Raw genomic sequence first — 115,343 nt, forward strand, 5'->3', positions numbered from 1 at the left:
CGTGCGCCGGTGGTGACCGTCATGGGTCACGTCGACCACGGTAAGACCAAGCTGCTCGACGCGATCCGCAAGGCGAACGTCGTCGCCGGTGAGGCGGGTGGCATCACCCAGCACATCGGTGCGTACCAGGTGCACGTTCCGCACGATGGTGTGGACCGCGCGGTGACCTTCATCGACACCCCGGGTCACGAGGCGTTCACCGCCATGCGTGCCCGTGGTGCCCAGGTGACGGACATCGTGATCCTGGTGGTCGCGGCCGACGACGGCGTGATGCCGCAGACCATCGAGGCGTTGAACCACGCCAAGGCGGCCGACGTGCCGATCGTGGTCGCGGTCAACAAGGTCGACAAGCCGGATGCCAACCCGGACAAGGTCCGCCAGCAGCTGACCGAGTACGGCCTGGTCGCCGAGGAGTACGGCGGCGAGACCATGTTCGTCAACGTGGCCGCCAAGCCGGGCATCGGCATCGAGGAGCTGCTCGAGGCCGTCCTGCTGACCGCCGACGCGTCGCTGGAGCTGACCGCTCCGATCGACGGGCCGGCGCAGGGTGTGGCCATCGAGGCGCACCTGGACAAGGGCCGCGGTGCGGTGGCGACGGTGCTGGTGCAGAAGGGCACCCTGCGGGCGGGCGACTCGATCGTCGCCGGTGGGGCGCACGGCCGGGTCCGGGCCATGCTCGACGAGAACGGCAACCAGCTCTCCGAGGCTGGGCCGGCGCGTCCGGTCATGGTTCTGGGTCTGACCGCGCCGCCCGGCGCGGGCGACACGTTCCTCGCCGCGGCGGACGACCGCACGGTGCGGCAGATCGCCGAGCAGCGGCAGGCGCGGCGGCGGGCGGCGGCATTCGCCAACTCCCGTGGTCGGGCCACCCTCGAGACGCTCATGGAGCAGCTCAAGGAGGGCGAGAAGACGTCACTCAACCTCATCCTCAAGGGCGATGTCTCCGGTTCGGTGGAGGCCCTGGAGGACGCGCTGTTCAACCTCGACATCCCCGAGGAGGTCCAGCTCAAGGTCCTCGACCGGGGCGTCGGCGCGATCACCGAGAGCAACGTCATGCTCGCCAGCGCCTCGTCCGAGCCGGTCACGATCATCGGCTTCAACGTGCGGGCCTCGAACAAGGTCCGTGAGATGGCCGACCGCGAGGGCGTGGAGATCCGGTACTACACCGTCATCTACCAGGCCATCGAGGAGATCGAGGCAGCGCTCAAGGGCCTGCTCAAGCCGGAGTACGAGGAGGCCGAGCTGGGCACCGCGGAGATCCGCGACGTCTTCCGCTCGTCCAAGATCGGCAACATCTCCGGTTGCATCGTCCGGTCGGGCATCATCCGGCGCAACGCGAAGGCTCGACTGCTTCGGGACGGGACGGTCGTGGCGGACAACCTCACGATCACCTCGCTGAAGCGGTTCAAGGATGACGCCACCGAGGTCCGCGAGGGCTTCGAGTGTGGTCTGACCCTGGGTGGTTACAACAACGTCCAGGTCGGCGACGTCATCGAGACCTTCGAGATGCGGGAGAAGGTTCGCGCCTGATCCGGCAGTGACACGCTGATCAAGGGGTTTGCGCCCTAGGGCGTAAACCCCTTGATCATGCGGGGCGGGTTGGCGGTATCGTCCGGGGCGATGTTCACCGGAACCGCGGTCTTCGACCTGCTGCTGCCGGGCGACTCCCGGTCGCTCAAAGCCAAGAGATCATATGTACGGCCGATCGTGGCGGCGCTGCGCCGCTTCGAGGTGTCGGCCGCCGAGGTGGGTGCGCTCGACCTGCACGGTCGAGCGCAGATTGCGGTGGCCGTGGTGGCCGCCGAGACAGTGCACGTCCGCGAGGTGCTCGACTCCTGTGAGCGCCTGGTGGCCGGCCGTCCCGAGGTCGAGCTGCTGTCGGTTCGACGCCGGCTGTACGGCGTGGACGACGACTGACCACGGTGCCGGCTGTGCCGGGCGACCGGTGCGGCCGCGAAGGTAGTGTTCGAGATGTTGGCCGGTCGGCCGGCGGCCTCCGGGCCTCCGGGCCGACCGGGAGCAGGACGCCGTGGAGGTGGCGAGATGTCTGATCCGGCCAAGGTACGCCGGCACGCCGAACGGGTGCGTGAGCTGGTCGCGTCGGTGGTGCGGAGCCAGATCAAGGACCCGCGGCTCGGGATGATCACCATCACCGACGCCCGGATCACCGCTGACCTGCGCGACGCGACGGTCTTCTACACGGTGCTCGGCGACTCGGTCGCCCAGGCGGACACGGCCGCCGCGCTGGAGAGCGCCAAGGGGATGTTGCGCAGCACGGTCGGCAAGGCGCTCGGGCTTCGGCACTCGCCGACCCTGACGTTCGTCCTCGACGACGTACAGGACCAGGTCAAGCACATCGACGACCTGCTCGCCGCCGCCCGCAACGCCGACGCCGAGGTGCAGCGGCTCGCCGCCCAGGCGAAGTACGCGGGCGAGGCCCAGCCGTACCGGGTGGACGACGAGGACGACGAGACGGACGAGGCCGACGAGGCCACTGACGCCAGGGAAACCCCGCGGGGTGGGGAAACGCGGTGACCAGCACCGCCAGTGCCCCGCTCGCCGGGGCAGCCGGGCTCGGCCCCGCCGAGGCGGACTGGGCCGCGGCCGAGGCGTTGGTGCGGGCTCTCCCGCCGACCGGCCGGGTGCTGCTGATCTGTCACGTCAACCCGGACGGCGACGCGCTGGGCAGCATGCTCGGCTTCGGTCTGGGCCTGCGGCAGCTCGGCGTACGCGACGTGCAGGCGACCTTTCCCGGGCCGCCGGAGGTGCCGGAGCCGTTGCACGGGCTTCCCGGGCTCGAGCTGCTGGTCCCGGCGGACGCGGCGGACCTCGCACCCGATCTGGTGATCTGTTTCGACGCGGCGAGCGAGTCGCGCCTCGGCGAGTTGGCCGGGCGGCTGTCGTCGGCGGGTGGGGCGCTGGTGCTCGACCACCACGCCTCGAACCCGGGCTTCGGCACTGTCAACCTGGTCGACCCAAGCGCCGCGGCGACGTCGGTGGTGGCCGAGCAGTTGCTGACCCGGCTCGGGGTCGTGGTGGATCGGGCGATCGCCGAGTGCCTCTACGTGGCCCTGACCACGGATACTGGTTCGTTCCGGTTCGCGGCGACCACCCCGGCGGTGCACGAGATGGCCGCCCGGTTGCTGGCCACCGGCATCTCGCCCGGTGACATCTCCCGGCGGGTCTTCGACACCCGGCCCTTCGGCGCGGTGCGTCTCTTCGGTGATGTGCTCGGTCGGGCGCAGTTGGAGCCGGCCGCCGCCGGTGGCCAAGGGCTGGTCTGGACCTTCGCCACCCTGGACGACCTGGCCCGACACGACCAACGGCCGTACGTGCTGGAGGCGTTGATCGACTCGGTGCGCTGCACCGCCGAGGCGGACGTGGGCTGTGTGCTGAAGCAGACCACGTCGGGTGAGTGGGCGGTGTCGATGCGCAGCAAGGGTGCGGTGGACGTCAGCCGGGTCGCGGTCGCGCTGGGCGGTGGTGGTCACACGTTCGCGGCCGGTTTCACCGGTCGGGGGTCCGTCGAGCAGGTGGTCGAGTCGATCCGTGGCCAACTGGACGCGGCGTTGGTCCACCCCACGAGCTGACGCTGCCGTTAGCCGTCATCGATCGGTCGATCCCGAAGATCAGGGTCAGCTCCGGGGAGTGTTGGTCTTCCCGCGCTCGGTGAGACCGGGAAGAATTGCGGGATGGAGCAGCCGCACGACCTCACCGTGGAGGCCCCCCGAGCATGGGATCGGCCCGCCGTCTCCGTTCCCGTCCTGGTCTGTCTGTCGCTCGTCGGTGGTCGGTTCGCGTCCTTCTCCACCGAGGCGAATCTGTTCACCCTCGGCACCGGCGGGGTGCTGATCTGGCTCGGTCTGAGCAACCGGGTGCCCCGTCGACCGGCGCCGCGCCGTCTGGGCGCGGGAGCGGCGTGGTGGGCGGTGCCGGTGGTGGTCTTCGGCGTCTTCGAGGGTGCCACCTTCGTGTTGGCGGCCGGCGATGACTTTCCCACCTTCTCCCGGCTCGCCGATCCCCTCCTGGAAGATCACCTGACCCGGTCGGCGGCCTGGTTCGCCTGGCTGGCGGCCTTCTGGGGGCTGGTGCGGCGATGATGCGGGCGCTCGCGATCGGCGGCTTTCTGGCCGCGCTGGTCCTCTTCGCGGTGGTCGAGTGGATGGCCCGCCGGGAGGGCTCGCGGATCCCCACCCTCGGCGAGGTCTGCGCGTACGTGATGCGCTACGAGGTCGGTCTGGTTCCGGTGGGCCGGATCGGTCTGTTCGGGTTCTGGTGGTGGCTGGGATGGCACTTCCTGGCCCGTTGAGCCGGGTTGCCCGCTGTCCAGATGGCGGGAACCGTGAGCAGCATATGGACCTGAACGATAACTTGGGAGAGGGCCGGCGCCGCGTGACGGTGCAGGTCATGGGTGGTGGTGCCACACCTCGTGCCGCCTCCCTCCAGGGTCGCACCGACCCGGGCTCACGCTGCCCAGGCGGCCGCTCCGGTAACCCCGGACCGCCGTGGGGCGCTCAGCAGGACCGCCCGTCGAGGGCCGCCGCCTGTCGGTGGCTCGCTCCCTGGAAGGACCACCACCATGCCGAACAAGCCCAAGCCCGAGGCCACCACCGACGACGCCCGCGAGCAGGCCCGACGCGCGCTGCAGACGTCGATGGACACCCGCCAGTGACCCGACCGCACCAGCGGTGATCCCTCCCGCCGAACACCGCCGGGGAGGACCGGACGCATCCTGGTGCTCCTTTGGAGCTGAATCGTCTGCGACATCGCGACCTGACGGGTCACGACGTCACGACCTGCTTCGTCTGCGACGTCACGACCTGCTTCGTCTGCGATGTCACGACCTGCTTCGTCTGCGACGCCAGGACATGATTCGTTTACGACATCAGCTCCACAGCCTCTGACCAGAGGTACTGGCCCCCGCCTGACCGCCTGCCTGAGTGCGGGCTCGGCCCGCGACGCGGACATGACCCACGCGATGCTGGCCAGCCTGCGCGGCCGAGGGCGACTCCGACGAGGTAAGCAGTCGGCGGGATTGCGATCCTTACGGGGCTCGTGCCAGGATCGGCGGCGATGAGCCAGACCGTCACCGCCGACCGAACCGCCTCGCCACGCCGGATCGCCAGCCTCGCCCTGCCGGCCCTCGTGGTGCTCGCCGCCGAGCCGCTCTACGTGCTCGTCGACACGGCGGTGGTCGGTCACCTCGGCCGGGTGCCGCTCGCCGCGCTCGCCGTCGGCGGCACGGTGATGACGCTGACCGCGTGGGTCGGCACCGTGGTCGCGTACGGCACCACCGGGCGGGCTGCCCGCCGCTTCGGAGCGGGGGACCGGGCCGCCGCGGTGGCCGAGGGCGTCCAGTCCTCCTGGTTGGCGCTCGGTGTCGGTCTGCTGATCGCGATCGGCATGCAGTTCGGCGGAGCCGCGCTCGCGCGTACCCTCGTCGGTGGTGGTGGCGAGGTGGCCGACGCCGCCGAACACTGGCTGCGGATCGCGGCCCTCGGCGCCCCCGGCCTGCTGCTCGCCGCAGCCGGCAACGGCTGGTTGCGCGGCGTGCAGGACACCCGCCGCCCGCTGTACTTCGTGCTCGGCCCCAACCTGCTCTCCGCGCTGCTCTGTCCGCTGCTGGTCTACCCCGCCGGGCTGGGCCTGATCGGCTCGGCGGCGGCCAACGTCGTGGCGCAGACCCTCTGCGGGGCGCTCTTCGCCGCGGCCCTGGTCGCCGAACGGGTGTCGCTGCGGCCCCGACCCCCCGTGATCCGCCAGCAGTTGGTGCTCAGCCGGGACCTGCTGATCCGAGGGATCGCCTTCCAGGCCAGCTTCCTCTCCGCCACCGCCGTCGCCGCTCGCTTCGGCGCCGCCGCCGTCGGCGCCCACCAGATCGCCCTTCAACTCTGGTTCTTCACCGCGCTGGTGCTCGACGCGCTGGCCATCGCCGCCCAGTCGCTGGTGGGCGCCGCGCTCGGTGCCGGCGACGACGCCGGCGCGCGGGCGCTCGCCCGCCGGATCGGGCTGCTCGGTGGCGTCTGCGGCATCGGCTTCGCGCTGCTCATCGCCGCCGGCGCCGGTGTGGTGCCGTCCTGGTTCAGCTCCGATCCGGGGGTACGCGAGCAGGCCATGACCGCGTGGCCGTGGTTCGTCGCCATGCTGCCGCTGGCCGGGGTGGTGTTCGCCCTCGACGGCGTGCTGATCGGCGCGGGCGACGTGCGTTACCTGCGCAACCTCACCATCGTGGCGGCGCTCGGCGGCTTCCTGCCCGCCATCTGGCTGGCGTACGCCCTCGACCTCGGGCTGGGCGGCATCTGGGCCGGGCTCACAGTGTTCGTGGTGATCCGGCTGGTCGCCCTGCTGCTGCGCCTGCGCACCGGCAGCTGGGCGGTGGTCGGCGCGGTTCGCTGACCACCGCCCGGTCAGCAGCGGGTGGTGGTCGGCGCGGGCGCGTCGAGGTCGAAGATCGTGCCCGGGTCGCCCGCCGGTATCCGGTCCCGGTGTACGTCGGCCACCCAGAACTGCTCCTGCACCCAGCCGTCGCGGAGTTGCGCGCAGTCCGCGTTCCAGGTCACCGCCTCCGCCGAGGTGATCCAGAGGCCCCGGGCCGAGGACGGCACGTCGTCCGGGTGACCGGCGATGGCGGCGGCGGGTCGGTCGGGTCCGTCGGCGGAGGCTCGGGTCACGCCGGGTGTGCCCACGCACCGCGCTGGGTGGGCCATCTGGCAGGCTTGGCCGACGTGAGCACCGATGGTCTGATCGTCGTCGACAAGCCCGGCGGCATGACGTCGCACGACGTGGTGGCGCGGATCCGCCGGTTGGCGAAGACGCGGCGCGTCGGCCACGGCGGCACCCTCGACCCGATGGCCACCGGTGTGCTGGTGATCGGCGTGGGCCGGGCCACCCGCCTGCTGACCTACGTGATCGGCGCGGGCAAGAGCTACACCGGCACCATCCGGCTCGGCCAGTCCACGGTCACCGACGACGCCGAGGGCGACGTGATCGCCAGCACGCCGGCCGGTCACCTCACCGACGACGCGATCCGGGCGGCGTTGGCCCCGCTCAGGGGCGACGTCGACCAGGTGCCGAGCGCGGTCAGCGCGATCAAGATCGACGGGCAGCGGGCGTACAAGCGGGTTCGCGACGGGGAGAGCGTCGACCTGCCCGCCCGCCGGGTCACCATCTCCCGCTTGGAGGTGCTGGCGATCCGCCGCACCGACCCGGACCTGGTGGACGTGGACGTGGACGTGACCTGCTCCTCCGGCACGTACATCCGGGCCATCGCCCGGGACGCGGGCCTCGCGCTCGGCGTCGGTGGCCACCTGACCGCGCTGCGCCGGACCGCGGTCGGCGGGTTCACCCTGGCCGAGGCGGCGACCCTCGACGAGCTGGAGCAGCGCGCACCGGAGGTGGTGAACCTGCCGCTGGACGCGGCGGCCGACCGATTCTTCCCGCGCCGGGAGGCCACGCCCGAGGAGGCTCGGGTGCTCGCCCACGGCGGGCCGTTGGACCCGGCCGGCCTCACCGGGCCGTACGCCGTCTTCGGGCCCGCCGGCGGTCTGATCGCTATCGTCAGCGAGCGGGACGGGCGGGCCCGCGCGGAGATCGTGCTCGCCCCGGCCTGAGGCCGGGCGACAGGGGAGGAGCGGCATGCAGCGGTGGCGGGGGTACGACGCGGCGCCCGGTGGGTGGGGACGCTCGGTCGTCACCATCGGCGTCTTCGACGGCGTGCACAAGGGGCACCAGGCGACGATCGGGCACACCGTGGCCCGGGCCCGCGCGTTGGGCGTGCAGTCGGTGGTGGTCACCTTCGACCCGCATCCGGCCGAGGTGGTCCGTCCCGGCTCGCATCCGGCGGTCCTCACCGAACCGGCCCGCAAGGCCGAGTTGATCGAGGCGCTCGGCGTGGACGTGCTCTGCGTGGTGCCGTTCACCCCGGAGTTCTCCCGGCTGCCGGCCGAGCAGTTCGTGCACGACGTCCTGGTCGAGCACCTGCACGCGGCGTTGGTGGTGGTCGGCGACAACTTCCGCTTCGGGCACCGGGCGGCCGGCGACGTGGCGCTGTTGGAGCAGCTCGGGCGCACCTTCGGCTTCGGCGTCGAGGGCGGCCCGCTGGTCGCCGAAGACGGCACCGTCTTCTCCTCCACCTACATCCGCTCCTGCGTCGACGCGGGTGACGTGGGCGCGGCCGCCGGCGCGCTGGGCCGCCCCCATCGCCTGGAGGGGGTGGTGGTCCGCGGCGACCAACGGGGTCGGGAGCTGGGCTTCCCCACCGCCAACCTGCTCTGCCACCGGTACGCGGCGGTGCCCGCCGACGGGGTGTACGCGGCCCGGCTGATCCGCCGCGGGCAACGTGACCCGCTGATGGCGGCCGTGTCCGTGGGCACCAACCCGACCTTCTCCGGCCGGGAGCGGCGGGTGGAGGCGTACGCGCTGGACTTCTCCGGCGACCTGTACGGCGAGCGGCTGGCCCTGGACTTCGTGGCGCACCTGCGCGGCCAGGTCCGGTACGACTCGATCGAGCCGTTGATCGCCCAGATGAATCAGGACGTCGAGCGCACCCGGCATGCCCTGACCTGATCGGCGGGGGCCCGCCGGCGGCCCTTGGCCGGGTGTTACCGGCGAGTGCTGGTAGTCTTGCCGGGACGTCGGGTGACCGGCGTGGGGCCTCGCGTGCCTGCTCGACGCCGCGGGTGCGAGGTACCGGTCCGTTCCCGGTCCATCGGGACGACGGACAACCTACTTGATCAACCCATCGAAACAGGGAGAACATGGCGCTCGACCAGGAAGCCAAGGCCAGCATCCGCGCGGAGTACGCGACCGCCGAGGGCGACACCGGTTCGCCGGAGGTCCAGGTCGCGGTCCTCACCAAGCGGATCGCCGAGCTGACCGAGCACCTGAAGGTGCACAAGCACGACCACCACAGCCGCCGTGGGCTGCTGCTGCTGGTCGGCCGTCGCCGTCGGCTGCTCAACTACGTCCAGAAGAAGGACATCAACCGCTACCGGTCGCTCATCGAGCGGCTCGGCCTGCGCCGGTGACGTGACGGGGGAGTGGCCGACCGGCCGCTCCCCCGTACCGCGTCCCACCAGAAGAAACACGGGCCGCGCGACCACCCGAGAGGGAGCCGGTCAGCGTACCGGTCTCCGGTAGTGGCCCCCGGGAACCCCGGCATCATGCCGGTACCCCGGGCGCTTCGATCGAAGACCGGCCGGCTGAGCAGCTCCCCGATGTCGTGGGCCCACGACGCGAAGGAGCACGACAGCACATGACCGAGACCAAACTCGGCACCGAATCCCGCACCGCCGTGATCGACAACGGGTCCTTCGGCACCCGCGAGATCACCTTCTCCACCGGCCGGCTGGCCCGCCAGGCCGCCGGTTCCGTCATCGCCCAGCTGGGCGAGACGGTCGTCCTCTCCGCCACGACCGCCGGTAAGCACCCGAAGGAGCAGTTCGACTTCTTCCCGCTGACCGTCGACGTCGAGGAGCGGATGTACGCCGCGGGCCGCATCCCCGGCTCGTTCTTCCGCCGCGAGGGCCGGCCCAGCGAGGACGCGATCCTCACCTGCCGGCTGATCGACCGGCCGCTGCGCCCGTCCTTCGTCAAGGGCCTGCGCAACGAGGTCCAGGTCGTCGAGACCGTCCTCGCGCTCGACCCGCAGCACCCGTACGACGTCGTGGCGATCAACGCCGCCTCGATGTCGACCAAGCTCTCCGGCCTTCCGTTCTCCGGCCCGATCGGGGCGACCCGCGTCGCCCACATCGACGGCCAGTGGGTCGCCTTCCCGACCCTGGAGGAGCTGGCCCGGGCCACCTTCGACATGGTCGTGGCCGGTCGCACCCTGGAGGACGGCGACGTCGCGATCATGATGGTGGAGGCCGAGGCCACGCCGAACGCCGTCGCCCTGATCTCGGCCGGCGCCACCGCCCCGACCGAGGAGATCGTCGCCAGCGGCCTGGAGGCCGCCAAGCCGGCGATCCGTGAGCTGTGCCGCGCGCAGAGCGAGCTGGCCGAGGTCGCGGCCAAGCCGGTCACCGAGTTCCCGGTCTTCCTGGACTACCAGGACGACGCGTACGACGCCGTGGCCGAGTTGGCCCGCGCCGACGTGGCCGAGGCGATCACCATCGCCGGCAAGGCCGACCGCGAGGAGGCCCTGGACCGGGTCAAGAGCCGGGTCGCCGAGGAGCTGGGCGCTCGGTTCGAGGGTCGGGAGAAGGAACTCAGCGCCGCCTTCCGCTCGCTGACCAAGTCCGAGGTGCGCAACCGCGTGCTGCGCGAGCAGGTCCGCATGGACGGCCGTGGCCCGCGCGACATCCGGACGCTGACCGCCGAGGTCGGCGTGCTGCCCCGGGTGCACGGTTCGGCGCTGTTCGAGCGGGGCGAGACCCAGATCCTGGGTGTCACCACGCTGAACATGCTCCGCATGGAGCAGATGGTGGACACGCTGTCCCCGGAGAACCGCAAGCGCTACATGCACAACTACAACTTCCCGCCGTACTCGACCGGTGAGACCGGCCGGGTCGGCTCGCCGAAGCGGCGCGAGATCGGCCACGGTGCTCTCGCCGAGCGCGCGCTGATCCCGGTGCTGCCGTCGCGCGAGGAGTTCCCGTACGCCATCCGGCAGGTCTCCGAGGCGCTCGGCTCCAACGGCTCCACCTCGATGGGTTCGGTCTGCGCGTCGACGCTGGGCCTGCTCTCCGCGGGTGTCCCGCTGAAGGCGCCGGTCGCCGGCATCGCGATGGGTCTCATCTCCGACGAGGTGGACGGCAAGACCCAGTACGTGACGCTGACCGACATCCTCGGTGCCGAGGACGCGTTCGGTGACATGGACTTCAAGGTCGCCGGCACGCCGGAGTTCGTCACCGCGCTCCAGCTCGACACCAAGCTCAACGGCATCCCGTCGGACGTGCTGGCCGCCGCGCTGCAGCAGGCCAACGAGGCCCGGCAGGTCATCCTCGGTGTGATGAAGGCGGCGATCGAGGCTCCGGCCGAGATGTCGGACTACGCACCGCGGGTCACCACCGTCAAGATCCCGGTCGACAAGATCGGCATGGTGATCGGCCCGAAGGGTCAGACCATCAACGCGATCCAGGACGAGACCGGCGCCGAGATCTCCATCGAGGACGACGGCACGATCTACGTCGGTGCCACCAACGGCCCGTCGGCCCAGGCGGCCGTCGACCGGATCAACGGCATCGCCAACCCGACGCTGCCGAAGCAGGGCGAGCGGTTCCTCGGCACGGTGGTCAAGACCGCCGCGTTCGGTGCGTTCATCTCGCTGCTGCCGGGCCGCGACGGCCTGCTGCACATCTCCAAGGTGGGCGACGGCAAGCGGGTCGAGCGCGTCGAGGACTTCCTCAACGTCGGCGACCGGGTCGAGGTCGAGATCGCGGACATCGACGCCCGTGGCAAGATCTACCTGGACAAGGTCCGGCCGGAGGGCGCCGAGGCGCCGGCCGCCGGCGAGGCCGCCGGTGGCGACCGACCCGCTGGTCGGGACCGCGGCGACCGGGCTCCGCGTGACCGCGGTGACCGCGAGCGTGGCGGCGACCGGGGCGGGCGTGGCCCGGAGCGCGGCGAGGGCGGCAACAGCGGCGGCGAGGGTGGCGAGGGCGGCGAGCGTCCGCGCCGCCGGACCCGGCACAGCTGACCTTCAGCACCTGCGTCACCCACCCCTCGTCGAACCGGGAGCACCACGTGAGTCGGGCCTTCAGCGCGCCGTTTCCACCGGATCGACGGGGGGTGGCCTCGTCCTGGCGGGCCAGCCAGTCGAGTCAGCCTGGCGACACCGGGGCGGGCCGTTCCGGCGGCGCCGCCCGCGCGGTGACCCGGACGCTCAGCGACGACCCGCTGGGTGGCACGGTACGACGTACCGTGCTGCCCAGCGGCCTGCGCGTGCTCACCGAGGCGATCCCCGCGATGCGCAGCGTCTCGTTCGGCATCTGGGTGGCGGTCGGCTCACGCGACGAGACCGGCCCGCAGGCCGGCGCCGCGCACTTCCTCGAACACCTGCTGTTCAAGGGCACCCACAAGCGCACCGCGCTGGAGATCTCCTCGCAGATCGAGGCGGTGGGTGGTGAGACCAACGCCTTCACCACGAAGGAATACACCTGCTACTACGCCCGGGTGCTGGACGAGGACCTGCCGCTGGCGATCGACGTGATGTGCGACCTGGTCGCCGACTCGCTGTTGGAGCCGGCCGACGTCGAGACCGAGCGTGGCGTGATCCTCGAAGAGATCGCCATGCACGACGACGAACCCGGTGACGAGGTGCACGACCTCTTCGTCCAGGCGGTCTACGGTGACCACCCGCTGGGCCGGCTGATCTCGGGCACCGCGGAGACCGTCACGCCGATGACCCGGCGGCAGATCCAGAACTTCTACCGGGGCCGCTACACCGCGCCGCAGATCGTCGTCGCCGCCGCCGGCAACCTCGACCACGCCACAGTGGTCAAGCTGGTCCGCCAGGCCGTGCGCGGCACCCCGCTGGACAGCGACCCGGCCACCCCGGCGCCGCACCGCGCGGCGACCCCGGCGGTACGCACCAAGCCGTCGACCACCGTCGTGGAGCCGAAGGAGACCGAGCAGGCGCACGTCATCCTCGGCTGCCCCGGCATCGACCGTCTCGACGAGCGGCGCTTCGCCCTCGGGGTGCTCAACAACGTGCTCGGTGGCGGCATGTCCAGCCGCCTGTTCCAGGAGATCCGCGAGCAGCGCGGCCTGGCGTACTCGGTCTACTCCTACGCCAGCCAGTACGCCGACACCGGCCTGTTCGCCGTCTACGCCGGCTGCGCGCCGGGCAAGGTGGACGAGGTGCTGTCCCTGACCCGCGCCGAGTTGGCCCGGGTCGCCGCCGACGGGTTGACCGAGGCAGAGGTGGCCCGTGGCAAGGGGATGAGCAAGGGCTCGTTCGTGCTCGGCCTGGAGGACACCGGTTCCCGGATGAGCCGGCTGGCCAAGGGTGAGTTGCTCTACGGCGACCTGATGCCAGTGGACGAGTTGCTCCGTCGGGTCGACGGAGTGACCGTCGAGGACGTGAACGCTCTCGCCGCCGAGCTGCTCACCCGACCGATGTCGCTGGCCGTGGTCGGCCCCTTCGGCGAGGGCGACTTCTCGGTCTGAGGGCCGCCGCCCGGGACGCGGGCGGAGCCCGTTCGGCTGGGCATCCCGGCGGGTGGATCCACCTGGATCCGGCCCGGAGGGCACGTCCCGATTGGGATAGGTTGTGCCGCGTGACTGACGAGCAGGAGAAGACCCGGGTCGGCGTGTTCGGTGCCCGCGGACGCATGGGCATCGAGGTCTGCAAGGCGGTCGACGCCGCCGACGACCTCGAACTGGTGGCGTCGATCGACCAGGGCGACGACCGTTCCGCCGTCGCCGGCGCCGTCGCCGGCGCCGAGGTGGTCGTCGACTTCACCACGCCGGACGTTGTCATGGACAACCTGAAGTGGTGCATCGACCAGGGCATCAGCGCGGTTGTCGGTACGACGGGCTTCACCGAACAGCGGCTGGAGCAGGTGCGCGGCTGGCTCGCCGACCGGCCCGAGGTGGGTGTGGTGATCGCCCCGAACTTCGGCATCGGCGCGGTGCTGATGATGCAGTTCGCCGCGCGGGCCGCCCGACACTTCGAGTCCGTCGAGATCATCGAGCAGCACCACCCGCGCAAGTTGGACGCCCCGAGTGGCACCGCCACCCACACCGCCCGGCAGATCGCCCAGGCCCGCGCCGACGCCGGTCTCGGGCCGGTGCCGGACGCCACCAAGGACGAGGTGCCGGGTGCGCGCGGCGCCGACATCGACGGGGTACGCGTCCACGCGGTGCGCGCCACCGGTCTGGTCGCCCACCAGGAGGTGCTCTTCGGCGGCATCGGCGAGACGCTGACCATCCGGCACGACTCGTACGACCGGGTGTCGTTCATGCCGGGTGTGCTGCTGGCCGTCCGTGCGGTGCGCAACCGCCCCGGCCTCACCGTCGGCCTGGACGCCCTGCTCGACTGAACGGAGATCTGTCCGGGCCGGGTAGCATCCGCCGATGATCGATGATGGGCACCTGGACCGGCTCGGTCGGCGGGTCACACTCCGGCCGGTCGACGACGACAACTGGCGGGCGGTCGCCGATGTCGCCCCGCGCGACGACCAGCGCCGGTTCGTGGCCGCGCTGGGCGCACGTTACCTGCTGCTGAGTACCCGTTCCGCGGTGTGGAACTCCCTGGCCGTGTACGCCGACGAGACCGTCGTCGGGCACGTCATGTGGGGCGTGGACGACGACGGCTCGCACTGGATCGGCGGCATGCTGGTCGACGCCGCCGAGCAGAACCGCGGCGTGGGCGGGGCAACGGTGCGGACCTTGGCCGACTGGCTGTCCGCCCGGGAGGGCAACCCCCCGGTCCGTCTCTCCTACCACCCCGACAACACCCAGGCCGCCGCCCTCTACACCTCCCTGGGCTTTCACCCCACCGGCGAGGTGGACGACGAAGAGCTGATCACCGAGCTCCGCCGCTAACCACCGCGTGGCCCCACCCTTCGCGTCGATCATGGAGTTGTGGTGCCCATCATAAGGGGCATATGCGGAGTGAAGGCCCACCACAACTCCATGATCGACGGGGCGGGCGGGAGCGGGGTGCTGGCCGAGCGGGACACCGACCGGCCGCGACGGGGTGTTCCAGCGGTACTTCGTCCGCGATGCCAACGACGGCTCGGACAAGGGCTGACCCGGCCGGGTCACTCGCCGGGGCGGTCGTCGGCGAGTGGCTCGGTCGGCACCGCCACGTGCAGGCGCACCTGCGGCACCAGCATGTCGTCGACGTCCAGGGCGCGGGCCGCGCCGTCGAGCTCCCAGCCGGTGCTGGTGAGGAACTTCCGGGTCGCCTCGTCACCGTCGAACGCCCAGGCCACCGCCCGAGTCAGCCCGTCCTCCCGCCACAGGTCGACGGCGGCGGCGAGCAGCCGGCTGCCGTGCCCCCGCCGACCCCACCGCGGCTCGACCAGCAGGTCGGTCACGGCGGCCACGTCCGGGCCGAGCGCGTCGGCCGGCTCACCCGGGGCCAGGGCCTCGCCGTCGGCCGGGCCGGAGGCGGCGAACCCCACCAGATACGATTGCTCGGCCTGTTCGACGGCGACCAGCACCCGGTGCGCGCCGGAGGGCGGCTCCAGCACCGCTGCGCTCCATCGCCGGGCGAGGAACGCCTCGTCCAGGTTGTCGAGCACGTGCCGAGGCAGGATCCGGCGGTACGCGACCCGCCAGGTCGCGAGCTGGATGCGTGCGATCTCGCCGGCGTCCTCGGGACGCGCCGGGCGGACGTACCCGAGAGCCATGGGACGGAAGCCTACGCAGGGCGAGGGAGGCGACGGTGGCGCAGGGTGCCAATAGGACGACCGCGCAGGTAGTCGGGGTGGTGGCGCTCGCCGCGGCGGTCACCGCGTTCCTCGCCGTCGCGGCCGTACGACACGGCTTCTTCGACCTGAAGGTCTACTACGGCGCGCTGACGTGGTGGGTGCACGACGGCGGGGAGATCTACGACTACCTCAAGCCGGGCACCCAGTACGGCTTCACCTACCCGCCGTTCGCCGCCCTGGTCATGCTGCCGATGGCGTACCTGCCGTGGACGGCGGCGATCGTGGTGAGCGTGCTCGCGAGCGTGATCACCACCACCGTGCTGATCTGGTGGCTGGTCGACCCGATCGCCCGGCGCGCCGGCTGGACCCGGTGGTTCGCGCTCGCCGTGGCGCTCTGCCTGGCCGCCGCGTTCGAACCGATGCGCGAGACGGTGAACTTCGGCCAGGTCAACATGTTGCTGCTCTTCCTGGTGGCGGTGGACCTGCTGCGCCTGCTGCCGGCCGGCAACCGGTGGGCCGGGGTGGGCATCGGGCTCGCCACCGCGATCAAACTGACCCCGGGTGTCTTCATCGTCTACCTGCTGGTGACCGGTCGCTGGCGGGCGGCGCTGACCGCCTCCGGCACCGCCGCCGGGGTGTCGCTGCTGGCCGGTGCGCTCTTCCCGGACGCGTCCCGGGAGTTCTGGACCGAGGCGCTGTGGAACACCGGTCGGGTGGGCGAGCTGGCCTTCGTCTCCAACCAGTCGCTGCGCGGTGTGGTCGCCCGGCTCGACCCGCAGCACCCGAGCACGGTGCAGTGGCTGCTGCTGGTGCTCGGCACCCTGGCGCTCTGGGCCTGGCGGTCCCGGGCGGCCGTCGGGGTCGGTGACGAGGCGACCGGGCTGGCGCTGACCGGCGCGGTGATGTGCCTGGTCAGCCCGGTCACCTGGGTGCACCACCTGGTCTGGCTGCTGCCGGCGCTGATCCTGCTGGTCGACAACGCGATGGCCGCGCCGGCCGGCCGCCGACGGCGGATCCTGCTGGCCGCCGCGACCATCGGGTACGCGCTGCTGATCAGCCGGACCGTCTGGTTCTGGGAGAAGGACTTCACCGGGTTGGACGGCTTCGTGGGCAGCAACGCCTACGTGTGGATCAGTCTCGCGTTGCTGGCCTTCCTGCCGATCCGCCGCTGGCTGACCCCGGCCGGGTCAGCTGTCGAGACGTCCGGCGTACCGCAGCTCGACCAGCCCGACCGGCGGGCTCCCGCCGGCCAGCGGCACCTGGTAGGTCGAGCGCTCACCGTCCGGTGACAGACCGGCGCGCTCGCAGAACCGGCGGGCCCGCCGGTTGTCCGCCAGCACCCATGCCCGGTAGCCGGTCCAGCCCTGCTCGCCGAGCCCGGCCCGGGCGGCGGCCAGCAGGGCGGCGGCGGTCCCGTCACCCCAGCACTCCGGCTCCACGTAGATCGCCACCACCTCGCCGAGCGTCGGGTCCAGGTCGTCCCGGTCCTGGTTGCGGCGGTACGGCCCGAAGGTGGTGAAGCCGACGACCAGCCCGTCCACCTCACCGAGGAGGGTGGTGAACGGGTGCTCGGGGTCGGCGGTGCCGACGTCGCGACGGCGTTGCGCCCAAGCCGCCACGTTCAGCCGCCGGAGCACCTCGTCGGGCATGAAGCCGGCGTAGCCCGCCTGCCAGCCGCGTACGTGCACCCGGGCGACCGCCTCGGCGTCGTCCGGCTCCTCCCGACGGATGGTCAGCATTGCACCGTTCTATGCCCCGTTGGCCGTCGCGTCCAGCTTCCCGCACCGACGTCGTACCGATGAATTAAGGTCGCCGACGATGACCGCACCGGAATCACTCTCGCTCGCCCAGGCCCGCCGCGTGGCGCTGGCCGCCCAGGGCTTCGCCGACCCGCCGCCGACCGGCGTGCCCACCCGCAGGCACCTGCGCCGGGTGCTGGGCCGGGTCGGGTTGATCCAGATGGATTCGGTCAACGTGCTGCAGCGCGCGCACTACCTGCCGCTCTACAGCCGGCTCGGGCCCTACCCGACCACGCTGCTCGACCAGGCCGCCTACCGCCGCCCACGTGAGTTGTTCGAATACTGGGGCCACGAGGCGTCGCTGGTCCCGGTGGAGTTGCACCCGATGCTGCGCTGGCGGATGGCCCGGGCGCACGACGAGGCCTGGGGTGGCATGCGGCGGATCGCCCAGGAGCAGCCGGAGCTGGTCGCCTGGGTGCGGGACGAGGTGGCCGCCCGGGGCCCGTTGACGGCCGCCGAGATCGAACACGACGCGCCGCGGGAGACCGGCAACTGGGGGTGGAACTGGTCTGCGGTGAAGCGGGCGTTGGAGTTCCTCTTCTGGGCCGGCGAGGTGGCCGCCGCGGAGCGCAGCACCTCCTTCGCCCGCCGCTACGACCTGCCCGAGCGGGTGCTACCCGCGGGGGTGCTGGCCGCGCCCACCCCGACCGACGCCGAGGCGTACCGCACGCTGGTCGCCCTTGCGGCGCGGTCGCTCGGGGTGGCCGCCGAGCCGGAGCTGCGCGACTATTTCCGACTGCCGTTGGCCGGTGCCCGGCAGGCGGTCGCGGAGCTGGCCGAGGCCGGTGAGCTGGTGCCGGTCACCGTGGCGGGCTGGCGTCAGCCGGCCTGGCTGCACGCGTCCGCCCGCGTACCCCGCTGGATCCGGGGCAACACGCTGGTCAGCCCGTTCGACCCGCTGGTCTGGGAACGTGCCCGCACCGAGCGGCTGTTCGACTTCAGCTACCGGATCGAGATCTACGTCCCGGCGCCGCAGCGGGTCTACGGCTACTACGTGCTGCCGTTCCTGCAGGGCGACCGGTTCACCGCACGGGTCGACCTGAAGGCCGATCGCAAGGCGGGGGTGCTGCTGGTGCCGGCCGCCTGGGTCGAGCCCGGCGTCGACGCGGGGGAGACCGCCGTGGCGCTCGCCGCCGAGCTGTACCGGCTCGCCGGCTGGCTCGGCCTGGACGCGGTGGCCCCGCCCACGGCCGGCGACCTTGCCGCCCCGCTGAGCGCCGCGTTGACCGGCGTGTCCGGTGTACCGTGAGCGCGTGACGAGCCCTTCCGGACCGGTCCACGAGCCGCAGCCCGCCCCCGGAGCCGTGCACACGGTGCCGGCCGACCCGGCCGACCCGGCCGACGCGGGCCCGGTCGGTTGGCCGACGCCCCCGCCGGGTGGCTACCCGGCACCCGAGCCGGACCGGCTCACCCGGTTCGTGCTGCGGCTCTACCAGCGTTCGCCGCGTTGGGCAGTGCCGCTGGCCGCAGTTGGCTGCGTCGCCATCGGCATGAGCTACGCGCTGCTCAGCAACCCGACCCACGCCGCCCCGGACGCCGCACCCACCTGTCTGCTCAAGCTGACCACGGGTTTGGACTGCCCGGGCTGCGGCGGCACCCGCGCACTCTGGTACGTGCTGCACGCCGACCTGCCAGCCGCCGCCCGGCACCACTTCCTGTTCGTCTTCGCGCTGCCGTTCCTGGCGTACCTCTTCGTGGCCTGGGCGGGAAACCAGGCGTTCGGCTGGCGACTGCCTGAGCTGCGAATCAGCTCGAAGGCTATCGGCGGGTTCCTGGGCCTGTGGCTGGCCTTCTCGGTGCTGCGCAACCTGCCCTGGGCACCGTTCACCTCGCTGTACGTCTGACTCGCCCTACGTCTGACTTGCCCTACGTCTGATCTGCCGTCCGACCGACGCGGCGCTTCGCGGTTGCGGCGCTCGGCGGGCATGTGCTGTTCGCGCTCCCTTTGGAGCTGAATCGTCTACGACATCATGTGCCTGGCCCACCGACCGCTGGCGGCGGACCGCCCCCGGCGTCGGCCACACATTCTCGACTCGACAGGCAGGAAACCGGGCCATCGGGCCCAGGACACCCTGACGTGCAGGTACCCGAGTCGACCACCCTGCGTAGCCACGCGGTCGGTGCGCGGCGGCCGTCGCACATCGCCCCAGATGGTGCTCGACGCGGCCTCGCGGCCGGTACGGGCGGGCCCACCCACCGGGGCTGATGTCACAAACGATTCAGCTCCAAAGGACGCTGACGGAACTGTCCGCCCCGGCCTCGACGACGATGCGCGGACCCGGCGCACGCCCGGAGGTGTCGTCGGCTCCGCCACCGGCTGCGTGATCGACGTTGCAGGGGGCGTGCCTGAGTTGGGCCGGGAGGGGCTGCGCCACTACAGTCCCAGGAATGCCGGAGATGGTGCAGCCCCAGGTCAAGTTGATCGCGTGGACCCAGTTCGCGGCCCCGGACGATGTGCCGTGGTCGACCGACGCGGAGGGTGGTCAGGCGCTCGCCGAGTTCGCCGGACGGGCCTGCTACCAGTCCTGGAAGAAGCCGAACCCGGCGACCGCCACGAACGCCGGCTACCTGGCGCACATCCTGGAGGTCGGGCACCTGTCGGTGCTGGAGCACGGGTCGGTCACCTTCTACTTCACCGGGGTGTCCCGCTCGTTCACCCATGAGCTGATCCGGCACCGGCACTTCTCGTACTCCCAGCTCTCCCAGCGTTACGTCCCCGAGCGCGACGCGGCCATGGTCGAGCCGGCGGTCATCGCCGACGACCCGGAGCTGCACAAGAAGTTCACCGAGGCCGCCGAGGCGAGCGTGCGGGCGTACACCGAGTTGTTGGAGGGTCTGGAGCAGCGCTTCTCCGACGAGCCGAACCCGACCCTGCGCCGCAAGCAGGCCCGGCAGGCGGCTCGGGCGGTGCTGCCCAACGCCACCGAGACCCGGATCGTGGTGACCGGTAACTACCGGGCGTGGCGACACTTCGTCGCGATGCGGGCAACCGAGCACGCCGACGTGGAGATCCGTGAGCTGGCTGTGGAGTGTCTGCGCCAGTTGCAGGGTGTCGCCCCCAACGTGTTCGCCGACTTCGTGATCTCCAGGCTGCCCGACGGCACCGAGGTGGCGGCCAGCCCGCACGAGGCGTCCTGAGCCCTTCCCCGGCGGGCCCCGGCTGGTCGTCCGCTAGGTTGGAGGGTATGACGCACGACCACCTCGACGCCGCCGCCCGACCGGTGTCCCGCCCCTTCGGCCGGCTGCTCACAGCCATGGTGAGCCCGTTCACCTCCGACGGCTCCCTCGACCTCGACGGTGCCGCCCAGCTGGCGAGCCATCTGGTCGACGAGCAGGGCAACGACGCGCTGGTGGTCAACGGCACCACCGGCGAGTCGCCGACCACCACCGACGCCGAGAAGGAACACCTGATCCGGGCCGTGGTGGAGGCCGTCGGTGACCGTGCCAAGGTGGTCGCCGGGGTCGGCACCAACGACACCCGACACACCATCGAGTTGGCCGCCAGCGCCGAGAAGGCGGGCGCGCACGGCCTGCTCGTAGTCACCCCCTACTACAACAAGCCGCCGCAGAGCGGGTTGCTGCGGCACTTCACCGCGGTGGCCGACGCCACCGGCCTGCCGGTGATGCTGTACGACATCCCGCACCGTTCCGGTGTGCCGATCGAGACCGAGACGCTGGTCCGGCTCGCCGAGCACGGCCGGATCGTCGCGGTCAAGGACGCCAAGGGCGACCTGACCGCGACCAGCTGGGTGACCAGCCGGAGCGCCCTCGCCTTCTACAGCGGCGAGGACGCCCTCACCCTGCCGGCGCTGGCCGTCGGTTCGGTGGGCCTGGTCGGCACCTCCACGCACTTCACCGGGGCGCTGGCCGCACAACTGATCGATGCGTACGACGCGGGGGACATGGCGACCGCGCTGGCGCTGCACCGGCGGCTGCTGCCGCTGTTCACCGGCATCTTCCGCACCCAGGGCACGATCCTGGTGAAGGCGGGCCTGGCAGCGCAGGGCCTGCCGGCCGGCCCGGTGCGACCCCCGCTGGTGGACGCCACCGACGACGAGATCGCCCAGCTGCGCGCGGACTTCGCGGCAGCGGGCCTGGAGCTGCCCGAATGACCAAACGACACGATGGACGCCGAGTGACGGCGTCGCAGATTGAGGTGGACGCGTGACCGAGGCGCACATCGAGGCGGAGCTACCCCCGCCGCTGCCGGAGGGCGGCCTGCGGATCATCCCGCTCGGCGGGCTCGGCGCCATCGGTCGGAACATGACCGTCTTCGAGTACGACGGCAAGTTGCTGATCGTCGACTGCGGGGTCCTGTTCCCTGACGTCGAGCAGCCGGGTGTGGACCTGATCCTGCCCGACTTCGGTCCGATCCTGGACCGGCTGGCCGACGTCCAGGCGATCGTGCTGACGCACGGCCACGAGGACCACATCGGCGCGGTGCCCTACCTGCTCGCCCACAAGCCCGACATCCCCCTGGTCGGGTCCCAGTTCACCCTCGCCCTGGTCGAGGCGAAGTTGGCCGAGCGGCGCATCCAGCCGTACACCCTGACCGTGCGCGAGGGTGGCCGTGAGCGGCTCGGCCCGTTCGAGTGCGAGTTCTTCGCTGTCAACCACTCGATCCCGGACGCCCTCGCGGTGGCCATCCGTACGCCCGCCGGCCTGGTGCTGCACACCGGCGACTTCAAGATGGACCAGCTTCCGCTGGACGGCCGGATCACCGACCTGGCCGGCTTCGCCCGGCTCGGCGCCGAAGGTGTGGACCTGCTGCTGTCCGACTCCACCAACGCGGAGATCCCCGGCTTCGTCACCCCGGAGCGGGAGATCGGGCCGGTGCTCGACTCGATCTTCGCGAAGGCAAAGGGCCGGATCATCGTGGCCTCGTTCGCCTCGCACGTGCACCGGGTGCAGCAGGTCTTCGACTCCGCCGCCGAACACGGCCGCAAGGTCGCGCTGATCGGCCGGTCCATGGTCCGCAACATGGGCATCGCCCGGGACCTCGGTCTGCTCAACATCCCGGCCGGCCTGGTCATCGGGATCGAGGAGGCGACCACGCTGCCGCCGGACCAGATCGTGCTGATGTCCACCGGTTCGCAGGGTGAGCCGATGAGCGCGCTGGGCCGGATGGCCAGTGGCGACCACCGACACATCACCATCGCCCCGGGTGACACCGTCGTGCTGGCGTCCTCGCTGGTGCCCGGCAACGAGACCTCGGTCTACCGGGTGATCAACCGGCTCGCCCGGGCCGGAGCGGTGGTCGTGCACAAGGACGTGGCGAAGGTGCACGTCTCCGGGCACGCCCCGGCCGGGGAACTGCTCTACCTGCTCAACGTGGTCCGGCCCAGCAACCTGATGCCCGTCCACGGTGAGTGGCGTCACCTGCGGGCCCACGCCCGGCTCGGCATCGAGTCCGGGGTCGCCGCCGACCGGGTGGTGATCTGCGAGGACGGCGACGTGGTGGACCTCGTCGAGGGCCGGGCCAGCCTGGTCGGGCACGTGAAGAGCCGCTACGTCTACGTCGACGGCCTCGCCGTCGGCGACGTCAGCGAGTCGTTGCTCACCGAACGGCGGATCCTCGGTGACGGCGGCTTCATCGCCACCACAGTGGTGGTCGACTCCGTCACCGGCAAGGTGGTCGCCGGTCCGACGCTGTCCGCGAAGGGCTTCTCCGAGGACCCGGAGGCGTTCAACCCGGTGATCCCGCTGGTCACCGAGGCGCTCAACCGGGCCGCGGCGGACGGCATCACCGACCCGCACCAGCTTCAGCAGATCGTCCGGCGGACGGTGGGCCGGTGGGTCAACGACGCGTACCGTCGTCGCCCGATGATCGTGCCGACAGTGGTCGAGGTCTGAGCAACTCCCGCTGACGCCGGTCCACCTCGTTCAGGTGGGCCGGCGTCGCCGTGTCCGGGGGTCAGGGCAGCGCCGCGACCGCCTCGGCATAGGCGACGCCGGTGGCGATGGCGGCCTCCACCAGCACCGTGAGCTGCGCCGGGGCGACCCCGTGAGTCAGGTCGGTGGCCACGTCGCCGGCGAGCACCAACTCCTCACCGAGGTCGTGCGCGTACGCCTTGGGTAGCAGCCGGTCGTGGTTCCAGGCGTTGCAGAAGGCGTACGCCTCGGCGCGGCGGGTCGCCGGCAGCCGGCGGGCGGCCATGGATCGGGCGTGCAGCACCTCGCCGCGTTCGCCGGCCCGCCGGAACTGGATCACCACGGAACCCCACCGGCCGACCACCGTGTCGCCCTCCTGCACCAGGTACTGGTCGCCGCGCCCGTCCAGCACCGCAGTGATCATGTCGAGGGTCAGCGCCATCAGCTCGCCCGACCGGGTCTCCTCGTCGGCCCCGTCGGCGTCGGGCTCGTCGTACCCGCCCAGTTCGTCGTCGGCGGGCAGCGGGACCGGTGCCGCGAGCGGCCGTTCGGCGAGCCAGGCGGCCATCCGGCCGGAGTGGTGGCCGGTGCCGTTGCGGGCGTCGAAGCTGCCGGCCAGTTCGCTGGACACCCCGACCAGCAGGGCGCCGAGTGTGGACACGTCCGGTTCGGTGGCGGGTCGGTCGCCGTACGCCGGGCGTGGCAGGGTCCGTCGGCCCAGGCCGGCCTCCTCGGCCAGCGCGCAGAGCAGTGCGCCGGCGGCGGCGAACTCCATCGCGGCGAGGTCGTCGGTGGGTCGGTCCAACCGGGGCAGCTGTTCGGTCAGGATGGTCAGCCCGCGTTCCAGGTGCCCGCCGAGCGCACAGAACCGCAGGTGCGCGGCGAGATGTGGGAACGCCGCACGTTCGCGTCGGTGCCGGCGGTAGGCCCGGACGTGGGCCGCCGCGGCCCACTCCGGCTCACCCCCGCGCAGGGCGGGTAGCAGACCGGCGACCAGGTCCCGTTCGGGTTGGTCGGTGCAGGCCGTCCGGTCACCGTCGGAATCCCGTAGCTCGTCGAGCGCCGCCCGCCACTCACCCCAACCGGTCAGCAGCTCCGCACGTCGGGCCGAGGCGCAGCCCGGACATCCCCCGGCCGGGCCGGGCCGCCTGCCGGACCACCGCTCGTACCAGTGGCGGGCGGTGGGCTCGTCGCCCAGGTGGTCGGCGATCCGGCAGTGCAGTTCCGCGACGGTTGGCGTGTCCGGACCGTCCAGGCCGACCCGGTGGGCGAGGTCGTGCAGCAGGGACCGGGTCTGGTCCAGCCCGACCCGGGGGGTGCCGAGCAACGCCTCCACCGCGTACCGCTGGTAGCGCAACAACAGCCCGGTCTCGACGTCGGTGAGCAACTCGGGCCGGTGGTCGGCGGCGGCCCGGCAGCGTCGGACCGGCTCGACCAGGCGCCACCGCTCCCCGTCGAGCAGGTACGCCTCGATCAGCGCGAACCGTGCGTCCACCCCGGAGCGGACGTCCCCGGCAGCGTCGGCGCGTTCGGCGAGCCGTTCCAGGGCCACCTGTCGGGCCGGACCGTCGGGCAGGTCCCGGGCGTCGGCGAGCGCCGCCTGCATCGCTGGTGTTCGACGCGGCGCGACGCGGTCACCAGCGCCGGTGGGTGGCATGCCGGTGCGGCTGCCGGTGAACTCGTCCCGGCCGGTCACGACGGCACCGCACCGGGCAGTCGGCGGACCGCCACCGCGAGCTGGCAGCCGGTGGTGATGCCACAGTCGAGCAGGTGGTCGAGCTGGTGCGGAGTCACCCCACGTTCCAGGTCGGTGATCACCTCGCCGTAGACGCGGGCCCGACCGTCGTCGTCGACGTGCGTGAACGCCTTGGGCCAGAGCCGGTCGTGGTTCCACGAGTTGCAGAAGGCGTACAGCGCGGGCACCTGCTCGATTCCGAAGGTGGTGGTGACCATGGTGCGGACCTGGAGAAGCTCCCCGGCGTCGCCGAGGCGGAGGAACCAGATCAGGTTGTCGTCGAAACGGCCCATCAACTCGCCGTCCACGCTCAGGCCGACCGACCGGCCGCGGGCGGCGAGCACCGCGGCGACCAGTTCGCCGCTCAGTGGACGCAGCGCACCCGGGTGCCCGGCCAGCGGATCGTCGGGATCGTTCGCGATTTCCGGCGACGCCATGGGGCATCCCTTCTGAGGCGGATATCACGACCGGCGGTGGGGTTCGTGTTGCGACGCGCGGACACGACCCCGAAAAGCGGGGATCTGTGCGGCCCCACCGTTACCGTGACTCTATGGCGGGCCGTACCTCTCAGGCGAGCCGGCGGCGCGGCGCGTCGCCGCGCGGTGGCACCAACAGTCGTGCCCGTCAACCGGCGAAGAAGACTCGGGGGCCGGTCCGACGTCGGACCACGCCGGCCCGGCCCGGCCCGGCCGTCTACGTGGGCCGCGCGGTCGGTGCACTGTGGATGGGTCTGGCGCACGGAATGGGTTGGGCGGTGCGGGCCGCCGGTCGGCAGGCCGCCTCGGCCCGTGACCTCGACCCGGAGCACCGCCGGGACGGCGCCGGGCTGCTGTTGTTCGGGCTGGCCCTGCTCTCGGCCGTGGCCCTCTGGTTGTCCGGCGCGGGCCCGGTGGGCGCGCGCCTGGCCGACACGGTGCGGCTGTTCCTGGGTGCGATCTCGGTGGTCGTGCCGGTGCTGCTGATGATCGGGGCGTGGCGGCTGATGCGTCAGCCGGCCGACCCGGAGCACCGGGGTCGCGGCCTGATCGGCTGGGGCTCGCTGCTGGTGTCGACAGCCGCGCTGCTCCAGATCGGCCAGGACCCGGTGACCACCGTGCAGCGTGACTACGCCGGTGGCCTGGTCGGCGCCGGCGTGGGCGGGTTGCTGGAACGGGCGGTCACCGCCTGGGTGGCCGTACCCCTGCTGGTCCTGCTGTTGCTCTTCGGCCTGCTCGTGGTCACCGCGACGCCGATCAACAAGATTCCCGAGCGGCTGGGTCTGCTCGCCGGCGGGCTGGTCGCCCCTCCGGAGGCCGCGGAGGAGGCCGACGAGCCGGCGGCGCGGCCCGCGCGCAAGCGGCCGGCGAAGCGGACGCCCGCGCCACTCGACCCGGACGACTTCGAGGACCTGGACGGCGCGGACCTCCAGGAGACGATGGTGTTGCCGCGCAAGCCGCCGGCGAAGGTGCCGGCGAGCCGCAAGCCGCCGGTCGAGCCGCCGGAGCACTCACCCGCCCCGACCCGGGCCGAGCAACTCGCGTTGACCGGCCTGGCCGGTGACTACACCCTCCCGCCGGCCAACATGCTCAGCACCGGGGCTGCCGCGAAGACCCGGAGCAAGGCCAACGACGAGGTGATCGCCGCGCTTACCGGCGTGTTCGACCAGTTCGACGTGGACGCCGCCGTCACCGGCTTCACCCGCGGCCCGACCGTGACCCGCTACGAGGTGGAGTTGGGCCACGGCGTCAAGGTCGAACGCATCACCCAGCTGTCCCGCAACATCGCGTACGCGGTGAAGTCGCCGGACGTGCGCATCCTCAGCCCGATCCCGGGCAAGAGCGCGGTCGGCGTGGAGATCCCGAACACCGACCCGGAGAACGTCGCCCTCGGTGACGTGCTGCGCTCGCGGGCGGCGACCAGCGACCACCACCCGATGGTGGTGGCGCTCGGCAAGGACATCGAGGGCGGCTACGTGGTGGCCAACCTCGCGAAGATGCCGCACATCCTCATCGCCGGCGCCACCGGGGCGGGCAAGTCGAGCTGCCTGAACACCCTGCTGGTGTCGATCCTCACCCGGGCCAGCCCGGACGAGGTGCGGCTGCTGCTGATCGACCCGAAGCGGGTCGAGATGACCGGCTACGAGGGCATCCCACACCTGGTCACCCCGATCGTCACCAACGCCAAGAAGGCGGCCGACTCGCTGGACTGGGTGGTCCGCGAGATGGACATGCGCTACGACGACCTCGCCGCCAACGGGGTCCGGCACATCGACGACTTCAACCGCAAGGTCCGCAACGGCGAGATCAAGGCCCCGCCGGGCAGCGAACGGGAGATGCGCCCGTACCCGTACCTGCTGGTGATCGTGGACGAGCTGGCCGACCTGATGATGGTCGCGCCCCGCGACGTGGAGGACTCGGTCGTCCGGATCACCCAACTGGCCCGAGCCGCCGGCATCCACCTGGTGCTGGCCACCCAGCGCCCCTCGGTCGACGTGGTGACCGGTCTGATCAAGGCGAACGTGCCGTCCCGGCTGGCGTTCGCCACCTCCTCGCTCGCGGACTCCCGGGTCATCCTCGACCAGCCGGGCGCGGAGAAGCTGCTCGGCCGGGGTGACGGGCTCTTCCTGCCGATGGGGGCCTCCAAGCCGGTGCGCATCCAGGGCGCCTGGGTCACCGAGCGCGAGATCGCCGACGTGGTGAAGTTCTGCAAGGACCAGCGCGAGCCGGAGTTCCGCAAGGACGTGCTGGCCCCGGCGCAGGAGAGCAAGAAGAAGATCGACGAGGACATCGGCGACGACCTCGACCTGCTGGTGCAGGCGGTGGAGTTGGTGGTCACCTCGCAGTTCGGCTCGACGTCGATGCTGCAGCGCAAGCTGCGGGTCGGTTTCGCGAAGGCGGGCCGTCTGATGGACCTGATGGAGACCCGTGGCGTGGTCGGGCCGTCCGAGGGGTCGAAGGCACGCGACGTGCTGGTCAAGCCGGACGAGTTGGACGAGGTCCTGGTCGGCCTGCGCGGCGACGTGGACTGACCGTCGGTCGACCCCGGACAGGGGACTGACCTTCGGTCGACCCCGGACACGCGACGGGCCCGCCGGTATCCGGCGGGCCCGTGTCGGAGCGTGGTCAGTTGTTGATCAGGGCACCGATGATCACCAGGCTGATGATCGCGGCGACGACGCTGGCCGCGGCGGCGTACCAGCCCAGCGGCTTGTCACCGAGCACCGCGCCGACGACGCCGGCGATGACGCCGAGCACGCCGAAGATGATCGGGTTGAGCAGCAGGGCGAGGACTGCGAAGACGAAGCCCACGATGGTGAGGATGCGGGCGGCGTTGCTGCGCGGGCGGGCGGTGCTGGACATATCGGCCATGTCGTCCTCCGGATGAGAGCCTGTGGTGACGAATCGATCACTACCCACTGTGGGGACCTGTCATACCTGCTTCCTCAGTGGAAGACCTTCAGGCCGACCACGCCCGCGATCACGAGCAGCAGGCAGAGGATCCGGGGCAGGCTCGCCGACTCGCCGAGCGCCAGCATCCCGATCAGGGCGGTGCCGACCGCGCCGATGCCGACCCAGACCGCGTAGCCGGTGCCGACCGGGATCTCCCGGAGCGCGTACGCCAGCCCGGCCATGCTCAGGAGCAGTGTCGCCACGAAGATCACGGACGGGACCAACCGGCTGAAGCCGGCGCTGCGGTCCAGGGCGATCGCCCAGGCCGTCTCCAGCAGTCCCGAGATCACGAGTACGAGCCAGGCCATCGTTCACCTCACGGTAGGCGCCCGGGGCTGCCGCGCCGGGACGAGTCGAGTCTGCATCTCACGCGGGGCGTCTTGGCCTGACCGGGTACGCCCACCACTCGTCCGGAGCGGCCGCGAGCATCCGGGGCCACCGCTGCCGACGCTAGCACCGGCGTCCGGGGGTGGGCGGTGACAACCACCACCACCCGTTGACCTGCACCTGACTTCAACTTGCAGGATGGCGACCATGACCCTGCTCTACGCCGACCCCGAGGTCGCCGCCGTGCTGGACGCCGCCACCACGGTCGACGCGATGCGCGCCGCCGTCCTGGCCGCGTACGAGGGACGCCTGATCACCCCGCCCCGGGTCGCCGCCCCGCTCGACGGCGGGCGGATGGTGCTCACCGCCGGGCACCTGGTCGGCGAGTGGTACGGCTTCCGCTCGTACGACACCTTCGGCCACCCGGAGGGCGAGCAGTTGGTGGTGCTGCACGATGCCCGTACCGGGGCGCTCCGGGCGGTCGCGGTCGGCGAGGAGTTGGGTTCCCGTCGCACCGGGGGGTTGGGGGGTCTCGCGGTCGACGCGCTGGCCCGACCGGACGCGGAGAGCCTCGGGGTGATCGGCTCCGGCCGGCAGGCCTGGACGCAGGTGTGGGCCGCCGCCGCGGTCCGCCCGTTGCGGGAGGTGGTCGTGCACAGCCGCGCCGTCGCCCGACGAGATGCCTTCGCCGCCCGGGTCCGCGCCGAGCTGGGTGTGCCGGCCCGCGCGGTGACCAGCCCGGAGTCGGCCGTGTCCGGGCGGGACGTGGTGGTGCTCGCGACCACCAGCCCGACCCCGGTGCTCCGCGCCGCCGACCTCAGCCCCGGCACGCACGTCAACGCGGTCGGCTTCAAGCAGCTCGACCGCAGCGAGTTCGGCACCGACCTGCTGGACGCCGCCGATCTGCTGGTCACCGACTCGCCGACCCAGGCGGCGGACTACCAGCCGCCGATGCTCGCGGCCACACCCCCGTACGCCGGGCGGTTGGGTGACCTGGGCGGCATCCTGGCCGGCGCGGCCCCCGGCCGGACCGCCGCGGACCAGGTCTCCGTCTTCTGCTCCACCGGTCTGGCCGGGACCGAGGTCTTCCTGCTCGACGCGCTGACCCGGGTGGGTGCCGCAGCGCGCTGACCGGCTCGCCGCGACCGCTGGCGGCGCACCGGCCCCGACCCCGCGACCCGGCACACCGGGGCGAACCGAAGGTCCCTGCACGTCCCCGGCCGCCCGCGTGCGCGGGCTACCCCGGCTGGCCCGGTACCCTCGGATGGTGTCTGCCACCGCTCCTTCTCCTTCCGACAACGCCGAGGGCCGCCGCGTCGCCCTGCTGACCCTCGGCTGTGCCCGCAACGAGGTCGACTCGGAGGAGCTGGCCGCCCGGCTGCACGCCGACGGCTGGCAGGTGAGCACCGACGGCGAGGGCGCCGACGTGGTGGTCGTCAACACCTGCGGCTTCGTGGAGAAGGCCAAGCAGGATTCCATCCAGACCCTGCTCGCCGCCGCCGGGACCGGTGCCAAGGTGGTCGCGGCCGGCTGCATGGCCGAGCGGTACGGCCGGGAGCTCGCCGACAGCCTGCCCGAGGCCCAGGCGGTGTTGAGCTTCGACGACTACCCGGACATCGCCGCCCGGCTGAACGCGGTCGTCGCCGGCGAGCAGGTCACCGCGCACACCCCTCGGGACCGGCGTGAGCTGCTGCCGTTGACCCCGGTTAAGCGGCGTGACAGCGCGGTGTCGCTGCCCGGGCACGGCACCGTGACCCGCGCCACCGTCGACACCGACGAGCACACCCCTGCGCACCTGCGGCAGGTGCTGCGCCGCCGCCTGGACACCGGCCCGGTGGCCTCGCTGAAGCTCGCCAGCGGCTGCGACCGGCGCTGCGCCTTCTGTGCGATCCCCGCCTTCCGTGGCGCGTTCGTCTCGCGTACGCCGGACGAGCTGCTCGCCGAGGCGGAGTGGCTGGCCAAGACCGGCGTTCGGGAGCTGGTGCTGGTCAGCGAGAACTCCACCTCGTACGGCAAGGACCTGGGCGACCCCCGCGCGCTGGAGAAGCTGCTGCCGCAGCTCGCCGCGGTGACCGGCATCGTCCGGGTGCGGGCGAGCTACCTCCAGCCGGCCGAGACCCGGCCTGGGCTGGTCGAGGCGATCGCCAACACCCCGGGTGTGGCCGCGTACTTCGACCTGTCGTTCCAGCACTCCAGCGAGCCGGTGCTGCGCCGGATGCGCCGTTTCGGGTCCACCGACCGGTTCCTGGAGCTGCTGGCGGGTGCCCGTGCGCTTGCTCCGGACGCGGGCGCCCGGAGCAACTTCATCGTCGGGTTCCCCGGCGAGACCCGCGCCGACGTCGACGAGCTGGTCCGGTTCCTGACCGAGGCCCGGCTCGACGCGATCGGCATGTTCGACTACAGCGACGAGGACGGCACCGAGGCCGCCGGGCTGCCCGGCAAGGTCTCCGCCGCGACGATCAAGCGGCGGTACGACCGGCTCAGCGCGCTCGCCGACGAGCTGTGCTCGCAGCGGGCCGAGGACCGGCTCGGCTCGACCGTCGAGGTGCTCGTCGACTCGATCGCGGACGGCGTGGTGGAGGGCCGGGCGGCGCACCAGGCGCCGGAGGCCGACGGTTCGACCACGCTGGTCGCTCCGGCCGAGGGTGGGGTCGACCTGGCCGCGTTGCGCCCGGGTGACCTGGTACGCGCAACGGTGACCGGCACCGAAGGGGTGGACCTGCTCGCCGTCCCGGATGAGATGATCTCGGCGGCGCCCGGCGCGGCACGGTGACGGCGGGTCCGAGCGGAGCGGGGGAGCCACGTGGTGCGGTGCCGGGAACGCCGCGGCAGTCCGAGCGGAGCCCGGCGGTGACCGGGGCGACGGAGTCGACGCCGGGCCGGGCGGTGGCGGCGGTGGTGCCCGTCCTCAACGCGGCCAACGCGCTGACCGCCCTGCGGCTGGTGCTGGTGCCGGTCTTCGCCGCCTCGGTGATCGTGTCCGGGATGACCCACGCCGGTTGGCGGATGGCGGCCTGCCTGATCTTCGCGGTGGCCTCGGCGACGGACCTGGTGGACGGCTGGATCGCCCGCCGCTTCGGGCTGGTCACCTCGGTCGGCAAGGTGGCCGACCCGATCGCCGACAAGGCACTCACCGGCGCGGCCCTGGTGCTGCTCTCCTGGTACGACCAACTGCCCTGGTGGGTCACCGCGCTGATCCTGGTCCGCGAACTGGGCATCACCGGGCTGCGGTTCTGGGTGATCCGGCACGGCGTGATCGCCGCCAGCCGGGGCGGCAAGCTCAAGACCGCGCTCCAGATCCTCGCCATCGCCTGGTACCTCTGGCCGATGCCGGCCGCCCTCGCCGCCGTCGGCCCGTGGATCATGGCCGCCGCCGTCCTGGTGACGGTCGCCACCGGCTTCGACTACATAGCCCAAGCCCTCCGCCTCCGCCGCCCCCGCTGAACCCCCACCCCACCCCGCCCGCGTCGATCATGAGGTTGTCGCCATCCGGGTCGCGGCGTGTCGCGACGGCAACCTCATGATCGACGCGATCGGGCCGGCAGGGTTGGGGACCGGTCGGTGGGGAAGGATTGGTGCGTGGGAACGGACGAGTCGACGCAGCGGGAAGTGGGTTTCGGACGTCCGGCGGTCGGTGTCTCGGACGACGCGGCGGCGGGCAGCGCGGCGGCAGCGGTGGTGCACCGGCTGGCGCAACGACGCGAGACCCTGGCCACCGTCGAGTCGCTCACCGGCGGCCTGCTGGCCGCCTCGATCGTGGACGTCGCCGGGGTGAGTGCGATCTACCGGGGCGGCCTCGTGGTCTACGCCACCGACCTGAAGGACACCCTGGCCGGCGTGCCCGCCGGCCTGCTGTCCGAGCGGGGGCCGGTGGACCCCGACGTGGCGGCGGCGCTGGCCGAGGGTGGCCGCGAGCGCTGCGGCGCGGACTGGGGGGTCGCCACCACCGGCGTCGCCGGCCCGGAACCGCAGGACGGCAAACCCGTCGGCCTGGTCTACGTCGCGGTCGCCGGGGCGAACGGCGCCGAGGTTCGCCAGCTCGACCTTGACGGCGGGCGGGAGCACGTCCGCGCGACAGCGGTGATCGAGGCGCTACGGCTGCTCGCCGAGCGGATCTACGACGCCGACGCACGGGAAACCGCCCCCGGCGCCCCGACCGGCAACCCCGACACCCCAGAAGTTGTTCCCCCGCCGGACACCTCCGGCGCTCCGGACGGGACCACCCGGGGCAGGGCCGGGACGGCCGGTGCCGCCCACCGGTGAGCCCCGCGCCGACGAACCGACGGGCGGGGCGGGATGTCGCCCGGGCTCGCAACGGGTACGGTTGCGGGAAGGCTCCGACGTTCGGGGTCGGCGCGGCCCCGCCGCGACCGGCTGCCGGCGGCGAGCGCGAGGTATCCCTCAGGGGGAGGTGCGATGATCCTGCTACGCCGGGTGATCGGTGACGCACTGCGAGCGCGCCGTCAGGGGCAGCAGCGCACGCTGCGTGAGGTCTCCACCGCCGCCAACGTGAGCCTCGGCTACCTCTCCGAGATCGAGCGGGGGCACAAGGAGCCGTCCAGCGAGCTGCTCGCCGCGATCTGCGACGCCCTCGGTGCCCGCCTGTCCGAGCTGCTGCGTGAGGTGAGCGACACCGTGGCGCTCGCCGAGCAGATGCCCGGCGTGCTCGTCTCGATGCAGGAGGAGCAGGCCGACGCCGCAGCGGTGCCCAAGAGCACCAGCCGGGGCGTTCGCCAGGTCACCTCCGATGGCAAGGTCGCCGTGTCGGTCCGTCAGGATTCGCCGCTCAAGGCCACCTTGCGCAGCGCGCGTGTGCGCCCCACCGAGCGCGACCGCGACGTGGTCTGCGCCGCCTGAGCCACGTCCTCCCGTTGGGCGTGGGCGGGCTGGCCCCGGCCGCGTAGGGTGGCCGGCAGGAGCTGCCGGTGTTGTCGACCCCCGGTAAGGGTGCCTTCGCTGGCGTTCGACTGGGACGATGGAGACCGGCCGGTCGTGGTCGGCCCGTCCGACCCGACCGTGGTGGAGCGACGCGACTGAGGGGATACCGCGGAGATGGCGAACCCGTTCGTCAAGGGTTGGAACTACCTGATGGCGCTCTTCGGTGCGAAGATCGACGAGCACGCCGACCCCAAGGTGCAGATCCAGCAGGCCATCGAGGATGCCCAGCGGCAGCACCAGGCGCTGGTCCAGCAGGCTGCCGCGGTGATCGGCAACCAGCGTCAGCTGGAGATGAAGCTCTCCCGGCAGATGTCCGAGGTCGAGCGGTTGCAGGGCAACGCCCGCCAGGCACTGGTGCTGTCCGACCAGGCCCGGGCCAAGGGTGACGAGGCCGAGGCGGCGCGGTTCGAGCAGTCGGCACAGACTCTGGCCACCCAGTTGGTCTCCGCCGAGCAGGCCACCGAGGACCTGAAGACCCTGCACGACCAGGCGTTGGGTGCCGCAGCCCAGGCCCGGCGTGCGGTCGAGAACAACTCGATGATCCTCCAGCAGAAGCTCGCCGAGCGCACCAAACTGCTCAGCCAGCTGGAGCAGGCCAAGATGCAGGAGTCGGTGGCCCGTTCGCTGGAGTCGATGTCGTCGCTGACCGCGCCCACCAACACCCCGTCGCTGGACGAGGTGCGCGACCGCATCGAGCGGCGCTACGCCAACGCGATGGGTCGCGCCGAGCTGGCCGGCAACTCCGTCGAGGGTCGGATGTTGGAGATCCAGAAGGCCACCATCGACTCGGCGGGTTCGGCCCGACTGGAGCAGATCCGGTCGAGCATGGCGGGGGAGCAGCTCGGCGGGGCGTCACAGCGACCGGGCGTGCCGCAGGCCGACAACGCCGGCCCGGCGAGCGACCCGACGGCTGCCGCCCGGCTGGACGAGCTGCGCGCCAGCATGGCCCGCGAGCGGGGCACCGGCGACCCGACCGCCGCCGGCTGAACGAGCGGACCGAGGGGGTCACGGTGGCGGACGAGCGGACGCGATACTTCCGCAGGCTTGGTCGGCTTCGCCGGTCCGCCCGGCGATGGAGTGTGCTGGCCGGTGGGCTCGGCGGCGCCGCCGCGGTGCTGACCCCGTACGCCGGCCTCGGTCTTCCCGATGCGGCCTGGGCGGGCGCCGCGGGCAGTGCGGTGGCGCTCGCCGCCTGGCGCTGGATCGACGTGCGGGCCCTGGCCGCCCAGCCGGCACCACCCGCGCTCGACCCGGCTGAGGCCGCGGCCCGGTCGCGGGCCCGGCTGGTCGCCGCCGTCGAGCGGCTGCCGGTCGGCCCGGGTGTGCTGGCCGAGGTCCGCCGGGTCCGCTCCCGGATCGCCCTGCGCGGCACCAGCGCGGGCGAGCAGTGGGCCCGTCTGGACCGGGCCGCCCTCACCCTGGCCGGGATGGCTCCCCGGCTGACCGGGCTGGCGGAGCCCGCGGTGCAGGAGGCCGCCGCCGCCGATGGTTCGCTGCGCGACCTCGCCGCACGGGTGGCCAGTGTCGAACGAGCGCTGCGGCTGGCCCCGGCCGACGCGCGGGCGCCGCTGGCCGAGGCGCACGCCGTGCTGACCGCCCAACTGGAGGGCGGGGTCGCCGCCTACGAACGGTTGGTGGTCGCCGCCGCCGGCTACCTGGCCGAGGACGCCCGACCGGAGACCGCCCACCCGGCAGCCGACCGGCTCACCGAGGCGACCGACCTGCTGCACGGGGTTGCCGGGGCGCTCGCCGAGCTGCGCGCCGTCGGCACCCCGCTGCGCGCGCCCACCCGCTGAGCGGGCCGCGCCGGCCGGTCACGGTGGTGTCGTGACCAGGACCGGGCCGGTGTAGGGCGAGCTGCCCACGACGTTGAACGACCGGATCCGGTAGTGGTAGGTCACGCCCCGGGCCAGCCCGGTGTTGGTGAAACCTCGACCGGTCACGGTGAAGGTGGCGACCTCCTGGTCGAACGCCGGGTCCAGGGCCCGCTGCACGATGAACCCGGAACCCTGGCCGGTGGGTGTGCCCGCCGCCCAGGCCAGGGTCACCGTCGCGGTGTCCGGGCCGGGCGCGCTGGCGGTGACGCTCACGCCGGTGGGGGTGCCCGGCGCGGGCGGGGTGGTCACCGTGGCGACCGTCGACCACGCGGAGGCGGCGCCCAGGTAGGTGGTCCGCACGCGGTAGTAGTACGTGGTGTCCGGTGCCACTGTGACGTCCAGGTGGTTGTCGCTGACCCCGATCGCCGTGGTGCCCGGACCGCTGGTGAACGTCGGGTTGGTCGCCCGCTGCACGTCGATGCCGGTGGCGAACGACCGGTTGGACCAGCGCAGCGCCACCCGGAGCGGCGCGGCCGGCGGGAGCGCCGCGACCAGGCCGCTGGGCGCGGCCAGGTGCACCGAGGCCGGTACCCCGTTGGACCAGGACGAGTAGCCGACGGCGTTCTCCGCCCGGATCCGGTAGTGGTAGGTCACGCCGGGGGTGACCGTCGCGTCCGTGTACCGGGTGGCGGCGGCCGCGACGGTGATCGTGGTGACCTCGCCGCCGAAGGTCGCGTCGGTGGCCCGTTGCAGCAGGTGGCTGGTGGCGGGTGGGCGTCCACCGTTGCTGGTCCAGGCCAGGGCGATCGCGGGCAGCGCGGTGGCCGAGCCGGACACCGGCGTGGCGGTGAGCCCGGTCGGTGCCTTCGGTGCCACCCGCAGCACCAGTGGCCGGGTCATCCCCCCGTCGCGGTGGCCGGCGAGCTGGCTGTGCCAGCGGTACTCCCAGCCCAGGTTGACCAGTTGGTTGACCACCATGGCGGGCCGCCCGTCCGCGGGGCTCACCGGGGTCGACCCGGTACGGGCCCCGGCCGGGCGACTTGGGTCGAGCAGTCGGACGCTGTCGCCCAGCTTGAACGGCAGCACCGGGGCGACCGGGCGTAACGCCACCACGACGTCCTCCCGGGGGTTGACCCGGACGATGTCCTTCCAGCCCAACTCGGCGCCGTGCGGTGGCCGCAGTGTGCCGTCCCAGCCGACCCGGTTGACCACCTGCACGTCGCAGCCACCGAAGTGCAGCGGCTCGGTCTGCCGCACGGCGCCACTGATCCGCCAGAGTTGGGTGCCGTCGCCCGGCGCGCCCACCGGCACGGCGGGGTCGGTGGCGAACAGCACCTCGGTGACCGGGTCGGTGGGGCCCAGCGGCAGTGTCGTCGGGTTGAGTGGCCCGGCGTGCGGGTGCCCGACGCCGAGTCGGCCGGCCAGCCGGCCATGGTCCGGCTCGAACACCTGCTGGGCGGCCTTGACAGTTACCGGCAGGGTGACCGGGCCGGCACCGCCCGCCGGGGTGAACGTCACCGTGCTGGCGTGCACCGGCACCGTGGTCTCCGACCCGGTACGGGTGCCGAACGCCGCGTCGTAGGCCGGTTGCGGCACGATCGGTGGGCGCTGGCTGGCCGCGTACGCCAGGGGTAGCCGCTCGCGCAGCCGGTTCAGGTCGTACGGCGGCGCGGGTGCCCCGCTCACCCGGAACTGGAGCAGGGTGCGGGTGTTCGGGCCGTACCCCGGCTCGGTGCGAGGGGGGCCACCGTCGGCGGTGCGGTCCGCTGCGTCGGTGTGGTGGTCGTAGCGCGGGTCGTAGCCGGGCAGCGGCGCCGGCGCGTCGTTGTACAGGATCAGGGTGCTGCCCGGGGGGACGGCGGAGAAGTCGACGAGCACGTCGGCCCGCTCGCCCGGGGCGAGCAGCAGGGTGTGCCCGTCGACGTTCAGCACGGTCGGGTCGAGCCGGTCGTACCGGTAGCCGATCGGTCGGTTCGGGAGCACCACAGGTGCGGGCAGCAGCCCGGCCTCGTTGCCGATCTGGACGAACTCGGGTCCGGCCGCCCGCGGGTCCGGCACCCCGCCGTCGCGTCCGTCGGTCGGCCAGCCCGGTGGCCGGTCCGCCGCCCGCACGGCTGGCACCATCGGCACCTCACCGCCGTCCGCGTCGGCGAGCGCGCCGTCGTCGGTCCACATCGCCGCGTCCGAGCGGGCGCGGTAGAGCTGGAGGTTCAGGTTGCGGTCCAGGCAGGCGTTGAGGATCCGGAACCGGTACGCGCGCGGTCGCACCTCCAGGTACGGGTAGGCGACGCCGTTGACGAGCGGGGTGTCGCCGTACGCCTCGGGGACCGCGCTGGGGTGTGGCAGGTCGGGGCTCAGCGGTGGTTCGTCGGGCGCGTCGACCGGGTCGTGGTGGGGGTTCGCGGCCCAGCCGTCGGTGTGGACGCCGTCCGGGCTGGGGTTGTGCGACCAGGGGCCGTAGTCCCACCGGCCGGTCGGGTTGCGTCCGCCGGCGCGGTAGGGGTTCTGCCGTGGCTGGTAGACGTGTGGGTGCCAGAGGCTGCCCCGGGCACCCCAGCGTCCCCGGTCCCAGGTCGGGTCCTCGGCGGCGAGTTGGGTGTCGTCCGGCACGAACGTCTTGTCCTCGACCACCAGGGGTAGCTGGTCGCCCGGCAGCACCCCGTCGGCGACGAGCTGGTCTTCGGCGGGGTCGGTGAGCAGGTAGAGCGCGAGCTGACCGCCGTAGACGGTGAGCCGGGCCAGGCCGACGGTGTTGTCGTGCAACCACAGCAGCCGGCCGCTCTGGTCGTTCGGGTAGTAGAGCGTGGTGGCCCCCGCGCCCGGTGCCGGCATGTCCGGCACGTGGGTCACCCCCACCCCGGTCGGGTACGGGGTGATCTCCCCGGCCGGAGTGATCCACTGCCCCGGGTTGCCGGCGCTGGTCCAGCCGGTCTGCGCCCCGGCCAGGTGCAGCACCGCCCGGTTCTGCGGGTACGGCGCCGGTCCGTCCAGTGGGCCGAGACCAGCACCGTCGATCGTGTCGTCCACCGGCAGGAACAGCTCGCCGGCCCGGCCGGTGGGGAGCTGGTTGATGAACTTCACCCGGACCGGTCGGCCCCGGCGGGCGAGGATCATCGGGCCGAGGTGCCACGGCCGGTCGGGGGGTGCCACGGTGTTGTGGCCCGTCGCGTCGGTGCCCAGGTTGAGCTGCCGGTAGCCGCGCAGCCGGGTGGCCGGCAGGTCCCGGTGCAGCCGCTGCGCGTACTCCTGTAGGCCGATCTCGTAGTAGTCGCAGCCCGGATAGCTGATCGTGTCCGGCGCTGCCACCGGCAGCTGGCTGCCGAGGTCGGACCGGCCCTGCTGGCCCGGAACGGGCAACGGGTCGACGAACTTGCGCAGTCCGGTGCCGGGCACCACCCGCCCGCCGGGATCACGCCTCGGGCGGGGGCTGTGGGCGAAGTTGGGCACCGGACCGAAGCAGCGTGGCACCACGGCCGGGTCCAGGGTCGGCGCCGGCGCGGTCTCCTCGGCGCTACGCGCGGCCGGCACGGACGGCGTCCGGTCGGTGGCGGGGTCGCCGGTGTCGCGGGTCGTCCGCTCGAAGAAGGCGAAGCGGAGTCTGCGGAACATCGCCATGACTCTCCCCGGGGTCGGGGCACGTGGTCCGCCACCCCGACGGGGCGGACCTCGGCACTCTGCTGACGGTCGGTGAGGGTTCAACCGCAGCATGCGACTCCGGCGGCCGGATAGGAATTACCCAATCGTCCGTTTCTGGGAGAACCTGGCGCTGGTCAGCTCGGTGTAGGCGGGCCGGAGCGTTCGGGCTGGCAGACCGGGCACCAGTAGGTGACCCGTTCGCCCAACTCCTCCTTGCGGATCGCCGTGCCGCAGCGACGGCAGGGTTGGGCGCGGCGGCCGTAGACGTAGCTGGTCTGCCCCCGGTGCAGCGAGCCGGTGCTGCTCTGCGTCCACCGGCCGCGGTTGGCGGCGAGCAGCCGCTGCGCCAGGGTCACCAGGCCGGGCAGGTCCGGCACCGCGTCGACCGGCGTCCACGGTGAGACACCCCGTAGGAACAGCACCTCACACTTGTAGAGATTGCCCACCCCGGCCAGGTTGCGCTGGTCGAGCAGCGCCTCCCCGATGGGCTGCTCCGGGTGGTCGGCGAGTCGGCGGACCGCCTCGGCCGGATCCCAGTCCGGGCCGAGCAGGTCCGGGCCGAGGTGGCCGACCAGCCGGTCCTCCTCGGCGGTCGGCACCAGGGCCATCTCGTGCAGGTGGTAGCCGACCGCGACGGCGCCGGGGCTGCGCAGCACCACCCGGATCAGGTGTGCGGGCCGCCCGTTCCAGCGTTCCCCCGGTGCGTACGCCCGCCAGGCGCCGTCCATCCGCAGGTGCGAGTGCAGGGTCCAGGGAGCTTCGTCGGGGGCGCCGAGGCGCAGCAGCAGGTGCTTGCCCCGGCTGACCGACTCGCGCACGGTCCAGCCGCTGAGGTCGACGGTCGCGAGCTGCGGCACGCGGAAGTCACTGCTGGTGATCCGCGTGCCGGCGAGCGCGCGGTGCAGCACGCGGGCGGTGTTCCAGACGGTGTCTCCTTCGGGCACCCTGCCATCCTCCCTCTTTCGAGCAGAATTCGCATGTGTCGCTATTTGTACTCAGGTTCCTCATGATCTCCCGACATGCGAGGGTCAAGGGGTTCTGAGGAGAATGCCCATGACGCGACCTCGTCGTCGTATCCCGTCCGCCACCCTCGTCGCCATGTCCTCCCTCCTGCTCACCGCCGCGCTCCTACCCACCGTCGGCGGCGTCGCCGATGCCGCGACCGGCGGTTCCCTCGTCCTCGCCGCTGCCGCCCCAAGCGGGGAACGGTGGGACGCCGACCTCTCCGTCGTGGACCGCGACGACGTGAACGTCCGACGCACCGCCGGCGGGCTGCGGCTGCGCGAAGCCCGGGCTACCGGGCACCGCGCGCGAAGCCCGCACAGCGCCGTCGCCGAGGGGATGCTGCTGACCACCTCCCGCACCCTGGCCCGGCCGGCCACCCGGGTCCGCGCCGAGATCAGCGCGTCGGTCCCCACCGGCGCGACAGTGGAGGCGCAGGTCCGCGGCTGGCGGACCCTCGGCTGGACGGAATGGCAGGCCGCCACCGCCGGCGCGGTCTTCGACCGGCCGGTCACCCGGGTACAGACCCGGGTGGTGCTCACCGCGCCCAACGGTGGGGCCACCGCGACGGTACGCGCCGTGCGGCTCACCGCCGACGCCACCGCCGCCGTGTCCGCCGCCACCCCCGGCCGCACCTACCGGGTGTACGCCACCCGCATCGGGTTGGTCGGCGAGGTGACCGCCAACGGCCGTATCGTGCAACCCCGGGACCACTTCGTGGCGCTGCCGTCGCGCCGTGGGCTGTCCCCGCTCAACACCGGCGACTACACCGTGCGGGTCTGCACCACCAACGGCGCCCGCTGCGAGTACGCACCGGTCTGGGACGTCGGGCCGTGGAACACCCGGGACGACTACTGGAACCCGTCATCGGTGCGGGAGAACTGGAAGAACCTGCCGCAGGGCCGGCCCGAGGCGCAGGCCGCGTACCAGTCGGGTTACAACGGAGGGCGGGACCAGTTCGGGCGTACCGTGCTCAACCCGGCCGGCATCGACCTGGCCGACGGCACGTTCTGGGACGGCCTCCGGCTGACCACCAACGCCTGGGTGGACGTCGCCTACCTGTGGACCGGCGGCGGGCCGCGCGGCGTGGTCGGTGACGGCCCGCTCAACATCCGCTCCGGGGCCAGCACGTCGTACGCCGTGCGGGGTCTCGCCGCCCGGCTGGCCCACGTGCCGATCCAGTGCTACGTCACCGGTCAGTCGGTGGCCGGCCCCTACCGCACCACCACCCGCTGGAACCGCCTGGCGACCGGCCAGTACGTCAGCCACGCCTACATCTCGAGCGTGTACGGCGGCAGCGTGCCGGTCTGCTGACCCGTGCCCGCCGGGCGCTGCGTCAGGGGCGCTCGTCGGGGCGGGCCTGCCGCACCATGTCCTGGTAGCGCGGGTGGCTGGCACCGTAGACGGCGTAGTTGAGTCGGGCGTGCGAGAGGCTCAGGTCGCCGTTGGGGCCACCCCGGACGGCGTCGGCGTCGGCGTCGGTCTGGCCGTCGTCGGTCCAGAAACAGACCGGACAGGTCCCCCCGCCGGTCCGTGACGCGCAGCAGGGACAACCCACGGGAACCACGTGTTCACCCACCGGGGCAGCATTCCACAGTCGAATATCAGCGGGAAACCCGCAGGACGTCACCCGGGGCCACCCGGAGGACGTCCACCGCGCGCCCGCCGTTGACCGCGACCGCGACCAGGTCGGCCGAGTCGACGTACACCACCAGACCGTCCGCCGGGGCGTCGCCGAAGGTCCGGCCCCGCACGGCAGGTCGGGCCGGCCCCGCACCGGGCGGCCCGACCCGCAGTGCCGCCGGAAGCGGATCGAGCACGCGCGCTGGTGCGGCCAACTGGACGTTGCCGAAATGGTCCACTGTCACCACCTCGGCGGTGAAGCCCTCGTCGTCCACGGTCAGCCTCGGCGTCGGCAGGCGGACCAGGTCCGTCGGGTCGACCGGCGGCCCCGCCTCGGCCAGCGGGGCGCCGAGTGCCAGCCGGGCCGCCACCGGCGCGAAGACGTCCCGCCCGTGGAACGTGCTGGACACCCGATCGGCCAGCCAGCGCGGCTCGACCAGCTGCACCGCGGCGCTCACCCCGCCGAGCGCGGCGGCGGCGTCCGGCAGCAGGCCGTTGTCCGGGCCGACCAGCAGCCCGCCCGGGGTGGCCAGCGCAACTCCCCGGCGGGCGGTGCCCACCCCGGGATCGACCACCGCCACGTGCACACCCACCGGCAGGTACGGCACCGTCTGCGCCAGCACCGCCGCGCCTCGCCGGACGTCCGCCGGTGGCACCAGGTGGGTCACGTCGATGACCCGGGCCGTCGGCGCGATCCGGGCGATCACCCCGTGGCAGGCGGCCACGAAACCGTCGCCGAGGCCGTAGTCGGTGGTCAGCGAGATCCAGGGCGTGACGGACATGCCCGCAGGCTAACCCGAGGATCGAACCGCACGGAGGTACGCGGAAGCATCGGAGAGCACGACGCCCGGAACGGGCCGCATCGCCCGAGGCGACAGGCACTAACCCCCGGCCGCGGTGCGTCGTTCCAGGACGAGTTCGTCGTGCAGCGGAATGCCGTCCTCGCCCACGAGGGGGATCTCCGGCTTGAGTTGGCGGGCGCGGTCCACCGCCCCCCGGTCCACGTGCACCAACCGCATACCGCGCCGTTGGTAGAAGCGCAGCGCCCGCAGGTTGTCGTTCGAGGTGATCAACCACACCCGGGCGAGGCCCGCCTCGGCGGCGATCGACGTCGCCGCCGCCAACAGGGCCGTACCGGCACCGGCGCCCGGCACGGCCGCGACGAGGCTGATGACCTCCAGGCCGTCCCCGTCGACGTGGTAGGTCAACGCGCCGGCCACTGCCGCGTCGCCGTCGACCGCGACCAGAGTCGGCAGGGTACGCACGTCATGCCGGGTGTCGTGGGCGACCACATACGGGCCACCCCACTCGCGTTCGTGCAACGCCTCGACCGCCGCCCGCTCGGCGGCTCGCGCCGGCCGTACCTCCAACCCGTCCACGACCCGACCGCCTTCCGTCCGCGCCTGACCGCCGGCCCTGGAGCGTACCGGCCGACGGGCGGTCGACCGGTGGTTGGCGGAAACGGGACAGCGAGGTGACCGACCGGCCCCTCGCGCTGTCCGGCGCGGTTGGGCAGACTGCGGTGGTGACACTTCGGAGCCTGCCCACCGTCGGAGCCCTGTTGGTCGTCGCCGCCATCACGGCCGGTTGCGGCGGCGGTGACGACGACGCGGCCCCGTCGAGCGCGGCCCCCAGCGTGTCGTCCTTCTCGGCCCCGGCAGCCACCGGTCTACCCGGTGCGCCCACTCCCTCGGCCCTCCCGTCCAGCACCGGTGGCGTCACGTCCCCGCCGGCACCGGCGACCGCCGCGCCGCAGGGGCCCACGCAACGCCGTCCGGCCAGCACGCCGCCGGTGGTGCTGCCGCAGCGGCCGGCGGGGGCTCCGGGCGCCACGCAGGTGGTCACCGCGTTCAAGGCCGCCGGTCTCAAGGTGTCGAACCCGAGGGACCGTTCGGTGGACTGCGGACCGGACGGGCTGGGCCTGGGCTGTTCCGAGGTCGTCGCCACCGACGCCGTCACGGTGTACGTGTTTCCCGACGAGACCAGCGCCAGCGACATCGCGGAGACCTGGGGCGGTCAGTCGTACCGACGCGGAGCGGTGGTGCTCAACTACCTGGCGGCAAAGACCCCGGCCGCCGACCGGCTGCGATACGAGAAGGTGCTCAACGGCCTCGGCTGAGCGCGGTCAGCCGCGCAGGCGCAGGCCACGGGGGGTGGCCCGGAACCCGGCGGCGGTCAGCGCGTCGCGCAGCGGTGAGGAGTGCACCGCCTCGCCGTCGGCCCGCTCCACCGACATCGCACCCAACGCGCCCGAGTGCACGGCGTCGGCGAGCGCCTTGCCGGCCGCGGCGAGCGCGTCCGCGTCGTCGTTGAAGGAGAGCAGCGTCCGGCCACCGCGTTCCACGTAGAGGACGAGGTCGCCACCGACCTGCACCACCAGCGCACCGGCCTTGCGACCGGCACGGTGCCCGGTCGCCGGAGCGGCCCCGTCGCCGGAGTCGAGCACCCGCTCCGGCCAGGGCAGCGCCGCACCGTACGGGTTGGCGGGGTCGGTGGCGGCGAGCACGGTGGCCGGTGCGCCCCGGCCCCGGGCGCCGTCGGTGGGCTCGGCCAACGCGCGGAGGCGGTCCACCGCGCCGGGCACCGCGAACTGCGCCGCGCCCAGCCCTTCGACGAAGTAACCACGGCGGGCCGCGCCGCGCTCCTCCAGCGCCGACAGCACCGGGTAGACCGCCGAGAAACCGCCGACCACCTGTTCGGCCATCACCGCGCCGCGGGTGACCACCCCGTGTCGCTCCAGCAGGACGTCGGCGAGCGCGGCGGCCCGCCGGGTCGGGTCGACGTCCCGCTCCGGCAGGCGTGACCACCGACCGGCGACGGTCGGCGGACCACCGCGGGTGGGCAGCGCCACCCGACCGGGACGCCGGTAACGGGTGCGCGGCGCGGACGGCCGCGAGCGGTGCGCACCACCAGCGCCGAGCACCGCGCGCAGCGGAGCGAGGGTGTCGTTGGTGAGGTGCCCGGCCCAGACCAGGTCCCAGATCACGCCGGTCAGCGCGGCGTCGTCGGTGGAGCCGACCCGGTCGGCCAGCGGCCGGAAGAACAACGCCTGCCCGTCGCCGAGCGCGTCGAGCACCGCGTCGTGCAGCGGGGTACGGGTCAACGCCTCGTCCGGCGGCGGGAGCAGCAGCGGTGCGGCGTCCGCGTACGCGAGGGTCACCCAGCCGTCACCACCGGAGATCGCCCCCGACCCGGCCCAGAGCACCTCCCCGCTGGCGCACAGCTCGTCGAGCTGGGCGGGGGAGTAGTCGGCGACCCGACCGGGCAGCACCAACCGTTCCAGGGCGGACGCCGGCACCGCCGCGCCCTGCAACTGCTCCACCGTCGCGGCGAGCGCCTCCACCCCTCGGGCGGACGAGCCGACCTGCTGCCAACGTGGCAGGAACGTGGCGAGCGCCCGGGGCGGCACCGGCTCGATCTCGCGGCGTAGCGCCGCGAGCGAGCGGCGGCGCAGCATCCGCAGCACCTCGGCGTCGCACCACTGGGCACCGGCAGACTCCGGGGTGAACTCCCCGGACACCACCCGCCCGGTGGCGCCGAGCCGGCGCAACGCCTGCTCGACGACGAACACGCCGAGCCCGAAGCGGGCCGCGCAACTGGCGGCGGCGAACGGCCCGTGCGTGCGGGCGTAGCGGGCCACCAGGTCACCGAGCGGATCGGCCACCGGGGCGAGGTACGCCTCGGCCACCCCGACCGGCAGCGCCACGCCGAGGGCGTCACGCAGCCGGCCGGCGTCCTCGACGCCCACCCAGCGCTGCTCGCCGGCGATCCGGACCCGCAGCACCCGGCGGGTCGCCTCCAGCTCGGTCAGCCAGGCCCCGGGCACTCCTCGCTCGGTCAGCTCGGCGTCGCTCAGGTCACCGAGCACCCGCAGCAGCTCGACGACGTCCTCGGCGTCGCGGGGGCGGCGTTGCTCGGTCAGCCAGCGCAACTGCCGATCCGTCTCGGTGAGCACGGCCGGGTCGAGCAGCTCGCGCAGGTCGACCCGGCCGAGCAACTCGCCGAGGAGCGTGGAGTCGAGGGCGAGCGCGGCGGCGCGACGCTCGGCCAGCGGAGCGTCGCCCTCGTAGAGGAACGCGCCGACGTAACCGAAGAGCAGCGACCGGGCGAACGGCGACGGCGCGCTGGTCTCGACCTCGACCAGCCGCACCTTTCGGGTGGCCAGGTCTCGCATCAGGCCGGCCAGTGCCGGCTGGTCGAAGACGTCCTGGAGGCACTCTCGGGCGGCCTCCAGGGTGACCGGGAAGTCCGCGTACTCGCGGGCGACGTCGAGCAGTTGAGCGGCGCGTTGCCGCTGCTGCCAGAGCGGTTGGCGGCGGCGCGGGTCGCGGCGGGGCAGCAGCAGCGACCGGGCCGCGCACTCCCGGAAACGGGCGGCGAAGAGCGCGGACGTGCCGACCGACTCCTCGACGAGTTGGGCGATCTCGTCCGGCTCGAAGACCACCACCTCGGCGCCGGGCGGCTCGTCGGCGGTGTCCGGAAGTCGCACCACGATGCCGTCGTCGGAGGGCATCACCTGGGCGTCCACCCCGTACCGCTCGGCCAGCCGGCGACCGACGGCGAGCGCCCACGGCCCGTTGACCCGGGCGCCGAGGACGCTGTGCACGGCGAGCCGCCAGTCGCCCAGCTCGTCGCGGAACCGCTCGACCACGACGGTGCGGTCGTCGGGCAGCGAACGGGTGGCCTCCCGCTGCTCGCGCAGGTAGGCCATCAGGTTGCCGGCGGCCCAGTCGTCCAGGCCGCCGTCGCGCAGCGTGGCCAGCGCCGCCTCGTCGCTCTGCCGCAGCAGGGTGCGCACCCGGGCGCCGATGGCCCGGCCCAGCTCCACCGGCCGGCCCAGCTGGTCGCCCTTCCAGAAGGGCATCCGCGCGGCCTGACCGGGGGCGGGCGAGACCAGCACCCGGTCGGGCGTGATCTCCTCGATGCGCCAGGAGGAGGAGCCGAGCAGGAAGACGTCGCCGACCCGCGACTCGTAGACCATCTCCTCGTCCAGCTCACCGACGCGGGCGGCCCGTTCGGCACCGGCCAGGAAGACCCCGAACAGGCCCCGGTCCGGGATCGTGCCGCCGCTGGTCACCGCGAGTCGTTGTGCGCCGGGACGCCCGGTGAGCAGGTCGGTGGTGCGGTCCCAGACCAGTCGGGGGCGCAGCTCGGCGAAGGCGGTGGACGGGTAGCGGCCGGAGAGCATGTCCAGCACGGCGTGCAGCGCGGAGTCGGGCAACTCGGCGAAGGGGGCAGCCCGGCGGACCAGCACGGCCAGGTCACCGAGCGGCCACGGCTCCAGTGCCACCATCGCGACGATCTGCTGGGCCAGCACGTCCAGCGGGTTGCGCGGGTAGTGCAGCTCCTCGATCGCGCCGTCGGTCATCCGCTCGGCGACCACCGCGCAGGACAGCAGGTCACCGCGGTGCTTGGGGAAGACCACCCCACGGGAGACCGCCCCCACCTGATGCCCGGCCCGGCCGACCCGTTGCAGACCGGCGGCCACGCTGGGTGGGGCCTCGATCTGCACCACCAGGTCGACAGCGCCCATGTCGATGCCCAGCTCCAGGCTGGAGGTGGCCACCACCGCCGGAAGTTGGCCGGACTTGAGCGCCTCCTCGATGTGCTTGCGCTCCTCCCGGGAGACGCTGCCGTGGTGGGCGCGGGCGATCACCGGCGACGCGCCGGTGGCCGCGCCGGACTGGGCCATCACCTCGGCCGGTGGCCGGTTGCGCACCGGACCGGCGGGGCCACCCCACCGCTGCGCGCCGGCCGCCGGGTCGCGGTCGGCCGCCAGGTCGTCGCCGGCCGACAACCCCTCCGGTACGCCGAGCGCGCTCTCGGCCGATGAGGATGCGGCCTCTTCGGCGGCCAGCTCGTTGAGCCGGGCGCAGAGGCGCTCGGCGCTGCGGCGGGAGTTGGTGAAGACGATGGTCGAGCGGTGCTGCCCGATGAGGGTGAAGACCCGCTCCTCGACGGCCGGCCAGATCGAGGCGCGACGCGGGCCGGGGCCGCCGAGGTCGTCCTCCGGTGGCTGCTCCTGCTCGTCGAGGCGGGTCATGTCCTCCACCGGGACCTGAACGCTGACCTCGATGGTCTTCGGGGTGGCCGGTTGCACCACGTCGACCGGGCGGGCGCCGCCGAGGAACTGCGCGCAGGCGTCGATCGGCCGGACGGTGGCGGAGAGCCCGATGCGTTGCGCCGGGGCGGGCAGCAGCTCGTCGAGGCGTTCGAGGGAGAGGGCGAGGTGGGCGCCACGTTTGCTGCCGGCCACCGCGTGCACCTCGTCGACGATCACCGTCTGGACGCCGCGCAGCGAATCGCGGGCGGCGGACGTGAGCAGCAGGAACAGCGACTCGGGTGTGGTGATGAGGATGTCCGGTGGGGTGCGGGCGAAGGCTCGTCGCTCGTCGGCCGGTGTGTCGCCGGTGCGCATGCCGACGGTGATGTCGGGCGGTGCGACGCCCAGCCGGGTCGCCGCCTGCCGGATCCCGGCCAGCGGGGCGCGCAGGTTGCGTTCGACGTCGACGGCGAGGGCCTTGAGTGGGCTGACGTAGAGCACTCGACACCGCTGGCGGGCCTCGGTCGGTGCCGGTTCGCGGGCGAGCCGGTCCAGTGACCAGAGGAAGGCCGCGAGCGTCTTGCCCGAGCCGGTGGGTGCCACGACGAGGGCGTTGCGGCCGGCGGCGACGGACCGCCAGGCGCCGGTCTGGGCGGCGGTGGGCGCGGCGAAGGCCGCGTCGAACCAGGCACGGGTGGCCGGACCGAACCCGGCGAGCACCGTGCGGGCGTCTGCGTCTGCCCCGGTCACCGGTCCATCGTGCCCCGCCGGTACGACATCCACGAGCGACCCGATGCGGAATGTGCCCGAGTAAAGGAAAAAGCGTGGAACGTGCGCTTAATACGTTAAGTCTCACTTAACTGCTTGCTTCCACGGAGCAACATAAAGTAACTTCACTCGCAACGCGAACCGGGGTGAGGGGATTTGATGGCCGGCGAGCAGCGCACCGTCGAACCGGGCACCGACGTGCTGATTCGCAAGGTTGACAGTCATCTTGCCGCGCTCCGTGGTGGTCTGCACGGCCCCGAGCTGGAGCTCGCCGAACGCCTCGCCCGCTGTCTACGGGAGTTGGTCCTCTGCACCGCCCAGGCGAGTGCGGCCGATCGCGGCCAGGTTCGCGTCGCCGTCCACTACTTCGTGCTGCGTCGGGAGAGCCGTGGCCGGTTGCTCTCGGTGCGGTCGCTGGCCGTGGCGGAGCGGGTCGTCGATCGGGTCGCGCGCCAACTCGGCCGTCCGGACCTACTTGCCGAGCTCCACCGCAACCGCCCCACCCCGGACGACACCAAACCCCTCAGCAACGCCCTCCAGCACTGACCCCCCGCCCACCCCCCTCCGCCCGGTCGATCATGGAGTTGTGGTGGGTGACAAAAGCGTTCTTTTCCGATCAAGATGGACACCACTACTCCATGATCGACGCGGAGCTGGGTGGGTGGACTGCGGACGAATTCCGGCAAAACCGCCCGGAGGGCGATGAACTGGCGTCTGATCGCTGCTAGGCGCCACCGCTGTACGGGCGTCGGCCACCTCGATCGGGAGCGCAGGTGCTGGTACTGCTCGTCCTCCACCTCGCGGCGGCTCTCGCCGCACCGCTGCTTGTCCGGTGGTGGGGTTCGAGCGCGTGCTATGCGCTGGCGCTGGCGCCCGCCGCCGCGTTCTGCTGGGCGGTGGCCCGCACCCCGGACGTCGGCGACGGCGGGGCGGTGGTCGAGACGTACCCGTGGATCCAGCAGTTGGGTCTGGACATCGCGCTGCGGCTCACCACGCTGTCCTGGCTGATGACACTGCTGATCGGCGGCGTCGGCGCGCTGGTCCTGGTCTACAGCGCCCGCTACTTCAGTACCGGCTCCACCGGAATGGCGCAGTTCGCCGGGGTCCTGGTGGCCTTCGCCGGCGCGATGCTCGTCCTGGTCTTCGCCGACGACCTGCTGCTGCTCTACGTCGGTTGGGAGCTGACCACGATCTTCTCGTACCTGCTGATCGGGCACAGCACCGAACGGCGGTCCAGCCGGTGGGCGGCGGCGCAGGCGTTGACGGTCACCACGCTGGGCGGGCTCGCCATGCTGGTCGGGTTCATCATGCTGGGCGAGCACGCCGGCACCTACCGCTGGTCGGAGCTCAGCACCCAGCCGCTGCCCGGCGGCGGGTACCTGGTCGGCGCCGTGCTGCTGATCCTGGCCGGCGCGCTGTCCAAGTCGGCGGTGCTGCCGTTCAACTCCTGGCTACCGGTCGCGATGGCGGCCCCCACGCCGGTCAGCGCGTACCTGCACGCCGCCGCGATGGTCAAGGGCGGCGTCTACCTGGTCGGGCTGCTCGCGCCGGTGCTCGCCACGGTCGGCCCGTGGCGGCCGGTGGTGCAGGTCGCCGGCGTGGCGACAATGCTCGTCGGCGGTTGGGCGGCACTGCGGCAGACCGATCTGAAACTGCTGCTGGCGTACGGGACGGTCAGTCAGCTCGGTCTGCTGGTCGCGGTCACCGGGTCGGGCACCCCCGACGCGGCCCTGGCCGGCGTGGCGATGCTGCTGGCGCACGCGCTGTTCAAGGCGGCGCTGTTCCTGGTCGTCGGCATCATCGACCACGGTGCCGGCACCCGTGACCTGCGCGAGTTGACCGGACTGCGGCGCTGGTCCAGGTCGCTGTTCGTGGTGGCGGTGCTGGCCGCGGCGTCGATGGCCGGCGTGCCGCCGCTGGTCGGCTTCGTGTCCAAGGAGGCGGTGTTCGCGGCGTTCACCCACCAGCCGGTGCTCCTCAGCGGTCTGGTCGTCGGGACGGTGCTCACCGTCGCGTACAGCGCACGCTTCCTCTGGGGCGCGTTCGCCGACCGGCCGGGCGTGGCACCGGTCCGACCGGGACCGGTCGCCGCATCGATGCTGGTCCCGCCGGCGGTGCTCGCCGGGGTCGGTCTCCTCGCCGGCCCGGCCGCGAGCGTGTTGGACGAGCTGTTGAGCCCGTACGCCGATCTGCTCGGTGAGGTGGACGCGCACCTGGCGCTCTGGTCCGGGCCGACTCCGGCGCTCGGCCTGTCCGTCGTGGCGCTCGTCGGCGGTGGCCTGCTCTTCGCCCTGCGCGGCCCGTTCGCCCCGGTGCTGGCCCGGCTGCGCGCGCCGGTGAGCGGCAACCAGGGGTACGAGTGGATCGTGGGCCGGTTGGACCGGCTGGCCATCGAAGTCACCGGCGCGACCCAGCGTGGTTCCCTGCCGCAGTATCTGGCCATCATCCTGCTCGCCCTGGTGCTGGTGCCCGGTACGGCGATGCTCTCCGCCGGCCCGTGGCGGGCGAGGATCCCGCTCTGGGACAGCCTGCTGCAACCGGTGGTCGTCGTGGTGATCGCGGTCGCCGCGGTGCTGGCGGTCGGTGCCCGTCGCCGTCTGACGGCGATGCTGCTGGTGGGGATGACCGGCTACGGCACGGCGATGCTGTTCGTCCTGCACGGAGCACCCGATCTGGCGCTGACCCAGTTTCTGGTGGAGACCGCGACGATCGCGGTCTTCGTGCTGGTGCTGCGTCGCCTGCCGGAGCGGTTCTCGGCCCGTCCGCTGCGTCGTACCCGCTGGGCCCGTCGGGTCATCGGGGTGGCGGCGGGAGTGGTGGCCGCCGGGTTGGCCCTCGCCGCCGTCGGCGCCCGCCGGGCACCGGACATCTCCGCCGCCTTCCCGGATCTGGCGGTTGTGCAGGGGTACGGCCGCAACGTGGTCAACGTGACCCTTGTCGACATCCGGGCCTGGGACACGATGGGCGAGCTGGCGGTGTTGGTGGTGGCCGCTACCGGGGTGGCCAGCCTGATCTTCGAGCGCTCCCGCACCGGGCCGCGGCCGCGTCGGCCCGAGTCCGACCAGCGGGTGGGTGCACGCGACCGGCCGGTCTGGCTGCGCGGTGGGCCCACTCTCTACGAGGAACGCCGCTCGATCGTGTTGGAGGTGGTCATCCGGCTGATCTTCCACACCGTGGTGCTGTTCTCGCTGTTCCTGCTCTTCTCCGGGCACAACGCGCCGGGCGGCGGGTTCGCCGGTGGGCTGGTAGCGGGTCTGGCCCTGGTGGTCCGCTATCTGGCCGGTGGCCGGTACGAGCTGACCGAGGCGGCCCCGATCGGCGCCGGCGCGATTCTCGGCGCCGGGCTGGCCGTGGCGGTGGGCAGTGGCGTGGTGGCGCTGCTGGTCGGCGGGTCGGTGCTGGAGAGCGCGAAGGTCGACCGCGTCCTGCCCCTGGTCGGTGACGCTCATCTGGTCACGTCGCTCTTCTTCGACATCGGCGTGTACCTGGTCGTGATCGGGTTGGTGCTGGACATCCTGCGCAGCCTCGGCGCCGAGGTGGACCGGCACATCGAGGCCACTGGAACGTCCACCGGCGGGTTGGCCGTCGACAAGGGAGATCGACCGTGAGCGCGAGGAGTGAGCCGGGTTTGCGAGCCCCGCAGTCGCGAACAGAGGTGGCACGGTGACAGCGAGTGGTGCGCGGCCGACGTTGGTGCTGGTGCTGGCCGTCGCGGTGCTGGTCGGGTGTGGGGTGATCCTGCTGTTGGAGCGCAGCCTGACCCGGATCCTGCTCGGGGTGGTCATGCTCGGAAACGGGGTGAACCTGTTGATCCTGTTCGGCGGTCGGTCGGGTGGGGCGCCGATCGTCGGCACCGGGCCGGTGGAGCGGATGAGCGACCCGCTGCCGCAGGCGATGGTGTTGACCTCCATCGTGATCACCTTCGGGTTCACCGCGTTCCTGCTCGCGGTGGCGTACCGCAGCTGGTATCTCTCCGGTGACGACGAGGTGCCTGACGACCTGGAGGACCGGCAGATCATCCGCCGGGCCGGGCGCAACGAGATGGGCGCGGTCGATCACGGTGGCGAGGGCCCGAACGGTGACCCGGAGCAGGTCGACCCCGAGCCGGCCCGCCGACGGTTACGACGCGGGGACGAGTCGCGATGAGCAGCCTGGTGCCGCTGCCGGTGGTGGTGCCGCTGCTCGGTGCGGCGCTGACCCTGTTACTGGCCGGGAAGCCCCGACTGCAGCGCGCGATCAGCGTGCTGTGTCTGAGCGGCACCCTCACGGTGGCGGTGCTGCTGCTGGTGCAGGCGTACCGGCACGGGCCGGTGGTGGTGGCGGTCGGGGCGTGGCCGGCGCCGGTCGGCATCGTCCTGGTGGCCGACCAACTGGCCGCGCTGATGCTGGTGGTGTCCTCGGCGGTGACACTCTGTGTGCTGCTGTACTCGATCGGCCAGGGTCGCAGCGAGACGAGCGAGAGCTCACCGGTGTCGATCTTCCACCCGACGTACCTGGTGCTCACCGCCGGCGTCACCAACGCGTTCCTGGCCGGTGACCTGTTCAACCTCTTCGTCGGCTTCGAGATCCTGCTGGCCGCGAGCTTCGTGCTGATCACGCTGGGCGGCACCGAGACCCGGATCCGGACCGGGTCGACGTACGTGGTGGTCAGCATCTTGTCCTCGATGATGTTCCTGACGGCGGTGGGCCTGGTGTACGCGGCCACCGGCACGCTCAACCTCGCCCAGCTCGCCCAGCGCCTCGACGACCTGCCCGACGGTGTCCGACTGGCCCTGGAGCTGATGTTGTTGCTGGCCTTCGCGATCAAGGCGGCGGTCTTTCCCCTGTCGGCCTGGCTGCCGGACAGCTACCCCACCGCTCCGGCCCCGGTCACGGCCGTCTTCGCGGGTCTGCTCACCAAGGTGGGCGTGTACGCGATCATCCGTACCGAGACGTTGCTGTTTCCGGGCGGGCAGGCGGACACGTTGCTCATGGTCGTCGCCGGGCTGACCATGGTGGTCGGCATCCTCGGCGCGGTGGCCCAGTCCGACCTGAAACGGCTCTTCTCGTTCACCCTGGTCAGCCACATCGGCTACATGATCTTCGGGGTGGCGTTGAGTACCGCCGCCGGGCTCTCCGGCGCGATCTTCTACGTGGTGCACCACATCACCATCCAGACCACGCTGTTCCTGGTCGCCGGACTGGTCGAGGAGCGCGCCGGCAGTACCGACCTGCGCCGCATCGGAGGGTTGGCCCGGGTGGCGCCGCTGCTCGGGGTGTTGTTCTTCGTCCCGGCCATGAACCTCGCCGGGGTGCCGCCGTTCTCCGGTTTCCTCGGCAAGCTCGGGCTGCTCCAGGCCGGGGTGGCGGCTGGCGGGCCACTGCCCGGGGTGCTGGTGGCCGCCGGCACGTTGACCAGCCTGCTCACCCTCTACGTGGCGTCCCGGGTGTGGAACATCGCCTTCTGGCGCGCGCCCCGGCTGGCCACCAGCGAGCCCGTCGTCCGGTTGCCGAGACTGATGGTGGGCGCCACCGTGGCGCTGGTCGCCCTCGGGCTGGCGTTGACCGTGCTGGCCGGACCACTCTTCGACGTCACCGCCGATGCGGCTGCGGACCTCCGGCTGCGTACCCCGTACGTGCGTGCCGTGCTGCCGGGCGGTGTGCCGTGACCGGCCACTCCGAGCCGGCTCCCGACGCCCCCAGGCCTGCCGTGGTGGGGCGGGGCCGGCTCGGGCGCTGGCGCGACCAGGTGGTGGCGCTCGGGTGGCTGGTGGTGGTCTGGAACCTGCTCTGGGGCGACGTCAACTGGGCCAACCTGGTCGGTGGCCTGCTGGTGGGTGGCGCGGTGCTGGTGTTCTTCCCGCTGCCGGCGGTCAGCTTCGGTGGCCGGTTGCGACCGTGGGCGCTGCTGGTGTTCGCGGGTCGGTTCGTCGTCGAACTGGTCAACGCGAGCCTGCACATCGCCCGGATCGCCGTTCAGCCCGGCTACCGGCCGCGCGGGGCCATCATCGCGGTCCGGTTGCGGGTGCCCACCGACCTGAACCTGGCGCTCACCGCCGAGGCGGTGTCGTTGGTGCCGGGCACGCTGGTCCTCGAGGTGGATCGGGACTCCGGAACGCTCTACCTGCACTTCCTGGACTCCCACGGCCCGGGGGACCTGGGCGTGGCCCGGAAACGCACGCTCGCCGTGGAACGACGCATCATCCGTGCGGTGGGCTCCGCCGCCGAACTGCGCCGCGTCGAGACCGACTCGTCCGAGAAGGGAACCCGCCCGTGACCACGTTCCTGGCCGTCGTCCTCACCGCTCTGTTGTCGGTGACCGCGCTGCTCGCGCTGCTCCGCCTCTACCGCGGCCCGTCGCTGGTGGACCGGGTGATCGCCGCGGACATGCTGCTCGCCACGATGATCGGCGCGGTGGGCGCCGAGGCGGCGGTCAACCGGCACGCCACCACCCTGCCGGTGCTGGTCGTGCTCTCGCTGCTCGGCTTCGTGGGCTCGGTGTCGCTGGTCCGCTTCGCCGTGCGGGAGCAGCAGTGATCGCGACGATCGCGGACTGGCTCGGCGCGTTCTGCCTGGTGGCCGGCGCGCTGCTCGGCCTGGCCGCCGGGATCGGCGTACTGCGGTTCCCGGATGCGCTGTCCCGGATGCACGCGGCCACCAAGCCGCAGGTGCTCGGGGTGCTCCTGCTGCTGCTGGGCATCGGGTTGCGGCTGCGGTCGCCGGCGGATCTGGGCATGATCCTGCTGGTGGCGGTCTTCCAGTTGGCGACCGCGCCCGTGGCGGCCCAGATGATCGGGCGGGCAGCGTACCGGTCGGGGCGGCTCGACCGGAGCCTGCTGGATGCCGATGAGCTGGCCGAACGCGGATCGGGCGGCGGTTCGACGGGTCCGGCGTGACGGCCCAGGAGGTCCGGCGTGACGGCCCAGGGAGGCCCGGCGGGACGGCCCGGGCAGGCTCGGTGAACCGGACGATCCGCCCCTTCGGCCCACCCTCAGCGGAGTCCCAGCCAGCACCGATAAAATGGCGGCATGATCGACTCTTCTGCCCAGGAGGGCAGCAGTAGCCAGCCGGGTCGTGCCCGGCATATTCCCGTACCGACGACCCCGGGAGCCCTGAGCGACCCGTGTTGATCGTCGTCGGTCTTCTCTTGATCGTTGTTCTCACTGCCGCCACCGGTTACTTCGTGGCGCAGGAGTTCGGCTACGTCGCCGTGGACCGGGGCAAGCTGCGTCAGCTCGCCGATGACGGCGACGCCGCCGCCGCCCGGGCCCTGACCGTCACCAGCCGGCTCTCCTTCATGCTCTCCGGTGCCCAACTCGGTATCACCGTCACCGCCCTGCTCGTCGGATACGTCGCCGAGCCGTACCTGGGCGGTGGCCTCGCCGACCTGCTCGGCGTGGCGGGCGTCAGCGAGGCGGTCAGCCTTCCGCTCTCGGTGGCGTTGGCCCTGGTCATCGCCACCGTCGTGCAGATGGTCCTCGGCGAGCTGGCCCCGAAGAACCTGGCCATCGCACGGGCCGAGCAACTGGCCCGGGCGCTGAGCCGGTCCACCCTGATCTACCTGGCCGTCGCCGGGCCGCTGATCCGGCTCTTCGACCGGGCGTCGATCCGGCTGCTCCGCCGGGTCGGCATCGAGCCGATCGAGGAGCTGCCCAGCGGCGCCACTCCGGCGGACCTGGAACAGATCATCGCCGAGTCCCGCGAGGAGGGCAGCCTCGACGCCGAGATGTCCACGCTGCTCGACCGAGGTCTGGACTTCCGGGAGTTGACCGCCGGGGAGGCCATGGTGCCCCGCGTCGACGTGCACACCGTACGGGCGCACGAGCCGGTCAGCCGGGTGGTCGAGCTGCTGGACACCGGCCACTCCCGCTTCCCGGTTCGCGGTGCGGAGGGCGTCGACGACCTGATCGGCGTCGTCGGCATCGCCGACGTGCTCGGCGTACCCCCGCAGGAGCGGGCGACCACTCCGGTGAGCGCGGTGGCCGGGCCGCCGTTGCTCGTGCCGGAGACGTTGCCTCTGCCCACGGTGCTGGACCGCCTGCGGTCCGGGCACCGGCAGATGGCGTGCGTGGTCGACGAGTACGGCGGCTTCGCCGGCGTCATCACCCTGGAGGACATCGCCGAGGAGCTGGTCGGCCCGATCCGGGATGAGGACGACCCACCGGAGCGGGCGCCCGCCCGACAGGACGACGGGTCCTGGGTGGTGCCGGCGCGCTGGCGGATCGACGAGGTCGCCGACAGCACCGGCATCGCCCTGCCCGAGGCACCGGAGTACGACACCCTGTCCGGGTTGGTGATGCGGGAACTGGGCCGGGTGCCGGAGGTCGGTGACCGCCTGGAGATCAGCCTGCTGCCGGACGGCGCGGACGGCGAGGCCAACGACGCGGAGCCCCGCGCGTTGGTCGAGGTGCTGGCCGTGGATCGGCACGTGGCCGATTCGGTGCGGCTGCAGCTCACCAAGCCGGAGGTGACCGCGTGAGCCCCGGGATCGCGCTGTTCAGTTCGGTGATCCTGCTGGCGCTGAACGGGTTCTTCGTGGCCGCCGAGTTCGCCCTGGTGGCGAGCAAGCGCTACCGCCTGGAGCAGGCGGCGGCGAACGGCGGCCGGGCGGCACGTGCCGCGTTGGACGGCGTCCGCGAGTTGTCGCTGATGTTGGCCGGCGCGCAGCTCGGCATCACGCTGTGCACCCTGGGTCTCGGCGCGCTGGCCGAGCCGGCGATCGAGCACCTGCTCAGCCCACTGCTGCACGCGGTGGGCCTGCCGGACGCGGCCAGCCACCTGATCGCCCTGGTCTTCGCTCTCGGCGTGGTCACCTTCCTGCACCTGGTGGTGGGGGAGATGGCGCCGAAGTCCTGGGCGATCACCGACGCGGAGCGCTCGGCGACGCTGCTCGCGTTGCCGTTCCGCGCCTTCGCCCGGGTCTCGCGGCCGGTGCTGTCCGCGCTGAACGCCCTGGCCAACGCGATCCTGCGGCTGTTCGGGGTGAACCAGCAGGATCAGCTCGCCCAGGTGCACGGCCCGGACGAGCTGCGGATCCTGCTGGAGCAGTCCCGCGAGCACGGGCTGCTCGGCGCGGAGCAGCACCAGTTGTTGACGAGCATGCTGGAGTTGCAGGGGACGTCGGTGGCGCAGGTGATGGAACCGTTCGCCACGATGGTCACGGTCCGTCGGGACGACCCGGCCGGGCGGATCGAGGAGGTCAGCCGGGACAGCGGCCGGTCTCGGCTGGCGGTGCTGGACGAGCAGGGCGACGTCTGTGGCCTGGTGCACGTCCGGGAGGCGGTACGGGTGGTCACCACCGGCCGCGTCGCGACCGCCGGCGAGTTGATGACCCCCGCGTTCACCCTGCCCGCGACGTCCTCGGTCACCGAGGCGGTGGCGGCGATGCGGGCTCGGCAGTCGCAGCTCGCGTTGGTGCGCAACGGCGGTGGCCCGGCTCGACCGATCGGTTTCGTGGCTCTGGAGGACCTCCTGGAGGAGGTCATCGGCGAGTTCGACGACGAGACCGACACGGTTCCGCGCGGGCGGCGCCTGCGCTGACCTGCCGACCCGGCCGCGCGGATGTGGTGCGGCCGGGTCGGCGCTGCCGGGCTTGAGGCCCCCGGGACCGGGTAGGCGCGGCTGGTGCGGGGCGGCGGTGCCTCGCATCGGGAGGGGGCGCGCGGTGCGGCTGACGGGGGTGTCCCGGGAGTCCGGTTGGACCGGGCTGTCCGTGCAGACCACGCTCCCCAACCCGAGCACCCGGCCGGGCCTGCGCCTGCCGGGGCGGGTGACCCTCGCGGCCGGGCCGGAGGACGTGCTGGTCCGGCACATCCGGCTCGGTTTGGTCACCACTGTCGAACCGGACGACCCGGCCGCGGCCCGATGCCTCGTGCAGTTCCACCAGGTGCCGATCGCCGGTCGGTTCGTCGTGCCGGCCGGGCGGCGGCGGGCTGTCGACTTCGCGCTCCCGCTGCCCTGGGAGACCCCGGTGACGACCTTCGGTGGGGTGCCGCTGCTGAGCCTGCGGATGGGTCTGCGGACCGAGGTGTCCGTCGACCCCGATCTCGACCAGGGTGCGATGGTGCCCGTCTTCGTGCACCCGATCCCCACCCAGCAGCACGTGTTCGCGGCGTTGGACACGCTCGGTTTCTCGATCCGCCAGGCGGGGTTGCAGCAGGGTGGGCTGCCCGGGGTGGAGCACACCCTGCCCCTGCACCAGCGTTGGGGCTACTGGGTGGGGCCGCTCTACGCCGGCCCGATCACCGAGCTTGAGGTGATCTTCGTGACCAATTCGGCGGGTCTGGAGGCGATCCTCTGGATGGATCGACGGCTGGCGCTGGCCGGCATCACCCACCAGAGCATCAGTCGGTTCCGGATCTGGCACGAGGACGCCGACCGGCGGGACTGGGTCGCCACCGTGGACGGTTGGATCCGCCAGGCGATCAACCGGCACGCCGCCGCTGCCGCGCACGCCGACTGGTCCGCGCAGATCGCCGGGTCGGCCCACGTCAGCCGCCACCCCGACGAGCCGATCCGCCCCGGCTACGGCCTGGGCGGCACCGCCGGCGGCGCAGGTGTCGGCGGCGGTTCCGGCGGCGACGGCACCTAACAGCCCCGCCCCGGGCCTAGGGTCCGCCAACCCCGTCGATCATGGAGTTGTGGTGGGAGGAAAATCCTGCTTCACCCCTTTTGGGGGGCACCACAAGTCCATGATCGACGCGGCCATCGGGGTCGACGTCGACGGTCAGCCGGCGGTGGCGGTGGCCAGCTTGAGGCTGAAGGCCAGGAAGAGGGCGGCCACCGCGGTGGTGCCGCCGGCAGCCAGGCGGCGGCGTTGGCGGAACTGGGCGGCCAGGAAGGTGCCCGCGAAGATCAACGCGGTCAGGTAGAGCGCGCTGGTCACCTGCGCGATCAGCCCGAGGAGCAGGAACGACAGCGCCGGCCAGGCGTACCCGGGGTCGACGAACTGGATGAAGAACGAGATGAAGAACAGGATCGCCTTCGGATTCAGCAGGCTGATCACCAGCGCCTTGCGGAACGGGCTGCGCATCGCCGCCGGCTCCGCGGCGTCGATGAGCCGCGGCGTGCTCGGGTCGTTGCGGTCGCGCCAGCGCCGCACGGCGCCGAGCAGCATGGTCACCCCGACATAACCGAGGTACGCGGCACCGGCGTACTTGATCACCAGGAACAGCGGCGGGTACGCCTTGAGCAACGACGCCACCCCGGCGGCGGAGAGGACCATCAGCACCCCGTCGCCGACGAACACGCCCCCCGCGGCCCGGTAGCCGACCGCGACACCTCGTTTCGCCGAGGTCGAGAGCACGAAGAGTGAGTTCGGCCCGGGCAGCAGGATGATGGCCACGGTGCCCAGCACGTACGTCCAGATGTCGGTGATCCCCAGCACGCCCGCCATCATCACGCCACCGGTGCCGTACGGCGAAGTCTTTCCCGCAGCCTGACCTGTGCGTTCGGCCACTCGTCGACGGTCATCGCGTACTGGACGGTGTCCCGCCAGGAGCCGTCCGGGCGTTGCCGGTGCATCCGCAGGACCCCTTCCCGGGTCGCGCCGAGCCGTTCGATCGCGGCCTGGGAGCGAACGTTGCGGATGTCGGTGTGCCAGGTGACCCGTACCGCGCCCAGCTCGTCGAAGGCCCGGCCGAGCAGCAGCAGCTTCGCCTCGGTGTTGATCCCGGTACGCCACCAGGGCCGGCCGAGGAAGGTGTGCCCGATCGCCACCGCCCGCCGCTGCGGGTCGATCTCGTAGTAGGACGTGCTGCCCACCACCGCGCCGGTCGCCGCGCACCGTTGCACCCAGGCCACCTGCTCGCCCCGGTGCTGGGCGGCCAGGGCGGCGCCGATCACCTCGGCGGTTTCGGCGGGGGCGGTGGGCGCGGCGACGCTGAGGTGCCGCCACACCTCCGGGTCCGCGGTGGCGGCGTGCAGCTCGTCGGTGTGCGCCACCTCCAGTGGCTCCAGCCGGACGTGCTCGCCGTGCAGCGGCACCGGGTCGTGCCAGGGCGTGTGAGTCGTCCGCAGGAACGCCGGCAGTGGTGCGCTGACCCCGGCGTCCGGCTCGGGTTGACCGGCGGTCAGCCGCAGCGGCAGCACGCCTGCCCAGTGCGGCAGGTGCAGGTCGGCCTCGTCGTCGCGAACCCCGCCGCTGCGGGCCCGGACGGACACCTCGCGCAGGGGCAACGCCAGCACTGCGGTCTCGGCCAACTCGCGGCGACTGGGTGGGCGGGTGTCGGTGCTGCGTCCCGCGCCGACCTTCTCCACCAGCGCGGTGAGCATGGCGAGCTTCTCCCGCTCGTCGGTGACCAGTCGGGCGGTGCCGTGCGCGACGACCGAGCGGTAGTTGGCGCTGTGGTGGAACTGGGAACGGGCGTAGACCAGCCCGTCGAGCACCGTCACCGCTACGCAGACCGGCAGTCCGTCGCCCCGCGCGGCGAGCAGCGGCCGACTGCCGGTGGAGCCGTGCAGGTAGAGGGTGTCGCCGACGCGTACGTGCAGGGTGGGCAGCACGCGTGGCTGGCCGTCGACGGTGAAGCCGAGCGCGCAGTCGTACGCCTCGTCGAGCACGGCGTGGGCGGCGGCCTCGTCGTAGCTCATCTTGTCCCGGGAACGGTGGGGGGTGGTCCGGGCGGTGGGTGGATACATGCGCGCCCCTTTGTTCTAGTACGATCTCTGTTTTGTGTCAGCACGCTATCAGCTCTCCGGCGCGACAGCCGTCGAGATTTCGGCCAGCGTCGAGTCGGGCATCCGCACCGGGGCCCTGTCGCCGGGGGCCGCCCTGCCGCCGGTGCGGGCCCTCGCCGCCCAGCTCGGGGTCAGCCCCGCCACCGTCGCTCGTGCCTACCAGGAGCTACGCCAGCGCGGCCTGCTCGTCACCGCCGGGCGGCACGGCACCCGAGTGCGCCCCCGCCCACCGGTGGCCGCCCGCCGCTCCGCGTTACGCCCTCCGCCGCTGCCCGGAGCCCGGGACCTGTCCCGGGGCGAACCCGACCCCCGGCTGCTTCCTCCACTCGGCCCGCACCTGGCGGCACTCGCCGCCGACGGTGGCCCGTCGGTCAGCTACTTCGACGCCGGAGTGCTGCCCGAGCTGGCCGAGGTGGCCCGGGCCCGACTGGCCGCCGACGGCGTGCCCGCCGGGGAGTTGACCCTCGCCGGCGGCGCGCTCGACGGCATCGAACGGTTGCTCGGCGCCCACCTGCGCCCCGGCGACGCGGTCGCGGTGGAGGACCCGGGCTGGGCCAACCTGCTCGACCTGGTGGCCGCGCTGGGGCTGCGCCCGATCGGTGTGCCCGTGGACGACGAGGGGCCGTTGGTGGCCGGGGTGGCCGCCGCGCTCGCCGCCGGAGCGCGCGCCCTGGTGGTCACCAGCCGAGCCCAGAACCCGACCGGCGCGGCTGTCTCCGCAGCGCGTGCCGAGGCGCTGCGGACGCTGCTCGCCGGCCGGCGGGACCTGCTATTGATCGAGGACGACCACGCCGCCGAGCTGGCCCGCGTACCCCTGCACCCGCTCGCCGGTGCGACCGCGAGCTGGGCCTTCCTGCGTTCGGTGAGCAAACCCTTCGGCCCGGACCTGCGGCTCGCGGTGCTGGTCGGCGACGAGACCACGGTGGCCCGGGTGGCGGGCCGGACGCGAGTCGGCGCCGGCTGGGTCTCCACCGTGCTGCAACGGCTGGTCCTCGCCCTCTGGCGGGACCCGGCGGTGGACGAGCTGGTGCGTCGGGCGGCGCGGAGCTACGAGCAGCGGCGGGACGGGCTGCTGACCGCGCTGGCGGAGCATGGCCTGCCGGCGCACGGCCGCAGCGGCATCAACGTCTGGCTGCCGGTGCCGGACGAGACCAGCGCGGTCACCGCGTTGCGCGACGCCGGCTGGGCGGTGGCCCCCGGGGCGCTCTACCGGATCGCCGCCCCGCCCGCCGTGCGCGTCACGGTCAGCTCGCTGGACCTCGACGACCTGGCGCCCCTGGCCGCCGCCCTGGCCCACGCCGCCAACCCCGCCCCACCTCCGGGCTTCCCTACCTGACCGGCCTCGCCCGCAGTGGTCCCGGTGTCGGCAGGATCGACGGTTCGTGCAGAAAGTACAAGGATGCGGGGATTTGGGGCAGACGGGACGGGTATGCCGGGCGCCGGAGGTGGGACCATGGCTTCACGTGGGGCACGCAAGGGCATCTGGATCGCGGTGGCGTTGGCGATCATCATCATCGTCATCGTGCTGATCGCTATCGCGTCCGGCGGGGACGGCGGCGGAAACGGATACTGACGCGCCGGGTCGGTTCGTCGAGGACGGCGACCTCACCGGCGTGGGCGGGCGTAACCGGCACCGGGCATCGAACGGGTATATAACAGTCGGCATGGCCGAGCAGACCGGGAACGCCCCGGGCGCCCAGCGGTTCATCCCGCCCGACGCCGACACCATCGACGCCCTGCGCGCCGCCGCAGGCGGCTGTCGGGGCTGTGAGCTGTATCGGGACGCCTCGCAAACGGTCTTCGGCCGGGGCGACGAGAGCGCCCGGGTGGTGTTGGTCGGCGAACAACCGGGCGACATGGAGGACCAGAAGGGGCTGCCCTTCGTCGGCCCCGCCGGTCGGCTGCTGCGCCGTGCCGTCGACGCCGCCGGGCTGGACCCGGGATACCTCTACCTCACAAATGCCGTAAAGCACTTCCGTTTCGAGCAGCGCGGCAAGCGGCGGATCCACCAGACCCCCGACCAGGTGCACATCACGGCCTGTCGACCCTGGTTGGTCGCCGAGTTCGCCCGGTTGCGCCCGGAGATCGTGGTGGTGCTCGGCGCGACCGCCGCCAAGGCGCTGCTCGGGCCGTCCTTCCGGGTCACCCGGCAACGAGGAGAGTTGCTGCCCTGGCCCGCCTCGGCCCAGCACCCGGAGGACTTCCAACAGGTGCCGGTGGACAACGCCGGAAAGCGCGCCGACGCGCCGCAGGCGCGGCTACTGGCCACCATCCACCCGTCCGCGGTGCTGCGCGCCGACGACCAGGACAAGGCGTACGAGGGGTTGGTCGCCGACCTCACCGTCGTCACCCGCGCCCTGCCCGGCTAGCCGCCGCCCGCAGCCGCCCTGCCCGGCTAGCCGGCGGCCGTGGCCACCTTGCCCGGAGTCGGCCGAGCGCAGCCGCCCTGCCCGGAGCGGGCGAAACGCGATCGCCCCGTCCCGGGTTGGCGGAAAGTGCCGCCCGCGTCGTGTGGCGAGGCGATACCCGCCGGAAACGGCGATGCGTGAACCGCGTAACAGATCCTCTGCAGACTCATGCGAGTCGATCTTGTAGGGGAGGCGTGATGAGCGATCAGACACAGTCGACGGTCAGCCGGCGTGGGTTCCTGCGGGCGGTGGGAGTCAGCGGTGGTGCCGGTGCGATGCTCGCCACGATGGGCGCGATAGGCCTCGCTCCCAGCGCGGAGGCGTCGGTCACCCCGGCATTCCGGCCGCCGGAGCGGTCCGACTTCACGCTGACCGGGCGGTCGGGTGCCAGCGTGGTCATCCTCGGGGGCGGCATCGCCGGTCTCACCGCCGCCTACGAGTTGGGCAAGGCGGGTTACCGCTGCACCATCCTGGAGGCGCGGCACCGCGTCGGCGGGCGGAACCTGACCATCCGCGGCGGCGATGTCGAAACCGACCTCGATGGACGGACGCAGCGTGCGGGCTTCTCCGACGGGGTCTACTTCAACGCCGGGCCGGGCCGGATCGCGCAGTGGATGGTGACCATGGACTACTGCCGGGAACTCGGGGTGCCCGTCGAGGTCTTCACCAACCAGAACGCCGACGCCTGGATCTACAACGAGTCCGCCGGCATGACCGAGCCGGTCCGGTACCGCACGGCCAAGGCCGACGTGTACGGCTACGTCTCGGAACTGTTGGCGAAGGCGACCGACCAGGGCGCGTTGGACGCCCAGCTCACCGCCGAGGACCGGACCCGGCTGCTGGCGTTCCTGCAGAGCTTCGGCGCGATCGGCGGACGCACCGACGGATGGGCGTACACCGGGACCAGCCGTCGGGGCTTCGCCGCCTATCCGGGCGCGGGCAACGACGTGGGCAGCCCTCTCGGTGCGCCCCCGGCGCTCTCCGACGTCTTCGCCAGCAACGTCGGTCGGTACTTCTCCTTCGAGTTCGGCTACGACCAGGCCATGCTGATGTTCCAGCCGGTCGGCGGCATGGACCAGATCCCCCGAGCCCTGGCCAAGGCGGTGGGCCCGCACCGGATCCGGCTCGACGCCGAGGTGACCGGGGTGACCGACCGGGGCGGCACCGTCGAGGTGACCTACCGGCAGGGTGCCCGGCAGGCACAGATCACCGCCGACTACTGCGTGGCCACGCTGCCACCGCACCTGATGGCCCGCGTACCGCACAACCTCGGCACGGCGGTGACCGCAGCCCTGGCCGACTTCCCGGTCACCGCCGCTGGCAAGATCGGTTTGGAGTACCGCAGCCGCTGGTGGGAGACCGACCAGCGGATCTACGGCGGCATCACGGAGACCGATCTGGACCTGTCGCACATCTGGTACCCGTCGCACGGCTTCCACGGCAAGCGCGGCCTGGTCGTCGGCTACTACAACACCGGTGCGAACGCCAGGGCATACAGCGGGCTCACGCCCGAGCAGCGCAGGGAGCGTGCGGTCACCCAAGGTGTGAAGATCCACGGTGACAAGTACCGCAGTGAGCTGGTCACCTCGTACTCGCACGCCTGGGACCGGACGCGCTACATCGAGGGCGCCTGGACTTCGCCCCGCTACGGCACATCCGGCTACAACCTGTTGCTCCAGCCGGCCGGGCGGGTCTACTTCGCCGGGGACTGGCTCAGCCACGAGGTGGCCTGGCAGCACGGCGCGTTCGTGTCGGCCCGCTCGGCGGTGTCGTCTCTGCACCAGCGCGTGCTGGCCGGCTGACGACAACGCCGACCGGGCGTGCCACCCCGGTCCGCAGGACCCGCACCCGGGTCAAGGCCTGACCAAGATCCGCGCAGTTTCGGGGAAAGTGCTGCCTCCGGACACGTTGAGACAGCAACATCCCTGAAACTGCGCGGATCATGGCGGGGCGCGGGGCGCGGGGCGGCGGGGCGGCGGGGCGCGGCGGGGCGCGGGGCGGCGGGGCGGCGGGGGGTGGGGTGGTGCGCGAGGATGGGGTCACCTCGTTCGTAAGGAGCGCCGATGGCCACCGACCTGACCGCGCCGCGTACCGCTGCCCGACCCGACGTCGCGTCGATCCAGCGGCGGACCCTGCGGCTGCTCTTCACCACCCAGATCATCGGCGGGATCGGCGTGACCATCGGCATCGCCGTGGGTGCGCTGCTCGCGGCCCGGATCGCCGGGACCGCGGTGGCCGGTGTCGCGCAGAGCGCCGGGGTGGTCGGTGCCGCGCTGCTCGCCGTCCCGGTCACCCGGATCATGGCGCGGCACGGGCGGCGACCGGGGCTGGTGGTGGCGTACGCGGTCGGTGCCGTCGGCGGCGTGCTCGTGGTGCTGTCCGCGGTGACCCGGTGGATCCCGCTGCTCTTCCTCGGCATGCTGCTCTTCGGCGGGGGCACCGCCGCGAACCTCCAGGCCCGCTACACGGCGGTGGACCTCGCCGAGCCGGCCCGGCGAGGGCGGCAGCTCTCCCTGATCGTCTGGGCGACCACCATCGGCGCGGTGGCCGCCCCGAACTTCGCCGCCCTGGCCGACCGGATCACCACCGGCTGGGGGCTGCCCCCGCTCGCCGGCCCGTTCGCGTTCAGCTCGGCCGCGTTCGTGCTGGCTGCCGTCGTACTCCTCGGGTTGCTCCGGCCCGACCCGCTGCTCACCGCGCGGCGGCTCGCGGCGGCCGACACGCCCGTCGTGCCGCCGACCGCCGCCGCGCCGACGGCCGCGCCGGTCAAGGTGCGCGCGCCGCGCGGCGCCGGGATGCGGGCGGCCTGGTCGGTGGTACGCGGACAGCCCGCCGCCCGACTCGGCATCGCCGCCGTGGCGGTCGGTCACCTGGTCATGGTGGCGGTGATGGCGATGACCCCGGTCCGGCTCGGCGAGTCGCACGCCGACGCCGACGTGTTGCGACTGGTCGGCATCGTGTTGAGCCTGCACATCGCGGGCATGTACGCGTTCTCCCCGGTGGTCGGTTGGCTCACCGACCGGCTCGGTCGACGGGCGGTGATCCTCGGTGGGGTCGGGCTGCTGCTGGCCGCCTGCGCGGTCGCCGGCACCGCCGGGCACCACACGCCTCGGCTCTCGGTCGGTCTGGTCCTGCTCGGGTTGGGCTGGTCGGGGACGATGGTGGCCGGCTCGACCCTGCTGTCCGAGTCGGTGTCGGCCGCTGTGCGACCGAGCGTCCAGGGGTTCTCCGACCTGATCATGGGGTTGGCCGGGGCCGCCGCCGCCGTGGTCAGTGGGTTTGTCATGCAGTTCGCCGGTTATCCCGTGCTCACCCTGCTCGCGGCGGTCGCGGCGGTGCCCCTGGTGGCGCTAGCGTTGCGCCCGGTGCCGACCGGGGCACCGGACGAGGAGGGCTGATCACGTGCGGCTGACCGACTTCTGGGCGCGCTTGGAGGAGGCGTTCGGGCCCGGCTACGCGGCGAGCATCGCTCGCGACCAGGTGCTGTCACAGCTCGACGGGCGGACCATCGAGCAGGCCCTGGCGTCAGGCGAGCGGACGAACGTGGTCTGGCGGGCGGTCTGCGCCGCGTATCCCGACCGAGTGCCTGCCCGACTACGCTGAGCAGCCTTTTCGTCGCCTCCGCGTGTCGCCTGTCGAGTCGTACACCTGTTCGGCTATTGTCCACAGCGGGGTGCTCGTCCACAGCTCGCGGCCCGTCGGCTGGTTTTCTGTCGGACCTAGCGCCTAGCGTGTCCGCGTGACGCGAAGCTCAGCAAAGACGCCGGCGAAGGCAGGGGTGGCAACCATGGCAGCAGGGCCTGACCGGGAGAAGGCACTCGACCTTGCTCTCGCTCAGATCGACAAGCAATTCGGCAAGGGCTCGGTGATGCGGCTGGGGGAGCGGCCGGTCATCCAGACCGCCGTGATCCCGACCGGCTCCATCGCGCTCGACGTGGCGCTCGGCGTGGGCGGTCTGCCACGTGGCCGGGTGGTCGAGGTCTACGGTCCCGAGTCCAGCGGTAAGACCACTGTGGCACTGCACGCGGTGGCCAACGCCCAGCGGGCCGGTGGCATCGCCGCCTTCATCGACGCCGAGCACGCGCTCGACCCGGAGTACGCGAAGGCCCTCGGTGTCGACACCGACGCGATGCTGGTCTCCCAGCCGGACACCGGCGAGCAGGCGCTGGAGATCGCGGACATGCTGATCCGCTCCGGCGCGCTGGACATCATCGTGATCGACTCGGTGGCGGCCCTGGTGCCGCGCGCCGAGATCGAGGGCGAGATGGGCGACAGCCACGTGGGCCTCCAGGCCCGGCTGATGAGCCAGGCGCTGCGGAAGATCACCGGTGTGCTCAGCAACACCGGCACCACGGCGATCTTCATCAACCAGCTGCGGGAAAAGATCGGCGTCATGTTCGGCAGCCCGGAGACCACCACCGGTGGTCGGGCGCTGAAGTTCTACGCCTCGGTCCGGCTCGACGTGCGACGCATCGAGAGCCTCAAGGACGGCACCGACGTGGTCGGCAACCGCACCCGGGTCAAGGTCGTGAAGAACAAGGTCGCCGCGCCGTTCAAGCAGGCCGAGTTCGACATCATGTACGGCAAGGGCATCTCGCGTGAGGGCTCGCTGATCGACGTCGGCGTGGAGCAGGCGATCATCCGCAAGTCCGGAGCGTGGTACACGTACGACGGCGACCAGCTCGGCCAGGGCAAGGAGAAGGCCCGGGAGTTCCTGAAGGAGAACCCGGACGTGGCCGCCGAGATCGAGAAGAAGATCCTGGAGAAGCTCGGCGTCGGTGTCGGCGCGGGTGACGCCGCCGGTGGCCCGGAGCTGCCGCCGGTCGACTTCTGATCGGTCGCTGACCCATGGCAGGACGACGCGCCCGCACGGGGCGGGGCTGGGATGCCAGTCCGCCCCGTGCGGGCGACGCCGCTGACCCGCCGCGCCCCCGTCGAGGGCGCCGCGCCGAGTCGTCGGCGGATGAACCCGCGCCTACGCCTCGGGACGAGTCGGAGGTCGCCCGCGAGATCTGCCTGCGCCAGCTTGCCGTCCGGCCACGCACCCGGGCCGAGCTGGCCGGAGCGTTGGCCAAGCGGGGCATCTCCGAGCAGGTGTCGGCCGAGGTGCTCGACCGGTACGACGAGGTCGGCATCATCGACGACGCCGCGTTCGCCCGAGCCTGGGTGTCCAGCCGGCACACGGGCCGCGGCCTCGCGCGCCGGGCGCTCGCCAACGAGCTGCGCCGGAAGGGCGTCGACGGTGACGTCGCCACCGAGGCGTTGGGTGAGCTGGACGAGGAGACCGAGGCGGACACCGCCCGCGCCCTCGTGGAGCGCAAGCTGCGCACCGCCCGAGGTGAGCCCGACGCGATCTTCCGCCGGCTGGTTGGCATGCTGGCCCGCAAGGGCTACCCGCCGGGCGTGGCGATCCGGGCGGTTAAGGACGCGCTTGCCGCGCAGAGCGCTGAGGCGGCCGAGTTCGCCGAGCAGATCGACGCCGACGCGCTAGCTGACGCCGAGGGTGACCTGGACCGCGACACCCGCGCGGTGGAGTGACCGGCCCGCCGGGGCTGCCGGGGCTCTCAGTGATGGCGGTCGTTCGGTGGTGACGGTCGTTCGGTGGTGGCGGCGGGGCTCGGTGGTGGCTGCGGTCGGTGCTCCCCGGTCGCTGCCTCGACCTCGCCCTGCTGAGGCCGACTCAGCGGGGAAAGCGCAGGCTCTCCACGATCAGGTCGCAACCGGCCCGCATCTCCGCCACCAGTCGGCCGTGCCCGCAGGTGACCAGGAGACTGTGGGTGCCGACTGGCAGGACGCCGACCACGAGCACGTCCTGGACCCCCGGCAGGCCGCTTGACCAGGGGTCGGCGTCCGCAGCACTGTCGCCAGGAGGGCCGGCTGGTGTGGGCAGGGCGGAGAGGTCCATCCGGGCCACCTTCGCGCCGTCCAGCGTGAGCCGTTCGATCGACGGAGACTGCGCGCCGAGGAAGGCGTCGTCGGCGAGCAGCAGGTCCATCGGCGAGCCCTCGACCTGGTTGCGCTCATTCGCCATCACGATGACGGCGTCGCCCTCAGCCGCTCCCCTGGGCGAGAGGCGGACGCAGTTCGCGTCGCCACGTGGGGGGCACGGGCCTGTCGTCCAGCCCTTCGGGGCGGTGAAGCTCACCCGTCCATCACCGGTGGTCGTCCGCTCACCCGGGTCGGGTCGGGGCGTGTCGCCGGCCCGGGTTGCCGAACCGGTGCTCGACCGCTGGCTGCCGAGGGCCACCACGACACCGAAGGACAGCATCAGCACGACGATGAACAGGGGCCATTTCCGCATCATGGGCGGACCGTACGGGAGGACCGCAAGGTCAACAATCACCCGCCGGTGTGGGCGGTGGACCCCCGCGGACAGACCGGGACGGCGGACCGGTTGATCGTGCTCGATCCAGGATGTAGTGGCCTCACCGGCGCGCCGACCCCACTGCATCCTGGATCGAGCACGATCTTGGCGCGGCGCGGCGCGGCGCGGCGCGGCGCGGCGCGGCGCGGCGGCGGTGACGGCGGTAGCGGCGACGGCAGTGGCGGTGGTGACGGCGGTGGTGGTGGTCGCGGGGGCAGCGGCGACGACGGTGGCGGTGGTGACGGCGGATGTGTTCGTCGGTGCCGACGTCATGGTTGTCACAAAGTCGCTCTGCCCACTGGGTCGTCGTCCCTGAACAGGTACGACATGTCAATCGAGCCTGCCAGGTCGCGGTTTTTGTCACCCGGTGTCCGCAACGACATCTGCTTTGGGTGACGATGCAACTTCTCTCCGTTCGGGGGGTTTGATCATGAGTCCTTGACCAGAGCACCCCCGGAGACCTAGCCTCGCCATACAGGCTCACATTGCCCGACCATTGCAGGCTAAGCGCACAACATAGATCGCGTAACAAGACAGCATCACTTTGGCCGACTCCGCGGCCTTTGGCGGCAGATCCGGACTGGCCGGTCCGGGACGCCGCGACAACTGCACCCGGTCGCCGACGCTGCCCGCGGGCACCGCCGGCGGAGAGAGCTACCCACGGCCAGCCGCTCCGGTCGGGCGTCCACAGCCGCAGGAGTGTGCCCCGGCACGGTCGCTGCGGTCTCGACGTTAGGGGAGGCGGCCATGGCGGGGCGGCGGCACAGGTTCACCGGTAGACCCGACGGGGTTCCGGCATGAACGCCTTCGATGTCGTGCTCCTCGCGGCCGTCCTCGTCCTCGCGGTGGTGGTGATCGGGGCGGTGCTGGTGGGCATCCGGACGATGCGCCGGATGGGTGCCGGGCCGGCTCCGGAGGATCCCGCCTTCATCGCCGAGAAGGACCGTCAGGAGCAGTCCCTCGCTGCCCTGCGGACGGCGGCCGACGAGGCGAACAGCACGATCGACGTGGCCAAGTCCGCCGCGGCGGCGGCGCGTACCGAGGCGGCTGCGGCGAAGGCGGAGGCGAAGGCGGCCCGCGCCGAGGCGCGCCGGGTGCTCGACGACGCCCGCGCCGAGGCGGACACCGTCCTGGAGCGCGCCCACAAACAGGCCGAGGCGGACGCCGAGCAGCTGCGGACGGCAGCGCGGCGCAGCGGCGAGCGGGAGGTCGCGGTGCTGGCCGCCACCACCCGGGAGCAGGCCGCCGAGGTGGAACGTCGGGCCGCCCGGATGGACGAGCGGGAGCGGATGCACACCGAGGAGGTGGAGCGGTTCGCCGAACGGGAGCGGCAGCTCACCGCCGCGAAAGCCGCGCTCGCCGCCCGGGAGTCCGCGCTCGCCCAGCGGGAGGTCGAGCTGGCCGAGTCCGAGGAGGTGCGCCGTCGCGAGTTGGAGCGGGTCGCCGGGCTCACCGCCGACTCGGCGCGGCTGGAACTGGTCGAGGCGATCGAGACGTCTGCCAAGCGGGAGGCGGCGCTGCTCGTACGCGACATCGAGTCCGACGCGCGCAACACCGCCGAGCAGCGGGCCCGACACATCGTGGTGGACGCCATCCAGCGGGTTGCCAGCGAGCAGACCGCGGAGAGCGTGGTCAGCGTGCTGCACCTGCCCGGTGACGAGATGAAGGGGCGGATCATCGGCCGGGAAGGGCGCAACATCCGCGCCTTCGAGTCGGTGACCGGCGTCAACCTGATCATCGACGACACCCCCGAGGCGGTGTTGCTCTCCTGCTTCGACCCGGTCCGCCGGGAGGTGGGCCGGCTGACGCTGGAGAAGCTGGTGCTGGACGGGCGGATCCACCCGCACCGGATCGAGGAGGTCTACGACCTGGCCCGGCAGGAGGTGGAGCAGCTCTGCCTCCGCGCCGCCGAGGACGCCCTGGTCGAGGTCGGAATCACCGAGATCCACCCGGAGCTGGTGACCCTGCTGGGCCGGCTGCGCTACCGCACCTCGTACGGGCAGAACGTGCTCAAGCACCTGGTCGAAACCGCGCACATCGCCGGCATCATGGCCGCCGAGCTGCGGCTGGACGTGCCCCTCATCAAGCGGTCGGCGTTCCTGCACGACATCGGCAAGGCGCTCACCCACGAGGTGGAGGGCAGCCACGCCATCATCGGCGCGGATCTGGCTCGCAAGTACGGCGAGCACGAGGACGTGGTGCACGCCATCGAGGCGCACCACAACGAGGTGCCCCCGCAGACCATCGAGGCCGTCCTCACCCAGGCGTCCGACGCCTGCTCCGGCGGTCGGCCGGGCGCGCGCCGGGAGAGCCTGGAGGCGTACGTCAAGCGACTGGAGCGGATCGAGGAGATCGCCGCCGGCAAGCTCGGCGTGGACAAGGTCTTCGCCATGCAGGCCGGCCGGGAGATCCGGGTGATGGTCAAGCCGGACGACGTCGACGACATCGGGGCGGCCGTGCTGGCTCGGGACGTGGCCAAGCAGATCGAGGAGGAGCTGACCTATCCGGGTCAGATCCGGGTGACAGTGGTCCGCGAGTCCCGGGTCACCGAGATCGCCCGCTGAGGCCGCCCGGTCACCACGGGGATCAGCGGCGTCGGGGTCACCCGAGGAGGACGCCGGAAGTCCGCCGTCACGCCTGAGCAAAACGGAAGGGCCAGCCCGATGCCGGGCTGGCCCTTCCGCGTGCGAGCTGGTGTCAGAAGGGCGTGCCGTGGCTTTCGGACTGGGAGATCAGCGCGGCCGGCGGCGGGTTCTGCGCAGGGGTGTCGGCGGTCTTGCGGCCCTTGGCGAGCCGCTGCTGGACGTACTGGGCGAGCTTCGACAGCGAGTAGTTCACCACGATGAAGAGCACGGCGATCACGACGTAGACCTGGATCGGGTTGCCCAGCACGCCGATGATCTGCTTGCCGATGTTCAGGGTCTCCTCGTAGCTGATGATGAACCCGAGCGACGTGTCCTTGAGCACCACGACCAGCTGGCTGATCAGTGCCGGCAGCATGATCCTGAAGGACTGCGGCAGCAGGATCATCCAGGTGGTCTGGATCGGGGAGAGCCCGATGGCGGAGGCGGCCTCCCGCTGACCGCCCGGCAGCCCCTCCATGCCGGAGCGGAGGATCTCGCCGATCACCACCGAGTTGTAGATGGTGAGGCCGATGACCAGATACCAGAGATTGTCGAAGTAGAGGCCGAACTCGGGGAAGCCGCGGGCCACGAAGAAGATGGTGATCACCACCGGCAGGCCGCGGAACACCTCGACGCAGACCCGGGTGATGGCGGACAGCAGCGTGCTCAACCCGCGCAGGAGGTACGCCAGCGGCGTGGCGAGGCCGGTGAACCTGCGACCGGCCAGGCTCTTGAGCTGGATCCGCAGCACCGCCAGGAGCGTGCCGACCACCAGCGAGGCCACGATGGCCATCGCCGCCGCGATCAGGGTGTTCTTGAAGCCGAGGCCGATCCGTTCCCACACCAGGGAGAAGTTCTCGTTGGAGGGGTCGACGAGCGGACCCCACAACTCCATCGACAACTGGCCCTTCTCGTCCAGCGGCCGGTAGACCAGGAGGTACGCCCCGACGAGCAGGACCACCCCGGCGACGATGCTGCTGATCAGGGTGATCCGCCGCTGCCGCGGCCCGGGAACGTCGTAGAGGACGCTGGTCTGCTGACTCATCGGGCCACCGCCTGTCGCTTCTCGATCCGGTCCAGCAGTGCGCCGAGCGGCACGGTCATGATCAGGTAGCCGATCGAGATGCCGATGGCGACCGGGATGAAGGCGTAGCCCTCGGCGCCGGTGAGCTGGTCGGCCGTGGCGGACAGGTCGCCGACGACTCCGAAGAAACCGGCCAGCGCCGAGTTCTTGATCATCGCGATGATCACCGACCCGAGTGGCACCACCGACGCCTGCCAGGACTGGGGCAGCACCACGTGGCGCAGGTTCTGGCCGAAGGTCAGGCCCAGTGAGCGCGCCGCCTCCGCCTGGCCGGCGGGTACTGCGTTGACGCCGGACCGCAGCGCCTCACAGACGAACGCGGCCGTGTACAGCACGAGGGCGATCAGCGCGAACCGGAAGTACGGCAGATCGGTGCCGAGCCGGCTGAACAGCGAGTCGACCACCGGGATGCGGAGGAAGTCCGCGTTGGAGCCGAGCGCCGGGAGGCCGAACGCGGCGAAGAACATCACCACGGTCAGCGGCATGTTGCGGAAGATGTTCACGTAGGAGGTGCCGAGCGCGCGCAGCGGCGGCACCGGTGAGATGCGGAGTACCGCCACGATGGCGCCCAGGACGAGGGCGCCGATCGCGGCGAGGACGCAGATCTGGAGGGTGAGCCAGAAACCACCCGCAAAGACGTCGAACTTGTCGATGAGCACGTTCACGGGTCGGTGTTCCTCCCCACCCTCCAGATCGAAGGATCAGATCAGTAGCGGTTGATGGTGGGCGCCGAGCCCAGTTCCGCGCCGAACTTGCCGGCGGTGTCGTCCCAGGCCTTCTTCCAGCTGCCGTCGGCGACCGCCTTGTCCAGCGTGTCGTTGATGAAGCTGCGGAAGTCCGCGTCCTCCTTCTTCACGCCGATGCCGTACGGCTCCTTGGTGAAGTTGCTGCCGGCCAGCTTGAAGGAGGCCTCGTCCTTGGCGATGTAGCCGAGCAGGATGACGTTGTCAGTGGTGACGGCGTCGACCTGGCCGCCCTTGAGGGCGTCACGGCACTTGTCGTAGGTGTCGAAGAGCACCACCTGGGTGCCGACGTCCTTGACGTACTCCTTGATCTTCTCGGCCGGGGTGGAGCCGGTGACCGAGCAGACCTTCTTGGTGCCGTCCTTGAACGAGTCCGGACCGGTGATGGTGGTGTCGTCCTTCTTGACCAGGATGTTCTGGCCGGCCTCGTAGTACGGGCCCGCGAAGGCGATCCGCTCCTTGCGCTTGTCGTTGATCGTGTACGTCGCCGCGACGAGGTCGACGGTGCCGTTGACGATCACGTCCTCGCGGACCTTCGAGGGGGCCTCGATCCACTCGATCTTGTCCTCGGGGATGCCGAGCTCCTTGACGATGATCTTGGCGATCTCGACGTCGAAGCCCTCCGGCTTGCCGGAGAGGCCCTTCAGGCCGAAGCCGGGCTGGTCGAACTTGGTGCCGACCTTGATCTTCTGGGCCTTGTTCAGCTTCTCCATGGTGCTGCCGGCGGCGAAGGACTTGCTGCCAGCGCCGGTGCCCTCCCCGCCGTCGTCGCCACCGCAGGCGGTGAGGCCGAGCGCCAGAGCGGCGACCGCGGCGACTGCCGCAACGCGCGTGATACGCATACTCTTCTCCTTCTTCGACGGAGCCCACCGAGTGCGGCGCGCTCCACTACGGACGCCTAGTGCGTGAGGATCTTGGAGAGGAAGTCTCGGGCCCGCTCACTGCGCGGGTTCTCGAAGAACTCCGTCGGTGGGGCGTCCTCGACCAGTTGCCCGTCAGCCATGAAGATGACCCGGTTCGCCGCGTGCCGGGCGAAGCCCATCTCGTGGGTGACCACGACCATCGTCATGCCGTCGCGGGCCAGTGAGGTCATCACGTCCAGCACCTCGCCGACCATCTCCGGGTCCAGGGCGCTGGTGGGCTCGTCGAACAGCATCGCCTTGGGCTGCATGGCGAGCGCCCGGGCGATGGCGGCCCGCTGCTGCTGCCCGCCGGAGAGCTGGGCCGGGAACTTGTCCGCCTGGTTGGCGATGCCGACCCGGTCGAGCAGGGCCAGGCCGCGCTCACGGGCGGCGGCCGGCTTCTCCTTGCGGACCTTGATCGGGCCGAGGGTGACGTTCTCCAGGATGGTCTTGTGTGCGAAGAGGTTGAAGGACTGGAAGACCATGCCCACCTCGCTGCGCAGCTTCGCGAGGGGCTTGCCCTCGGCCGGCAGCTGCTGGCCGTCGAAGGTGATCGTGCCGGAGTTGATCGGCTCCAGTCGGTTGATGGTGCGGCACAGCGTCGACTTGCCGGAGCCGGACGGGCCGATCACCACGACCACCTCGCCCCGACCCACCGACAGTGAGACGTCGTCGAGCACGTGCAGCGGCCCGAACCACTTGTTGACCGCGTCCAGCACGATGAGCGGTTCGCCCGTCGTCACGTCGTCCACCGTCCCCTGTCGTCTCCCGGATCGGGGTCGGTTGACCCCCGGTGCGGCCACTGTAGGCGGCCTGATGTGGCGGAATGCAACTCAGCGGGTCACGGAGCGGTAACACCGGTCACGATCGTCGTGGCGGGTCCGATTTCGGTCACCGTCTGGGCGGCACCGGTAGCGATCGTGGCGCGTTGTCGAGATCATGAGGGAATGACCGAACCGGTACGGCTGACCCGTTACGCCCGCGGCGGTGGCTGCGCCTGCAAGATCCCCCCGGGTGAGTTGGAGATCATGGTGGCCGGCCTCGGCCCGGCAACCGGCACCGCCGAGTTGCTGGTCGGGCTGGACCACGGCGACGACGCGGCGGTGGTACGCCTGGACGAACGGACCGGCCTGGTCAGCACCGCCGACTTCTTCACTCCGGTGGTCGACGACGCGTACGACTGGGGTCGGATCGCCGCGGCGAACGCGCTCTCCGACGTGTACGCGATGGGCGGCACCCCCTTGGTGGCGCTCAACCTGCTCTGCTGGCCGCGCGACGTGCTGCCGATGGAGTTGGCGGGCGAGGTCCTGCGCGGTGGGCAGGACGTGGCGCGGGAGGCCGGCTGCCACCTGGCGGGTGGGCACAGCGTGGACGACGACGGCCCGAAGTACGGGCTGGCGGTCACCGGCACCGTCCGGCCCGACGAGCTGATCACCCTGGACGCCGGGCGGGCCGGTCTGCCGCTGTCGCTGACGAAGCCGCTCGGGGTGGGTGTGTTGAACACCCGGCACAAGAACACCGGTGAGAGCTTCCCGCAGGCGGTGGCCTCGATGAGCGCGCTCAACCGGGACGCCGCGCGCGCGGCGGTCGCCGCCGGCATCCGCTGCGGCACCGACGTGACCGGGTTCGGTCTGCTCGGGCACGCCTCGAAGCTGGCCCGGGCCAGTCGGCTCACGGTGGCCATCGACACGGCCCGGGTGCCGTACCTGGATGGCGCGCGGGAGGCGCTGCGCGACGGCTACGTCAGCGGCGGCAGCCAACGCAACCTGGCGTGGGTGACGCCGTGGACCGATTTCGGCTCTGCCGGGGCGGACGAGCGGCTGCTGCTGGCCGACGCGCAGACCTCCGGCGGCCTGCTGGTGGCCGGAGAGGTGCCCGGCGCTCCCGTGGTGGGCGAGCTGCTGCCGCGTGGCGAGCACCTGGTCGTCCTGCGCTGACCGAGCCGTGACACCCGGCAGACGTCGGCGAGGAACGTGAGGACACGCGGCGGCGGTGGTGCGGTTGGCACACCGTACCCGATAAACTGTCACCTTCCCGCTACTCCGAGCAATGCCGCTCAGGGAAATTTTGCCCGGAATGGTCACAGACCGGTAACTTGCGCCCGGCTGGGGTCAAATGCCCTCCACCATCGTCAGTAAGGCCCGATCCGGAGGCCGGTGGGGACGAACGCAGCGAGGAGGCGAAATGACCGAGCTGTGGAACTGGAGAATCGACGGGGCTCAACCCGTCCAGGTCTACCCGGCGCTGGCCGAGGCCATTGGTCGGGTGGTGATGCCGTTGGCGGTGGCCGATCCGGCCCGGCTGCCGGCGTACGCGGTGGTGTGCGACGTCTGGGAGGCGCCGGGCGAGTTCGCGACGGTGGTGGACGTCTACGGGGTGCCCGAGCGGCTCCCCGAGCACGCCAGCATCGCCGCCCTCGCTCGACTGCTGGGCCGCAACTGCCTGTTGCGCGACGACACGCTCGACGCGGGTCGGCACCTGCTCGTGGCTCCGGACGGCACGGTCCGTCCGGTGCACTTCGACGTGCGGGACACCGACGACGGTGAGGTGCTCACCCGGAAACGGCTCTGCACGTTGGGCGACCCGGGTTGCCGGGGTTGGTCGCAGTGCCACCGCTCGCGCTGGGCGCCCGACACGATCGCCCCGGTGCTCGCCGCGGCCTGACCTCGCAAGGGTCAGGCCGGGCCGGCCGGGATGGGTCGGGGCCGGCCGGGTCGGGGCGTGCCGGCGATCAGTGCGACGCGGTGGCCGGCCGGTCCGAGGCGCCCGAGCCGGCGCCCCGTACCACCAGTTGGTCGAGCAGGGTGCGCGTCGCCTCGGCCACGGCGGCCACCGCGGCGTCGAACGCGGCGGCGTTGTGCGCGGCGGGCGCCCGGAAGCCGGAGATCTTCCGGACGTACTGCAACGCCGCCGCCTCGACGTCCGCGTCGGTCACCTGCGGGGTGAACGGCTCCCTCAGCGTCTTGATGCTCCGGCACATGTGCGCTCCTCCTCTGTCGGTCCCGGTGGCCTGCCACCCGTGGTGCCGACGACTGTACCGACGGTGACACTTGGTCGATATTTGTCTATCCTGGTCACGGACCAGAGCCGTTCGAGCCAATCTCGCCGCTCGCGCCCCCAGCGCCCCGGGCCCCCGGAGACTCATTGTGGACCACGCCCCCACCCGCTCATCCCGTCCCGACCCAGACGACCTCGCACGAAGCCTGCACACGCCGCTGGATCGGATCGCCGTCGAGCACGCCGATCTGGTCGAGGCGGTCCGCAGGCGCGTCGTCGCGGGCCAGTCCGTGCCATCCGGCAGCGTCGCCGTCGCCGCCTTCAACTCGTCCATCTGACAGATGACCTGCCGGTGCGGTGCACCCGGCACGGACGGATCCTGCCGGCGGATCCGCCAGTTCGTGCTGAAGGTGCACAGCCGGTGCGACCTCAGCTGCGACCACTGCTACGTCTACCAGCACGCCGACCAGACCTGGCGGGACCGACCGGTGCGGATGTCACCGGCCACGGCCCGTTCCGCCGCACGGCGCATCGCCGAGCACGCCCGCGAGCACGGGTTGCCGGCCGTGCACGTGGTGTTGCACGGGGGTGAGCCGCTGCTGCTCGGTGCCGCCGGGCTGCGCGAGGTGCTCGCCGAGCTACGGGCGGCGATCAGCCCGTGGACGCTCCTCGACCTGCGCATGCAGACCAACGGCGTACTGCTCGACGAGGAGCTGTGCCGGCTGCTCGTCGAGTACGGCGTACGGGTCGGTGTGTCGTTCGACGGCGATCGCGCGGCGAACGACCGGCACCGGGTCTTCGCCCACGGCGGCAGCAGTCACGACCACGTCCGACGCGCCCTGGCCCTGCTCCGGCAACCGGCGTTTCGCAGCAGCTACGCCGGCATCCTCTGCACCGTCGACGTCCGCAACGACCCCGACCGGGTCTACGAAGCGTTGTTGGCCGAGGGCCCGCCCCGGGTCGACCTGCTGCTGCCCCACGCCACCTGGGACGACCCGCCGGAGCGCCCCGGCCCCGGTGTCACCCCGTACGCGGACTGGCTTCTCCGGATCCACCGCAGGTGGGTGGACGACGGGCGCCCCGGGTCGATCCGGCTGTTCGAGGCGCTGCGGCCGGATGGCGCGGGCACCGAGGCGTTCGGTCTCGCGCCGGCCGACGTGCTGGTGGTCGAGGCGGACGGCACCTGGGAGCAGGTCGACTCGTTGAAGACGGCGTACCACGGTGCGGCCGGCACCGGGTTCGACGTGTTCGCCCACTCGGTGGACGAGGCCGCCCGGCACCCCGGGGTCGCCATCCGACAGGAAGGCGTGCAGGGGCTCTGCGCGACCTGCCGGGCCTGCCCGGTGGTCGACCGGTGCGGTGGCGGGCTGTACGCCCACCGGTGGCGCACCGGCTCCGGCTTCGACAACCCCTCGGTCTACTGCGCCGACCTGCTCCGCCTCATCGAGGGCGTGGACGCCGATCCGGAGCCCGCCCACGAGTGGTCCGCCACCATGCCGCCCGACGAGTTGCTGGACGACCTGGCGACCGGGCACGGGTCGCCGCAGACCGTCAGACAGCTCGCCGACGACCAGTTGGCCATCACCCGGATGCTGTTGGCCGCCTGTCGGGAGATGTCCGGCCCCACGGCCGCCTGGGAGCTGCTCGCCGACCTCGAGGTGACGGCGCCGACGGCGGTCCGAGCGGTCCTGGAGCACCCCTTCATCCGTCCGTGGTTGGTGCACCGCCTCGACCCGTCGGCCCGACCCGGTGACCGCGCGGCGGTCGACCCGCTGCCGGCTCTCGCCGTCGCCGCGGCCGTCCGGGCGGGCGTACCCGTCACAGTGGACGTTCCGGTGCGGCCCGACATGATGACGGTCCCCACGCTCGGCACCCTGGTGCTGCCCGGCCTGGGGGAGAGCGCCGAGGTGACCGTCCAGCCCGGGGGCTTCCGCGTCCGGGGCGGGTCGGCGGACCGGACGGTGCGCCTCGACCCGGCCGATCCGTCGGCCGGTTGGCGACCGACACGCGACGTGCCGGTGCCCGCCGGGCGGTTGCTCATCGAGGACGACGACCCGTACCGGGACTGCTACGGCCAGCCGGTCGCGCCTGCCCTCGCACCTCCGACGGCGCGGGCGTTGGGTCGTACCCTCGCGGAGGCCTGGCAGGTCGTGCACCGTGACGTGCCGGCGCACGGGGCGGCGCTCGACGGTGGCCTGCGGGTCGTCGTGCCACTGGCGCCCGACCCGGCGCGGCCCCTGCGCAGCGCGACCGCCCGGGACGCGTTCGGTGCGGTCGCCGTGACCACCCATCCGGACCCGGAGACCGTGGCGGTGCTGCTCGTGCACGAGTGGCAACACGCGAAGCTCGGCGCGGTGCTCGACCGCTACGACCTGGTCGCACCGGGCCAGGGCGCCCGCCTCCGGGTGCCGTGGCGCCCCGACCCACGGCCACCCGAGGGCGTCCTCCAGGGGGTGTACGCACACCTGGCCGTCACCCAGGTGTGGCGGTCCCGGGCGTCGACCGTCGGCGGGGACGCGTCGGAGCACGCCGCCCGCTACCTGGCGTGGACCCGGGCCGGCGTCGACGCTCTGCTGGCCAGCCGTTCGCTCACCGCCGCTGGTGAACGCTTCGTCGACCAGCTGCGCCATGCCCTGGAGGAGACCCGTGCCGGGTCCCGATGAGCGTCCGTGGCCCACACTGGGCCGGCTTCGCCTGGCCGACGACCTGCGGGCGCTGGGGGTCCGCCCGGGGGTGTGCCTCGTGGTGCACTGCGGCCTGCGTCGGGTGGGTCCGCTGGAGCACGGTCCGGCGACCCTCGCCGGGGCCCTGCGGGACGTCCTCGGCCCCGCCGGCACGCTGCTGGTGCCCACCCAGACCGACGGCAACTCGACCACCTCCCGGGCTCACCTGGCGGCCATCGCCGGCATGGATCGGGCGCAGCGCGACCGCTACGAGGCGGCGCTGCCGGGCTGGGACCGGCAGACCACCCCGTCGCAGCGGATGGGCGCGCTCGCCGAGTACATCCGGTGCGCCCCCGGCGCGGTGCGCAGCGACCATCCACAGACCTCGTTCGCCGCGCTGGGCCCACGGGCCCGTCAGCTCACCGATGGCCACGACCTCACCTGCCACCTGGGGGAACGCTCACCGGTGGGCAACCTGTACGCGGCGGACGGGCAGATCCTGCTGCTCGGTGCGGGCTACGAGGCGTGCAGCGCCCTGCACCTGGCGGAATACCGGCTGCCCGTGCCGCCGCCCGAGCGCGACTACCACTGCTTCCGGCTCGTCGACGGGCGTCGGGTCCAACTTGACTTCCACGCGCTCGACCTGGACGACACCGACTTCCCACAGGTCGGTGCTGCCCTCGACGCCACCCCGTTCGTCGCGCACGGTCGGGTCGGCCGGGCCGACGCCCGCCTGCTGCCGGCACGCGCCGCCGTGGACTTCGCGGTCGACTGGTTCGCCGCGAACCGCTTGGCGGTGCAACGTTGACGCGGGGACTACGCTGATGATCCGGCCGCGTGAGGAGGGCGGAGGGGCAGCGGTGAGCACAGTGGACGCACCCTCCGGGACGCGCGCCCCGCTCTTCTTCATCAGCTACTCGCGGGCGCCGGTCGGCCGGGCCACCGGCAAACCCGCCGAGTACGTCTCCCGGTTCTTCGAGGACGTCTCGGTCCACGTCAGTGAGCTGGTCGGTCCGGTGACCGGTGTGGACGCCGGCTTCCTGGACACGTCCATCGCCGGCGGTGAACGGTGGAGCCCGGAGCTTCTCCAGGCCGCCGGCACCTGTCAGGTCTTCGTTCCGCTGGTGTCCAGCGCACTGCTCGGCAGTGACTGGTGTGGTCGCGAGTGGGACGCGTTCTCCCGCCGGCGGATCGTCCCGCGGCACAGTTCCGCCTCGCCGCACGAGACGGCGATCGTGCCGGTCACCTGGTCGCCGACGAACGGCACGGCACTGCCCCGGGTGCTGCGCGACATCCAACGGTTCACCCCGACCGCCATGCCGGATCCCGACATCGCGGTGCACTACCAGCGGGATGGGGTCTACGGCTTGCTGACCATGCAGTGGGAGAACGCGTACCGGGCGGTGGTCTGGCGGCTCGCCCAGCGGATCGTGGCCATCCACCGGTCGTACCTGGTGGAGCCGTGGGTGCCGGCGAGCGTGGACGAGCTGTGCAACAGGTTCGCCGAGGAGCCGGGATGAGCCCGTCGGCGGACCGGCGACGACCGGCGTCGCGCGGGACGTACTTCTTCCTCAGCTACGCGCACTCGGCGCCTCCACGGGGCGCCCGTGCCGACACCGACGTCTGGGTCGGCCAGTTCTTCGCCGACCTGAACGACGAGGTGCGGCGGCAGGCGCGACCGGTGGCGGGGATGCGGATCGGTTTCTTCGACCAGCACATCCCGTTGGGTGCGGACTGGAAGGCGGCTCTCGCCGAGGCGCTCGGCGACGCCGAGGTCTTCGTCCCGCTCTACTCGCCCGGCTACTTCAGTCGCCCGTGGGCGTTGGGGGAGCAGGAGTCCTTCCGGGCGCGGCTCGCCGCCGCCGGGCGGGCCCGGGTCGCCGCCGGCCATCTCATCCCGGTGCTGTGGATCCCGTTCCCCCCGTGGGAGGCCCATCCGGAGCTGGACGGCGCTCTGGACCTGGGCCGCGACGTCCCGGAGTACGCCGAGGACGGCCTGCGCGCGTTCTGCATGCTGGCCCCCTACCGGCAGCAGTACGAGCTTTTGCTGAGCCGCCTGGCCAGCCGGATCGTGCACACCGCCGAGCGGCGGCCGCTGGGCCCGTCGCGCGCGCCGGGCCTCGACGAGGTCGTCCGCCCGGGGCCGACCGACCCCGACTTCGTCGTCGCCGTGCTGGCCCCGACCCGGGACCATCTGCCGACCGACCGCGACCCCGCCGGCTACGCGGCCAGCGGCCGGCTCTGGCGGCCGTACGGGCGTCGCCAGGAGTTGCCCGCCGCCGAGTACGCGGCCAGCACCGCCGAGCGACTCGGGCTGTCGGCCCGCACGGCCGACTTCGCGCAGGCCGCCGAGCTGCTCGGTCGCCGGCCTGCCGTGCTGCTGGTCGACCCGTGGATCGCGGCGGCGCCAGGCGGCGCGGAAAACCTCGCCCGCGTGCTGCACGGCCTGCGGGAGTGGGTCGTTCCGCTGGTGGTCACCGACGACGACGACAGCCAGGACGCCAGCCGGTGGGCGACCGCGGTGACGCAACTGCTGCACGACGCCGGTCTGCCCCAGGTCAAGCGTGCCTGCACCGTGCCGGAGTTCGTCAACATGATGCCGGCGCTGGTCACCGAGGCCCGGCGTCAGTTCCTCAAGTACGGCCCGGTGGTCCCCTTCGAACCACCGCCGGAGCCGGTGCCGAGCCTGCGTGACGGCCTGTCCGCCGCCGGCCCGGCCGCTCCCACCGACCCCGCGTCCCCGCCTGATGATCCGGCCCCATTGCGTCCCCACGGAGAAAACCGATGAACAACGATCGCGAAGGCCAGGTCGTCACCTTCTACTCGTTCAAGGGCGGGACGGGCCGGACGATGGCGCTGGCCAACGTGGCCTGGATCCTCGCGGCCAGCGGCCGGCGGGTGCTCGTGGCCGACTGGGACCTCGAGTCGCCCGGCCTGCACCGCTTCTTCCACCCGTTCCTCGACGCCGAGGCGATCCAGGGCACCAGCGGCGTGATCGACATGATCCGCGACTACGAGTGGGAGACCACCCGGGTCGACGACCGACCGGACCGCTGGATGGAGCAGTTCGCCCGGGTCGGCCGACACGCGTTCTCGCTGCGCTGGAACTTCCCCAACGGCGGTGGCCTCGACTTCCTTTCCGCAGGCAGGCAGAACAGCGACTACGCGGTCTCGGTGAGCGGGCTGGACTGGGACAACTTCTACAACCGGCTGGGCGGTGCGCAGTTCTTCGAGGCGCTGCGCGCGGACATGAAGCGCCAGTACGACTTCACCCTGATCGACAGCCGGACGGGGTTGAGCGACGTCGCCGACATCTGCACCCTGCACCTGCCGGACACCCTGGTCGACTGTTTCACGCTCAGCGACCAGGGCATCGAGGGCGCGGCCCGGGTGGCGCACTCGGTCCGGGACCGGTACCGGCGGCGCGACATCCGGGTCCTGCCGGTCCCGATGCGGGTCGACCAGGCCGAGAAGGAACGGGCCGAGGCGGGACGTCTGCTCGCCATGCGCCGGTTCGCCGGGTTGCCGGCCGGCATGACCGAGGCCGAGCGGCGGCGCTACTGGGCTGCGGTCGAGGTCCCGTACCGGCCGTTCTACGCGTACGAGGAGACCCTCGCCACGTTCGGCGACCCGCCCGGCTCGCCGACGTCGCTGCTGGCCGCGTTCGAGACGTTGACCGGGATCCTCACCGACGGGGCGGTGACCGCGCTGCCGGTGATGGACGAGTCGGTGCGGGAGCGGGGCAAGGCCCGTTTCCGTCGGCGCACCGAGGCGATCGACGACCAGATCGTGCTCCGCTGTGCGCCGGAGGACGCGATCTGGGCCGAGTGGCTGGAACGGGTGCTCAGCTCGGCCGGGCTGCGGGTGGTTGATCCCACGGCCGCCGTCGGGTCCGCCGGTACGCCCGCACCGCGCACACTGACAGTGGTCTCACCGGCCTACGTGGCGACGCCGTCCGGCGGGCTGCCCGATCGCGACACGAGCACCGGTTCCACGGCGCTCGCGGTCTACGTCGCCGACCTGCGTCCGCTCGCGGAGTTTCCCTCGCAGAGTTCCACCAACCTGGTCAACGTGAGCGCGGCGACCGCCGTGGAGCGGGTGTTGCGGCTGGTCGGTCGGCCGGTGCCGTCGTCGGCGGACGGCCCGGCGGGCGGAAGCACACGGTTCCCCGGCGCCGAACCGTTGATCTTCAACGCTCCGAACCGGAATGCCCGGTTCACCGGCCGGGAGGACGACCTGGCCCGGTTGCGCGCGCAACTGCAGAGCGGGGGCAGCGCGGTGGTGCTGCCGGTCGCCCTGCAGGGCATGGGCGGCGTCGGCAAGACGCAGGTGGCTCTGGAATACGTGCACCGGTTCAAGGCCGCGTACGACGTGGTCTGGTGGATCGTGGCGGACCCGCCGCAGTTCGTCGACACCGCGCTCGCCGACCTCGCCGGTCGCCTCGGCATCCTCGCCGGGCCCACCCTGCCCGACACGGTCCGGTCCGTGCTGCAGGTGCTCGGCCGGGGTGAGCCGTACGAGCGGTGGCTGGTCGTGCTCGACAACGCCGAGGAACTCGACCAGATCGAGCCCTTCCTGCCCCAGGGCCCCGGGCACGTCCTGCTGACCTCCCGCAATCGTGCCTGGGGTGACCGGGCGAACCCGATCCAGGTGGACGTCTTCGCCCGCACCGAGAGCGTCGCGCACCTCGCCCAGCGGGTGCCCACGATCAGCGCCGAGGAGGCCGACCGGGTGGCCGAGGCGCTCGGCGACCTGCCGATCGCGGTGGCCGCGGCGGGCGCGTGGCTCGCCGACACCGGCACGTCGGTCGGCGACTACCTGCGGCAGATCGAGCGGCACGGCCCGAGCGCCCTCTCCGTCGAGGCCACCTGGGACCTGTCGCTGAACCGGCTGCTCGACCAGGCGCCCGCCGCGTACCGGCTGTTGCAGCTCTGCTCGGTGCTGGCCCCGGAGATCTCGCTGGAGCTCATCTACAGCGACGAGATGGCGGCGGCCCTCGTACCGTTCGACCCGTCGGTGTCGGAGCGGCTCGTGCGTGGCGCCCTGGTCCAGCAGATCAACCGGCTCGCGCTGCTCAAACTCGACGTCCAGGGCGGCCGGGTCCAGGTGCACCGGCTGCTGCAGGCGGTGGTCCGCGACCGGATGACCGAGGACGAGATCGCCGCCGCCCGGCACCAGGTGCACCTGGTGCTGGCCGCGTCCCGGCCCCGCGGTGACGTGGACGACCCGACCACCTGGGCCCGGCTGCGCATGCTCTGGCCGCACCTGGAGGTCTCCGAGGCACTGAACTGCCCGGACGAGTCGGTGTGCCAGCTGCTGATCGACCGGGTTCGTTATCTGTGGCAGCGCGGCGGTCTGGACCAGGCCGACGTGTTCAGCCAAGAGGTGGACGACATCTGGGCGGCGCGGCTCGCCGACACGCCGGACGAGGCCGAGGCGTCGCCGTTGGGCCGGCAGTTGCTGCACCTGAGGTTCAACCGGGCGAACATCCTGCGCAGCCTGGGCCGGTTCGAGGAGGCCCGGGACCTGGACGAGGCGGTGCTGGCCGAGCAACGCCGGTTGCTGGGCGCGATGCACCCGCACAGTCTGATGACCGCCGGCAGCCTTGGCGGTGACCTGCGCGCGCTCGGCCGCTACGCCGAGGCCCTGGAACGGGACCGGTCCACCTACGCCTCCTGGCTGCAGGTGTTCGGCGAGGACCACCCCCGGACGTTGAGCGCCGCCAACAACCTCGCCGTCTCGTACCGACTGGTCGGCGACTACCGGGCGGCCCGCAGGTGGGACGACGAGGTGCACCAACGGCGGCGGCTGGTGCTCGGCCCCACCCACCCCTACACCCTCGTCTCGGCCGTGCGGCTGGGCAGCGACCTGCGGGAGGCCGGCGAGTACGAGAGGTCGGCGACCCTGCTGCGCACCGTCTACGAGACGTACTGCGAGGTGCTCGGGCCGGACGACGGCCAGAGTCTCGCCGCGCAGGTCAACCTGGCGGTGTCACTGCGCAGCGCGGGCCGGGGAGCGGAGGCCGCGCCGATGTTCGAGACGGCCTACCGAGAGCTCGACGAGCGTTTCGGCCCGGACAACCCGGACACGGTGGCGTGCCGGTCGAGCCGTGCGGCGAACCTGCTGGCGGTCGGCGACGGCGCCCGGGCGCTGACCGAGATGACCGCCGTCCGGCAGTCGTACGAGGAGCAACTGCACCTCGGTTCGGAGCACCCGCACACCCTGGCGACGCTGAGCAACATCTCCGCCGCCGAGCGCGCGCTCGGGCGCAGGTCGGATGCGCGCGCGTCGGCCGCCCAGGCGTCCGGCGAGTTGCGGAAAGTCCTCGGCCCCGACCACCCGCACACCCTCGCGGCGGAGGTGAACCACGCGGTGTGCCTCGCCGAGGAGGGGGAGTGGGAGTCGGCCCGGGACCGCCTGCGGGAGACCGCCGGTCGCCTGGCCGCGGTGATCGGCCCGGAGCACCCGGACACACTTCGTTGCCTCGGTGACCTCGCCTTGGCGTCGAGGCGCGTCGGTGGCGACACCGCCGGCGAGGACGTCGGCGACGTGGCGGACCGGCTGGCCGAGGTGATCGGCCCGGAGCACCCGACCGTGCAGACCCTGCGGGAGCGGCGGTTCGTCGTCCGGGTGATCGACCCGCACACGATCTGACCGGGTCGCTGCGGCGGGCGGGCGGGTCGGGTGTCCGGGCCCGGCTCGCCGGCCGGGCCCGGCGTCGGTCAGAGCCGCGGACTGGTCGCGAGGTCCGGTGTGGCCAGCCAGGTCAGGGTCTGCGGCAGGATCTCCACCGCCCCGAAGTGCGCGGCCCCGGGCTGCACCTGGACCTCGGCGCGGGAGATCCGCGAGGCGAGCCAGTGGGAGTGCTCCACCGGGGAGAAGCGGTCCTGTTCGCCGTGCCAGAGCCGCACCTCGGCGCGGATGGCGCCCAGGTCGAACCCCCAGCCGCGGCGGATCGCCAGCACGTCGTCGATCCAGCCCTCGGGGCCGTGCCGCAGCGCTTCGGAGTACATGTCGGTCAGGAGCCGGCGGATCGCGATGTCGTCGACGACCCGGATGTCCTCCTCCGGCAACTGGGGGCGGAGGAAATCCAGCAGCGTCATCGGGTCCCGCCGGGCCTCCTCGGCCCGCACCTTCAGGTTGAGGGTGAGCTCGGCCAGGTCCTCGTCGGCCTGCCCGTAGTCCTCCACGTTCGATTCCGCCATGCCGGCGTACCAGTCCAGGTCGGGTGCGCCGGCCGGGGCGAGCCCCACCAGCACGGCGGCCCGGGTGACCCGGTCGGGCAGCAGTGCCGCGCAGGCCAGGGCGTGTGGGCCACCACCGGATCGACCCACCACCGCGAACCGGTCGATGCCCAGGTCGTCGGCGATCGCCGCCACGTCGGCCGCCGCGTCGGCCACCCGCCGACCCTCGTGCCGGTCGGAGTCGCCGTAACCGGGCCGGTCGTAGCAGACGAGGTGCACGCCGAGGCGGTAGACGACGATGCCCCGGGGGCGGGGGCCACTGCGACTGCCCGGAGTGCCGTGCAGGAGGAAGACCGCGGGCCCGTCGGGAGAGCCGGAGGTCTCCACCGCGAGGTGCCGCCCGTCCGGGGTGGTGACGGTGCGCTGCGTCGCCTCTTGTCGCGTCACGGTTGGCCTCCCGCGGGTCGTCATGTGCTCCCCCGTGAACGGAGCCGCGCATCATCGGCGCCGAGTGCAAAGCCCCCGAAATCGCCCAGAACACATTCTTGTTGTGCAGCGTACTGCCCGTCGTGGATGCCCGCTATGGGCCGCCGGGTCAATGCCGGTGGGTAGGGGTCGCCGAACGGGCCGCTACCCTGGTAGCCCGAGGGGAAGGGGCACCAAGAGGGTGGCTAGGACCTACAACGTCGTGACGTACGGCTGCCAGATGAACGTGCACGATTCTGAGCGCATCTCCGGCCTGCTCGAACAGGCCGGATACGTGCGTGCGCTGCCCGCCGACGACACCCCGGACATCGTCGTCTTCAACACCTGCGCGGTGCGGGAGAACGCGGACAACCGGCTCTACGGCAACCTCGGCCGGCTGCGCCCGGTGAAGGAGAAGCACCCCGGGATGCAGATCGCGGTCGGCGGCTGCCTGGCCCAGAAGGACCGCGGCGACATCGTCCGCAAGGCGCCCTGGGTCGACGTGGTCTTCGGCACCCACAACATCGGCGCGCTGCCGGTGCTGCTGGAGCGGGCCCGGCACAACGCCGCCGCCGAGGTGGAGATCCTGGAGTCCCTCGACGTCTTCCCCTCCACGCTGCCCACCCGCCGCGAGTCCACCTACGCCGGCTGGGTGTCGATCTCGGTGGGCTGCAACAACACCTGCACCTTCTGCATCGTGCCGGCGCTGCGCGGCAAGGAGAAGGACCGGCGGCCCGGCGACATCCTCTCCGAGGTGCGCGCCCTGGTCGACGAGGGCGTGCTGGAGGTGACGCTGCTCGGGCAGAACGTCAACTCCTACGGTGTCGAGTTCGGCGACCGGTACGCGTTCGGCAAACTGCTGCGCGCCTGCGGCGACATCGACGGGTTGGAGCGGGTCCGGTTCACCAGCCCGCACCCGAAGGACTTCACCGACGACGTGATCGCCGCGATGGCCGAGACGCCGAACGTCTGCCACTCGCTGCACATGCCGTTGCAGTCCGGCTCCGACGACGTGCTGAAGGCGATGCGCCGGTCCTACCGCTCCGAGCGCTACCTGGGGATCATCGAGAAGGTGCGGGCGGCGATGCCGGACGCGGCGATCACCACCGACATCATCGTCGGCTTCCCCGGCGAGACCGAGGCCGACTTCCAGCGCACCCTGGACGTGGTCCGCGAGGCACGGTTCTCCTCGGCCTTCACCTTCCAGTACTCCAAGCGCCCCGGCACCCCGGCCGCGACCATGGACGACCAACTGCCCAAGCAGGTCGTGCAGGAGCGCTACGAGCGGCTGGTCGCCTGCGTCGAGGAGATCACCTGGGCGGAGAACAAGCGCCTGGTGGGCGAGACCGTCGAGGTGCTGGTCGCGGTCGGCGAGGGCCGCAAGGACGAGCGCACCGGCCGGATGTCCGGTCGGGCCCGCGACGGTCGGCTGGTGCACTTCGCGACCGAGGGTCCCGGCGGGGAGTCGCTCGCCGGCCAGATCCGCCCGGGCGACATCGTGCACAGCACCATCACGTACGCCGCGCCGCACCACCTGAACGCCGACGGGGCGCTGGTGGCACACCGACGCACCCGGGCCGGCGACGCGGCCGAGGCGGGGCGCTCCCCGCGTACCCCCGGGGTGTTGCTCGGTCTGCCGACGATCGGCGCACCGCCGGTCGCGCCCGCACCCACCGCCGGCTGCGCCACCCACTGACCAGACGGAAGGGCCCCTGGACGAGGGGCCCTTCCGCGGAAAGCTGCGTCAGACGGTGATCCGGCCGGCGCCCGCGCCCGCCGTCACGATGGACTTGACGTTGCTCGCGGTGTCCAGCTGGTAGGGGTACGGGATGCTGGCCACGCTGCCGCCGGCCTGGCCGGTGGGCGAGTTGACGAAGTGGTTGTTCCGGGCGACCAGGCTGCCCGGCCCGGAGTCGCCCTCACCGAGGTGGTACGGGTCGTCGACGTTCTCGAAGTAGTTGCCCTCGACGAGCACGCCGGCGTTCTCGGTGGACGCGACGCCGTAGCCGCCGTTGGCCCGGTAGTAGTTGTTGTAGACGTGCACCGGGTTGCCGAAGCGCACCCGGGGGTTGCGCTGGTTGCTGCCGTCGAACCAGTTGTGGTGGTAGCTCACCCGCAGGTGGCCGACGTCCTGGCTGGCGTTGTCGTCGCTGTGGCCGAGCAGCATGGTCTTGTCGTGGCTGAAGACCCGGTTCCACGAGACGGTGATGAAGTCCGAGCCGCGCTTGATGTCGACGGCGCCGTCGTACCCGTTGCTGAAGCTGTTGTGGTCGATCCAGATGTTGGTGGCCGACTCCTGGACGTTGATCGCGTCGTCGTTCCAGTTGCGGAAGGTCAGGTTCCGGATGATCACGTTGCGGTCACCGTTGATGTTGAACCCGCAGCCGACGATGGTCGCCCCGTAGTTGCCGATGATGGTCTTGTTGGACCGGACCCGCAGCATCCCCGAGCAGGTGATGGTGCCGGTCACCCGGATCACCGCGGCACCGGTCGCGTTCAGTGCGCTGGTCAGGCCGGAGGCGTTGCTGACGGTGGTCGTGCCGGCGTTGCCGCCACCGGTGGTGCCGCCGTTCTGGGTGGCCCAGCCGACGAGGTTCGACGGCTGCTGGCCGGGCGGGGGAGTGCTCGACGGTGGCGGGGTGGTCGGCGGCGGCGTGCTGGGCGGCGGCGTGGTCGGCGTGGTGCTGCCGGTGCAGGCGACGTTGTTCAGGGTGAAGCTGGTCGGGGCCGGGTTGCTGGAGTTGTTCCAGGTCGCGTTGAAGCCGAACGAGGCGCTGGCATTGGTCGCCAGGTTGCCGTTGTAGTCGACGTTCGTCGCGGAGACCTGGCTGCCGCTCTGCGAGACGGTGGCGCCCCATGCCTGGTTGACCTGTTGGCCGGCCCCGTACGACCAGCGCAACGTCCACCCGGAGACGGGGTCGCCGAGGTTGGTGACGGTGACGTTGCCGGTGAACCCGCCCGGCCACTGGCTGGCGGCCGAGTAGGTGACCTGGCAGCCGGCGGCCGCCTGGGCGGACACCGAGGTCAGCAGCCCGGCGGTGACCAGGGTGGCGGTGGCTGCGGCGGTGGTGGCGATCAGCGTCGTTCGACGCCGTCCTGTGCGCATGCTGCTTCCTTTCGATGAGGCGGACGGACCGTCGCGTCGCCCATGCCCGTGGGCGGCGAGGTTGGCCGGGACGAGGGTCCTCGGGCCCGCCGGTGCAGGTTCGTGAAGGAAAGCGGCTCCCGCGCTCGCGCCCGCCGATGAAGAGGCAAGCGCTTTCCCGATGAAAGCATAGAAGAGCATGCATGTAAATGGTCAGGACGGCCGATGCGTCGCACACCGGCCGTCCCGACAGCTCAGCAGCTCGCGCCGCCGAGTTTCACAGTGCCCGGCGCGCTCGCGGTGCCGTTGGCGGTGAAGCCCACGGTCACCGACCCGCCCGCCGGCAGGGACGGGGCGTGACTCGGAGCGGCGGCGGTGACCGTCGTGCCGGACTGCGTGACGGTGGCGTTCCACCCACTGCCCAGCGTCACCCCGGACGGCCAACTCCAGGTGACCGACCACGGGTTCACCGCGGCCGAGCCGGTGTTCTTCACGGTCAACTCGCCCTGGAAGCCGCCCTGCCAGGCGTTGACCTGCCGGTAGGTCGCCGTGCAGGCGCCGGTCGGCGGGTCGGTCGGCGGGTCCGTCGGCCCACCGGTCGTCGGCGGGGTGGTGCCGCCACCAGACGGTGCGATCAGGTACGGCTGGAGGATCGCCTGCTTGGTGGTGTTGACGTTCGTCCAGTCGTCCAGCGCGATGCCGCCGGTGTCACCCGAGTTGGGGTTCCACGACCAGTAGGTGAAGGACATCCCGGTCACCCCGGTCCCGGTGTACGCCATCAGGTTCTCCAGCCACACCCGGTCCTTCGGGTCGACCAGGGTGCTGCCGAACTCGCCCATCATGATCGGCGCGATGTTCTGCTTGTAGAGGTAACCCCAGTACCTGTCCCAGATCGCCGGCATGTTCGCCGGGTAGTCCGGCGCGTCGAACCAGCTCTGCCGGTACACCGACGTGGCGTACTCGTGCGGCGAGTAGACCAGCCGGTTCGCCACGTTCAGCCGTACCGGGAACTGACCGGCCTTGGACAGGTTGCCACCCCACCAACCGCAGTCCTCGTCGTTGCTCGGGTCGTTGTCCCACACGTTGGAGAGGCCACCGCTGGGGCAACTCACCCCCTCCACGAAGATCAACCAGTTGGGTTGGACGCCGAGGATGGCGTTGCCGGCCCGCTCGGCGGCGAGCCGCCAGTCCCGGGTGGTGTCACCACAGCCCCAGCACGCGCCGGTGGCCGCCGGGTTGGTGCCCTCGGCGTGCGGCTCGTTGTGCAGGTCCGCGCCGATCACCGTGGGGTTGCCCGCGTACCTCTGGGCGAGCATCTTCCAGTCGTTGATCCAGGTCGCCTCGGAGACCGTCGACGTGTACCACAAGGGCGACTGCCCGGCCGCCGTCGGCCGGTGCCGGTCCAGGATGATCCGCATCCCCTTGCTGCCGGCGTAGTCGATCACCTTGTCCAGGATCTGCAACGGCGACAACCCGACCAGGTCCGGGTTGACGAAGTCGTTGATCCCGCTGGCGGTCGCGCCCGCCTTCAGCGCATCGTTCGAGTACGGCACCCGCAACGTGTTGTAACCCAACCGCGCCATTGTGTCGAGCTGCCCCCGCCACGGGTTGTTCGACCACAGCCCGTGGAAGGTCTTGTTGTCGGTCTCCATGCCGAACCAGTTGATTCCGGTCAACCGGACCGTGGCACCGGTGCTGTCCACGATCTGGTTACCGTTGGTGTGCAGATAACCCGTACCGGTGCCAGCGGCCACGGCCGGGCTGCTACTGACGGCGGCGGCGAGGAAGACGCCGGCCGCGACGGTGGCGAGCGCGGTGAGCGCACCGCCGAAAGCCTTGGGACGGAACATGCGAGCTCCACTTCGGAGGCCAGCGTCGTCGGTCGGCGACGCCGGCGGGTGGCCGTCCGCACGTCACGCTCCCCCAGGGGTACGCGGACAGTGCGCGACGGCCCATGTCACGCGGACGTGTCACTCGCGGAAGCGCACCGGCGACCCCCGACGGCGGTAGTTCCGCCCTCGTCGCCCTCGTCCCGGTGTCCCTACCTGACTCCGTCGCTCATTCTGATCAGCCCAGGTCAATGCGTCAACCTGCGCCTGCCCGCGCTGCCCGCGCTGCCCGCGCTGCCCGCCTGCCCGCGCTGCCCGCGCTGCCCGCGCTGCCCGCGGCACGGTTACACCCCGCGTCGCCCCATGATCACGCTCGATCCTGGATGTAGTGGCCTCTCGAGCGGTCCGTACCCACTACATCCTGGATCGAGCACGACCGTGACGACCGCGAGGGCCGCAACCTCCACCCCGACGGCCGGGCACGGCAACCATCGTCAAGATCCGCGCAAGATCAGGGAAGTTGCTGTCTGCCGCGTGGTGTCGGAGGCAGCAACATCCGGGAAGTTGCTCGGATCTTGGCGCGGGGCGCGGGGCGCGGGGCGCGGGGCGCGGGGCGCGGGGTGCGGGGCGCGGGTGCGGGGCGCGGACACGCGGACACGCGGGAGCCCCCGGTCCCGCGCGGGACCGGGGGCTCCGGACGTCGTCAGCTCAGCCGGCCTGCTCGGCGAGCTGGAGGAACTGCCGCTTGGAGGCGAGGGCCTGCTCGGCCTCCTTGATCCGGCGGGCGTCCCCGGCGCTCTGCGCCCGGGCCAGCCGGTCCTCGGCCTCGGCCACCTGCGCCCGCATCTGGGCGAGCAGCGGGTTGTCCTCCTTGGTGGTGCGGCGCCACGCCGAGTCCATCACGTCGCGGACCTTGTCGTCGATGGCGCGCAGCCGGCGCTCCAGCCCGGCCGCTGCCTCCCGGGGGACGCGGCCGGCCTCGTGCCACTGTGCCTGGATCTCTCGCAGCTTGGCCTGGGCGCCCTTCGGGTCGGCGTCGATGTCCAACGCCTCGGCCTCGGCGAGCAGAGCCTGCTTGCGCTCCAGGTTGCCGCGCTGCTCGTTGTCCCGGGCGGAGAAGACCTCACTGCGCCGGCTGAAGAATGCGTCCTGTGCACCCCGGAACCGTTCCCACAGCTTCTGCTCGGCCTCCTTGGAGGCGCGCGGCGCGGCCTTCCACTGGGTCATCAGGTCCTTGAGCTGGTTGGCGGTGGCAGCCCAGTCGGTGGAGTCCTGGAGCTTCTCCGCCTGCAGGACCAACTCCTCCTTGGCGGTCTGCGCCTGCTTGCGCTGCGAGTCCAGGGAGGCGAAGTGGGCACCACGGCGGCGGGTGAAGCCGTCCCGGGCGGCGGCGAACCGCTTCCACAGCTCACCGTCGGCCTTCTTGTCGACCCCCCGGATGGTCTTCCACTCGTCGAGGATCTCCTTGAGCCGGTCCCCGGCGGTCTTCCAGCCGGTGGACTCGGCCGCGAGCTTCTCGGCCTCCTCGACCAGCGCGGTCTTGCGGGCCAGGGCCTCGCCGCGAGCGGCGTCCCGGGCGGCGCGGGCCTCGCCGGCCTTCTCCTCGGCGAGCGTCGCCAGCTTGTCCAGACGAGCGGTCAGGGCGTCGATGTCGCCGACCACGTTGGCCTCGGGCAGCGTGGTGCGGATCCGCCGGATCGTGCTCAACGAGTGCCCGGCATCCGCCGCACCCGACTTGAGTCGTGCTTCGGTCAGGTCCACCTCGGTGACCAGATCGGCGAAGCGGCGCGCGAAGTGTGCCAACCCTTCCTCCGGCGCACCCGCCTGCCAGGATCCGACCACCCGCTCGCCGTCGGTGGTCTTGACGTACACGGTGCCGTCCGCGTCCACCCGTCCGAAGGCAGTCCAGTCGCTCATGTGCCCATCCTCGTTCTCCCGGCGTCGAGGGAACGAACCCCCGTCGCCGCCACGGCGCAGCCAAGTTACTTCCGGCATTGTCACAGGTCTCACCCGGTCCGCGTCGAGCGCCTATCGCCGACCGTGACCATACGGTGTCCTAGGGGCCGAATGACCGGATCGGCGCGGAGACGCACCGGGGATTCCCGCTACGGTGAACGGGTGCCACTGGTCGCCGCCGCTGTCTGCCCGCATCCGCCCCTGCTCGTGCCCGAGGTTGCCGGCTCCGCGGCTGCGGAGTTGAACGACCTTCGGGCGGCCTGCGACACCGCGGTACGCCGGTTGCTGGCCGTCGGCGCGGACAGCGTGGTGCTGCTCGGTACCGGCCCGGTGACGGGTCCGATCCGCACTCCGGCTACCGGCTCCCTACAGCCCTGGGGTGTCGACCTGGACGTGCCGCTGGTCCCCGGCCAGCCCGACCGGGGTGCGGTGCTGCCGTTGAGCCTGACCATCGGCGCGTGGTTGCTGGCCCGCCACGAGGCGCCACCCCCGGCCAGCGCACCCCGGACCACCGCACCCCAGACCAACGTGCCGCCGGTGGCCGCCGTGCAGGTGGCCGCTGACGCGGGCCCGGCCGAGCTGGCGGCGCTCGCCGACGAGATCACCACTACGGGCGAGCGGGTGGCGTTGCTGGTGCTCGGGGACGGGTCGGCGTGTCGGGGAGAGAAATCACCCGGGTACGACGACCCGCGTGCCCTCCCGTACGACCAGCGGGTTGCGACGGCGCTGGCCGAGGCGGACCTGGACGTCCTGCTCGACCTGGACCCGGTGCTGTCGGCGGAGCTGAAGGCCGCCGGGCGCGCGCCCTGGCAGGTGCTGGCCGGCGCGGCCCGGGCGGCGGACGGCGGCTGGCGCGGCGAGCTGCTGCACGACGCGGCCCCCTACGGCGTCGCCTACTTCGTGGCGTCCTGGGAGCGGGTGTGACCAGCGGCGGAGTCGGCACTGTCGTCGCGGTGGTGGGCCCGACGGCGGCGGGCAAGTCGGCGCTGAGCATCGCGTTGGCGCACGCCCTGGACGGGGAGGTGGTCAACGCCGACTCGATGCAGCTCTACCGGGGCATGGACATCGGCACCGCCAAGCTGACAGTCGCCGAGCGGGACGGGGTGCCGCATCACCTGCTGGACATCTGGGAGGTCACCGAGCCGGCGAGCGTCGCGGAGTACCAGCGGCTGGCCCGCACGGCGGTGGACGACATCCTGTCCCGGGGGCGGGTGCCGCTGCTGGTCGGTGGGTCCGGGCTGTACGTGCGGGCGGTGCTGGAGCGTTTCGAGTTCCCCGGCACCGACGCGGCGCTGCGGGAGCGGCTGGAACGGGAGTTGGCCGAGGTGGGCCCGGCGCCGTTGTACGCGCGGCTGCGCGCCGCCGACCCGGTCGCCGCCGAGGGCATCCTGCCCGGCAACGGCCGCCGGATCGTGCGGGCCCTGGAGGTGATCGAGCTCACCGGAGCGCCGTTCACGGCCTCGCTGCCGCAGCCCACGCCGTACTACCCGTCGGTGCAGGTCGGCGTCGACCTGGACACCGGGCTGCTGGACGAGCGGATCGCGCTGCGGGTCGACCGGATGTGGGCCGACGGCCTGGTGCCGGAGACCCGTGAGCTGGTCGGGCGCGGGTTGCCGCAGGGGAGGACGGCGAGCCGGGCGCTCGGCTACCAGCAGGTGTTGCGGATGCTCGCCGGTGAGCTGACCGAGTCGCAGGCGCACGACGAGACGGTTCGGGCGACCCGGCGCTTCGTCCGCCGGCAGCGGTCCTGGTTCCGGCGGGACCCGCGGATCCACTGGCTGGACTCGACGGAGCCGGACCTGATCGGGGCCGCCCTGCGCCTGGTGCCGGCCGCTGCGCGATGATGGGTGCGTGGAGTTCACCAAGGGCCACGGCACCGGCAACGACTTCGTCCTCCTTCCCGACCCGGACGGTCAGTTCGACCTGACCCCGGAGCTGGTCGCGGCGCTCTGCGACCGGCGGCGGGGCATCGGCGCGGACGGCGTGCTGCGGGTGGTCCGCGCGGCCAAGCACCCGGACGGCGCGGGGCTGGCCGGCGAGGCCGAGTGGTTCATGGACTACTGGAACGCTGACGGTTCGTTCGCCGAGATGTGCGGCAACGGCGCCCGGGTCTTCGTGCGGTACCTGCTCGACACCGGCCTGGCGACGCCCGCCGGCGCGGCGCTGCCGGTGGCCACCCGGGCCGGCGTCGTGCGCGCGCTGGTCGAGGGCGACGCCGTGTCCGTCGAGATGCGCCGACCCCGGGTGTACGACGAGTCGGCCGCCACCCTCGGCGGACTGACCCTGACCGGTGCGGTGGTGGAGGTCGGCAACCCGCACTTGGTCTGTGTCCTGCCCGCCGGTGTGGAGTTGTCGGCGCTAGACCTGACCAGAGCTCCCGGGTTCGACCCGACGGTCTTCCCGAGCGGCGTGAACGTGGAGTTCATCGTGGCCGGCGACCCGGTCGACGGCACCGACGGGCACACGCTGATGCGGGTCTACGAGCGCGGCAGCGCCGAGACCCTGTCCTGCGGCACCGGCGCCTGCGCGGTGGGTGCGGTGGCCCTGCGCGACGCCGGCCGCGACACCGGCGTGGTGGCAGTGGACGTCCCCGGTGGCCGCCTCACGGTCACCGTGACGGCGGATTCCTGCTGGCTGTCCGGCCCGGCCGTCCTGGTGGCGACCGGCGAGGTCGACCCGGCCGCCCTGCTCCCCTAACACCCCACCCCCTGGGGGTGCGCCGCGCACCCCCAGGGGGTGCGCGGTGTTGACCATGAAGTAATTGCCACTCGCGTCGGCGTGTCGCGGCAATAACTTCATGATCGACCGAGCGGCGGGGGCCGGGGGGCCGGGGCCGGGGGGCGGAGGGGGCCGGGGGGCGGGGCGTTACGGGGTCGCGCTGGCGTTGGCCGCGATCTCCGGAAGGTCTGCCGGGCCGGGGTCGGCGGCCGGCCGCGGGCTCGGGTTGTTCGCGGCGGCGCGGACGGCGGCGGCGACCGCCGGGGCGACCCGGGAGTCGAAGACGCTCGGCACGATCACCGTCGGGTTGATCTTGTCTTCGCCCACCACGTCGGCGATGGCCTGGGCGGCCGCGATCGCCATCTCCTCGGTGAACTCCTCGGCGTGTGCGTCGAGCATGCCGCGGAACACCCCGGGGAAGGCGAGCACGTTGTTGATCTGGTTCGGCTGGTCCGAGCGACCGGTGGCGACCACCGCGGCGTGCTTGCGCGCCTCCCGCGGGTCGACCTCCGGGTCCGGGTTGGCGAGGGCGAAGACGATCGCGTCCTTCGCCATCTGGGCGATGTCGTCGCCGGTGAGCAGGTTCGGCGCGCTCACGCCGATGAACACGTCGGCACCCTGGATCGCACCCGGCAGGTCACCCGAGTAGTTCTCCTTGTTGGTGTTCTCCGCCAGCCACTGCCACGCCGAGTTGAGCCCGGTCAGCCCGCGGTGCAGGGCGCCCTGCCGGTCGTACGCGATGATGTCGCCGACGCCCTGACGCAGCAGCAGCTTCATGATCGCGGTCCCGGCCGCGCCGGCCCCGGAAACCACCACCCGGACGTCCGAGAGCTGCTTGCCCACCACGCGCAGCGCGTTGGTCAGCGCCGCCAGCACGCAGATCGCGGTGCCGTGCTGGTCGTCGTGGAAGACCGGGATGTCCAGCGCCTCGCGCAGCCGGGCCTCGATCTCGAAGCAGCGCGGCGCGGCGATGTCCTCCAGGTTGATCCCGCCGTAGGCCGGCGCGATGGCCTTGACGATCTGCACGATCTCGTCGGTGTCCTGGGTGTCCAGCACCACCGGCCAGGCATCCACCCCACCGAAGCGCTTGAACAGCGCCGCCTTGCCCTCCATCACCGGCAGCGACGCGGCCGGTCCCAGGTTGCCCAGGCCGAGCACCGCCGAGCCGTCACTGACCACCGCGACGGTGTTGCGCTTGATGGTCAGCCGCCGGGCGTCCGCCGGGTTCTCGGCGATCGCCATGCAGACCCGGGCCACCCCCGGGGTGTACGCCCGGGAGAGCTCGTCGCGGTTGCGCAGCGCGACCTTCGACGTGACCTCGATCTTGCCGCCCAGGTGCAGGAGAAAGGTCCGGTCCGACACCTTGCGCACGTCCACGCCGTCCAGCGCGGTCAGCGCGTCGACCACCTGGTCGGCGTGGCTGGCGTCGGCGGTGTCGCAGGTCAGGTCCACGATCACGTTGGTCGGGTCCGAGTCCACCACGTCCAACGCCGTGACGATCGCCCCGGCCTCGCCGACGGAGGTGGTGAGCCGCCCGATCGAGGAGGCGTCCGCGGTCACGGCGATCCGGATGGTGATCGAAAATCCGGCGCTCGGCAGTCGGGTGATGGCCACGGGATCCCTCCGTCACGGCTGTGCGGCCGGTCGGCCGCCGTCCGCATTTCTACCGGGTTGTCGAGTCCGACCAGCATTCGGCCCCTCTTTTGGCGACCTTCACCATGGGCATATAGCAGGTGCGTTCGGCGTTGTGTCATGTCAGGATTACGTTCTACTTATCAAAACGGACAGGAGAACCGCTTGCGAGACCAGGAGAGCTTCGTCGGAGTCGAGGACGAGCTCGACGACGTCACCACCGGCGAGATGGAGCTGTCGGAGCGGCAGTCCCTCCGACGCGTCCCGGGCCTGTCAACCGAGCTCACCGACGTCACCGAGGTGGAATACCGCCAGCTGCGGCTGGAGCGGGTCGTCCTGGTGGGCGTCTGGACCGAAGGCACGGTGACCGACGCGGAAAACTCGCTGACCGAGCTTGCCGCGCTGGCCGAGACCGCCGGCTCGCAGGTGCTCGAAGGGCTCATCCAGCGCCGTAGCCGACCCGACCCGGCCACCTACATCGGTCGCGGCAAGGTCGACGACCTCGGCGCGGTGGTGCTCTCCACCGGCGCCGACACGGTCATCTGCGACGGTGAGCTGTCCCCGTCGCAGCTGCGCAACCTGGAGCAGCGCACCAAGGTCAAGGTCGTCGACCGGACGGCGCTGATCCTGGACATCTTCGCCCAGCACGCCAAGAGCAAGGAAGGTAAGGCGCAGGTCGAGCTGGCCCAGCTCGAATACCTGCTGCCCCGGCTGCGTGGTTGGGGTGAGACGCTCTCCCGGCAGACCGGTGGTTCCGGCCGCGGTGGCGGCGCCGGTGGCGGTGTGGGTGTGCGTGGTCCCGGTGAGACCAAGCTGGAGACCGACCGGCGGCGCATCCGCCACCGCATCTCCCGACTGCGGCGCGAGATCAAGAGCATGCGGACGGTCCGTGTCACCAAGCGCGCCCGACGCACCCGCAACTCCGTCCCCGCCGTGGCCATCGCGGGTTACACCAACGCCGGCAAGTCCAGCCTGCTCAACCGGTTGACCGGGGCTGGTGTGCTGGTGGAGAACGCGCTGTTCGCGACGTTGGACCCGACCACCCGCAAGGCCACCGCCTCGGACGGACGGCTCTACACCCTCTCCGACACCGTCGGTTTCGTCCGGCACCTGCCGCACCAGATCGTCGAGGCGTTCCGCTCGACGCTGGAGGAGGTCGCGGAGGCAGACCTGTTGGTGCACGTCGTCGACGGCACCCATCCGGATCCGGAGGAGCAGGTCCGGGCGGTCCACGCGGTGCTCGCCGAGGTCAGCGCCGACCGGCTTCCCGAGCTGTTGGTGGTCAACAAGACCGACGCGGCCGACGAGGACACCCTGCTGCGGCTCAAGCGGCTCTGGCCGGACGCGATCTTCGTGTCCGCGCACTCCGGCCGGGGCATCGACGGGCTGCGCGCGGCCATCGAGGAGCGACTGCCGCGCCCCGCCGTGGAGGTCCGGGCCGTGCTTCCGTACGACCGGGGCGACCTGGTGGCACGGGTGCACCGCACGGGTGACGTGCTCAGCACGTCGCACCTGCCGGAGGGCACGCTGCTGCACGTCCGGGTCGGCGCGGAGTTGGCCGCGGAGCTGGCGCCCTACGAGGTCCAGCGCGAGAGTCAGGCGGCTGGCGTCCGGTCCTGAGCGGCCACGGCGTCATCCACCGGAAACGCGCGGCATGCGACACTGGCCGAATGCGCCGCGTTGTTTCCTCGGTCACGGTTGCCCTCGGCCTGCTCGGGGCAACCGTGGCGCTCAGCGGAGTCGCTGTGGCGGCTCCCGCTCCCGGGTCGCCCGCCGTCGCTCCGGGCCAGAAGCGGTGCACGATCGTGGACGAGCGCCTGCGGGAGCTGTCGGGACTGGTCGCGACCACGAGCGGCTACATCGTCATCAACGACGGCACCGAGAACGCGGCACGCAAGCGGATCTTCTTCCTCGACAGCAAGTGCAAGATCTCCAAGGAGCCGGTCCGCTACTCGGGGCAGGGCCCGGCCGACACCGAGGACCTCGCGCTCTCCAAGGACGGCAAGACCCTCTGGATCGCCGACATCGGTGACAACGCCGACTCGAAGACCCGCCGCACCCGCGTCGCGCTCTGGTCGATGCCGGCCAGCGGCGCCAAGCAGCCGACGTTGCACCGGTTGGCCTATCCCGAGGCGAAGCCGCACGACGCCGAGGCGTTGCTCATCGGCGACGACGGCAAGCCGCTGATCATCACGAAGGTGACCAGCGGCAAGGCCGAGATCTACACCCCGACGGCGGCGCTGAAGAGCGGCGACACCGAACCGGTGCCGATGCGCAAGGCCGGCGAGATCGCCCTGCCGAAGACGCAGACGGAGAACCCGCTCAACACGTTCGGCCGGATCGCCATCACCGGCGCGGCCCGGTCGCCGGACGGTTCCCGGGTGGTCCTGCGCACCTACGCGGACGCTTTCGAGTTCGACGTGAGCGGTGGTGACATCGTCGGCGCGCTCAGCACCGGCAAGCCCCGGGTAACGCCGTTGGCGGACCCGTTCGGCGAGGCCATCAGCTACACCCCGGACGGGAAGTCGTTCCTCACCGTCTCCGATGCCACCCGGTTCGGGGAGGACGATCCACTCGACATCCTCGCCTACACACCGTCCACCTCGACCGCTGTGCCACAGGCACCGGGCGGCGGGTCGGCTGCCAAGCCGGCCGCGTCGAAGTCCTGGACGGACGGGCTGAGCTTCGACGACATCACGTACCTGGTCGGCGCGGTCGGGTTGATCGGTCTGCTGCTGGTCGGCGCCGGCATCGTCGGCATCGTCCGGGCCCGTCGCCGACCGCCGGCTGCTGACGACTCGGACCCGTCGGACCCGGATGGTGAGCCGCTCGACCCGCGCGCGGGTCGTTCCGCCGACGGTTCGCGAGCGTCTGCCGACCGTAAGGGCGGCGTCTACGGTGGCGGCGCGGCGGCGGGCGGCGCGGTCTACGGCGGTGCCCCGGGCCGTGGCGGTGTCCCAGGTCGCGGCGGCGCGGCACCGGCAGGTGGTGCCGTGTACGGCGGTGCCCGCCCGGCAGCAGCCGACGGTGGCTACGGTGCGGCACGGTCGGACGGCGGCAACGGCGTCTACGGAGGCGGACGCACTCCGGCCGGTGCCGGCGGTCGTCCGCAGGGTGGTGGTGGTCGCCCCCAGGGCGCCGGTGGTGGTCGTCCGCAGGGTGCTGGCGCCGGCGGCCGCCCCCAGGGCACCGGTGGTCGCCCTCAGGGCACCGGAGGTCGTCCGCAGGGCGGGGGCGGTCGGCCTGGCGGCGGGGTGTACGGCGACGGCCAGCCCGGCGCCGGTCGCGCGGAACCGCCCCGGCGCGGCGGACCGGAGCCCGACCAGCGGGGGCAGCGGCCCGGCCGTCGGCGGGACGACGACGCACCTGTCGATCCGTACGGGCAGTATCCCGGGGGCGGTCGCGGCTATCGGGGCGATCGCTACTGAGGGCTGTAGGTGTGCCCACCCGCCCCTGGACGACGGCTGCGGGTGGGGCACCACGTGCGCCCCACCCGCCGATCGGTCAGATTCGGCGCAGCACCGCCACGACCCGGCCCATGATGGTGGCGTCGTCGCCGGGGATCGGGTCGAAGGCCGGGTTCTGTGGCATCAGCCAGACGTGCCCGTCGCGCCGTCGGTAGGTCTTCACTGTCGCCTCGCCGTCGAGCATGGCGGCCACGATCTCGCCGGAGTCGGCGGTCGGCTGTTGCCGGACGACGACCCAGTCGCCGTCGCAGATCGCCGCGTCGAGCATCGAGTCGCCCTTGACCTGGAGCATGAACACCTCGCCCTCGCCCACCAGCTCGCGTGGGAGCGGGAAGATGTCCTCCACGGCCTGCTCGGCGAGGATGGGACCACCGGCGGCGATCCGGCCGAGCATCGGCACGTACGCCGGGGTTGGCCGCTGTGCCCGGGACAACTCGTCGTCGATGGCCTCGCTGGGAGCGCGGACGTCGACTGCGCGCGGCCGGTTGGGGTCGCGGCGCAGGAAGCCCTTCTTCTCCAGCTCCTTGAGTTGGTAGGCGACGCTGGACGGCGACACCAGGCCGACGGCCTCGCCGATCTCGCGGACGCTCGGCGGGTAGCCGTGCCGCTCCACCCAGGTGCGGATGAACTCCAGGATGCGACGCTGGCGGGCGGTCAGGTCGATCGTCGCCGGGTCGGGGAAGGCGCTGACCACCGGCGTGACCTGGCGCACGGCGGGCTGACCCGTCCGGCTGCGCGCGGCGCTGCGACGTCGGGTGGCCGGCGGGCCCGCCTCGGTGATCTGCTGCGGGCTCTTCGGCCGGCTTGCCCGGTCCTCGGTCACGTCCGTCCTCCCTGGTCGGCGCTGGGTGCCTCGTCGGCTCGTGGTGCGTGCGGGGTGCCACGTTGTTCATGACCGTATAGGTGAGATCGGTCATTTTCAAACATCTGTACGACCTCTCACCGGCGTGTCGGGGTGAAAAACTGCTCTGGTCGTACGGATGTTCTGATAAATGGTACGTCAGGTAGCACTGGTGTTCGATCCTCGGCCGTTTTCCGGGTCGGTCTGGCCTGCTGGCCGGTAACTCGGGCGAGGGCTCGGCGTTGGGTCTTCGGGCGTGCTGATGGTGGCGGATGACCGGATGGTCCGTGACGCGCCGGACACGCCGGCCAACTTGACCCGGCTCCACCAGCGACATACGGTCGACCCCTAGATGTAGTAGTGACACGGGCGTAAGTTGCCTACAGGTTGGGTCCGACTACCGACCGCACTCCCGTAAGGTCGAGCACGGCGGGCGTCATCCGAGGGTGGCACCGTCGCGTCGAGCCGTGCCCGGGGTGCCCGGTGTGGGCGCAGTTGATCATTTATTGGAGGTGGGCGATGCGGTGTCCGTACTGCCGGCACGCTGACTCCCGGGTGGTCGACTCGCGGGAGGCCGACGACGGCCAACTCATTCGACGGAGGCGGTCCTGCCCGGAGTGCGGCAAGCGGTTCACCACCGTCGAGGAGGCGGTCCTCGCGGTCGTCAAGCGCAGCGGTGTGACCGAGCCGTTCAGTCGCACGAAGATCATCGGCGGGGTGCGCAAGGCGTGCCAGGGCCGGCCGGTCGACGACGACTCGCTCGCGCTGCTCGCGCAGCGGGTGGAGGAGACCGTCCGGGCCAAGGGGGCCGCCGAGATCCCCAGCCACGAGGTGGGCCTGGCGATCCTGGGCCCGCTGCGCGACCTGGACGAGATCGCCTACCTGCGGTTCGCCAGCGTCTACCGCTCCTTCGACTCGCTCGCCGACTTCGAGCGCGAGATCGAGACGTTGCGGGCCGCAGCGCGCGCCCGGGAGCAGAGCCGGGCCGATGCGGTCGAGGCCGCCGGCCGTACCAGCTGAGTCTTCACAGTTTTTCGAGAGATCAGGACGCGCGGTGGGGCACCGCGCAGACGAGGGGGGCGACGGCGTGACAACTAGCCGTTCACGGAACAAGGCAGGCGCAGGGCTGAAGATCGAGCGGGTGTGGACGACCGAGGGGGTCCACCCGTACGACGAGGTCAGCTGGGAGCGCCGCGACGTCGTGATGACGAACTGGCGGGACGGCTCGATCAACTTCGAGCAGCGGGGGGTCGAGTTCCCGCAGGCGTGGAGCGTCAACGCGGCCAACATCGTCACCACGAAGTACTTCCGGGGCGCGGTGGGGACCCCGGAGCGGGAGTGGTCGCTCAAGCAGTTGATCGACCGGGTGGTCACCACCTACCGCACGGCGGGTGAGGAGTACGGCTACTTCGCCAGCCCGGCGGACGCCGAGATCTTCGATCACGAGCTGACCTGGATGCTGCTGCACCAGGTGTTCAGCTTCAACTCGCCGGTCTGGTTCAACGTCGGCACCCCGTCGCCGCAGCAGGTCAGCGCCTGCTTCATCCTGGCCGTCGACGACTCGATGGACTCCATCCTGGACTGGTACAAGGAGGAGGGGCGGATCTTCCAGGGCGGCTCGGGGGCCGGGGTCAACCTCTCCCGGATCCGTTCCTCGAAGGAGCTGCTCTCCTCCGGCGGCACCGCCTCCGGCCCGGTCAGCTTCATGCGCGGCGCGGACGCCTCGGCCGGCACCATCAAGTCCGGTGGCGCCACCCGGCGCGCGGCCAAGATGGTCATCCTCGACGTGGACCACCCGGACATCGAGGAGTTCGTGGCGACCAAGGCGCGCGAGGAGGACAAGATCCGCGCGCTGCGGGACGCCGGGTTCGACATGGACCTCGGCGGCTCCGACATCGTCAGCGTGCAGTACCAGAACGCCAACAACTCGGTCCGGGTCTCCGACGAGTTCATGTCGGCGGTGGAGAACGGCAAGGGCTTCGACCTGCGTGGCCGGCTGGACGGCTCGGTGGTCGACACCGTGGACGCCAAGAAGCTGTTCCGCACCATCTCCCAGGCCGCGTGGGAGTGCGCCGACCCGGGCCTGCAGTACGACGACACGATCAACGACTGGCACACCTGCCCGGAGACCGGGCGGATCACCGCGTCGAACCCGTGCTCGGAGTACCTGCACCTGGACAACTCCTCGTGCAACCTGGCCTCGCTGAACCTGATGAAGTTCCTCCGCGCCGACGGTGGCTTCGAGGTGGAGAAGTTCGTCAAGTCCGTCGAGTTCGTCATCACCGCGATGGACATCTCGATCTGCTTCGCCGACTTCCCGACCGAGAAGATCGGTGAGACCACCCGCGCCTACCGGCAGCTCGGCATCGGCTACGCCAACCTGGGCGCCCTGCTGATGGCCACCGGCCAGCCGTACGACTCGGACCAGGGCCGCTCGGTCGCCGCGGCGATCACCTCCCTGATGACCGGCACCGCGTACCGCCGCTCGGCCGAGCTGGCCGGCGTCGTCGGCCCGTACGACGGCTACGCCCGCAACGCCGAGCCGCACAAGCGGGTCATGCGCAAGCACGCTGCCGCGAACGACGAGATCAAGCCGACCAGCCCGGTGGCCACCGCGATCGTCCGCGAGGCGACCAAGCAGTGGACCCAGGGCAACAAGATCGGTGACAAGTTCGGTTGGCGTAACTCGCAGGCGAGCGTCCTCGCCCCGACCGGCACCATCGGCTTCATGATGGACTGCGACACGACCGGCGTGGAGCCGGACCTGGCGCTGGTCAAGTTCAAGAAGCTGGTCGGCGGCGGCTCGATGCAGATCGTCAACCAGACGGTGCCGCGCGCGCTGCGTACCCTCGGCTACCCCGAGGAGCAGGTCGAGGCGATCGTCGAGCACATCGCCGACCACGGCCACGTGGTCGACGCCCCCGGCCTCAAGCCGGAGCACTACGCGGTCTTCGACTGCGCGATGGGGGAGCGGTCGATCGCCCCGATGGGTCACGTGCGGATGATGGCGGCGATCCAGCCGTTCGTGTCCGGCGCCATCTCCAAGACGGTCAACATGCCGGAGGCGGCCACCGTCGAGGACGTCGAGAAGATCTACTTCGAGGGCTGGAAGCTCGGCCTCAAGGCCCTCGCGATCTACCGCGACAACTGCAAGGTCGGTCAGCCGCTCTCGGTCGCCAAGAACAACAAGGCCACCGAGTCGGCCGCCGCCGACGCCGCAGCCGCCGCGCCGGCCGCCGTGGAGAAGGTCATCGAGTACCGGCCGGTGCGCAAGCGCCTGCCGAAGAAGCGCACGTCCGAGACGGTCAGCTTCTCCGTCGGTGGCGCCGAGGGCTACCTCACCGCGTCGTCCTACCCGGACGACGGCCTCGGTGAGGTCTTCCTGAAGATGTCCAAGCAGGGCTCGACCCTGGCCGGGGTGATGGATGCCTTCTCGGTGGCCATCAGCATCGGTCTGCAGTACGGCGTGCCGCTGGAGACGTTCGTCAGCAAGTTCACCAACATGCGCTTCGAGCCGGCCGGTATGACCGACGACCCGGACGTGCGGATGGCCGCCTCGGTGATGGACTACATCTTCCGTCGCCTGGCGCTGGACTTCCTGCCCTACGAGCGCCGCGCCGAGCTGGGCATCTTCACCGCTTCGGAGCGGGCCGCCCAGCTGCGGGCCGAGGCCGACGCGGAGGCCGCCGCGACCGGCGTCGAACTCACCGCGATGGCGTCGTCCGCACCGGTGGAGACCCCGGCCAAGTCGGAGGCGGTCGCGCAGCCGGCGCAGGAGATGGCCGACGTGGCCGCCGCCAAGCCGGCACCGAGCGTGGGTTCCAGCACCGAACTGCTGGAGGCCGTGATCGGCAAGGCCGCCGACGCACCGCTCTGCTTCACCTGCGGTACGAAGATGCGTCCCGCCGGTAGCTGCTACGTCTGCGAGGGCTGCGGCTCCACCAGCGGCTGCAGCTGACGTACGCGAACGCTAGCGAGCGCGGCAGGGGCACCTGCCGCGCTCGCGGCGTTCCGCCTACTGATCGACTCGGTTTCCTTGAAACCGGGGTATGAACCTCGCCTCGTCGGGATACCCCGACATCATGAAACGCGAGTCGACCTTCGGCGATCCTCCCCGGATAGCCGGCTACCGCAGCGGGACACGCGCATCGGAGCAAATTCCGGAGCCAAAGGCACCCGGGCGTCGGTCAAGTACGGCTGACGCCGGCGTCGGGACTGCCCCGGCCTCTCGCTACCAGGTCCGGGCAGTGCCATTCCAGGCTCTCAGGGCGGTGGCTCGGAAAGCGTGTAGCGGTGAATGCCAACGATCGCGGCGGCCCGCCCGTTGCTTGCCTCAGTCCGCGATTTTCTTCGGGCTGTTCGCCGATCGATAGTCGTACGACAAGGTCTCTTGCGCGGCTGCCATCTCCCGCACGAGCGAGGTGGCCCGGTAGTTGTGCAGCGCTCCAGTCATTCCCGCGACGGTGATCAGCGTGTGGTGTAGTTGGGCCGCCTGGTCGTCGGAGAGCCCACGAGTCTCGATGACGATGCGGTGGACGCCGCGACGCGGCCGGACCACTTGGGCTACGGAGCCGCTCGGGGCCTTCTCGCTGACGTCGTCGGTGTTGAGGTAGACGACGGGGTTGCTCTGGCCCTGCTTCCATTTCACGGGGCTTTCTCCTCCCACCAGCCAGGAATACTCATCGGACTCACGCAGGTCGAATCGGATCCGGCCGCCGTCGACCGGCTCCCAGCCCAGAATGTCGAACACCCCACGGACGCGCCCGTTCCGCACGGCGAGCAGGACGTCGCCATGCATGTCGAGCGTCCGGCTGCTCAACACCCAGTCGCCAGAGGCCGCCTCTCGCACCTGCTCCGGCGTGGACGCGTCGTCGCCCGAGCGTCGAATGTTTACAGCAATCACTGGTCCTCCTACTCGAAGTCTTCTACATGTTATCGATGACTTGCTCAAGAAGCGAGAGTCTTATGTAAGACGTGGGTGCTGCTGGCGGTTCTGGTCGCGCGCCTGCCGTTCAATGCAGCCGGCAACACGTTGGTGGTGCCGGGCTTCGACTGACTACCAGGGTTCGTAGCTGATAAGGCACGGCGGTGGGGATTTCGCCGCGACGGCTCACTCCGCTGCGGGAACCTGGATGCCACCGCGTTGGGCGGTTGGGCTCGGGTTTCGTAGGTTCGCCGCCCGAGCCCCGCCGCCGGGTCCACGGTCGGCTTCCTGCAAGCAGGTGTGCGGTGAAGCGCCGGGTCAGTGGTCTTCGTCGCCCTCGGTCGGGCGTGGTGGTCGGTGGTGCTTGGCCCACTCGTAAACCTCGTCCGCGTCCCAGATGGTCGTCCCGATCAGGCGGGCCATCGGTTCAGGGAAGCCGGGTCGGCGGGTGCTCTGGAGTACCCGCTGCCGCGACACGTTGAACAGGGCGGCCGACTCGCCAGGCCCGTACAAGCGCGGTCGCTTCACAGCCTGATCGTAGGTGCGCGTTGGGTTGCGCCCGGGGCCGGTCTGCTTGCGATGGGGGACTACCGGATGCTACGTACGAACCCCGTCCATGCGCCTTTTGTGAAGCGAAGGGTCGACCCGTTGGGGTCCTTGCTGTCGCGCACCACGATGCTCGTGTCCAGCTCGGCAACCTCGACACAAGCGCCGCCGTTGTTGTCGCTGTAGCTCGACTTGCGCCAGACCAGGCGATCCGAAGTCTCCATGATCACTCTCTCAGGTCTGTTGCCGCTCCACGTCGTCCGCCATCCTCAGGATGAGCTTGCGCGACTCTACCGGCCCGAGAGCGGCTGCCCGGAGTCGGTCCCACAGTCGAGTGTAGGCCCGTACGGCGTCAGGCCGGTCAAGGTAGTCGGCGTCGGTGAACGTCTCGACGTAGATCACGTCTGATGCGGCGTCGTCCCCGAAGCGCAGGATGATGAAGCTGAACGATGCCGTCTCATAGGTCTGTGCGTTGAACGGAAACACTTGAAGGGTGACGTTGGGCTGCTCGCTCACCTCTGCCAGGTGCAGGAGCTGATTGCGCATCGTCGTCGCGTCACCGATGCTTCGGCGCAGCGCCGACTCGCTGAGGATGAAGCTCAGGTCAGGCCCGTCGTCCTGCCGCAGAATCGACTGCCGTTCCAAGCGCACGGCAACCTGCCGGTCGACCTCATCGGTGGGCGGGCGTGGGTGGGCGATCGCGTTCATGGCGCGGATGTAGGGCTCGACCTGAAGGACTCCTGGGATGACCTCTGGCTGGTACCAGCGGATCTCTGACGCGTCACCTTCGAGGTCCAGGTACTGGCGGAACCAGTCCGGCACGGCGTTTCGGTACGTGCTCCAGCGCCCGCGTTGTCGCCCTGCTCGTGCAAGGTCGCGTAGCGGCTCGGCGTCATCGCCCCGGACCCCATAGAGGTCGAGTAGCAGGTTCAGGTCGGTGAGCTTGATGCCAGACTGTCCAAGCTCGACCCTGCTGATCTTGCTTGCTGCCGCGTCGATGACGGCGGCCGCCTCGTCCTGCGTCTTGCCTGCACCTTCACGGGCGCGTTTGAGCGCAAGGCCGAGGCGTCGTCGCTGGATCGTCGGGTTCACCACCGGCTGATTATGGCGTGGCTCTAGCTGGATCCCACGACACGCCGCGTAGAGGTTCCCAAAATAGGAGCCCAACTTTAACGTGGTTGTACTTCCAAAATAGGAGTCCAAGTTTGGGGTCTCATGGGATCGCATGTGCCGTACGACGACTACCTGCTGGCGGTGGCGCTGACTCTGGCTCGGCGGCATCGACCGGTCTGGTCGTAGCAGCGGTGGCGGTGGGTCTGCCGATGTGGGGCCGACCTGCCGTGCCGAGCCCGGCACCGCATCCCGATTCGGCGCGGCCACTGGCCAGGGGAGGAGCAGGAGTGACCGAGGATCAGGTCGGACGAATCTTGTCCGTGCACCTGCCCGGCGTCGACGGCCTCTGCGCGGGCTGTCGCTGGTGGTGGGCGCGGCTGTCCCCGTACCCCTGTTATCAGGCGGAATGGGCGGCCCGCTGGCACGCCCGGTCGGCCACTCGGCGCTTCCTGGATGGTCTGCCGTGACCACGCACGGCCCGGTCCTTCCGGTGTGGACCTGCGGCGGCTGCGATGCGCCCTGGCCCTGCCGGACCCGGCGCACCGAGCTTCGCGCCGAGTTCGAGGGCACACCCGTGTCGTTGGCCCTCTACATGGGCTCCTACCTGGTCTGGGCGGCCGAGGATTTGACCTGGGTGCCCGCCGGGCTGCTGCACCGACGCTTCCTGGGCTGGGTCCGGTGAGCCTGATCCGGCCGGGCGACGAGCGGTTCCACTACAGCGACAACTCGCACAAGTGGATCCCGCCGGATCCGGACTACGACCAGGAGGTCTGGAACGAGATGGTCCGGCAGCACCAGCTCCAGCACCTGGAGGAGATCTCCAGTCGCAGGAAGCCGGCAAGATCACTTCATGCTGAGTAGTTGTGGACGAGCCGCTACGACTGCTCAGCATTAAGCGATCGTGGCGATGGCGGCGAACCGGGCTATCGGCGGCGCGTACGGCGTTGCGGAACAGCATCGCGACGGTGGTCGGACCGACACCGCCGACTCGACCGTCCGCCGTCAGAGGGCCGGGCCTCCTCGCCGCTGCTCGTGCCGGATGGTCCGGTAACACTTGCGCTCCGCCTGACGAAGAAGAGGTGTGACGGCTACGAGGGAGGACGGCCTGTGAGTGAGCCGAGCCGAGCCGATGATGACATCTCCGGCATCGGAGCCGATCCGGTGGCCTTCGAGGTCTTCTACCGGCGGCACCTGGAGGCGGTGGGCCGGTTCGTGGCACGACGGGTCGACGATCCGCACCTCGCCGCCGACCTGACCGCCGACGTGTTCCTGGCGGTGATCGAGTCGGCGGCCGGCTACCGGCCGGAGCGGGGTAGCCAGATCGGCTGGCTGTACGGGGTGGCCCGCAACGTCATCGGTGACGAGCGGCGTCGGGCGGCCCAACGGCTGCGGGTGACCGGCCGCCTGGCTGGACGACGGGACCTGGGGCCCGATGACATCGCCCGCATCGAGGAGCGGATCGACGCCGAGTCGGCGGCCCGCCGCACCCATCGGGCGTTGAGCGAGCTACCCGAAGGCACCCGAACGCTTGTCGAACTCGTCGCCGTGGACGGCCTCACCGTCGCGGAGGCGGCGACGGTGCTCGGGATGTCACCGGTCGCCGCTCGGGTCCGCCTGCATCGTGCCCGCCGCGTCGTCCGCGCCGTGCTCGCCCGCCCGGTTACCACCCTCGCCTGATGAGACGGAGATGACGATGAACGAGATCGAACGGTCGCCGCGGGGTTTCGAGGACCAGCTCCTCAGGGATCTGACCGCCCACGTCGCCAGACGGGCCGAGACGGCGTCGGCGGCCCGTCTGGCCGGACGCCGTACCCGGCTCCTCCGTGGGTGGCGGCTCGCCGGAGCGACCGGGCTGGCCGTCGCGCTGACCGCCGGTGGCCTGGCAGTCCAGACGATGAGGCTGGGCGACCAGCCGCCGCCCACGGCCAGCGCGTCGGAGATCTTTCACCTGGCGGCCGACGCGGCCCGGCAACAGCCGGAGCTCACCGCCCGACCCGATCAGTACGTCTTCACGGAGTCCCTGGCGACCATCCGGGACATGCCGGACAGCGGCCCGTACCGGACCACCAGGAGCCAACTGTGGCAGTCGGCCGGCGGGGTCGCGTACACGCAGGCACGGTATCGACCGGAGACCGACCCGAACGGGTGGGGCGAGCTGAAGGTGTTGCGCATCGATGATCCCGTGGATCCCGAAAAGGAGCTCGACGCTTTCCAGCCGCCCGCGTACCACGGCGACCTGCCCATCGATCCGGACGAGCTGCTGCGATACCTCCGGGAACACCCCGTCGACCTGCACCTTCCCGAGGGAGCCGATGAGGCGGCTGTGTACGGGGACGAGAGCATGGTGTACACCACGGCGCGGGCGGTGGTCCGCGGCTACGTGCCGCCCCGGGCGCTCGCGGCGCTGTTCGAACTGCTGGCACGGCAACCCGGAGCGGTAGTGATATCGGGCGACGTGGTGGACGCGGCCGGTCGACACGGGGTGGCGATCCGGACGCCCGGCGTGATCGGCGGCAACGTGGACCTCCTCTTCGACCGGGACACCCACGCCTTCCTCGGCACCCGAGGCTCGGTGGTGCGCAACGGCAAGGAGTCCCTGTACGACGCGGTCGCGGTACTCCGCACCGCCATCGTCGACCGGCCGGGCCAGCTCCCCTGAGCGGCGGTGAGTTCGTCGCGGCTGCGTCCGGCCGGTTTAGGGCTGGGCGAACAACGGCCCGTAGTTCGAGCGGAACATCTGTTCGCCGAGGCGGCTCATCACCAGGTCGCGCAGCGCGGGCGGGAGCCCGGTGGCCTTGTCCCGGCGGTGCGTCTGGCTGAGCACCCAGTTCGTCCGAGGGCGGCGCCGCGCCTCGTAGCCCCGCAGCGCCTCGGCGATGGAGTCGGCGCTGGTCAGCGACGAGGCGAGCACCACCGCGTCCTCCAGGGCCATCGCCGCGCCCTGGGCCATGTTCGGCGAGGTCGCGTGGGCGGCGTCGCCGATCAGCAGCACCGGCCCCCGGGCCCAGGAGTCGAGCACGACCTCCTGGTTCGGCCCGGCGTGCAGGGTGCTGTCGTCGTGGTCGAGGGCTTTGAGCATGGTGGCCACCGGCTCGGTGAACGACTCGGCCACGTCGTCGCGCCAGCCCGGCCGGTCGGCCACCGGGCCGTCGTTGTAGTAGCAGTACGTCTGCTCGGCGCTGATCGGGATCGTCAGGAACTGCCGTCCGCGTCCCAACTGCACCGACCAGAACGGCTCGTCGTCGATCCGGGGAGCAACCCAGCGGTACGCGTACTGGCCCAGGTTGCGGGCCGCCTGACCGTCGAAGGCGAGCCGGCGCACCGCCGAGTTCACGCCGTCCGCGCCGACCACCAGGTCGTACCGTTCGGTGCTGCCGTCGTCGAACTCTACGACGACCCGGTCACCCTCCTGGGCGAGCGTGATCGGGTGGTGTCCCCAGCGGATCGGGGCGTCTCCGACGCCGGCCAACAAGGCCCGGTGCAGCTGGGTCCGGGGCAACGACACGCACGGCCCGACGCCCTGCCACAGCGCGGCCACGTCGATGTCGAAGAGGCGACGACCGCGCTGGTTCGCGCTGCGCTGCCGGGTGATCTCCACGGCGACGTCGGCGACCGGCTCCCGCAGACCGAGGACGTCGAGCATCCGGGTGGCGTTGCCGGTCAGGTAGATGCCGGTGCCGGAGTCGGTCGGCCCGGGTGCCCGTTCGACCACGTCGACAGTCGCTCCCCACTCGCGCAACGCGGCAACCGTCGCGAGCCCGGCGACGCCCCCACCGACGATGAGTACCCGGACATTGTTACCCCGCACGACACGTTCCTCCCCGTTGCCCAGGCCGGCTGAGCTGCTGCTCAACGGTCCGGCCGCCGCAGCACTCTAGAAGGCGGGTGAGCCAGCCCACGGGTACGGGGGCTGAAATACCAGGGAATGGGCTGCGACGATGACCGCATGACGACCGCCGAGGCGTACGTCGAGTTCGGCAGCCGTGAGGCGCGCGGGGTGTCACCCACCTACGAGCGTCTGTCGGCCGCCGTCGCCGACAACGAGCCCCTGCTCACCCTGCTGGACGGGCTTCCGCCGGCCAAGCGGCAGCCGAACCTGTTGTTCAGCGTCGTCCGCTGGCTCGGCGGGCCGGTCGACGACCCGGCCGCCTTCCACGACTTCACGACGACGCACTGGCCCGCCGTCAAGGCGGAGCTGCTCACCCGGGCCACCCAGACGAACGAGGCCGGCCGGTGCGCGGTGCTGCTGCCGGTGCTCGCCGCGCTGCCACAGCCCCTCGCCCTGCTGGAGGTCGGCGCGTCCGCCGGGCTCTGCCTCTACCCCGACCGGTACGCGTACCGCTACGGCGAGCGCCAGGTCGGTGCCGGTGAGCCGGTCCTGGAGTGCGCGGCCAGCGGGTTGGAGTCGCCGGCAGGCGTACCCCGGGTGGTGTGGCGGGCCGGCCTCGACCTGAACCCGCTCGACGTGACCGACCCCGGCGACGTGTCCTGGCTGGACGCGCTGATCTGGCCGGAGCACGCGCACCGGCGGTCCCGGCTGCGCGCCGCGGCGGCGGTCGCCGCGGCCGACCCGCCGCTGCTGGTCCGCGGTGATCTGGTGGACGAACTGCCGGCGCTGGCGGCCCGCGCACCGGCCGACGCGACGCTCGTGGTCTTCCACACGTCGGTGCTGTACCAGGTGCCCCCACCGCGTCGGGACGCTTTCGTCCGGCTGGTCGGTGAGCTGCCCGGCCACTGGATCGCGAACGAGGCGCCGGAGGTGCTGCGGTACGACGGGTTGCCCGACCCGCCGACCGACGCGCTGCACAACGTCCTCGCCCTGGACGGGCGG

Annotated in this window: 101 protein-coding genes, 1 pseudogene and 1 riboswitch (2 of these 103 cut by a window edge); of the genes and pseudogenes, 70 read left to right on the forward strand and 32 right to left on the reverse strand. The window is 71.9% G+C overall.

Going from position 1 to position 115,343, the window contains the following annotated elements:
* From infB to O7614_RS08930, 7 genes are all read left to right on the forward strand, one after another.
* On the forward strand, positions 1 to 1,530 hold the 3' portion of the coding sequence (infB, locus tag O7614_RS08900) for a translation initiation factor IF-2 (protein WP_278137987.1). Its footprint begins 1,485 nt before the window's first position; the window shows 1,530 of its 3,015 coding nt (coding positions 1,486–3,015); the start codon falls outside the window, past its left edge; it ends in the stop codon at positions 1,528 to 1,530.
* Between the two features lie 90 nt (positions 1,531 to 1,620).
* The gene (locus O7614_RS08905; protein WP_145785009.1) at positions 1,621 to 1,917 is read left to right on the forward strand and encodes a DUF503 domain-containing protein; all 297 of its coding nucleotides are present in this window, start codon (positions 1,621 to 1,623) and stop codon (positions 1,915 to 1,917) included.
* A 126-nt stretch (positions 1,918 to 2,043) separates the two neighbouring features.
* Positions 2,044 to 2,535: a 30S ribosome-binding factor RbfA gene (rbfA, locus tag O7614_RS08910; RefSeq protein ID WP_278137988.1), complete on the forward strand. Its 492-nt coding sequence runs from the start codon at positions 2,044 to 2,046 to the stop codon at positions 2,533 to 2,535.
* Positions 2,532 to 3,590, forward strand: a complete 1,059-nt coding sequence (locus tag O7614_RS08915) for a bifunctional oligoribonuclease/PAP phosphatase NrnA (protein ID WP_278137989.1) — start codon at positions 2,532 to 2,534, stop codon at positions 3,588 to 3,590. Before rbfA ends, O7614_RS08915 begins: the two co-directional genes overlap by 4 nt.
* 102 nt (positions 3,591 to 3,692) lie before the next feature.
* Positions 3,693 to 4,100 carry a hypothetical protein gene (locus tag O7614_RS08920; protein WP_278137990.1) on the forward strand — a complete coding sequence of 136 codons (408 nt, stop codon included), beginning with the start codon at positions 3,693 to 3,695 and terminating at the stop codon, positions 4,098 to 4,100.
* Positions 4,100 to 4,309, forward strand: a complete 210-nt coding sequence (locus O7614_RS08925; protein ID WP_208745211.1) for a DUF6186 family protein — start codon at positions 4,100 to 4,102, stop codon at positions 4,307 to 4,309. The genes O7614_RS08920 and O7614_RS08925 overlap by 1 nt, the downstream gene beginning before the upstream one ends.
* A gap of 764 nt (positions 4,310 to 5,073) precedes the next feature.
* A complete protein-coding gene (locus O7614_RS08930; protein ID WP_278137991.1) occupies positions 5,074 to 6,396 on the forward strand; it encodes an MATE family efflux transporter in 1,323 nt (440 codons plus the stop codon).
* An 11-nt stretch (positions 6,397 to 6,407) separates the two neighbouring features.
* Here O7614_RS08930 and O7614_RS08935 read toward each other — a convergent pair whose 3' ends face one another.
* Positions 6,408 to 6,671 carry a hypothetical protein gene (locus tag O7614_RS08935; RefSeq protein WP_278137992.1) on the reverse strand — a complete coding sequence of 88 codons (264 nt, stop codon included), beginning with the start codon at positions 6,669 to 6,671 and terminating at the stop codon, positions 6,408 to 6,410.
* 36 nt (positions 6,672 to 6,707) lie between these two features.
* On the opposite strand from O7614_RS08935, the gene truB reads away from it, so the two are divergent.
* The 7 genes from truB (at position 6,708) to O7614_RS08970 (ending at position 14,490) form a co-directional block, all read left to right on the forward strand.
* Positions 6,708 to 7,610 carry a tRNA pseudouridine(55) synthase TruB gene (truB, locus tag O7614_RS08940; protein ID WP_278142194.1) on the forward strand — a complete coding sequence of 301 codons (903 nt, stop codon included), beginning with the start codon at positions 6,708 to 6,710 and terminating at the stop codon, positions 7,608 to 7,610.
* A gap of 25 nt (positions 7,611 to 7,635) precedes the next feature.
* Positions 7,636 to 8,565: a bifunctional riboflavin kinase/FAD synthetase gene (locus O7614_RS08945; RefSeq protein WP_278137993.1), complete on the forward strand. Its 930-nt coding sequence runs from the start codon at positions 7,636 to 7,638 to the stop codon at positions 8,563 to 8,565.
* A 191-nt stretch (positions 8,566 to 8,756) separates the two neighbouring features.
* Complete coding sequence (gene rpsO, locus O7614_RS08950; RefSeq protein WP_278137994.1) at positions 8,757 to 9,026, forward strand: 30S ribosomal protein S15; 270 nt, start codon at positions 8,757 to 8,759, stop codon at positions 9,024 to 9,026.
* Positions 9,027 to 9,253: 227 nt separating this feature from the next.
* Positions 9,254 to 11,638 (forward strand): polyribonucleotide nucleotidyltransferase, encoded by a 2,385-nt coding sequence (locus tag O7614_RS08955; RefSeq protein ID WP_278137995.1) that lies wholly within the window; start codon positions 9,254 to 9,256, stop codon positions 11,636 to 11,638.
* A gap of 47 nt (positions 11,639 to 11,685) precedes the next feature.
* Complete coding sequence (locus O7614_RS08960; RefSeq protein ID WP_278137996.1) at positions 11,686 to 13,110, forward strand: pitrilysin family protein; 1,425 nt, start codon at positions 11,686 to 11,688, stop codon at positions 13,108 to 13,110.
* A 110-nt stretch (positions 13,111 to 13,220) separates the two neighbouring features.
* Positions 13,221 to 13,985, forward strand: coding sequence for a 4-hydroxy-tetrahydrodipicolinate reductase (dapB, locus tag O7614_RS08965; protein WP_278137997.1), 765 nt, complete (start codon positions 13,221 to 13,223; stop codon positions 13,983 to 13,985).
* Between the two features lie 34 nt (positions 13,986 to 14,019).
* Positions 14,020 to 14,490, forward strand: coding sequence for a GNAT family N-acetyltransferase (locus O7614_RS08970; protein ID WP_278137998.1), 471 nt, complete (start codon positions 14,020 to 14,022; stop codon positions 14,488 to 14,490).
* A gap of 218 nt (positions 14,491 to 14,708) precedes the next feature.
* Here the strand turns inward: O7614_RS08970 and O7614_RS08975 are convergent, their stop codons facing one another.
* The gene (locus O7614_RS08975; RefSeq protein ID WP_278137999.1) at positions 14,709 to 15,302 is read right to left on the reverse strand and encodes a GNAT family N-acetyltransferase; all 594 of its coding nucleotides are present in this window, start codon (positions 15,300 to 15,302) and stop codon (positions 14,709 to 14,711) included.
* Positions 15,303 to 15,337: 35 nt separating this feature from the next.
* Between O7614_RS08975 and O7614_RS08980 the strand changes: the two genes are divergently transcribed.
* On the forward strand, positions 15,338 to 16,612 hold the full coding sequence (locus O7614_RS08980) for a glycosyltransferase family 87 protein (RefSeq protein WP_278138000.1): 1,275 nt from the start codon (positions 15,338 to 15,340) through the stop codon (positions 16,610 to 16,612).
* On the opposite strand, the gene O7614_RS08985 is transcribed toward O7614_RS08980, so the two are convergent.
* Positions 16,511 to 17,062: a GNAT family N-acetyltransferase gene (locus O7614_RS08985; RefSeq protein WP_278138001.1), complete on the reverse strand. Its 552-nt coding sequence runs from the start codon at positions 17,060 to 17,062 to the stop codon at positions 16,511 to 16,513. The two genes, O7614_RS08980 and O7614_RS08985, sit on opposite strands and share 102 nt — an antisense overlap.
* Before the next feature lie 79 nt (positions 17,063 to 17,141).
* Here O7614_RS08985 and O7614_RS08990 point away from each other — a divergent pair, with 79 nt between their 5' ends.
* The 5 genes from O7614_RS08990 to O7614_RS09010 all read left to right on the forward strand — a co-directional run bounded on the left by O7614_RS08990 (position 17,142) and on the right by O7614_RS09010 (position 22,975).
* On the forward strand, positions 17,142 to 18,371 hold the full coding sequence (locus O7614_RS08990; RefSeq protein WP_278138002.1) for a crosslink repair DNA glycosylase YcaQ family protein: 1,230 nt from the start codon (positions 17,142 to 17,144) through the stop codon (positions 18,369 to 18,371).
* Positions 18,372 to 18,375: 4 nt separating this feature from the next.
* Positions 18,376 to 18,966: a DUF2752 domain-containing protein gene (locus tag O7614_RS08995; protein WP_278138003.1), complete on the forward strand. Its 591-nt coding sequence runs from the start codon at positions 18,376 to 18,378 to the stop codon at positions 18,964 to 18,966.
* 553 nt (positions 18,967 to 19,519) lie between these two features.
* Positions 19,520 to 20,260, forward strand: coding sequence for an FAD-dependent thymidylate synthase (thyX, locus tag O7614_RS09000; RefSeq protein WP_278142195.1), 741 nt, complete (start codon positions 19,520 to 19,522; stop codon positions 20,258 to 20,260).
* A gap of 47 nt (positions 20,261 to 20,307) precedes the next feature.
* Positions 20,308 to 21,234, forward strand: coding sequence for a 4-hydroxy-tetrahydrodipicolinate synthase (gene dapA, locus O7614_RS09005; protein WP_278138004.1), 927 nt, complete (start codon positions 20,308 to 20,310; stop codon positions 21,232 to 21,234).
* Positions 21,235 to 21,286: 52 nt separating this feature from the next.
* Positions 21,287 to 22,975, forward strand: coding sequence for a ribonuclease J (locus tag O7614_RS09010; protein ID WP_278138005.1), 1,689 nt, complete (start codon positions 21,287 to 21,289; stop codon positions 22,973 to 22,975).
* 61 nt (positions 22,976 to 23,036) lie between these two features.
* Here O7614_RS09010 and O7614_RS09015 read toward each other — a convergent pair whose 3' ends face one another.
* Both O7614_RS09015 and O7614_RS09020 read right to left on the reverse strand, forming a co-directional pair.
* Positions 23,037 to 24,599, reverse strand: coding sequence for a YbjN domain-containing protein (locus O7614_RS09015; protein WP_278142196.1), 1,563 nt, complete (start codon positions 24,597 to 24,599; stop codon positions 23,037 to 23,039).
* Between the two features lie 86 nt (positions 24,600 to 24,685).
* On the reverse strand, positions 24,686 to 25,165 hold the full coding sequence (locus tag O7614_RS09020) for a YbjN domain-containing protein (protein ID WP_278138006.1): 480 nt from the start codon (positions 25,163 to 25,165) through the stop codon (positions 24,686 to 24,688).
* A gap of 113 nt (positions 25,166 to 25,278) precedes the next feature.
* Between O7614_RS09020 and O7614_RS09025 the strand changes: the two genes are divergently transcribed.
* Positions 25,279 to 27,735 (forward strand): DNA translocase FtsK, encoded by a 2,457-nt coding sequence (locus O7614_RS09025; protein ID WP_278138007.1) that lies wholly within the window; start codon positions 25,279 to 25,281, stop codon positions 27,733 to 27,735.
* Positions 27,736 to 27,829: 94 nt separating this feature from the next.
* On the opposite strand, the gene O7614_RS09030 is transcribed toward O7614_RS09025, so the two are convergent.
* Complete coding sequence (locus tag O7614_RS09030; RefSeq protein WP_278138008.1) at positions 27,830 to 28,075, reverse strand: hypothetical protein; 246 nt, start codon at positions 28,073 to 28,075, stop codon at positions 27,830 to 27,832.
* 74 nt (positions 28,076 to 28,149) lie between these two features.
* Positions 28,150 to 28,464 (reverse strand): SMR family transporter, encoded by a 315-nt coding sequence (locus O7614_RS09035; RefSeq protein ID WP_278138009.1) that lies wholly within the window; start codon positions 28,462 to 28,464, stop codon positions 28,150 to 28,152.
* Positions 28,465 to 28,525: 61 nt separating this feature from the next.
* Positions 28,526 to 28,598, reverse strand: a riboswitch (guanidine-III (ykkC-III) riboswitch).
* 92 nt (positions 28,599 to 28,690) lie between these two features.
* Here O7614_RS09035 and O7614_RS09040 point away from each other — a divergent pair.
* The 7 genes and pseudogenes from O7614_RS09040 to O7614_RS09070 all read left to right on the forward strand — a co-directional run bounded on the left by O7614_RS09040 (position 28,691) and on the right by O7614_RS09070 (position 35,217).
* Positions 28,691 to 29,614: an ornithine cyclodeaminase family protein gene (locus O7614_RS09040; RefSeq protein WP_278142197.1), complete on the forward strand. Its 924-nt coding sequence runs from the start codon at positions 28,691 to 28,693 to the stop codon at positions 29,612 to 29,614.
* A 133-nt stretch (positions 29,615 to 29,747) separates the two neighbouring features.
* Positions 29,748 to 31,256, forward strand: a complete 1,509-nt coding sequence (gene rimO, locus O7614_RS09045) for a 30S ribosomal protein S12 methylthiotransferase RimO (protein WP_278138010.1) — start codon at positions 29,748 to 29,750, stop codon at positions 31,254 to 31,256.
* A 77-nt stretch (positions 31,257 to 31,333) separates the two neighbouring features.
* The gene (pgsA, locus tag O7614_RS09050) at positions 31,334 to 31,927 is read left to right on the forward strand and encodes a CDP-diacylglycerol--glycerol-3-phosphate 3-phosphatidyltransferase (RefSeq protein ID WP_278138011.1); all 594 of its coding nucleotides are present in this window, start codon (positions 31,334 to 31,336) and stop codon (positions 31,925 to 31,927) included.
* A 231-nt stretch (positions 31,928 to 32,158) separates the two neighbouring features.
* Positions 32,159 to 32,599, forward strand: a pseudogene (locus O7614_RS09055) (CinA family protein); the annotation flags it as partial.
* Between the two features lie 300 nt (positions 32,600 to 32,899).
* A complete protein-coding gene (locus O7614_RS09060; protein ID WP_278138012.1) occupies positions 32,900 to 33,340 on the forward strand; it encodes a helix-turn-helix transcriptional regulator in 441 nt (146 codons plus the stop codon).
* 195 nt (positions 33,341 to 33,535) lie between these two features.
* Entirely contained in the window at positions 33,536 to 34,408 is an 873-nt protein-coding gene (locus O7614_RS09065) for a PspA/IM30 family protein (RefSeq protein ID WP_278138013.1), read from the forward strand.
* A gap of 23 nt (positions 34,409 to 34,431) precedes the next feature.
* Positions 34,432 to 35,217, forward strand: coding sequence for a hypothetical protein (locus O7614_RS09070; protein ID WP_278138014.1), 786 nt, complete (start codon positions 34,432 to 34,434; stop codon positions 35,215 to 35,217).
* 18 nt (positions 35,218 to 35,235) lie between these two features.
* Here O7614_RS09070 and O7614_RS09075 read toward each other — a convergent pair whose 3' ends face one another.
* Both O7614_RS09075 and O7614_RS09080 read right to left on the reverse strand, forming a co-directional pair.
* Positions 35,236 to 38,853: a hypothetical protein gene (locus tag O7614_RS09075; protein WP_278138015.1), complete on the reverse strand. Its 3,618-nt coding sequence runs from the start codon at positions 38,851 to 38,853 to the stop codon at positions 35,236 to 35,238.
* Between the two features lie 155 nt (positions 38,854 to 39,008).
* The gene (locus O7614_RS09080; RefSeq protein WP_278138016.1) at positions 39,009 to 39,818 is read right to left on the reverse strand and encodes a DNA-formamidopyrimidine glycosylase family protein; all 810 of its coding nucleotides are present in this window, start codon (positions 39,816 to 39,818) and stop codon (positions 39,009 to 39,011) included.
* A 109-nt stretch (positions 39,819 to 39,927) separates the two neighbouring features.
* On the opposite strand from O7614_RS09080, the gene O7614_RS09085 reads away from it, so the two are divergent.
* Positions 39,928 to 41,190 (forward strand): hypothetical protein, encoded by a 1,263-nt coding sequence (locus tag O7614_RS09085; protein WP_278138017.1) that lies wholly within the window; start codon positions 39,928 to 39,930, stop codon positions 41,188 to 41,190.
* Positions 41,191 to 41,212: 22 nt separating this feature from the next.
* Here the strand turns inward: O7614_RS09085 and O7614_RS09090 are convergent, their stop codons facing one another.
* The 3 genes from O7614_RS09090 to O7614_RS09100 form a co-directional block, all read right to left on the reverse strand.
* Entirely contained in the window at positions 41,213 to 41,455 is a 243-nt protein-coding gene (locus O7614_RS09090) for a CPCC family cysteine-rich protein (protein WP_278138018.1), read from the reverse strand.
* Positions 41,456 to 41,480: 25 nt separating this feature from the next.
* Complete coding sequence (locus O7614_RS09095; RefSeq protein ID WP_278138020.1) at positions 41,481 to 42,281, reverse strand: SAM-dependent chlorinase/fluorinase; 801 nt, start codon at positions 42,279 to 42,281, stop codon at positions 41,481 to 41,483.
* Between the two features lie 99 nt (positions 42,282 to 42,380).
* On the reverse strand, positions 42,381 to 42,878 hold the full coding sequence (locus O7614_RS09100) for a GNAT family N-acetyltransferase (RefSeq protein ID WP_278138021.1): 498 nt from the start codon (positions 42,876 to 42,878) through the stop codon (positions 42,381 to 42,383).
* 146 nt (positions 42,879 to 43,024) lie between these two features.
* Between O7614_RS09100 and O7614_RS09105 the strand changes: the two genes are divergently transcribed.
* The gene (locus O7614_RS09105; RefSeq protein ID WP_278138022.1) at positions 43,025 to 43,618 is read left to right on the forward strand and encodes a hypothetical protein; all 594 of its coding nucleotides are present in this window, start codon (positions 43,025 to 43,027) and stop codon (positions 43,616 to 43,618) included.
* Between the two features lie 6 nt (positions 43,619 to 43,624).
* Here O7614_RS09105 and O7614_RS09110 read toward each other — a convergent pair whose 3' ends face one another.
* Positions 43,625 to 48,292: an ATP-dependent helicase gene (locus O7614_RS09110; RefSeq protein ID WP_278138023.1), complete on the reverse strand. Its 4,668-nt coding sequence runs from the start codon at positions 48,290 to 48,292 to the stop codon at positions 43,625 to 43,627.
* 177 nt (positions 48,293 to 48,469) lie between these two features.
* Here O7614_RS09110 and O7614_RS09115 point away from each other — a divergent pair, with 177 nt between their 5' ends.
* The 10 genes from O7614_RS09115 (at position 48,470) to O7614_RS09160 (ending at position 58,880) form a co-directional block, all read left to right on the forward strand.
* A complete protein-coding gene (locus O7614_RS09115; RefSeq protein ID WP_278138024.1) occupies positions 48,470 to 48,856 on the forward strand; it encodes a hypothetical protein in 387 nt (128 codons plus the stop codon).
* Positions 48,857 to 49,083: 227 nt separating this feature from the next.
* The gene (locus O7614_RS09120; protein WP_278138025.1) at positions 49,084 to 51,918 is read left to right on the forward strand and encodes a Na+/H+ antiporter subunit A; all 2,835 of its coding nucleotides are present in this window, start codon (positions 49,084 to 49,086) and stop codon (positions 51,916 to 51,918) included.
* Between the two features lie 55 nt (positions 51,919 to 51,973).
* A complete protein-coding gene (locus O7614_RS09125) occupies positions 51,974 to 52,456 on the forward strand; it encodes a Na(+)/H(+) antiporter subunit C (protein WP_278138026.1) in 483 nt (160 codons plus the stop codon).
* Positions 52,453 to 53,958: a Na+/H+ antiporter subunit D gene (locus O7614_RS09130; RefSeq protein ID WP_278138027.1), complete on the forward strand. Its 1,506-nt coding sequence runs from the start codon at positions 52,453 to 52,455 to the stop codon at positions 53,956 to 53,958. Before O7614_RS09125 ends, O7614_RS09130 begins: the two co-directional genes overlap by 4 nt.
* Positions 53,955 to 54,566: a Na+/H+ antiporter subunit E gene (locus tag O7614_RS09135; RefSeq protein ID WP_278138028.1), complete on the forward strand. Its 612-nt coding sequence runs from the start codon at positions 53,955 to 53,957 to the stop codon at positions 54,564 to 54,566. Before O7614_RS09130 ends, O7614_RS09135 begins: the two co-directional genes overlap by 4 nt.
* Positions 54,563 to 54,826, forward strand: a complete 264-nt coding sequence (locus O7614_RS09140; RefSeq protein ID WP_278138029.1) for a monovalent cation/H+ antiporter complex subunit F — start codon at positions 54,563 to 54,565, stop codon at positions 54,824 to 54,826. The genes O7614_RS09135 and O7614_RS09140 overlap by 4 nt, the downstream gene beginning before the upstream one ends.
* Positions 54,826 to 55,185, forward strand: a complete 360-nt coding sequence (gene mnhG, locus O7614_RS09145) for a monovalent cation/H(+) antiporter subunit G (protein WP_278142198.1) — start codon at positions 54,826 to 54,828, stop codon at positions 55,183 to 55,185. Before O7614_RS09140 ends, mnhG begins: the two co-directional genes overlap by 1 nt.
* Before the next feature lie 227 nt (positions 55,186 to 55,412).
* Entirely contained in the window at positions 55,413 to 56,768 is a 1,356-nt protein-coding gene (locus tag O7614_RS09150) for a hemolysin family protein (RefSeq protein WP_278138030.1), read from the forward strand.
* Entirely contained in the window at positions 56,765 to 57,829 is a 1,065-nt protein-coding gene (locus tag O7614_RS09155; protein WP_278138031.1) for a hemolysin family protein, read from the forward strand. The genes O7614_RS09150 and O7614_RS09155 overlap by 4 nt, the downstream gene beginning before the upstream one ends.
* A 124-nt stretch (positions 57,830 to 57,953) precedes the next feature.
* Positions 57,954 to 58,880, forward strand: a complete 927-nt coding sequence (locus O7614_RS09160) for a sporulation protein (RefSeq protein ID WP_278138032.1) — start codon at positions 57,954 to 57,956, stop codon at positions 58,878 to 58,880.
* A gap of 135 nt (positions 58,881 to 59,015) precedes the next feature.
* Here O7614_RS09160 and leuE read toward each other — a convergent pair whose 3' ends face one another.
* Together leuE and O7614_RS09170 are read right to left on the reverse strand one after the other, a co-directional pair.
* Positions 59,016 to 59,687, reverse strand: a complete 672-nt coding sequence (gene leuE, locus O7614_RS09165; RefSeq protein ID WP_278142199.1) for a leucine efflux protein LeuE — start codon at positions 59,685 to 59,687, stop codon at positions 59,016 to 59,018.
* Complete coding sequence (locus O7614_RS09170) at positions 59,687 to 60,928, reverse strand: bifunctional pyridoxamine 5'-phosphate oxidase family protein/GNAT family N-acetyltransferase (RefSeq protein ID WP_278138033.1); 1,242 nt, start codon at positions 60,926 to 60,928, stop codon at positions 59,687 to 59,689. Before O7614_RS09170 ends, leuE begins: the two co-directional genes overlap by 1 nt.
* A gap of 34 nt (positions 60,929 to 60,962) precedes the next feature.
* Between O7614_RS09170 and O7614_RS09175 the strand changes: the two genes are divergently transcribed.
* The 7 genes from O7614_RS09175 to O7614_RS09205 all read left to right on the forward strand — a co-directional run bounded on the left by O7614_RS09175 (position 60,963) and on the right by O7614_RS09205 (position 68,913).
* Positions 60,963 to 62,303: an aminotransferase class I/II-fold pyridoxal phosphate-dependent enzyme gene (locus tag O7614_RS09175; RefSeq protein ID WP_278138034.1), complete on the forward strand. Its 1,341-nt coding sequence runs from the start codon at positions 60,963 to 60,965 to the stop codon at positions 62,301 to 62,303.
* Between the two features lie 328 nt (positions 62,304 to 62,631).
* The gene (locus O7614_RS09180; RefSeq protein ID WP_278138035.1) at positions 62,632 to 63,336 is read left to right on the forward strand and encodes a UdgX family uracil-DNA binding protein; all 705 of its coding nucleotides are present in this window, start codon (positions 62,632 to 62,634) and stop codon (positions 63,334 to 63,336) included.
* Between the two features lie 236 nt (positions 63,337 to 63,572).
* On the forward strand, positions 63,573 to 65,177 hold the full coding sequence (locus tag O7614_RS09185) for an FAD-dependent oxidoreductase (RefSeq protein ID WP_278138036.1): 1,605 nt from the start codon (positions 63,573 to 63,575) through the stop codon (positions 65,175 to 65,177).
* Positions 65,178 to 65,438: 261 nt separating this feature from the next.
* On the forward strand, positions 65,439 to 66,773 hold the full coding sequence (locus tag O7614_RS09190; protein WP_278138037.1) for an MFS transporter: 1,335 nt from the start codon (positions 65,439 to 65,441) through the stop codon (positions 66,771 to 66,773).
* 4 nt (positions 66,774 to 66,777) lie between these two features.
* Positions 66,778 to 66,978, forward strand: a complete 201-nt coding sequence (locus O7614_RS09195) for a DUF3046 domain-containing protein (protein WP_145784952.1) — start codon at positions 66,778 to 66,780, stop codon at positions 66,976 to 66,978.
* Between the two features lie 184 nt (positions 66,979 to 67,162).
* Positions 67,163 to 68,209: a recombinase RecA gene (gene recA / locus O7614_RS09200; RefSeq protein WP_145784951.1), complete on the forward strand. Its 1,047-nt coding sequence runs from the start codon at positions 67,163 to 67,165 to the stop codon at positions 68,207 to 68,209.
* Between the two features lie 14 nt (positions 68,210 to 68,223).
* Entirely contained in the window at positions 68,224 to 68,913 is a 690-nt protein-coding gene (locus O7614_RS09205; protein ID WP_278138038.1) for a regulatory protein RecX, read from the forward strand.
* Between the two features lie 142 nt (positions 68,914 to 69,055).
* On the opposite strand, the gene O7614_RS09210 is transcribed toward O7614_RS09205, so the two are convergent.
* Positions 69,056 to 69,679, reverse strand: coding sequence for a hypothetical protein (locus O7614_RS09210; RefSeq protein ID WP_278138039.1), 624 nt, complete (start codon positions 69,677 to 69,679; stop codon positions 69,056 to 69,058).
* Between the two features lie 857 nt (positions 69,680 to 70,536).
* Here O7614_RS09210 and rny point away from each other — a divergent pair.
* Positions 70,537 to 72,303: a ribonuclease Y gene (rny, locus tag O7614_RS09215; RefSeq protein ID WP_278138040.1), complete on the forward strand. Its 1,767-nt coding sequence runs from the start codon at positions 70,537 to 70,539 to the stop codon at positions 72,301 to 72,303.
* A 133-nt stretch (positions 72,304 to 72,436) separates the two neighbouring features.
* On the opposite strand, the gene O7614_RS09220 is transcribed toward rny, so the two are convergent.
* Genes O7614_RS09220 through O7614_RS09235 form a run of 4 tightly spaced genes read right to left on the reverse strand, consistent with a single transcriptional unit; the run spans position 72,437 to position 75,844 of the window.
* Complete coding sequence (locus O7614_RS09220) at positions 72,437 to 73,408, reverse strand: amino acid ABC transporter permease (protein WP_278138041.1); 972 nt, start codon at positions 73,406 to 73,408, stop codon at positions 72,437 to 72,439.
* A complete protein-coding gene (locus tag O7614_RS09225; protein WP_278138042.1) occupies positions 73,405 to 74,112 on the reverse strand; it encodes an amino acid ABC transporter permease in 708 nt (235 codons plus the stop codon). Before O7614_RS09225 ends, O7614_RS09220 begins: the two co-directional genes overlap by 4 nt.
* 41 nt (positions 74,113 to 74,153) lie before the next feature.
* Positions 74,154 to 75,032 carry a glutamate ABC transporter substrate-binding protein gene (locus tag O7614_RS09230; RefSeq protein ID WP_278138043.1) on the reverse strand — a complete coding sequence of 293 codons (879 nt, stop codon included), beginning with the start codon at positions 75,030 to 75,032 and terminating at the stop codon, positions 74,154 to 74,156.
* Between the two features lie 56 nt (positions 75,033 to 75,088).
* Positions 75,089 to 75,844, reverse strand: a complete 756-nt coding sequence (locus O7614_RS09235) for an amino acid ABC transporter ATP-binding protein (RefSeq protein WP_278138044.1) — start codon at positions 75,842 to 75,844, stop codon at positions 75,089 to 75,091.
* 195 nt (positions 75,845 to 76,039) lie between these two features.
* Between O7614_RS09235 and selD the strand changes: the two genes are divergently transcribed.
* Both selD and O7614_RS09245 read left to right on the forward strand, forming a co-directional pair.
* Complete coding sequence (gene selD / locus O7614_RS09240) at positions 76,040 to 77,029, forward strand: selenide, water dikinase SelD (RefSeq protein ID WP_278138045.1); 990 nt, start codon at positions 76,040 to 76,042, stop codon at positions 77,027 to 77,029.
* Between the two features lie 247 nt (positions 77,030 to 77,276).
* Complete coding sequence (locus tag O7614_RS09245; protein WP_278138046.1) at positions 77,277 to 77,756, forward strand: hypothetical protein; 480 nt, start codon at positions 77,277 to 77,279, stop codon at positions 77,754 to 77,756.
* Between the two features lie 67 nt (positions 77,757 to 77,823).
* Here the strand turns inward: O7614_RS09245 and O7614_RS09250 are convergent, their stop codons facing one another.
* Positions 77,824 to 78,072 (reverse strand): DUF2277 family protein, encoded by a 249-nt coding sequence (locus tag O7614_RS09250; protein ID WP_278138047.1) that lies wholly within the window; start codon positions 78,070 to 78,072, stop codon positions 77,824 to 77,826.
* A 166-nt stretch (positions 78,073 to 78,238) separates the two neighbouring features.
* Here O7614_RS09250 and O7614_RS09255 point away from each other — a divergent pair, with 166 nt between their 5' ends.
* The 6 genes from O7614_RS09255 (at position 78,239) to fxsT (ending at position 87,406) form a co-directional block, all read left to right on the forward strand.
* The gene (locus tag O7614_RS09255) at positions 78,239 to 78,427 is read left to right on the forward strand and encodes a hypothetical protein (protein WP_278138048.1); all 189 of its coding nucleotides are present in this window, start codon (positions 78,239 to 78,241) and stop codon (positions 78,425 to 78,427) included.
* Positions 78,428 to 78,490: 63 nt separating this feature from the next.
* Positions 78,491 to 80,752 carry an FxsB family cyclophane-forming radical SAM/SPASM peptide maturase gene (locus O7614_RS09260; protein WP_278138049.1) on the forward strand — a complete coding sequence of 754 codons (2,262 nt, stop codon included), beginning with the start codon at positions 78,491 to 78,493 and terminating at the stop codon, positions 80,750 to 80,752.
* Positions 80,736 to 81,560: an AAC(3) family N-acetyltransferase gene (locus tag O7614_RS09265; RefSeq protein WP_278138050.1), complete on the forward strand. Its 825-nt coding sequence runs from the start codon at positions 80,736 to 80,738 to the stop codon at positions 81,558 to 81,560. Before O7614_RS09260 ends, O7614_RS09265 begins: the two co-directional genes overlap by 17 nt.
* Positions 81,561 to 81,612: 52 nt before the next feature.
* Positions 81,613 to 82,272: a TIR-like protein FxsC gene (locus O7614_RS09270; protein WP_278138051.1), complete on the forward strand. Its 660-nt coding sequence runs from the start codon at positions 81,613 to 81,615 to the stop codon at positions 82,270 to 82,272.
* Complete coding sequence (locus tag O7614_RS09275; RefSeq protein ID WP_278138052.1) at positions 82,269 to 83,540, forward strand: TIR-like protein FxsC; 1,272 nt, start codon at positions 82,269 to 82,271, stop codon at positions 83,538 to 83,540. Before O7614_RS09270 ends, O7614_RS09275 begins: the two co-directional genes overlap by 4 nt.
* Positions 83,537 to 87,406, forward strand: a complete 3,870-nt coding sequence (gene fxsT / locus O7614_RS09280; RefSeq protein WP_278138053.1) for an FxSxx-COOH system tetratricopeptide repeat protein — start codon at positions 83,537 to 83,539, stop codon at positions 87,404 to 87,406. Before O7614_RS09275 ends, fxsT begins: the two co-directional genes overlap by 4 nt.
* Positions 87,407 to 87,474: 68 nt before the next feature.
* On the opposite strand, the gene O7614_RS09285 is transcribed toward fxsT, so the two are convergent.
* Entirely contained in the window at positions 87,475 to 88,383 is a 909-nt protein-coding gene (locus O7614_RS09285; protein WP_278138054.1) for an alpha/beta hydrolase, read from the reverse strand.
* Positions 88,384 to 88,603: 220 nt separating this feature from the next.
* Between O7614_RS09285 and miaB the strand changes: the two genes are divergently transcribed.
* Complete coding sequence (gene miaB, locus O7614_RS09290) at positions 88,604 to 90,097, forward strand: tRNA (N6-isopentenyl adenosine(37)-C2)-methylthiotransferase MiaB (RefSeq protein WP_278138055.1); 1,494 nt, start codon at positions 88,604 to 88,606, stop codon at positions 90,095 to 90,097.
* A gap of 48 nt (positions 90,098 to 90,145) precedes the next feature.
* Here the strand turns inward: miaB and O7614_RS09295 are convergent, their stop codons facing one another.
* The 3 genes from O7614_RS09295 to O7614_RS09305 all read right to left on the reverse strand — a co-directional run bounded on the left by O7614_RS09295 (position 90,146) and on the right by O7614_RS09305 (position 95,232).
* A complete protein-coding gene (locus tag O7614_RS09295; RefSeq protein ID WP_278138056.1) occupies positions 90,146 to 91,507 on the reverse strand; it encodes a cellulose binding domain-containing protein in 1,362 nt (453 codons plus the stop codon).
* A 233-nt stretch (positions 91,508 to 91,740) separates the two neighbouring features.
* Positions 91,741 to 93,336, reverse strand: coding sequence for a cellulase family glycosylhydrolase (locus tag O7614_RS09300; RefSeq protein ID WP_278138057.1), 1,596 nt, complete (start codon positions 93,334 to 93,336; stop codon positions 91,741 to 91,743).
* 687 nt (positions 93,337 to 94,023) lie between these two features.
* The gene (locus O7614_RS09305) at positions 94,024 to 95,232 is read right to left on the reverse strand and encodes a DUF349 domain-containing protein (protein WP_278138058.1); all 1,209 of its coding nucleotides are present in this window, start codon (positions 95,230 to 95,232) and stop codon (positions 94,024 to 94,026) included.
* Positions 95,233 to 95,382: 150 nt separating this feature from the next.
* Between O7614_RS09305 and O7614_RS09310 the strand changes: the two genes are divergently transcribed.
* Genes O7614_RS09310 through dapF form a run of 3 tightly spaced genes read left to right on the forward strand, consistent with a single transcriptional unit; the run spans position 95,383 to position 97,968 of the window.
* The gene (locus O7614_RS09310; protein WP_278138059.1) at positions 95,383 to 96,195 is read left to right on the forward strand and encodes a hypothetical protein; all 813 of its coding nucleotides are present in this window, start codon (positions 95,383 to 95,385) and stop codon (positions 96,193 to 96,195) included.
* A complete protein-coding gene (gene miaA / locus O7614_RS09315; RefSeq protein WP_278138060.1) occupies positions 96,192 to 97,115 on the forward strand; it encodes a tRNA (adenosine(37)-N6)-dimethylallyltransferase MiaA in 924 nt (307 codons plus the stop codon). The genes O7614_RS09310 and miaA overlap by 4 nt, the downstream gene beginning before the upstream one ends.
* 7 nt (positions 97,116 to 97,122) lie before the next feature.
* Positions 97,123 to 97,968, forward strand: coding sequence for a diaminopimelate epimerase (gene dapF, locus O7614_RS09320; RefSeq protein ID WP_278138062.1), 846 nt, complete (start codon positions 97,123 to 97,125; stop codon positions 97,966 to 97,968).
* Between the two features lie 168 nt (positions 97,969 to 98,136).
* Here dapF and O7614_RS09325 read toward each other — a convergent pair whose 3' ends face one another.
* Positions 98,137 to 99,603, reverse strand: coding sequence for an NAD-dependent malic enzyme (locus O7614_RS09325; RefSeq protein WP_278138063.1), 1,467 nt, complete (start codon positions 99,601 to 99,603; stop codon positions 98,137 to 98,139).
* Positions 99,604 to 99,786: 183 nt separating this feature from the next.
* Here O7614_RS09325 and hflX point away from each other — a divergent pair, with 183 nt between their 5' ends.
* On the forward strand, positions 99,787 to 101,241 hold the full coding sequence (gene hflX / locus O7614_RS09330; RefSeq protein ID WP_278138064.1) for a GTPase HflX: 1,455 nt from the start codon (positions 99,787 to 99,789) through the stop codon (positions 101,239 to 101,241).
* A gap of 50 nt (positions 101,242 to 101,291) precedes the next feature.
* Entirely contained in the window at positions 101,292 to 103,049 is a 1,758-nt protein-coding gene (locus O7614_RS09335; RefSeq protein ID WP_278138065.1) for a hypothetical protein, read from the forward strand.
* A 76-nt stretch (positions 103,050 to 103,125) separates the two neighbouring features.
* Here O7614_RS09335 and lexA read toward each other — a convergent pair whose 3' ends face one another.
* Positions 103,126 to 103,911, reverse strand: coding sequence for a transcriptional repressor LexA (gene lexA, locus O7614_RS09340; RefSeq protein ID WP_179782671.1), 786 nt, complete (start codon positions 103,909 to 103,911; stop codon positions 103,126 to 103,128).
* 537 nt (positions 103,912 to 104,448) lie between these two features.
* Between lexA and nrdR the strand changes: the two genes are divergently transcribed.
* Together nrdR and O7614_RS09350 are read left to right on the forward strand one after the other, a co-directional pair.
* On the forward strand, positions 104,449 to 104,949 hold the full coding sequence (gene nrdR, locus O7614_RS09345; RefSeq protein WP_278138067.1) for a transcriptional regulator NrdR: 501 nt from the start codon (positions 104,449 to 104,451) through the stop codon (positions 104,947 to 104,949).
* Between the two features lie 34 nt (positions 104,950 to 104,983).
* Positions 104,984 to 107,887: a vitamin B12-dependent ribonucleotide reductase gene (locus O7614_RS09350; RefSeq protein WP_278138068.1), complete on the forward strand. Its 2,904-nt coding sequence runs from the start codon at positions 104,984 to 104,986 to the stop codon at positions 107,885 to 107,887.
* A 375-nt stretch (positions 107,888 to 108,262) separates the two neighbouring features.
* Here the strand turns inward: O7614_RS09350 and O7614_RS09355 are convergent, their stop codons facing one another.
* The 4 genes from O7614_RS09355 to O7614_RS09370 form a co-directional block, all read right to left on the reverse strand.
* Positions 108,263 to 108,832, reverse strand: a complete 570-nt coding sequence (locus tag O7614_RS09355; RefSeq protein WP_278138069.1) for a hypothetical protein — start codon at positions 108,830 to 108,832, stop codon at positions 108,263 to 108,265.
* Positions 108,833 to 109,171: 339 nt separating this feature from the next.
* Positions 109,172 to 109,381, reverse strand: a complete 210-nt coding sequence (locus O7614_RS09360; protein ID WP_278138070.1) for a DNA-binding protein — start codon at positions 109,379 to 109,381, stop codon at positions 109,172 to 109,174.
* A gap of 59 nt (positions 109,382 to 109,440) precedes the next feature.
* Positions 109,441 to 109,623: a DUF397 domain-containing protein gene (locus O7614_RS09365; protein ID WP_278138071.1), complete on the reverse strand. Its 183-nt coding sequence runs from the start codon at positions 109,621 to 109,623 to the stop codon at positions 109,441 to 109,443.
* 10 nt (positions 109,624 to 109,633) lie between these two features.
* Positions 109,634 to 110,494 carry a DUF5753 domain-containing protein gene (locus O7614_RS09370; protein WP_278138072.1) on the reverse strand — a complete coding sequence of 287 codons (861 nt, stop codon included), beginning with the start codon at positions 110,492 to 110,494 and terminating at the stop codon, positions 109,634 to 109,636.
* 305 nt (positions 110,495 to 110,799) lie between these two features.
* Here O7614_RS09370 and O7614_RS09375 point away from each other — a divergent pair, with 305 nt between their 5' ends.
* From O7614_RS09375 to O7614_RS09395, 5 genes are all read left to right on the forward strand, one after another.
* Positions 110,800 to 110,979: a hypothetical protein gene (locus O7614_RS09375; protein WP_278138073.1), complete on the forward strand. Its 180-nt coding sequence runs from the start codon at positions 110,800 to 110,802 to the stop codon at positions 110,977 to 110,979.
* Positions 110,976 to 111,194 carry a hypothetical protein gene (locus tag O7614_RS09380; RefSeq protein ID WP_278138074.1) on the forward strand — a complete coding sequence of 73 codons (219 nt, stop codon included), beginning with the start codon at positions 110,976 to 110,978 and terminating at the stop codon, positions 111,192 to 111,194. Before O7614_RS09375 ends, O7614_RS09380 begins: the two co-directional genes overlap by 4 nt.
* Positions 111,191 to 111,373: a hypothetical protein gene (locus tag O7614_RS09385; RefSeq protein WP_278138075.1), complete on the forward strand. Its 183-nt coding sequence runs from the start codon at positions 111,191 to 111,193 to the stop codon at positions 111,371 to 111,373. Before O7614_RS09380 ends, O7614_RS09385 begins: the two co-directional genes overlap by 4 nt.
* 246 nt (positions 111,374 to 111,619) lie before the next feature.
* Complete coding sequence (locus O7614_RS09390; protein ID WP_278138076.1) at positions 111,620 to 112,189, forward strand: sigma-70 family RNA polymerase sigma factor; 570 nt, start codon at positions 111,620 to 111,622, stop codon at positions 112,187 to 112,189.
* A gap of 16 nt (positions 112,190 to 112,205) precedes the next feature.
* Entirely contained in the window at positions 112,206 to 113,171 is a 966-nt protein-coding gene (locus tag O7614_RS09395; RefSeq protein WP_278138077.1) for a CU044_5270 family protein, read from the forward strand.
* 36 nt (positions 113,172 to 113,207) lie between these two features.
* Here O7614_RS09395 and O7614_RS09400 read toward each other — a convergent pair whose 3' ends face one another.
* Complete coding sequence (locus O7614_RS09400) at positions 113,208 to 114,320, reverse strand: FAD-dependent monooxygenase (protein ID WP_278138078.1); 1,113 nt, start codon at positions 114,318 to 114,320, stop codon at positions 113,208 to 113,210.
* Positions 114,321 to 114,458: 138 nt separating this feature from the next.
* Between O7614_RS09400 and O7614_RS09405 the strand changes: the two genes are divergently transcribed.
* Positions 114,459 to 115,343 carry the 5' portion of a DUF2332 domain-containing protein gene (locus O7614_RS09405; RefSeq protein WP_278138079.1) on the forward strand. 51 nt of this gene lie beyond the right edge of the window, so 885 of the gene's 936 nt are visible here — the first part of the coding sequence; it begins with the start codon at positions 114,459 to 114,461; the stop codon falls past the right edge of the window.

It is taken from the genome of Micromonospora sp. WMMD961 (genome assembly GCF_029626145.1).
Classification (GTDB): Bacteria; Actinomycetota; Actinomycetes; order Mycobacteriales; family Micromonosporaceae; genus Micromonospora.

Coding starts and splice junctions, on each gene's coding strand:
- O7614_RS09230 (WP_278138043.1), bottom strand. CDS start 75,032: ATGCGTATCACGCGCGTTGCGGCAGTCGCCGCGGTCGCCGCTCTGGCG.
- O7614_RS09210 (WP_278138039.1), bottom strand. CDS start 69,679: ATGATGCGGAAATGGCCCCTGTTCATCGTCGTGCTGATGCTGTCCTTC.
- O7614_RS09170 (WP_278138033.1), bottom strand. CDS start 60,928: ATGTATCCACCCACCGCCCGGACCACCCCCCACCGTTCCCGGGACAAG.
- O7614_RS08945 (WP_278137993.1), top strand. CDS start 7,636: ATGCAGCGGTGGCGGGGGTACGACGCGGCGCCCGGTGGGTGGGGACGC.
- O7614_RS09310 (WP_278138059.1), top strand. CDS start 95,383: ATGACCGGATCGGCGCGGAGACGCACCGGGGATTCCCGCTACGGTGAA.
- rpsO (WP_278137994.1), top strand. CDS start 8,757: ATGGCGCTCGACCAGGAAGCCAAGGCCAGCATCCGCGCGGAGTACGCG.
- O7614_RS09130 (WP_278138027.1), top strand. CDS start 52,453: ATGAGCAGCCTGGTGCCGCTGCCGGTGGTGGTGCCGCTGCTCGGTGCG.
- O7614_RS09040 (WP_278142197.1), top strand. CDS start 28,691: ATGACCCTGCTCTACGCCGACCCCGAGGTCGCCGCCGTGCTGGACGCC.
- O7614_RS09020 (WP_278138006.1), bottom strand. CDS start 25,165: ATGGCGTCGCCGGAAATCGCGAACGATCCCGACGATCCGCTGGCCGGG.
- O7614_RS09015 (WP_278142196.1), bottom strand. CDS start 24,599: ATGCAGGCGGCGCTCGCCGACGCCCGGGACCTGCCCGACGGTCCGGCC.
- thyX (WP_278142195.1), top strand. CDS start 19,520: ATGGTGCAGCCCCAGGTCAAGTTGATCGCGTGGACCCAGTTCGCGGCC.
- O7614_RS09075 (WP_278138015.1), bottom strand. CDS start 38,853: ATGGCGATGTTCCGCAGACTCCGCTTCGCCTTCTTCGAGCGGACGACC.
- O7614_RS08930 (WP_278137991.1), top strand. CDS start 5,074: ATGAGCCAGACCGTCACCGCCGACCGAACCGCCTCGCCACGCCGGATC.
- nrdR (WP_278138067.1), top strand. CDS start 104,449: ATGCGGTGTCCGTACTGCCGGCACGCTGACTCCCGGGTGGTCGACTCG.
- O7614_RS09180 (WP_278138035.1), top strand. CDS start 62,632: ATGGCCGAGCAGACCGGGAACGCCCCGGGCGCCCAGCGGTTCATCCCG.
- O7614_RS08990 (WP_278138002.1), top strand. CDS start 17,142: ATGACCGCACCGGAATCACTCTCGCTCGCCCAGGCCCGCCGCGTGGCG.
- O7614_RS08955 (WP_278137995.1), top strand. CDS start 9,254: ATGACCGAGACCAAACTCGGCACCGAATCCCGCACCGCCGTGATCGAC.
- O7614_RS09295 (WP_278138056.1), bottom strand. CDS start 91,507: ATGCGCACAGGACGGCGTCGAACGACGCTGATCGCCACCACCGCCGCA.
- O7614_RS09220 (WP_278138041.1), bottom strand. CDS start 73,408: ATGAGTCAGCAGACCAGCGTCCTCTACGACGTTCCCGGGCCGCGGCAG.
- O7614_RS09115 (WP_278138024.1), top strand. CDS start 48,470: ATGGCCGGCGAGCAGCGCACCGTCGAACCGGGCACCGACGTGCTGATT.
- recA (WP_145784951.1), top strand. CDS start 67,163: ATGGCAGCAGGGCCTGACCGGGAGAAGGCACTCGACCTTGCTCTCGCT.
- O7614_RS08985 (WP_278138001.1), bottom strand. CDS start 17,062: ATGCTGACCATCCGTCGGGAGGAGCCGGACGACGCCGAGGCGGTCGCC.
- O7614_RS09095 (WP_278138020.1), bottom strand. CDS start 42,281: ATGTCCGTCACGCCCTGGATCTCGCTGACCACCGACTACGGCCTCGGC.
- rny (WP_278138040.1), top strand. CDS start 70,537: ATGAACGCCTTCGATGTCGTGCTCCTCGCGGCCGTCCTCGTCCTCGCG.
- O7614_RS09190 (WP_278138037.1), top strand. CDS start 65,439: ATGGCCACCGACCTGACCGCGCCGCGTACCGCTGCCCGACCCGACGTC.
- O7614_RS09025 (WP_278138007.1), top strand. CDS start 25,279: ATGGCGGGCCGTACCTCTCAGGCGAGCCGGCGGCGCGGCGCGTCGCCG.
- O7614_RS09335 (WP_278138065.1), top strand. CDS start 101,292: ATGCGCCGCGTTGTTTCCTCGGTCACGGTTGCCCTCGGCCTGCTCGGG.
- O7614_RS09060 (WP_278138012.1), top strand. CDS start 32,900: ATGATCCTGCTACGCCGGGTGATCGGTGACGCACTGCGAGCGCGCCGT.
- O7614_RS08925 (WP_208745211.1), top strand. CDS start 4,100: ATGCGGGCGCTCGCGATCGGCGGCTTTCTGGCCGCGCTGGTCCTCTTC.
- O7614_RS09035 (WP_278138009.1), bottom strand. CDS start 28,464: ATGGCCTGGCTCGTACTCGTGATCTCGGGACTGCTGGAGACGGCCTGG.
- leuE (WP_278142199.1), bottom strand. CDS start 59,687: ATGATGGCGGGCGTGCTGGGGATCACCGACATCTGGACGTACGTGCTG.
- fxsT (WP_278138053.1), top strand. CDS start 83,537: ATGAACAACGATCGCGAAGGCCAGGTCGTCACCTTCTACTCGTTCAAG.
- dapA (WP_278138004.1), top strand. CDS start 20,308: ATGACGCACGACCACCTCGACGCCGCCGCCCGACCGGTGTCCCGCCCC.
- O7614_RS09185 (WP_278138036.1), top strand. CDS start 63,573: ATGAGCGATCAGACACAGTCGACGGTCAGCCGGCGTGGGTTCCTGCGG.
- rbfA (WP_278137988.1), top strand. CDS start 2,044: ATGTCTGATCCGGCCAAGGTACGCCGGCACGCCGAACGGGTGCGTGAG.
- O7614_RS08975 (WP_278137999.1), bottom strand. CDS start 15,302: ATGGCTCTCGGGTACGTCCGCCCGGCGCGTCCCGAGGACGCCGGCGAG.
- O7614_RS09030 (WP_278138008.1), bottom strand. CDS start 28,075: ATGGCCGATATGTCCAGCACCGCCCGCCCGCGCAGCAACGCCGCCCGC.
- O7614_RS09205 (WP_278138038.1), top strand. CDS start 68,224: ATGGCAGGACGACGCGCCCGCACGGGGCGGGGCTGGGATGCCAGTCCG.
- O7614_RS09365 (WP_278138071.1), bottom strand. CDS start 109,623: ATGGAGACTTCGGATCGCCTGGTCTGGCGCAAGTCGAGCTACAGCGAC.
- O7614_RS08970 (WP_278137998.1), top strand. CDS start 14,020: ATGATCGATGATGGGCACCTGGACCGGCTCGGTCGGCGGGTCACACTC.
- O7614_RS08920 (WP_278137990.1), top strand. CDS start 3,693: ATGGAGCAGCCGCACGACCTCACCGTGGAGGCCCCCCGAGCATGGGAT.
- O7614_RS08905 (WP_145785009.1), top strand. CDS start 1,621: ATGTTCACCGGAACCGCGGTCTTCGACCTGCTGCTGCCGGGCGACTCC.
- O7614_RS09305 (WP_278138058.1), bottom strand. CDS start 95,232: ATGAGCGACTGGACTGCCTTCGGACGGGTGGACGCGGACGGCACCGTG.
- selD (WP_278138045.1), top strand. CDS start 76,040: ATGACCGAACCGGTACGGCTGACCCGTTACGCCCGCGGCGGTGGCTGC.
- O7614_RS09275 (WP_278138052.1), top strand. CDS start 82,269: ATGAGCCCGTCGGCGGACCGGCGACGACCGGCGTCGCGCGGGACGTAC.
- O7614_RS09085 (WP_278138017.1), top strand. CDS start 39,928: ATGACGCGACCTCGTCGTCGTATCCCGTCCGCCACCCTCGTCGCCATG.
- rimO (WP_278138010.1), top strand. CDS start 29,748: ATGGTGTCTGCCACCGCTCCTTCTCCTTCCGACAACGCCGAGGGCCGC.
- O7614_RS09250 (WP_278138047.1), bottom strand. CDS start 78,072: ATGTGCCGGAGCATCAAGACGCTGAGGGAGCCGTTCACCCCGCAGGTG.
- O7614_RS09065 (WP_278138013.1), top strand. CDS start 33,536: ATGGCGAACCCGTTCGTCAAGGGTTGGAACTACCTGATGGCGCTCTTC.
- O7614_RS09245 (WP_278138046.1), top strand. CDS start 77,277: ATGACCGAGCTGTGGAACTGGAGAATCGACGGGGCTCAACCCGTCCAG.
- O7614_RS09300 (WP_278138057.1), bottom strand. CDS start 93,336: ATGTTCCGTCCCAAGGCTTTCGGCGGTGCGCTCACCGCGCTCGCCACC.
- O7614_RS09395 (WP_278138077.1), top strand. CDS start 112,206: ATGAACGAGATCGAACGGTCGCCGCGGGGTTTCGAGGACCAGCTCCTC.